Here is a 109,852-nt window from a genome sequence, read left to right as displayed (position 1 = left end):
AAATAAACTTGGCGGGAGCGGTTGCCTTTCAGCACTGATTCCGTTAAACACCGCGCCAACTCGCGACATTTGATGCGATCGGCGCGGATTTCCCAAGGAAGTCCGGGTTCGGTCGTTTTGACATGTACGAACCCCAAATATGAACGAGCGGCCCTACGGAGGGCGGCATAACGAAGCCCTCTTGCCGGATGGCAACAGGAATGCAAGGAGAACAGGCGTGGCACGTATCGCTGGCGTCAACATCCCGACTGCGAAGCGCGTGATTATCGCGTTGACCTACATTCACGGGATTGGTCCGAAGTTTGCTAAGGAAATCATGGAGAAGGTCGGTCTTCCGGCCGACAAGCGCGTCCATCAGCTGACGGACTCCGAAGTGCTCCAGATCCGCGAAACCATCGACCGCGATTATCAGGTAGAAGGTGATCTTCGTCGCGACACCGCGATGAACATCAAGCGCCTGATGGACCTCGGCTGCTACCGCGGCCTTCGTCATCGTCGCGGCCTTCCGGTCCGCGGTCAGCGCACGCACACCAATGCCCGCACCCGCAAGGGTCCGGCAAAGGCGATCGCTGGTAAGAAGAAGTAATTTCCGGGAAACCGGGAAGGGGAGGCTGGCGGTCCGCCGGCCTCTTTTGAGTTTGGAGCGGTGCCTGTCGGGTATCGCTCCGGTGGAGCCGCTGGCATTACGGCGGTGACGATATCCAAGAAAGGGATAAGAATTGGCCAAGGAAGCCGTACGCGTTCGCCGTCGCGAACGTAAAAACATCTCGTCGGGCGTGGCGCACGTCAACTCGACCTTCAACAACACGATGATCACCATCACCGACGCACAGGGCAACGCGATTGCCTGGTCGTCCGCTGGTGCCAAGGGCTTCAAGGGTTCGCGCAAGTCGACCCCGTTCGCTGCCCAGATCGCTGCTGAAGACTGCGCCAAGAAGGCTCAGGAACATGGCATGAAGTCGCTGGAAGTCGAAGTTTGCGGCCCGGGTTCCGGCCGTGAATCCGCTCTGCGCGCGCTCCAGGCTGCCGGTTTCATGATCACGTCCATCCGCGACGTGACCCCGATCCCGCACAATGGCTGCCGTCCGCGCAAGAAGCGCCGCGTCTGATCATCGCCACTCACAACGCCGGTGAGCGCAGTCGCGCTCCCGGCGCTTCTCAAGCTCGGTTGCCACGATTGGATGGTGGCAACGAACGGAAGGCAAAGATATGATTCAGAAGAACTGGCAGGAACTGATCAAGCCGAACAAGGTCGAGTTCTCTTCGAGCTCGCGCACCAAGGCGACGCTCGTAGCAGAGCCGCTGGAGCGCGGTTTCGGCCTCACCCTCGGCAACGCGCTTCGCCGCGTTCTGCTCTCCTCGCTGCGCGGTGCTGCAGTGACGGCAGTGCAGATCGATGGCGTGCTGCATGAATTCTCCTCGATCCCGGGCGTCCGCGAAGACGTTACGGACATCGTGCTCAACATCAAGGAAATCGCCATCAAGATGGATGGCGACGACGCAAAGCGTATGGTCGTGCGCAAGCAGGGCCCGGGCGTTGTAACGGCTGGCGACATCCAGACGGTCGGCGATATCGAAATCCTCAACCCCGAGCATGTGATCTGCACGCTCGACGAGGGCGCCGAAATCCGTATGGAATTCACCGTCAACAACGGCAAGGGCTACGTTCCGGCCGAACGCAATCGTGCGGAAGATGCTCCGATCGGTCTCATCCCGGTCGACAGCCTGTATTCGCCGGTCAAGAAGGTGTCCTACAAGGTTGAAAATACCCGCGAAGGACAGGTTCTCGACTACGACAAGCTGAACATGACCATCGAAACCGATGGCTCGATCTCCGGTGAAGACGCCGTCGCTTTCGCGGCTCGCATCCTCCAGGATCAGCTTGGCGTGTTCGTCAACTTCGACGAGCCGCAGAAGGAAACCGAGGAAGAAGCCGTCACCGAACTGGCTTTCAACCCGGCGCTCCTGAAGAAGGTAGACGAACTCGAACTGTCCGTTCGCTCGGCAAACTGCCTGAAGAACGACAACATCGTCTACATCGGCGACCTCATTCAGAAGACCGAAGCAGAAATGCTCCGCACCCCGAACTTTGGTCGCAAGTCGCTGAACGAAATCAAGGAAGTTCTCGCTTCCATGGGCCTGCACCTCGGCATGGAAGTGCCGGCATGGCCGCCCGAGAACATCGAAGATCTCGCAAAGCGTTACGAAGACCAGTATTAAGAACCAAAAAGGCAGGCTGCCTTTCCCAGTCAAACAGCAGGCAGATCGCCTGTATGTGCCAGGAAACGGCAGGCCCGCTAGAAGCGAAGAGCCCTGCATCAAAGGAGAATAGCAATGCGCCACGCAAAAGCCGGCCGCAAGCTGAATAGAACTGCCAGCCACCGCAAGGCAATGTTTGCCAACATGGCGGCTTCGCTCATCCTGCATGAGCAGATCGTGACCACCCTGCCGAAGGCAAAGGAAATCCGTCCGATCGTTGAAAAGCTCGTCACCCTCGGCAAGCGCGGCGACCTGCACGCTCGCCGTCAGGCGATCTCGCAGATCCGCGACACCGCTGTCGTTTCGAAGCTGTTCGACGCGATTGCTACGCGCTACGCCACCCGCAACGGCGGCTACCTGCGCATCATGAAGGCTGGCTTCCGCCAGGGCGACAACGCCGCTCTCGCCGTCGTCGAATTCGTCGATCGCGACACCTCTGCCAAGGGCGCAGCCGACAAGGCCCGCGTCGAGGCAGAAGCTGCTGCTGCAGAAGCCGCATAAGTCATCCGGTTCTCCGGAATCAGAACAGCCGGGCTGCAAAGCCCGGCTGTTTTCGTTTGTGGTGGCGGGCTGCATTCAGTTCTGCAGATATTGGTGCAGGAAGGTTTTCACATGCGCAAAGGACTGTTCGGCGGCGGGGGCGTCATATTCCTCCCTATGGCCGAGCATCATCTTCGGCGTTGCGACATCGGGTGTATCGAATGAGTGATAGGCACCAGGATAGACATCGAGTTCGATGGGAGGGCCTTTGCCGCTGAGATGTGAGATCCTCTGCCGGCAGCGTTCGACCGGGCTCCAATCGTCGACATCGCCGTTCAGGATCAAGGTCGGTACCGTCGCATCGCCGGCATGAGGCGCGCAGTCGGGGTAGTAGCCGACGGCAGCCTTGAATTTCCGGTCCATAAGCTGTTCGTTGCCCTCGGCTTTCGTGGCTTCCAGCGCCGCGATCCCACCAGCCGAAAAACCCAGCAGCGCGACATGCCCGGCATCGACGAACGGCAAAGTGGCCGGATAATCGAGCGCGCCATAGGCATCGAAGACACGATCCGGCAGATAGCGTTGACAGGTGTTGTCGATATTGCGGGTCGTGAAGCTGTCGACGACAAGCACCGCGTAGCCCCATGAGGTCAAGCGCTGCGGCCAATAGGTCCTGGTGTTCGGATGGATGCCGCCGCAGCCATGCATGACGACGACGGCCGGAAATGGACCGTCTCCCAGCGGCAGGCTTAGATAGCCCAGCAAGTGCGTCGCCTGGGATTGCGGGAGGCTGACGCCTTCGTCTTTAATCTTGCGGGCGAGGAACGGGCTTGGCTTAACAATGGCGCTGTCAAATCGCACCAACTCGTCTGCCTGAGTCGTCAGACCAGGCGGTACGGCGGCCAGTAGCAAAAATCCGAAAGCAAGCGCTGCAGTTTTCATGGGTCGGTCCCGCGCGCGATAGCGGCCATTCAAACACTATCCTTCACGGATATTGATTTAGGCGCTGAACTATCGGCGTCCATAGGCTTCGGACCTGCCGAATTGCCGCAGTTTTCCATGTAGAGCCGGGGCTCGCTTCGCCGCTAGCTCACCGTCGCCGCGGCCCGCCCTCTCGGGCGTCCTTGTGTCGCCCGTTTCCGGCTCTTGGCGATCGGCCGCCAGGACCGGTAGAGGATCAGCAGGATGATCAGGCCGACATAGATATATTGCTCGAGGTCGAGGATCTTGGTCGACAGCGCGAAGTGCAGGGCACCCGCGGCGGCGATGATGTAGATCAGCTTGTGCAGCCAGATCCATTTCATGCCCATCTTGCGGATCGAGAAATTATTCGACGTGACGGCGAGGGGAACGAGAAGGGCAAGCCCTGCCATGCCGAACATGATGAACGGCCGCTTCAAGACGTCATCCAGAACCGCAGACAGGTCCAGCGCCTGGTCGAGCACCATGTAGACGGTGAAATGCATCAGCGCATAGTAGAAGGTCAGCAGCCCCAGCGCCCGGCGGTAGCGCAGATAGTTCCAGCCGAGCAGGTCGCGGACCGGGGAGACGGCCAGCGTCAGGATCAGGAAGCGGATCGTCCAGAGGCCGAGGAAGAGCTCGAATGTCTTGACCGGGTCGGCGCCGAGCTGGTCGCTGGCGCCGAGATAGAAGGTCCATGCGGCAGGCAGCAGGCCGATGGCGTAGAGCGCCCAGACGGAGGCAGGCTGCCAGCGCTTCGGCAGACTGAACGACAGACCCGCCATCAGAAATTCGCCCTCAGATCCATGCCGGAATAGAGGCTGGCGACCTCGTCGGCATAGCCGTTGAAGGGCAGCGTCGGATGGCGGCTGGCGCCGAAGAAGCCGCTCTCGCCGATCCGCCGTTCGGTGGCTTGGCTCCATCGCGGGTGATCCACGGCCGGGTTCACATTGGCATAGAAGCCGTATTCCTGGGCGTTGGTGACCTGCCAGGTGTTCTTCGGCTGCTGGTCGGTGAGCGTGATGCGGACGATCGACTTGATTCCCTTGAAGCCATATTTCCAGGGAACGACGAGGCGGATCGGCGCGCCGTTTTGGTTCGGCAGCGTTTCGCCATAGAGGCCGACGGCGAGCAGCGTCAGCGGGTTCATCGCCTCATCAAGCCTGAGACCTTCGACATAGGGCCACTCCAGCGACTGGAAGATGCCTTTCTGGCCGGGCATCTCCTCCGGACGCACGACCGTCTCGAAAGCCACATATTTAGCGCTGCCCTGCGGCTCGACCTTGTTCAGGAGAGCGGCCAGCGGAAAACCGTCCCAGGGGATGACCATCGACCATGCCTCGACGCAGCGCATCCGGTAGGTACGGCTTTCGATCGGGAACTCCTTCATCAGCGCATCGAGATCGAAGGTGCCGGGCTTGTTGACCATGCCGTCCACCTTGATGGTCCAGGGCAGGGGCTTGAAGTCACCCGAGAGTGCTGCGGGATCGCCCTTGTCCAGGCCGAATTCATAGAAATTGTTGTAGGTCGTGACGTCCTTCAGCGGCGTCGTCTTTTCATCGACCGTATATTTGCTGTCGACGGCGTTGAGCGCTGCGGCACTCGCCTTTCCGGCGCCGTAGAGCGCCATGGCGCCGAGCGTCGCAGCGCCGAGAAACTCGCGGCGGCGCAGGTAGACCTGATGCGGGGTGATCTCCGACGAGCGGATTTTCGGGGGGCGGTAGGTCGGCATTTCAAACCTCCTGGGCTGGGGGCGGCCCAAATATCTCTTTAAACGCATGATGGGCGTTTTCAGATTAGTGTCTAGGCCTTGAACCAGCCTGACGGAAAGCCAATTTTTTGTGTTCGGATGTGAAGGAATAGCCTGTAACAAAAGGCTCCTTCGCTCCGTATATGCCCGATGGACGCCACGGTGCGCCGTACCGGATTTGCCCTTGCCGGTAGTGACAGGTCCTGCCGATTGGATTAGGACAATTCCAAAATACGGCGATCGCCGGCCAGCAAATAGCTTTGCCGCCCTATATCGCAGATAAATCCGGCACTTTGAGGAACACACCGATGCCAGCCTATCGTTCGAGAACCACGACCCACGGCCGCAACATGGCGGGCGCGCGCGGCCTTTGGCGCGCCACGGGGATGAAGGACAGCGATTTCGGCAAGCCGATCATTGCGGTAGTGAACTCCTTCACCCAGTTCGTTCCGGGCCACGTCCACCTGAAGGACCTCGGCCAGCTGGTTGCCCGCGAAATCGAGGCGGCCGGTGGTGTCGCCAAGGAATTCAACACCATCGCCGTCGATGACGGCATCGCCATGGGCCATGACGGCATGCTCTATTCGCTGCCGTCGCGCGAACTGATCGCCGACAGCGTCGAATACATGGTCAACGCGCATTGCGCCGACGCCATGGTCTGCATCTCCAACTGCGACAAGATCACCCCCGGCATGCTGATGGCGTCGCTGCGCCTCAACATCCCGACGATCTTCGTCTCCGGCGGCCCGATGGAAGCCGGCAAGGTCGTACTCAACGGCAAGACCCACGCACTCGACCTCGTCGATGCCATGGTCGCAGCTGCCGACGACAAGGTTTCCGACGAAGACGTCAAGGTCATCGAACGCTCGGCCTGTCCGACCTGCGGTTCGTGCTCCGGCATGTTTACCGCCAATTCGATGAACTGCCTGACGGAAGCGCTCGGCCTGTCGCTGCCCGGCAACGGCTCGACACTTGCCACCCATTCGGACCGCAAGGAACTCTTCCTCGAAGCCGGCCGCCGCGTCGTGGCTCTCGCCAAGCGTTACTACGAGCAGGACGATGCCACGGCACTGCCGCGCACCATCGCCAGCAAGGGCGCTTTCGAAAACGCCATGGCGCTGGATATCGCCATGGGCGGATCGACCAATACCGTTCTGCACATTCTGGCGGCTGCCCATGAGGGCGAAATCGACTTCACCATGGAAGACATCGACCGCCTGTCGCGCCGTGTGCCCTGCCTGTCGAAGGTCGCGCCGGCGAAATCCGACGTCCACATGGAAGATGTCCACCGTGCCGGCGGCATCATGGCGATCCTCGGCGAACTGAACCGCGCCGGCCTGATCAATGCCGGCCTGCCGACTGTACATGCGCCGACGCTGGGTGATGCGCTGGCTGAGTGGGATATCTCGGTCACCGACAATCCGGCCGCCCTGAAGCTCTTCAGCGCAGCCCCCGGGGGCGTACCGACTCAGGTTGCCTTCAGCCAGAGTGCCCGCTGGGACGAGCTCGATCTCGACCGTGAGAAGGGCGTCATCCGCGACGCCCAGCACCCGTTCTCCAAGGATGGCGGCCTTGCCGTTCTGAAGGGCAATCTGGCGCTCGACGGCTGCATCGTGAAGACCGCAGGCGTCGATGAATCGATCCTGAAATTCTCCGGTCCGGCCAAGGTCTATGAAAGCCAGGATGCCGCGGTAAAGGCCATTCTCGGCAACGAAGTGGTTGCCGGCGATGTCGTCGTCATCCGCTACGAAGGACCGAAGGGCGGACCGGGCATGCAGGAAATGCTCTATCCGACCAGCTATCTGAAGTCGAAGGGCCTCGGCAAGGCCTGCGCGCTGATCACCGACGGCCGCTTCTCGGGCGGCACCTCGGGTCTGTCGATCGGCCACGCCTCGCCGGAAGCCGCAAACGGCGGTACCATCGGCCTCGTGCAGCCGGGCGACATGATCGACATCGACATCCCGAACCGCACGATCAGCCTGCGCGTCAGCGACGCGGAGCTGGCAACGCGCCGCGCCGAGCAGGAACAGAAGGGCTGGCGCCCGGCTGAAGTCCGCAAGCGCAACGTGACCACGGCGCTGAAGGCCTATGCGGCCTTCGCAACCAGTGCCGATCGCGGTGCTGTTCGCATCCTGCCGGAGTAACGCGATCCGGTTTGAGTTGAACTTGAGAGCAGCTGATTAAGAGTCAGCTGCTCTTTTCTTTTTCAGAGATGCCGTATTTCGGCAGGGGTGTTCCACCAGCTGTTATTGCGGCCGTCGAAATGCTGCAGCGGAGCCTCGGCAAGTTCCGACGGATCGAGGTCATCGAGGCAGGCGAGGTTGATCGAGACGTAGTCGCCGCCCACCTCCGCAACATAGCCGTGGCCATAGGGTGCCACGCCGCAGGTGGTGCAGAAGCGGTGATGACCGGACATGCTGCCAAACTGGTAGTCGCCGATACCTGCCTCCTCGCAGGTCAGCCGGAAATCCTCCGGCTTGATGTTGATGCCCCAGTAGCGGCGCTTCCAGCAGATCGTGCAGTTGCATTTGCCGGTACCGGCCTGCAGGTCAATATCGGCTTCATAGCTGATCCGGCCGCAATGGCAGCTTCCATGATAGGTCTTCTTCATCGCCTCTCTCCCTTGCTATCGCAAATCTAATATGACAGCATATTGTCAATATTTAAAATGGACAGCATGTTGTCAATATGAAATCGAAACGAACACCCGAAGGCGATGCATTCGCAGCATTCTCAATCGCGGTATTGCGGCTTGCGGGACATCTGCAGGCGGAAGGCGACACGCTCGCCAGGCCCGCGGGCCAGACCAGCGCCCGCTGGCAAGTCTTGGCCGCAGCCGACCATGCGCCGATGTCGGTCGCCGATGCAGCACGTGCCTTGGGTCTGGCGAGGCAGGGCGTGCAGCGGGTTGCCGATCTGCTCGAAGGCGAGGGCCTGATCGCCTATCGCGACAACCCCGCGCACCAGCGAGCGAAACTCATGGAGTTGACGGAGGCGGGCAGAGTAGCCCTCAGCGACATACAAGGACGCCAGGCGAAGTGGGCGGATCGGCATGGCGGGGAGTTCGGCGAGCAGCGGTTGCGTGAGGCGACTGCGGTAATTGCTGAGGTGCTAGCATCTCTGGGCGGCAAGCAGCAAGCATAGGCTGCTTCGGAAGGCTGCGCATTGCTATCGGTAAGGAACTTCCTTACATTCATCGTGAGGTGAGCAATGATCACAAGCAAGATAACGAGCAAAGCACAGACAACCATTCCGCAGGCTGTGCGTTCTGCACTGCGCCTTCGGGAAGGCGATTCCATTGTCTATACGCTCGAGGATGAAAACCGTGTCGTGATATCGCGCGCAGCTGAGCCGCTTGCCGACGATCCGTTCGCGACCTTCTCCGAGTGGGACAGCGAAGCTGACCGGAAGGCCTATGCCGATCTTTGAGCAGGGCGACATCGTAAGGGTGCCTTTCCCTTACACCGACCGCGACACGCGCCAGCGCCGCCCGGCGCTGGTCGTTTCGGCTGGCGCCCTCGGAGAGAACGAGGCGTTGGTGTGGGCCGTAATGATCACCTCAGCAGAAAACCGCCCGTGGGTTGGAGACGTCGCGATCGACGATCATCATGCCGCCGGCCTGCCAGCGCCGTCTGTCGTCCGTCCGGCCAAGATTGCGACTGTCGAGACGGGACAGATCGACAGGATCGGCCGGTTGCCCGATGCGACGCTCTCGGCTGTCATGTCTACAATCCGAGCCATATTGGCAGCTGATGACTAAAGCGGCCTGTTGATATTCTTATACGTCTCTCCAAGCTGCTTCAGCCGCTCGTCATAGGCCGTCTTGATGCAGGCCGCGTCCGCCTGGCATTCCTGGCGTTTCTTCAGCCAGGCCGTCTGCTCGTCCTGCAGCGTGCCACGCGAGCCCATGGCGAGCAGGCCGGAGAGCAGGTCGAAGGTGGTAACCATCTTCACATCTGCATCGTTAAGCGCCCGGTTGTCGCAGATCGCCTTCTCGTCGGGCTTCAGTTCCTTGGCATCGCAATCGAAGCTCGCTGCATTCGCAACCGGTACGAAGATTGGGAGGAGAGTGAAGGCGAGGGCGATAGTGGCGGCTTTCATGCAGTTGATTCCTGTTTGCGGGTACGGCGCTCAGAGGAACGCCCGGATCAGGAAGATGATGCAGCAAGCCCAGACGGCAAGGATGAAGATCAATCCGGTGCGGCTGACCGGGCGTTCCGCACGCTCTGCCGCCTGCGCCCGGAGTTCTGCCATCAGCGGTGGCGGGATGAGCCGGACCGCAAGCAGAATGCCGAGCGGCACGATGATGATGTCGTCGAGATAGCCAAGAACAGGAATGAAATCCGGGATGAGGTCGACCGGTGACAGCGCATAGGCGGCGACAGCGCCGGCAACGGCTTTGGCATGCCAGGGGACGCGCGGATCGCGTGCTGCGAGCCACAGGGCGACAATGTCACGCTTGAGTGACTTGGCCCATATTTTCGCTTGGCTTATCAGGCTCATATGAGCATTTCCTGAATCAATGTGGCAGGCTCCTCAATTGCTTTTTCGCATGCTCGCTTCTTCCATGCTTCCGCCCTCTTTCCTTTCTAGCGTCCGGCGCTACAACACTGATCCTTGTAGCATTTCAGAAGGAAATACGATGCTTCTGTCGAAACGTTCGTTTGTCCCGCTCTTTGCGCTCGCCGTGCTCCTGCCGCTCGGCGCGCAGGCCGAGGATGCGAAAACCGTGCCGCAGAGCCAGATGCAAATGCAGCTCTCCTTCGCGCCGCTCGTGAAGCAGACATCCGGTGCGGTCGTGAATGTCTATGCCGAGAAGACCGTTCAGCGGCAGTCGCCTTTTGCCGGCGATCCCTTCTTCGAGCAGTTTTTCGGCCAGCAGATGCCGAACCGTTCCGAGAAGCAGTCCTCGCTCGGCTCCGGTGTCATCGTCGAGGCAAACGGCACCGTCGTCACCAACAACCATGTCATCGAAGGTGCTGACGACATCAAGGTAGCGCTGTCGGACGGGCGCGAGTTTCCCTGCAAGGTGGTACTGCGCGATGACCGCCTCGATCTCGCCGTCCTGAAGATCGAGACCAAGGCCAATTTCCCGACGCTGCCAATCGGCAACTCCGATGCGGTCGAAGTCGGCGATCTCGTTCTGGCGATCGGCAATCCGTTCGGCGTCGGCCAGACGGTGACCTCAGGCATCGTCTCGGCGCTCGCCCGCAACCAGGTGGTCAAGAACGAGTTCGGCTTCTTCATCCAGACCGATGCCTCGATCAACCCCGGCAATTCCGGCGGCGCGCTGATGAACATGAAGGGTGAGCTGATCGGCATCAACACTGCGATCTTCTCGCGCGGCGGCGGTTCCAACGGCATCGGCTTTGCCATCCCAGCCAATCTCGTCAAGGTCTTCCTGACCTCGGCCGATGCCGGCGTGAAGTCTTTCGAGCGGCCCTATGTCGGCGCCACCTTCGATGCCGTGACGTCAGAGGTCGCCGAGGCGCTCGGCCTGGACAAGGCCCGTGGCGCGCTGATCGTCAAGGTCACCGATGGCAGCCCGGCGCAGAAGGCCGGCCTCAAGGCAGGCGAGATCGTCACCGCCGTCAACGGCATTCCCGTCGAGCATCCCGATGCCCTTCTCTACCGCCTGACAACGGCCGGCCTCGGCAACACCGTCAAGCTTGGTGTCGTCGAAAACGGCGGCGAGCAGGAAGTGGCGCTGAAGCTCGATCGTGCCCCGGAAACCTCGCCGCGCGACCAGCGCACCATCGGCGGCCGCACGCCCTTTACCGGCACCGTCGTCGAAAACCTGTCGCCGCGCGTTGCCGACGAGCTGCGCATGCCGACGGAATCATCAGGCGTCGTCGTTTCCGAGGTCAAGGAAGACTCTCCGGCCGCCCGTCTCGGTTTCGAGCCGAAGGATATCATCGTTGCCATCAACGGCACGCCGGTGCAGACGACCGAGCAGCTGTCGCAGATCGCTGCGGACGATGCAGGCCTCTGGCGTGTCGAGATCGAGCGCGACGGTCAGCGGATCAGGCAGTTCTTCCGATGAGCAATGATCTGTTCGCCCCACGCGTTCCAGACGAGGTCGCCAACCGGCGGCCTCTTGCCGATCGCCTGCGGCCGCAGACGCTGTCGGAAGTCGCCGGTCAGGAGCATCTGACCGGTGAGGACGGCGTTCTCAGGCGGATGATCGAAAGCGGATCGCTGGGATCGATGATCTTCTGGGGGCCGCCCGGTACTGGCAAGACGACGGTGGCCCGACTTCTCTCGGGCGAGGCGGGGCTGGCCTTCGAGCAGATTTCGGCGATCTTCTCCGGTGTCGCCGATCTGAAGAAGGTGTTCGAAACCGCGCGGCTGCGGCGGATGGATGGACGCCAGACGCTACTCTTCGTCGACGAGATCCATCGCTTCAACCGGGCGCAGCAGGACAGCTTCCTGCCGGTCATGGAAGACGGCACCGTCATTCTCGTTGGTGCGACGACTGAAAACCCGTCTTTCGAACTCAACGCCGCTCTCCTGTCGCGTGCCCGCGTCCTGACCTTCAAGTCGCATGGCGAGGAGAGCCTCAGCGAATTGCTGACACGCGCCGAAGCCGTCGAGCAGAAACCGCTGCCGCTGACCGATGACGCGCGGGCAAGCCTGCTGCGCATGGCAGACGGCGATGGCCGGGCGATCCTGACGCTGGCCGAGGAGGTCTGGCGCGCGGCAAGGCCGGGCGAGGTCTTCGATACCGAGGGCTTGACGCGCATCGTCCAGCGCCGGGCGCCGGTCTACGACAAGGCACAGGACGGCCACTACAATCTGATTTCGGCGCTTCACAAATCGGTTCGCGGCTCCGATCCCGATGCCGCTCTTTACTATCTGGCGCGCATGTTCGATGCCGGCGAGGATCCTCTCTATCTCGGCCGCCGGCTGGTGAGGATGGCCGTGGAGGATATCGGCCTTGCCGATCCGCAGGCGCTGGTCATCTGCAATGCCGCCAAGGACGCCTACGATTACCTCGGTTCCCCGGAAGGCGAACTGGCGCTGGCGCAGGCCTGCGTCTATCTGGCCACGGCACCGAAATCCAACGCCGTCTATACCGCCTTCAAGGCCGCGACCATGGCCGCCAAGCAGAACGGCTCGCTGCTGCCGCCCAAGCACATCCTGAATGCGCCGACCAAGCTGATGAAGGACGAAGGCTATAACGACGGCTATCGCTACGACCACGATGAGCCGGACGCCTTTTCAGGTCAGGACTACTTTCCGGAAAAGATGGGCCGCAAGACCTTCTACGATCCGCCGGAGCGCGGCTTCGAACGGGAGATCCGCAAACGGCTGGAATGGTGGTCCAAGCTCCGCAAAGAGCGTAATCCGCGCTGAACCTACAGGGCGGCGGCTTTACGAAGCCTTCTTCTGAGCGCCAGGCGCTGCGATCACCTTGACGGCGGATTCCGCCAGCCCGTGATGGCCTTCCATATCGACGATCAGGTGCCAGTGGCCGCTGTCGGGGATCACCATCTTGACCGGTGATTTCTTGGCGACGCCGCCGATGTATTTGAAATCGAGAACTTCGGTGAAGCGCTGGAATTGCGGCGCCGTCATCAGGCGGACATTGTTGACCGCATTCAGCGCCACCTCGACGATCGTCCCGGCGCGCTGTTCGTGAAGGTCGTAGTGCTTGAAGCGGAAATTCGGCTTGGTCATCGGTCTCAAAAACTGGCTGCTGTCCGACGGCAATCTTAGTCTGTGCCAGTTAAAGAAAAGTTTGGCAGCCTGTGCGGGAAGGCTCCCGTCTTGGCACAACGGGAGCCTGCGCCCTCAATGCAGCCGGGGCTCGCTCGCTTCGAAGACGCTGAGTTCCGTCACGATCCCGTCTGCAGCTCGGCAGATCTCCGCCGGGTTGTGATTGCACTCAGCGGCAGCGAAATGAAGGGCGGCGGCCTCGTTGATGAAGAGGCCGCCGACCAGCCCGTCGCGGTCGGCAACGATCCACTGTCCGCGCCTGTTCCTGCCGATGGTGAAGCGGGCCGGCGCGGTGTTGCGTTGAAGCGGATCGGCGGACGCGCCGGAAGAAAGACGTGACATCGATATGTCCTTTCGAGATGTCTGGCTTACCGTTCAAATCTATGAAGAGACGGATTGCCTTTCCATTCGGCGCCGTGGCCGAATGTATAAGATTGTCATAGGGATAATGCGCGTTTCGGCGTGGCGGCGAAGGGCATCAGCGCCGCGGCGACCGCCTCTCTTGCTGCATCATCGGCGGCAACGAGCGGCAGGCGAACGTCTGCGCCAATGCCCGGATAGGCAATCAGCGCATATTTGATACAGGCAGGGTCGCCGCCGATCGCATCGATCAGCGCCGTCATACGATCGGCAAGCGTGAGCGCCGCAGGCAGGTTGCCGCAGGCCGCGGCATGCTGAAGCGAGGTCACGAGTTTCGGAAGCACATTGCCGACAGGCGCAATCACGCCGTCGCCGCCACAGGCAAGAAAGGCCGGAGCGCCGAGCGCATTGCCCGTGAAGAGATGAAGGCGATCCCGGTAGCAGGCGAGCGTTGCCATATCGCCCTCGATGTCGAGCAGGCCGAAGATCGTGCCATCGGCAGAAAGCACGTCGAGCGTCGATGGCAGAAGCGGCGAGGCCGTCCGCGCAGGATCGTTGACGATGATCAGCGGCAGGTTGGTGACCGCTGCCAGTTCGCCAAAGTGATGCAGAATGCCTTTCTGCCCCGGCTTCGAATAGTAGGGGACGGTGACCAGCGCCGCGCTGGCGCCGAGCGCTTCGGCCCGTCGCGTCGCCTCGATGGTCTGCGCCGTACAGTTGGTGCCGGTCGCGGCAAGAACGGGAATGCGGTCATCGGCAACGCGCAGCACTGCCGAGAGAACCTTGTCGCGCTCGGCCTGCGAAAGCGCCGGGCCTTCACCGGTGACGGTTCCAACCGCAAGCGCGCCGATGCCGCTGGCGATCTGCCATTCGGCCAGCATCTCGAGTGCCTTGATGTCGAGCGCGCCGTGGCGGAAAGGGGTGACGAGCGGGGTGATGGCGCCGGAAAGGCGCAGCGAGAGATTGGATCGCATCCAGGGGCTCAGATCCAGCTGACGATCACATAGAGTTCGACGCAGGCAAGAATGACTCCGAACAGCATCAGCACCTGGGCGGTTCGCCGTTCACGCATGGCGCTGGCCTTGACGGCTCGGCGGGGCCGGTCGCGAAGCGGATTGGCGGGCATGACGTTGCGCATGGGATTACCTCTGCATTCTTCACAGAGGTTAAGGCCGCCAGGCGTAGGAAATCCATTCCGGGCAGCCGCGCGTCATATATGAAAAGAATAAATGGCACAGGCCAGAAGCCATGCGGCTGAATCGGAGGTGCCGCTAGCTTGTTCGCCTGTTCTCGATATCGAGCTGCGAGGTCAGCGCAAGCACCACCTCGGACACCGGCGTCGGGACCGATGCCAAACGGCCGAGAGACACGACCATGCCGCTCAGCGGCACGATCTCCAGCGCCTTGCCGGCGAGAAGATCCTGCAGCATCGAGGTTCTGACGGCGCCGATATGGCGCGATTGCTCAAGGCGCTCCTCGATGGTGATCGAGAATGTGGCGCCGAGCGCGGTTCCGACGGCACGAACCTCGTTCATGATCTTGCCGACCATGTCGTAGAGCGCCGGGTCCGCCATGATATCGGTCATCAGGGCGCGCGTCAGCGCGCTCAGCGGATTGAAGGCGGCGTTGCCGGTCAGCTTGTTCCAGATGTCGTCGCGAATGCGTGGGGTTGTGGAGACATTCAGCCCGGCGCCCGTCAGCAGGCTCTTGATACCCTCAAGATCGGCGCTCATTTCGCCGGAGGGTTCGCCGAGGATATAGCGGCCATTGTTCGACAGCTGGATTTCGCCCGGCCTGACGACCTCGGCGCCCTGCATCGCCACGCAGCCGATGACGCGTTCTGGGCCGATAAGCCGCCACAGCCGCCCGGCCGGGTCGAGTTCCTCGAACTGCAGCTCGGAATGTTGGCTCTGGCTGTCGCGGTGGAAGTACCACCAGGGAATACCGTTGAGGATCATCATTACCCGCGTTCCCTGCTTGAGGAGCGTGGCGATCCCTTCGGCGGCATCGCCGAGCTGGTGCCCCTTGAGGCCGGTAATGATCAGGTCCTGCGGGGGCAGGGTGGACGGATTATCCGTAGCGGTGATCTCTACCGTGATCGGTTTCTCGCTGCCCGCCTCGAACAGCCGCAGGCCGTTTTCGCGGATGCTTTTGAGATGTGCGCCACGTGCCACCGCCGAAACGGTGACGCCGCTATCCGCAGACGCCAGCTTGGCCGCGATGGCGCCGCCAAGCGCACCGGCGCCGTAAACGCAGATCGATTTGAAGGACATTGGGGGAGGTCTCCGCGAAAATGTAATCGTCGCGTTAGACTTAGGTCATTCGCAAGCGATGGCGAATGACAATTTTTCACGAGCGCCCAAATTAGTGCGCAGTTGCGCCATCGACGAGCTCGTTGCGGCGCAGCTCATCGATTGCTGCGACAGCATCTTCGGCCGACCAGCCGGCGCGCAACGCAGCAGCCACCATCTTGATCTCGACTTCCTGCTCAAGCGCCAGGAACAGCGGCTCAAGTGCTTCCTGAACAGTCAGCGTATGCTCGTGGGGTGGGGCGACGGTCTGGTGTGCGGCAATGCTAGGCATCTCAGCGGTACTCCTCTCCGTTGGCAATGATGGTGATAAAGATGACATGAATCCGTCACAATGCGCGGCGGTGGAAAAGGTTCCACATTTTGTTTCAAACCATATGCATCTTGTTCTTTCGCCCCGCCTCTGCCTTCTTGCGCCTTTAGCCTTACACTCGATTCGCTGTTCCGCAACGAGGGCGGGGCATGAGTGAGGCATCAAAGGAGAGTACGATGAGCGACGCCAAGAGCGGCATTTCGGGACTGCGGCCGCGTATCACTGTCATCGGCGTCGGCGGCGGTGGCGGCAATGCGATCAACAACATGATCGCAGAAAATCTTGAGGGTGTCGATTTTATCGCCGCCAATACCGATGCCCAGGTGCTCGCCACCTCCAAGGCCTCGCGCCGCATCCAGCTCGGCGCCCATGTCACCGAAGGCCTTGGCGCGGGCTCGCTGCCTGAGGTCGGCCATGCGGCTGCCGAGGAATCGATCGACGAGATCATGGATCATCTGGCCGGTTCCCACATGTGCTTCGTCACCGCCGGCATGGGCGGCGGCACCGGTACGGGTGCCGCACCGGTCATCGCCCACGCGGCACGCCAGGCAGGCATCCTGACCGTCGGCGTCGTCACCAAGCCCTTCACCTTCGAAGGTAACCGCCGTATGCGCACGGCCGATGTCGGCATCGAGGCACTGCGCCAGGCAGCCGATACGGTCATCGTCATTCCGAACCAGAACCTGTTCCGCATTGCCGATGCCAAGACGACTTTTGCCGATGCCTTCATGACAGCCGACCGCGTTCTCTACGCCGGCGTCGGCTGCATCACCGATCTGATTGTCAAGGAAGGCCTGATCAATCTCGACTTCGCTGACGTCAAGTCGGTCATGCGCGGCATGGGCCGGGCAATGATGGGCACCGGCGAAGCGGCAGGCGAAGGCCGCGCCATGAAGGCCGCGGAAGCCGCCATCGCCAACCCGCTGCTTGACGACATCTCGATGAAGGGCGCTAAGGGCGTCCTGATCTCGATCTCCGGCGGCTCCGACATGACGCTGTTTGAAGTCGATGAAGCGGCAAGCCGCATCCGCGACGAAGTGCAGGACGATGCCGATATCGTCGTCGGCGCGATCTTCGACCGCAATCTCGACGGCAAGTTCCGTGTCGCAGTTGTCGCAACCGGCCTCGATGGCAATGGCGCGCCAGCAGCTCCGGGCCACGCCGCGCAGCAGGTTCCGATCCGTACGCTGCAGTAAGTCGCCGCTCGGTGATCAGCCGGTTGTCGCCAACCGGCTGATCACCACTTCCATGAAGGCCCTCAGCCTCGGCAGTCGCTTCAGATCGCGATGATAGCCGAGGAATGTATCACGCCCCGGTGGCGCCTCCGGAACGTCGACGCGTTCCAAGCCTTCAAAACAGTCGCCGAGCGGCCGCGGCAGAACGGCCATTCCAACGCCGAGGGCGCAGAGCGCTGCCTGCACATCGCGATTGTTGCTCCGCATGGTGATCGTCGCCTTCGGGAACATGCGGGTCACCCAATGCACATCGGGCATCTCGGCAAAGGCCTCGTCCATGGTGACGATGGCAAAGCCGCTGCCGTCGCCTGCCGTTGGGTGAGGGGTGCCTTTCGCAACGTAAAGTCCATAGCCGATATGCACCAGCTTGCGTGAGATCACCTCCGGCTCGGTGAATGGCTTGATGCGAAACACTAGATCGGCCTCGCGCCGGGACAGGTTGAGTAGCCGCGCATCCGTCAGCAATTCGACCGAGACCTTCGGATGCGCCAGCGAGAATTCCGCCAAGACAGGCGTCAGCATGTGAAGGCCGAACCAGTCCGAGCATGAAATCCGCAGCATTCCCTCAAGCGATCGCGTGCTGCCCTGCAGTTGCCGCTCCAGCGCAACGGCTTCCTCTTCCATCCGCAACGCATGCTGCAGAACGATGCTGCCCTCGTCTGTCAGCACGAATCCGTCGGCCGTTCGCTGGAACAGCATGTGACCGGTCGCAGCCTCCAGCGCCTTGAGCCGCCGCCCCATGGTCGGTTGTGTCTGGCCGAGCCTGCGGGCGGCCGCACCCAGCGTGCCTTCGCGGGCAATCGCGAGAAAGATCCTGACGTCGCTCCATTCCATGATCGCCTCATTCAATAATGAATGGAGATCATGCGATATCTTTGATTTTCATTCAATCGTGTTGGGAGGATCATCCGCTCATCGAAAACGGAGTGACCGATATGAACACGATGAAAGCCCTGATCCTCGAAAACCACAATGCACCGTTCCGCCTGGCCGAGATCGCCCGCCCGAAACCGGGTGCAGGCGAAGTGCTGGTGCGCATCAAGGCGAGCGGCGTCAATCCGCTCGACACCAAGATCCGCGCAGGTGCCGCAGAGCATGCCCGCCAGCCGCTGCCTGCCATTCTCGGCATCGACATGGCCGGTATCGTCGAAGAGGTTGGTCAGGGAGTTTCCGGCTTCCGCCCCGGCGACGAAGTCTATGGCATGACCGGCGGTGTCGGCGGCGTGCAGGGCTCGCTGGCGGAATTCGCGGCGGTCGATGCCCGCCTGCTGGCGATCAAACCCGCAAACCTGACGATGCGCGAAGCCGCCGCCTTACCGCTGGTCTTCATCACCGCCTGGGAAGGCCTGGTCGACCGCGCTGCGGTGAAGTCCGGCCAGACGGTACTGGTTCTCGGCGGTGCAGGCGGCGTCGGCCATGTCGCGGTGCAGATCGCCAAGGCATTCGGCGCCGAAGTCTACGCCGCCGATGGTGCGGCCAAGGCTGATTACATCCGAAGCCTCGGCGCCACGCCGATCGATCATGCCGCCGAAAGCGTCGAGGACTATGTCGCCAAGTACACTGGCGGCAAGGGCTTCGATATCGTCTATGACACCGTTGGCGGGGTAGGACTCGATGCCGCCTTCAAGGCCGTCAAGCGTTTCGGCCATGTGGTGACCAGCCTTGGCTGGGGCACGCATGCGCTGGCTCCGCTTTCCTTCAAGGCGGCCACCTATTCCGGCGTCTTCACGCTGCTGCCGCTCCTGACCGGCGAGGGCCGCGAGCACCACGGCGAGATCATGCAGGAGGCAACCAGGCTTGCCGAAGCCGGACAGCTGGCCCCGCGTCTCGACGCCCGCCGCTTTGCGCTCAATGAAACCGCCGATGCTCATCGGCTGATCGAGGAGCGCCAGGCCAAGGGCAAGCTGGTGATCGATATCGGATGAGACGAGAAACGCCGCCCGTCATAAACGGGCGGCGTTTTCGTGTAGGCGACCTGCCTCAGGCGGCGAAATCGGTCGAAACGGCCAGCGCCCGCCAAGTGGAAAGTTCCTGCTCGACGAAGGCATTCTTCTCGCTAAGCTTGGCCACCGTATCGCTGCCGAAGGGCATGCGCAGCGGCGGGTTTTCGGCTTTCACCAGCGTCACGATGCCGGCTGCGAATTTCGCGGGATCACCCGGCTGGGCGTGATTGGCACTGGCGGCAAAGTCCCGCATGTTGCCGGCCGGTGTTCCCACATAATCCGGGATCGAGGCCGGGCTGATCGACAGCGAATTGTCGGCCAGGAAATCGGTGCGGAAGAAGCCGGGCTCGACGATGGTGACCTTGATGCCGAACGGCTCGATCTCCGTCGCCAGCGATTCCGAAAGACCTTCGACCGCAAACTTCGTCGAGCCATAGACGCCCCAGCCCGGATAGCCCGCATAGCCGCCGATCGACGAGAAGTTCAGGACATGGCCAGAGCGCTGACGGCGCATATGCGGCAGCACTGCGCGGGTGACCTTCAACAGGCCGAAGACATTGGTCGCATAAATCTTCTCGATCTCATCGGCGGTGGCTTCCTCGACGGCGCCGAGCAATCCGTATCCTGCATTGTTGACCAGAACGTCGATGCGGCCAAAGCGCTGGACGGCCGCTGCCGCTGCTTCCTGCGCCTGTCGCTCATCGGTGACATCGAGCGCAATGGCCAGCAGGTTGGGGTGGTCGCCGATGGCATCGATGACGGTCTTCGGATTGCGGGCAGTGGCGACGACGGCGTCACCTGCGGCAAGCGCTTCCTTGGTCATCAGCGCGCCAAAGCCGCGGGATGCACCAGTGATGAACCAGACTTTCATGACACGTTCCTTTCAGATCTCTCTTCGGTGTGAGCGCCGGTTTCTCTGTGCCGGTAAGGAGAATTTGACCTGAAAGCCGCTCATGCATAAGATTCGTTATTTTCCGAATTATGCTGAGTGAAATTCATCAATGCGTGCGACCGATCTCTCCGAAATGGCGGCCTTCGCCGCCGTTGCCCGGCATCTCAGCTTCCGCAAGGCAGGCGAGGAAAGGGGCGTGACGGCTTCGGCGATCAGCCATGCGGTGCTCAATCTCGAAGAGCGAATCTGCATCCGGCTGCTCAACCGCACCACCCGCAGTGTCTCGCTGACGGAAGCCGGATTGCTCCTCAAATCGCATCTCGATCCCGCCTTCGGCGAGATCAGCTCGGCGCTCGATGCGCTGAACAAGTTCCGCGACACGCCCTTCGGCAAGGTGCGCCTCAACGTCGCCAATTCGATCGCGCCTTTCGTCATCGGCCATATCATTGGTCCGCTGCTGTCGAAGAACCCCAATCTGCAGCTGGAGATCAGCGCCACCGACCGGCTGGTCGATATCGTCGAGGAAGGCTTCGATGCCGGCATCCGCTTCGGCGAGCGCGTCACGGAGGGGATGATCGCGCTGCGCATCCGCTCGCGCCTGCGTCTCGTCGTCGTCGGTTCGCCCGCCTATTTCGAGCACCGCCCGAAGCCCCTGACGCCGCATGATCTGAAGCGCCATCTCTGCATCCAGAACATGTATCCCTCCGGCGTGCGCTATCCCTGGGATTTCGAGCGCGACGGGCAGGCGATCACCTTCAACCCGAACGGGCCGCTGTCGCTCGACGATCACGAGCTGATGACCCAAGCCGCCCTCGGCGGCGTTGCTCTCGCCTATGTCTGGGAAAACCGCGTCGCAGAGCATGTCGCCGCCGGGCGTCTGATCAAGGTACTCGACGACTGGTGCCAGCCGGAGGAGCCGCTCTACCTCTACTATCCCAGCCGCCGCCACATGTCGGCCGGCTTCCGGGCGCTGATCGAGGCGATCAGGGCGGAGCAATCTGGAAATTTCGCCGTTTTGCCCTACATCAATCCTGTTACCTCCAGCCTCCCAGAGGCACTTCCCAAAGATCAGGAATAGACCATGTCCCAAGACAACGCCCCCGTCTGGTTCATCACCGGCTGCTCGACAGGCTTTGGCCGCGAGCTGGCCAAACTCACCATCGCCCGCGGCTGGCCGACCATCGTCACCGCCCGCGAAAAGGCGCGCGTCGCCGACCTTGCCGAAGGCCATGACAATGCGCTCGCCATCGCTCTCGACGTCACCGACAAGGGACAAATTGCTTCTGCCGTGAAGGCTGCCGAAGAGCGCTTCGGCCGCGTCGACGTTCTCGTCAACAATGCCGGCTACGGCTACCAGTCCTCGATCGAGGAAGGCGACGACCAGGAAATCCGAGATCAGTTCGAAGCCAATGTCTTCGGCCTCTTCGCCATGACCCGCGCCGTGCTTCCCGGCATGCGCACCCGCCGCCGCGGCCACATCATCAACATCACCTCGGTTGCCGGCTTCATCGGCTTCCCGGCCTCTGGCTATTACTCGGCGAGCAAGCATGCCGTCGAAGGCTTCTCGGATTCGCTCGCTGCCGAAACGGCGGCACTCGGCATCCAGGTCACCTGTGTCGAGCCCGGACCGTTCCGCACCGATTGGGCCGGCCGTTCGCTGCGCCAGACCGAGAGCAAGATTGGCGACTATGCCGAGACCGCTGCCGGCCGGATGAAGCAGACGGCGGGCTATAGCGGCCAGCAGCCGGGCGATCCGGTGCGCGCTGCAGAAGCGATGATCAAGATCACGCAAGTCGAGAAGGCGCCGCGCCACCTCGTGCTCGGCGCCTTCGGCTACGAGGCGGTCACTAGGAAGCTTGCCGAGCGTCTGGCGCTCGTCGAAGCCTGGAAGGAAACCAGCATCGGCGCTGATTTTCCGAAAGACTGACCGGAAGACGCAGCAAGCCTTTGACTTCTGCGGCCGTCCTGTCCGATGATCGGGCAGGGCGGCCGTTTGGTTTCGGAGGGATGAATGCGTGACCGGTTATTGTCTGCAGCAGCTGGCGTGAGGGCGGCCGGGTTTGCATTGGCACTGCTGCCGGGCTTGTTGGTTGCGGCGGATGCCGGTGCCGCCGACATCCCGCCGCAGAGCGCGCAATCGAAACAGCAGGTCGAGGAATTGGCCGGGCACTGGAAAGAGCATTTCGCCGATGCTGCCACCCCGGAAAAATGCGCCGCGGCCTTCCGTAGTTTCATGGCTGGTAATCCGGAGCCCGCGCGCGTGCAGATCCGTCACATGGATGCCGATGGCGTCGAGGCTGACCTCATCTGGCCTGCCCGTCTTCACCACCCGCTCGGCCGCCGCGGCATCCTCTATGTGCATGGCGGCGGCTTCCACGGCGGCTCGCCGCGCACCCACCGGCTGCTGGCCGGTTCTCTCGCCAAGGCTGCCTCCTCCGATGTGCTGGTGATCGACTACCGGCTGGTCCCCGAGGGCCGCTATCCCGCGCAGATCGACGATATCAGGACCGCCTATCGCTGGATGCTGGAAAACGGCTATGAGAGCGGTAACATCATTCTCGCCGGCGATGGTACCGGCGCCAATCTGGCGATCGAGGCCGTTTTGCGCCAGAAGAGGGCCGGCCGCCAGCTGCCCGCCGCCGTCATTGCGCTCAGCCCGGTGACCGATCTTTCGGCCAGCGGTGCCTCGATGATGTCGAATGCCGCCACCGATCCCGTCATCACCAAGGCTGGGATCGAGGCGCTGGCCAAGCCCTATCTGGGCGCGACGGCGCCTGACAATCCAGACGTTTCGCCGCTATTTGCCGATCTCTCGGGCCTGCCGCCGCTCTTCCTGCAGGTCTCGGACAGCGAAGCGCTGCTCGACGACACCCTGCGGCTTGCCGACAAGGCGAAGGCGGCAGGTGTCGAGGTGACGCTGGAGGTCTGGCCGGGCCTCATCCACGGCTGGCAGCTCTTCCCGCATCTGCTTGCCGATGCCGACAGTTCGAACCAGCGCGTCGCCGAATTCGCCATGCGCCACTTTGCCGACACCCCGCAGCAATGATTTTCAAGGAGACCGATGATGGTTAAGGCAGCCTATGTGCTTGGTACGCTCCTGGTGCTGGTCGGCGTCGTTTGGATCGGGCAGGGCAGCGGCTATTTCCCCTATCCCGCCGAGAGCTTCATGATCGACCAGACGCCCTGGATCTATTGGGGCGCGCTGGCGGCCGTCCTAGGCGCCGCAGTGATTGTGCTGGCGAGGCGGCGCGGCCGATAAGGCCGGCTAGCCGATGTGACGTCGGGGTTTAGCGTTTCGAACTGCTATCCTGTCCTCGCGCCCAAAACGGCTAGCCATTCACCGCGTGTCCGCGCAGTGAATGGCTTTGGTCCGCCAAGTGTAAGTTCTGCTTCGGCCGCATTTTATCGGGGCGACAAGTGCAGAGTGAATAAGCGTGCCGCTTACACAGGATTGCAGGTCATCCCGCTGCGGCGTGCATTGTCGATGCAATCGCTGCGGTTCGAATAGCCCTGAGATGACGCGGCGACAATCCGGCCATTTGATGCTGTCCGCCGCCAACGCCACCCGTCAGCGCCGTTATAAATCTCCCAGGTATCGCCGTTTGGATCCTTGCAGCTCGCCATCTTTTCCTCCCGTCACCGTTGCGTGATCGGGCAAACCTAAGCGAGAAAAGCCGCTCGCTCTACGAACTGGCTGCAGCCGCTGGATGGTGAAGAAGACGGTGGCGATTGCAGCCTCAGACCAGCCCGTCGATCGGCCGTCCGATGGCAAGCGACTTGCGCAGATTGGGATCGAGCCGTTCGGCGTAAACGTGGTCTGGCGCGGCACCGAGCGCGTCGAGCATTTTGGAGAAGAAGCAGCGCACAGCCGCAGCGGCGGTGATGTCGAAGATCTCCGCGTCCGAAAGCCCGTGCTTCTTCAGGGCATCGACATCCTGCTGGGTGACGGTCGTGGCATCGCGCACCACCTTGGCGGCAAACGCCATGATCGCCCGCTCGGCCGCATCGACCGGCGCCTTCTCAGCCCCACCCGCCGTCGCCGCCAGCCCGTCATTGGTAAAGCCCTCGCGCAGCAGCACGGAACCATGGGCCAGCATGCAGTAAGACGATTTGAGCTCCCGCGCAGCAGCCAGCGTCACCAGCTCATAGCGCCTCAGCGTCATATGGCTGCGAATACTGGACAACAGCGCCCCCCAATGCTCCATCACCTCCGGCCGGTGCCCGAAGGCGCGGTACATGTTCGGCAGGTAGCCGTAACTGGCCTCTGCAGAAGCGTACATCGACGCGGTCTTGTCGTTCTCGGATGCATGGGGCGTATGAATGAAGGCCATGGCGCGATCCTCCTTCGCTGAGACAAAGAGGATAGTCCAAAATGCCGGTGCGGCAAGCGGGTCGGAGTTGGCAGTGGTGCGGCGCTGGCCAACCTCGTCCTTCGAGGCTGCGCTCTAGCGAGCTTCGCACCTCAGGATGAGGTTGGAGTGGGTGGTGCGGCAGGTCGTCAGGATCGTCGTGATACAGACGCCGCAGCTCCTCGCGAAAACAGGCTGGCACAAACGATCAGCCCTCATCCTGAGGCGCGCAGGCGAAGCCGGAGCCTCGAAGGACGAGGGAGGGTTGCAACCGAAACACCCGCTATGGTAGATTTAAGCCGCGGTTGGGGCGCGCGATGGAAGTGACTGTCTACATTCTGAGATGCCGCGACGGCGCCTATTATACCGGGCTGACCAAGCAGAATATCGAGGCCCGCTTATGGGAGCACAATGCTGGTGTCTACGACGGCTACACCGCCAAGCGCCTGCCCGTCGAGCTCGTCTTCACCGAAACCTATGACCGCATCATCGATGCCATCGCCCGCGAGCGCCAGATCAAGGGCTGGTCGCGGCGCAAGAAGGACGCGCTTATAGCACTGGACTATGAGGGGTTGCCGGGACTGTCAAAGCGTGGACCGGTTGCGGCTAAGTCGTGAGGTGGCCAGCCTCGTCCTTCGAGGCTGCGCCCTATCGGGCTTCGCACCTCAGGATGAGGCTGGAGTGGACGATTGCACGACGATCAGCCCTCATCCTGAGGCGCGCAGGCAAAGCCGGAGCCTCGAAGGACGGGGGCGGGTGAATGTCTTGGCCAGCCCCGTCCTTCGAGGTTGCGCCCTGCCGGGCTTCGCGCCTCAGGATGAGGCTGGAGGGGGGGGCGCGATGGAGTTTTCGCCGTTGAAGTTGCCCGACGGGTTCGCTGTTACCTCAACGCTCCCAAAACGATGGCACGACGACCAGCCCTCATCCTGAGGCGGCGCAGGCAAAGCCGAAGCCTCGAAGGACGGGGGCGTGTGATGTGGTGGCCAGCCCCGTCCTTCGAGGCTGCGCCCTGCCGGGCTTCGCACCTCAGGATGAGGCTGGAGGGGTGCCGCATCAGGCTGGTGGCAATATCGCCCCAAGCAAAAAAAATAAGGGCGCCGAAAGCGCCCTTATCACATCATCGTCAGTTCAAATCTCAGCTGCAACCACTCGTCGCGCCGCAGGTATCGCATTTCTCGCACGTCCCATTCCGCACCATCGTGAAGTTCTGGCACTCGGAGCACATGTTGCCCGTGTAGCCCTGCATGATGGAGCGGGCGCGGCGTTCGGCTTCGACCTTCTTGGCTTCCGTCTTGGCGGTCGCAGCGTCGGCGGCAGCCTTGTCGGAGAACAGGGCGGTTGCCTGCTGCTGGCTTTCGGTGGCGATCTCCTCGATCACTTCCTCGGCGATCTCTTCGGCCAGTTCCTTGGCGCGCTCCTCGTAATCGCGCTTGAAGGCGACGATTTCGGAGGTGGAGATGGCAACCGTTGGTTCCAGCTTGCGGGCGGCAGCGCCGGCAAAGGAGGTGACGGTCGCGGTCGACGAGGCGCGGGCCGGAGCGGCGGTCGCCGAACCCTTCGGTTCGCCGGCAGCCTGGCGTTCGCCGTTCGAGACCAGCGTCGGCTTATAGCCGCGGGTCCAGCCGGTCGAGACGAGGTTCGTCTTGCCTTCCTGGATGCCCTTGCCGAGAGCCGTGTTCGAGAAGTCGGACGTATCGACATGCGCGAGGTCATGGCGGCCGAGATAGGAGACAGCCAGTTCGCGGAACACGTAGTCGAGGATCGACGTGGCGTTCTTGATCGCATCGTTGCCGATGACCATGCCGGCCGGTTCGAACTTGGTGAAGGTGAAGGCCTCCACATATTCTTCGAGCGGCACGCCATACTGGAGACCCAGCGAGATGGCGATGGCGAAGTTGTTCATCATCGCACGGAAGGCAGCGCCCTCCTTGTGCATGTCGATGAAGATTTCGCCGATGCGCCCGTCGCCGAATTCGCCGGTGCGGAGATACACCTTGTGTCCGCCGACGGCAGCCTTCTGGGTGTAGCCCTGGCGGCGGTTCGGCAGCTTTTCACGTTCGCGGGTGACGCGTTCGACCACACGCTCGATGATCTTTTCAGTGATCGTTACGGCCTGGGCCGCGACCGGCTGCTGCAGCAGATCCTCGAGCGCATCCTCGTCGCTTTCGTCCTCGATCAGCGAGGCGTTCAGCGGCTGCGACAGCTTGGAGCCGTCGCGGTAGAGGGCGTTCGCCTTGAGGCCGAGCTTCCAGGAGAGCATGTAGGCGCTCTTGCAATCGTCGACTGTTGCATCGTTCGGCATGTTGATCGTCTTGGAGATCGCGCCGGAGATGAACGGCTGGGCAGCCGCCATCATGCGGATGTGGCTGTCGACCGAGAGGTAACGCTTGCCGATCTTTCCGCATGGGTTGGCGCAATCGAAGACGGCGAGGTGCTCGTTCTTCAGGAACGGTGCGCCCTCAAGCGTCATAGCACCGCAGACGTGAACGTTTGCCGCCTCGATGTCCTTCTTCGAGAAGCCGAGATGGTCGAGCAGGTTGAAGCTCATGTCGCCGAGCTGCTCGTCGGAAACCTTCAGGGTGCCCTTGAGGAAATCGGTGCCGAGCGTCCACTGATTGAAGACGAACTTGATGTCGAAGGCCTGCTTGAGCGCGCCGTTGACTGCTTCGATCTTCTCGTCGGTGAAGCCCTTGGCCTTCAGCGAGCCAGGGTTGATGGCCGGTGCCTGGTTCAGGTTGCCGTGGCCGACGGCGTAAGCTTCGATCTCGGCGATCTGGCTCTCGGAATAGCCGAGCGTGCGCAGCGCTTCCGGAACGGCGCGGTTGATGATCTTGAAGTAGCCGCCGCCGGCGAGCTTCTTGAACTTCACCAGTGCGAAATCAGGCTCGATACCAGTCGTGTCGCAATCCATGACTAGGCCGATCGTGCCTGTCGGCGCGATAACGGTTGCCTGAGCGTTGCGGTAGCCATGCTTTTCGCCGAGCTCAAGTGCCTTGTCCCAAGCGCTCTTGGCGTGTGCGGCCAGATCCTGATCCGGGTTTTCGGAGTGGATCAGCGCGACCGGGTTGATCGACAGGCCCTCGTAGCCAGACGTCTCGCCATGGGCGGCACGACGATGGTTGCGGATGACGCGCAGCATGGCTTCGCGGTTCGGCTTGAACATCGGGAACGGACCGAGTTCAGCGGAGATTTCGGCCGACGTGGCATAGGAAATGCCGGTCATGATCGCCGTCAGCGAGCCAGCGATGGCACGGGCTTCGTCGGAGTCGTAGGGAATGCCCGACGACATCAGCAGGCCGCCGATATTGGCGTAGCCGAGGCCGATCGTGCGGTATTCGTAGGAGCGCTCGGCAATCTGCTTCGACGGGAACTGCGCCATCATCACCGAGACTTCGAGAACGACGGTCCAAAGGCGGACGGCATGCTCGTAATCGGCAATATCGATGCGCTTGGTCGCCGCGTCCTTGAACTGCAGCAGATTGAGCGAAGCAAGGTTGCAGGCCGTGTCATCGAGGAACATGTATTCCGAGCACGGGTTGGAAGCACGGATCGGGCCGGCCGCCGGGCTGGTGTGCCAGTCGTTCATCGTCGTGTTGAAATGCAGGCCCGGATCGGCCGATGCCCATGCGGCGTAAGAGATCGACTCCCAGAGGTCGCGGGCCTTCAGCGTCTTCATGACCTTGCCGTCCTTGCGGGCGGTCAGGTTCCAGTCACCGTCGTTCTCGACAGCGCGCAGGAAGTCGTCCTTGATCGAGACCGAGTTGTTGGAGTTCTGGCCCGAAACCGTCAGATAGGCTTCCGAATCCCAGTCGGTATCATAGGTCTTGAACTCAAGGTCCTTGTAGCCCTGGCGGGCGAACTGGATGACGCGGCCGATATAGTTTTCCGGAACCTGGTCCTTCTTGGCAGCGCGGATTTCGCGCTTCAGGGCAGGGTTCTTGTTGGCGTCGAAGCAATCGCCGTCATCGCCGCCGTCGCAATTGACGCAGGCCTTCATGATCGCCTTCAGATGCTTGGCGACGACCTTGGAACCGGTGACGAGAGCCGCAACCTTCTGCTCTTCCTTGACCTTCCAGTTGATGTATTCCTCGATATCCGGATGGTCGATATCGACGACCACCATCTTGGCCGCACGGCGGGTCGTGCCGCCGGACTTGATGGCGCCGGCAGCGCGGTCGCCGATCTTCAGGAAGCTCATCAGGCCGGAGGAACGGCCGCCGCCGGAAAGGCGTTCGCCTTCGCCGCGCAGGTAAGAGAAGTTGGAGCCGGTGCCGGAGCCGTACTTGAAGAGGCGGGCTTCGCGGACCCAGAGGTCCATGATGCCGCCTTCGTTGACGAGATCGTCTTCAACCGACTGGATGAAGCAGGCATGCGGCTGCGGATGTTCGTAAGCCGACTTGGACTTGGTCAGCTTGCCGGTGAACGGGTCGACATAATAGTGGCCCTGGCCGGGGCCATCGATGCCATAGGCCCAATGCATGCCGGTGTTGAACCACTGCGGCGAGTTCGGGGCAACGCGCTGTGTGGCAAGCATGTAGGCAAGTTCGTCGCGGAAAGCAGAGGCATCTTCCTCGGACGAGAAATAGCCGCCTTTCCAGCCCCAGTAGGTCCAGGTGCCGGCGAGGCGGTCGAAGACCTGACGGGCGTCGGTCTCGGAGCCGTATTGCTGATCCTTCGGCAGATCCTTCAGCGCCGCTTCATCGGCAACCGAGCGCCACAGGAAGGAAGGAACGTCGTTTTCCTCGACCTTCTTCAGCTTGGCGGGCACGCCGGCCTTGCGGAAATACTTCTGCGCCAGAATGTCGGCGGCAACCTGCGAAAACTGCGCGGGAACATCGATGTTCTCGAGGCGGAAGACGATCGAACCGTCAGGGTTCTTGATCTCGCTGGTCGCCTTGCGGAATTCGATCTCCGTATAGGCGCCCTGATCTGCCTTCGTAAAACGCCGTTCGATGCGCATGTTGCCTAACCTCTAGATTGCGCGCCCCGTCCCCGATGACCAAGGCGCAAGTTTCCTCATCCGGCAGCGCCGTAAAGAGCGCAGCCAGTTCTCGTATCCGTATCGTGACAGGGGTGTCATCCGGAGATGTCCTTCCTGTATCTTGTGGTGATGATGGCTGCTAGCACTAAATATAGTATTAACAGCTTATTTTCGCCAGCCCCGGATGTTGTTTTTTGGAGCCAAAAAATCGCGCGCAAAAGCCGTCGAGGTGCACACCCGCGATGGATACAACACCCTGATTCTACGCTCGTTTTTTGAAGAGAACCGGCCTCGTTAGTTCCGGTCCAGCTGCCGCCGCAACATCGAAGCCTATTAAGTTTGAAACAGGCGATTCCGTCAAGGGGTGGTTTTTAACGAAGCGTTCACCACAAGATATTGTGGATGGGGCTGTGGACAGTGGGGAAAAGCCCGGAGGCCTTGTTTTTCAAGGGCTTGCAGCGGCTTGAGCCGCCAATGATACCGGTGTCATCAAAAAAACACGAATTTCCAAATCTTGCGATGGCTATTGCACCCCAAATCGGCATTGCGATTCGGAATGCGAAGAACGCTCAGATCGCGTCCAGCGCGATCGTTACGGTGGCGATGCCGATCGCTGCGCCATTCTCGTCGCGGATCGTGAAACTTGCCTGTGTTTCAAGGATTTGCGTGACATCGTCGCGTTCGGCGCGGTCGATGAAGATCTCATCCGAATCGCTGGCGAAGGTTCTCAGATATTTATTTTCGTCGCCCTGCCAGTAATCGACGGTTGGACGGCTCTCGCCGACATTCAGTCCGTTTTTATCGGTCACAAAGAATTCAATGATGATGCCCTGCGAATTGTCCTGTTCGGCCTTGAGATATCGCGAGACCGGTTTCGCCGAGAGATTGGTCAGCATCTGGTACTGACCGGTCTCGATCTCGGCACGGTAGGTGGAGTCGAGTACCTGGATGTCGGTTTTGCTGACATCGCCGAATTTGATGTTCTGGTCCTTGATAGCCTTCATGACAACAGGATCCTTGATCATCGGCCGCACGACCTTATCGACATATTCCCGGACGACCGAGATATAGGCAGGTTCTGCAAGGGCAGGGGAAAAGACAGCAGTTGGCAGGATCGAAAGCCCTGAAGCCACGACCGCAATAACCCAACCCCGGTACCGCATTACCCTTCCTTGCTGCGCGCCCAGAGGCACGCCGTTGCCGGTATATATCTGTGGCAGGTCAGATTTGCCGGCGCGCCCTTGTGCCGGTAATCTGTGGATGCCCTTGCCGAGCACCCACTATACGTTCGCAATATTACTAAGATAACAATCAATACCCGCACCAGCTGCGCCGGTCGGAAATATCATCTTTAGGTTTATTTGGGGCCTTTTGCAATCGGTTCCTGATAGGTGAAGCCCATATCCCACGGGAAATAGATCCACGTATCCTGGCTGACCTCGGTGACGAACGTATCGATCGTCGGCACGCCCTGCGGCTTGGCGTAGACGCAGGCAAAATGCGCCTTCGGCAGCATGCGGCGCACCTGGGCGGCGGTCTTGCCGGTGTCGGTCAGGTCGTCGACGACGAGAATGCCTTCGCCGCCATTCTGCTGCAGTTCCGGTGCGATACCCTTCAGCACGACCATTTCGCCCTGGTTGACGTAATCGTGGTAGGAGGCGACGCAGACCGTTTCGATCAGCCGGATGTTCAGTTCGCGGCAGATGATCGCTGCCGGAACCAGCCCGCCGCGGGTGATGCAGACGATGCCGGTGAATTCCTTCTTCAGCCCGGCGATGCGCCAGGCCAGAGCACGGGCGTCGCGGTGGAACTGATCCCAGGAAACGGGAAAGGCTTTATCGGGAAGGGACATGGGGCTGCTCCACGGCATGAAAGAAAGACCGCCGGCGACCTGGGGCTGACACAAACGCAAATCGCGCAGCCGGGGCTGCGCGAAAAGTGCCGGAACCCGTCACCGGTCGCCTGAAATAGCGGGATTTGCGGTCAAAACGCAAGTCCCGCCCTAATGTCATCAACGGGAGAGCAGCGTCAGCGCCGTCATCGACTGCAGCAGCGACTTCGTGGTGCCGCCAAAAATCAGCTGCCAGAGCCGCGAATGGGTATAGGCGCCCATGACCAGCAGATCGATGCTGTTGTCGGAAAGCCGGTTCTCGATGACCGAGGATGCGCTCTTGTTGGCGCTCTCGGCGGTGGCGAGGCTGACCTTGACGCCATGGCGGGCCAGATTTGCGGCAATGTCGGCTCCTGCCATACCGGCACTCTGCGTCGCCGTATCGACCGGATCGACCGAGAACACCTCGACTTCGTCTGCGGCTTTGAGGATCGGCAGGGCATCCAGCGTGGCGCGCGCCGCTTCCTTCGAGCCGTTCCAGGCAACCAGCACCCGCTTGATCGGCTTCGGCGTGCGCAGGATATAGGGGATCATCAGCACCGGACGTCCGCTCTCGAACAGGAAGCTGTCGACATCGACATGGCTGTCAGAAGGCTTGGCGGGGTCGGCCTGCGAGGCAATCAGCAGGTCGGCGCTGCGGGCGGTTTCGATCAGCGGCGCCGAGCCGTAGCCGGTCGCAGTCGCAAAGCTGCGCCATTCGAAGGGCACGCCGCCCGCCTCCGCCTTCTGCCGGAAGATGCGCTCGACCTCGAGCGTCTCGGAATGCGCCATGTCCTGCAGCGCCTGAACGGCAACCGGATCCGGGATCTCCATCGGCGCAACCAGCGGAACCGCAGACAGCGTCTCGGCATGCAGCCCGATCACATGGGCATTGTTTGCCGCTGCAATCGAAAACGCGAAATCTGCCACGGTCGCGCTGTTATCGGCAGTATCGAGAATGGCCAGTATGGTTTTGTAGGACATATCAATTCTCCTTGGGCGGCTGAGATGAACTTCCGCGTCTAAAGAATGCTTTCGATGGTGCTCCGGTTCCTTGACTGAGATCAAAGGCTTGGCGGCAAAAGGCCGCGTGTCTCAGGCTTCGGCGGAATGGTTCTCGCCAATCGCCTTGGCCTTGCGGATATCCTCGATCATCGCTTCGACCTCCTTGCCGGCCGCGTCGATGACATCCTGCGAGCGGCCGCGCACGACGATCTCGGTCGAGAATTTCTGGCCGACATAGCGCGGATAGGAGCCGATGCTGGTTTCGGGATGCGCCTTCTGGATCGCTGCCAGCGGCGTACCGATATCACCCTCGCCATAGGGGCAGGCGATCGCCAGCGACAACACCTTGGTGCCCGCTCTCAACGTCGGCAGAACATTGCCGATCATCGCCTGGAAGACCTGCGGCACGCCGGCCATCACATGGACATTGCCGATGATGAAACCCGGTGCTGTCGAGACCGGATTGTCGATATGGGCAGCACCCCGCGGCATCCGCGCCATCCGCTGGCGGGCTTCGGTGAACTCCATCTCGCGGCGTTTGTACATGTCTGCGAGCAGTGACATTGCCTTCGCATCGTGTTCGCAGGGCACGCCGAACGCTTTGGAAATGGCATCCGCCGTGATGTCGTCGTGGGTCGGGCCAATGCCGCCGGAGGTGAAGACGTAGTCGTAGCGGCCGCGCAGCGCATTCAGCGCCTCGACGATCGCGTCCTCCTCGTCGGCGACGATGCGGACCTCCTTGAGATCGATGCCCGATAGCGTCAGGAGATCGGCGAGATAGCCGATATTCTTGTCCTTGGTACGGCCCGAAAGCAGTTCGTCGCCGATGGCGAGCATGGCGGCAGTCACGATGGTCTGATTGGTCATGGAAACAGTCCGGAATGAAAATCGTCCGCTATAGGTAGCGCCGATTGCGCCGCTTGCAAATGCGGCGGAAAAACTGTTCGAAAATCACAAAAATAAGACAGCAAGCACTTTTGCGTCTTCATACAGTGAACACTGAGTTCTGTTTAGGCGGGCTGTGCCATGGACGCGCGGCTGATAGAACCGGCACCGGTTACAAACCCAATCAACCCAGACGGAGCTTGAAATGGCAAAAGTCCTCGTTCTCTACTACTCGGCTTACGGCCACATCGAAACCATGGCCTATGCCGTAGCTGAAGGCGCGAAGTCGGCTGGCGCCGACGTCACCGTCAAGCGCGTACCGGAGCTGGTGTCCGAAGACGTCGCCAAGGCTTCCTATTACAAGCTCGACCAGAAGGCCGAGATCGCAACCGTTGACGAACTCGTCGAATATGACGCGATCATCGTCGGCGCCGGTACCCGCTTCGGCACCGTTGCCTCGCAGATGCGCAATTTCTGGGATCAGACCGGCGGTCTGTGGTTCGGCGGCAAGCTCGTCGGCAAGGTCGGCTCGATGTTCACCTCGTCGGCTACCCAGCACGGTGGTCAGGAATCGACGATCCTCGGCTTCGTCCCGACCTTCCTGCACCACGGCATGGCTTATGCCGGCCTTCCCTATGCCTTCCAGGGCCAGATGGGCACTGAGGAAGTCAAGGGCGGCTCGCCCTACGGCGCTTCGACGATCACCAACGGCGACGGCTCGCGCCAGCCTTCCGAGATCGAACTCGAAGGTGCACGCTTCCAGGGCGCTCACGTTGCAAAGCTTGCAGCCAAGCTCGCCTAACACCTATTGACGCTGATCAATGGGAACGGCGCGGCCTCGGCTGCGCCGTTTTTTGCTGGGCGTATCAGCCCAGATTATGAAGCTGTGAAGTCAGGGCAAGAAAAGACACTGCCGCGATCGCCGTTGCGAAAATACAGGCCGCAGTCGCTTTGTAGAATCTCAGACGCTTCGTTCTGACGCCATCCCAATCGTATACCACCGTCTTACTCCCACAAGACAATCTCTACACATACGCCGCATCGTCATTCTTGCATCTTGCGCCAGCCGATCAATCGCCAGCGCCCCGTTCTGCACAATATACAAGCACATTCGAACGCGATGATAAAGCCTTCGGCATTCTGGCGGACTGCGCAAAAATGGTGCAATAGCCGATGACGCCCTGTCATCGCGTCCTATATGACGGATTTCAAAGGAGATTCGCCGATGCGCGCCGCTGTTTTTCTGATGCTTCTGCTGCCGCTGGCGGCCTGCAACACCACGATGCCGCCGCCCGAGCCAATGCGCGGCAGCCTGACCTATGGCAACAGGGTGGTCTATTATGGGGCAGCGCCCGGCCACGTGGTCGATCACGAATTCCCCGACAAGTTCGGCTATCGCGTCTTCGAGAAATATGTGGTGCAGCCTGACGGCACACTGAAACTGATCTCGCGCCGCACCGGTTCCGACTATTGGAAGATCCATCGCTGAGCGTCTCAGCCGTTTGACTTCGCTTTGATCCGCGCCAGCTTTTCGCGCTGAGCCTGTTACCGGGAGTTTCGCGCATGGTGACGAGAATTGCCAAATGCACCTGCGGCCAGCTGCAGATCGCGGTCGAAGGCGAACCGCTCGGCGTTGGTGTCTGCCACTGCTTCGCCTGCCAGAGCCGGACCGGCAGCGTATTCGCCGCACTCGCAGCCTTCGGCCCCGATTATAAGGTGAGCGGCCGGGCCACCGACTACATTCGCACCGGCGACCAGGGCGCCAGATTTCGCTTCCGCTTCTGCCCGGTCTGCGGCAGCAATCTCTATCACACGGAGGAGGGCGAGGAGCATCGCTCGGTGGCGGTCGCCGTCGGCGCCTTCGCCGATCCGGATTTCCCGCCGCCACAGGATTCGGTCTACGATTGCCGCAGGCACAGCTGGGTAAAGCTGCCCGATGGCGTCACCGTCTATGAAAAGGACCCGGAGTAGAGGCTTGGTGCGGGCGGCGGGGATCGAACCCGCATAGCCTAAGGCCGAGGGATTTTAAGTCCCTTGCGTCTACCAGTTTCGCCACGCCCGCAGCGCGCGCTTCTCAATCAACGACATCAGCGATTCAGTCAAGGGCGGCGCTGGAGGGAGCGGGGTCCGCTGGCTCTTTGGGAGCCGACTTGCGGGCACGAATTTTCAGAAGGCCGTGGGCGGCCATCGCGCCTATCGCGGCGCCGATGCCCTTGATGATGCCGTCGTGCAGGCGAGCGTGGCGGCTGGGCGAGAAATATTGCAGCGCCTCGATAGCGACGGCGCCGAAGGCGAGCAGCAGGACGATCAGCTTCCATTGCTTGGGATAGCCGAGCACGAAGATGAAGCCGGTAACGGCGTAGGCGAGCGCCCGGTCGGAATCGACCGTGGTCATCGTGTGCGGGCGCAGGTTGATCGGCGATATCGTGACGAAGACGATAGCGGCCAGCACCAGCCAGGCCAGCGGTCTCATGATTTTCGGTGTTATCATTCCGTCACATTAGCAGCGCGGCCTCCTGGGTGCACTGCAAAAAAACCGTGTCCGCGCCGTGTTGTGGAAAGCGGGCTTAAGAAATGCTTGCCGCAACCGAACCGCCGTGGCTGCTTTCAGGCTTTCTTTCGGCCCGCGCTCTATGTCATAGCGGACCCTCGAAATGAGGAATGGACCGATGATCGTCAATCGTCAGGATGTTGAAAAGGCCGAGGAGGCGCTGCGCAGCCTTTTCCCGGCAACGCCGCTGCAGCTCAACGACCATCTTTCGGCGCGCTATGGCGCCGATATCTGGCTGAAGCGCGAAGACCTTTCGCCGGTCCGTTCCTACAAGATCCGTGGCGCCTTCAATTTCTTCCGCAAGGCGATTGCCGAAGGCGGCGAGGGGCGCACTTTCGTCTGCGCTTCGGCCGGCAATCACGCCCAGGGCTTTGCCTTCGTTTGCCGCCATTTCGGCGTGCCGGGCGTCGTCTTCATGCCGGTGACCACGCCGCAGCAGAAGATTGACAAGACGCGCATGTTCGGCGCCGAGTTCATCACCATCAAGCTCTATGGCGACTTCTTCGACCAGTGCTACAAGGCAGCCCGCGATCACGTGGAGGCCATAGGCGGCGTCATGGTGCCGCCCTTCGATCATGAGGACATCATCGAGGGGCAGGCGACGGTGGCCGCCGAAATCATGCAGCAGCTGCCCGATGGCAAGGTCCCCGACATGATCGTCATGCCGGTGGGCGGCGGCGGTCTGGCAGCCGGGATTACCGGCTATCTGGATGGAGTCGTTCCAAAATCCGGTTTCGTCTTCACCGAGCCGTCGGGCGCTGCGAGCCTCAAGCGCAGTATCGAGGCGGGTGAGGCGGTGACGCTCGCCAAGGTCGACAACTTCGTCGATGGCGCCGCCGTGGCCCGCATCGGCGATCTCAATTTCGCAGCGTTGAAGGATTTTCCGGCCGATCAGGTGATGATGATGCCCGAGAATGCGATCTGCGTGACGATCTCGGAAATGCTGAATGTCGAAGGCGTGGTGCTTGAGCCGGCCGGCGCCCTGTCGCTGACGGCGATTGCTGCGATGGACCCGGAGGCTATCCGCGGCAAAACCATCGTTGCCGTCGTCTCCGGCGGCAATTTCGACTTCGAGCGCCTGCCCGATGTCAAGGAGCGCGCCATGCGCTACGCGGGCCTCAAGAAATACTACATCCTGCGGCTGGCGCAGCGCCCCGGCGCGCTTCGCGATTTCCTCAATATGCTTGGCCCGGACGACGATATCGCCCGCTTCGAATATCTGAAGAAGACGGCGCGCAATTTCGGCTCGATCCTGATCGGCATCGAAACCAAGGCGCCCGAGAACTTCGCGACACTGATCGAGAACTTCGATAAATCGGGCATGGGCTTTGAGGATATTACCGAAAACGAGATCCTGGCAAACCTGATCATTTGACTTTGCGGCCGGCTGGCCCTCGTGTTAAAGGCGAAACATGGCTTCGATATTCTCCAGCATTTTTTCGATGTTCTCGGGCGGCGGCGACAAGGCGGCTGCGAGCAGCGGCAGCAGCAAATCCGTTGAGCCGCAGCTCTACGGCGACTGCGCCATCTATGCCGAACCGCAGAAGGAAGGCGGCCAGTACCGCTTGGCAGGCCGGATCGAGAAGGGAGCAGGCGAGGATGTGCTCGTTCGCACCTTCATCCGCGCCGATATGTTCTCCTCGCTCGACGATGCCAACGAGTGCACCGTGCGCAAGGCACAGCAGATCATCGACCAGCACGGCGCGTCGCTTTTCGGCGACGGTGTCAAGCAGCGCCAGGTCTAGGTTCGCCTAGCGCCGGATACGGGCTTCTGTCACTTAATTTTAAGTGATTTCCGCCAAAGGTGCTGCGAAGGGAATCGCAGGATCATTTCGTGGTTGCTCCAACCCGCTCTCCATCCGGACTGGCTCATCGCCCGCATGCGCGCCCTGCGCAGGCGGTGAATGATGCGCGGAATTCGCCTGGGAGAGCGCCGCGATGATCGAAGCCACCAATCTCGGCCTCTTCGTTCTTGAAGCCATCGGCTATTTCGCGCTGATGGTGACGCTGCTGCATTTCAGAAACCGCCTGGGCCTCGGTGTCTTCGTCGCCGCGCTCGGCGTCATGCATTTCATGGAAACCTATCTGGCGGCGGTCTTCTATGTCTCGCTGCCCTTCGGCGTCGCATCGCCAGGCTCTTCGGTGTTCTTTGCCGGCAAGCTGATGATGATCCTCATGCTCTATCTGCAGGAGGACGCCGCAACCGTCCGCCAGCCGATCTACGGTCTGTTCATCGGCAATCTGCTGACGGTGGCGATCGCCTGGATTCTGCAGCTGCATCACACCATCCAGCTTTCACCCGGCAACGAGGCCGATTTCGGTTTCCTCAAGGAAATGGGCTGGCTGATGATCTGGGGCACGGCACTGCTCTACCTGGATTCGATCGGCATCATCCTGCTTTATGAGCGGCTCGGCCGTTACATCAGGCGCAAGGTCATCCTGCGCTTCATGATCTGCGGTTTCGTGCTCCTGACCTTCGACCAGATCGGCTTCTTCGGCGCGCTGCATTATTTCATGGACGTGCCGCTGGCGGCTTTCTGGGATGGCTGGAAGGCGAAAATGTTCGCCGTCCTGATCTACACGGTGCTATTTGCCGTCTACGAAATCTATGTCAGGCGCGATCGCCTGCCATCCTCCGCGCGTTCGATCAGCGACGTGTTCGGCGACCTGACCTTCCGCGAGCGCTACAACGATCTGCTCGACCGCAGCGGACGCGATATCCTGACCGGCGTCTATGACCGAGGCCGTATGGAGCTGGAAGCGCCGGTGATGATCCGCGAGGCGCTGCGCCAGGGACTGCCGGGAACGGTGATCATCATCGATGCCGACCACTTCAAGGACGTGAACGACAATTTCGGTCACCTGCAGGGAGATGAAGTGCTGAAGGGATTGCCGCGCGCCTCGGCACAATCCTGCGCTCGGCCGACCGCGTCTTCCGCTTCGGCGGCGAGGAATTCGTCGCCATCTGCCCGGGAACCGATCAGGAGGAAGGCCTGCTGGTCGCCGAACGTCTCCGCTGGACGATCGCCACCAGCGTCAAGACGCCCGATGGCAAGCCGGTGACCGTCAGTATCGGCGTTGCGACGGCCGACGAAGACGGCGTCAGCTTCACGACGGTTCTCTCCGCCGCCGACGACCGGCTCTACCAGGCAAAGAAGAGCGGCCGTAACTGCGTCGTCGGCCGCTCCGGTCTCGTCAAGGTCAGTTGAATTTCCGAAGGCCATAGCCGACAACGAAAAACGGCCGGTGATGAACCGGCCGTTTTCTTTGGGATGCGTCGAACCGTTAAGCGGCGAGAGCGATTTCTTCAGCGCGGGCCTTGGCGGCGCCGATTGCCTTTTCGGCCGCTTCCGGACCGAAGGCCAAGCCTTCGACATAGATGGTCTCGACGTCGGTGATCCCGAGGAAGCCGAGAACCGACTTCAGGTACGGAACGGCATGGTTCATGCTGACGGCTGGGCCCTGCGAATAGACGCCGCCCGAAGCGAGCACCACATAGACCTTCTTGCCGGTGGCAAGGCCAACAGGGCCGTTTTCGGTGTAGCTGAAAGTGCGGCCGGCACGCGCAACATTGTCGATCCAGGTCTTCAGCGACGAGTAGATGTTGAAGTTGATGAGGCCGGTGCCGATGACGATGGTGTCGGCGGCAAGCAGCTCGTCAACCAAGGTATCCGAAGTCTTGACGGCTTCGGCTTCCTGCGCGGTGCGCTGGTCGGCAGGCTTGCGGATGGCGGCAGTGAAGAGGTCATCGATATGCGGCAGCGGGTTGGCGGCAAGGTCGCGGCGAACAACGACGCTGCCGGCATTCTGAGCGGCGATCTTGTTGGCGAGATCGGCAGCGATCGTCGTCGACAGCGATTCAGCGCGCGGGCTGGAGGTCAGAAGAAGGATGGAAGACATGGCAGGCTCCTCATTTCGAATTGGGTTTGCCGCGGCAGTAAGGGAGGTTCGCCGTGGCTTCGAGATGAGAAATAGGTCTGGCCTGCTATCGAAAAAACTGGGATAATATAGATCGAAACTATCGATGGATTAGATATGCTCCCAAACCCCACTCTCGACCAGCTGCAGGTGTTTCTGACCGTTGCCGATACCGGCAGCTTCTCGGCCGCCTCGCGCGTGCTGAACCGTGCGCAATCGGTGATCAGCTACACGATCGCCAATCTTGAGGCGCAGCTGGAGGTCGAGCTTTTCGAGCGCTCCGGCGCCCGCCAGCCGAAGCTGACCAAGGCCGGCCACGCGATGCTGGCCGATGCCCGCCGCCTGGTCGCCGATCTCGAAGTGATGCGCGCCCGCGTGAAAAACCTGAAGGAAGGGCTGGAGGCCGAGTTGTCGATCGCGATCAGCGTCATGGTGCCGTCGCAGGCCGTGGTGATGGTGCTACGCGAATTCCGTGTCAAATTCCCGTCGGTGACCGTCAACCTGATGGTCGGCGAGCTCGGTGAAGTCATGAACATGGTGGCAACCGGCGATGCGACCGTTGGCATCGGCGGCGCACTGATGAAGCAGGACGATACGCTGGTTGCCGAGCGAATCGGTCATTCCTTCATGATCCCCGTCGCCGCACCCTTCCATCCGCTCGCCAAGCTTCACCGCCCGCTGACGCTTTCGGACGTGCGCGAAGAGGTTCAGATGGTGGTGCGCGATACGTCTGGCATCACCAACGGCCGCGATTTCAACGTGCTGTCCTACCGGACGTGGCGCGTCAGCGACATCGCCATCAAGCACCAGCTGATTGCAGGCGGTCTCGGCTGGGGTGGTCTGCCGGCTTCGGTGTCACGCGATGATCTGAACTCCGGCAAGCTCGTGCAGCTCGATCTTCCAGCCTATGAGCAGGGCGAGTACCCGATCTACAGTCTTCACAAGATTGCCAATCCCCCGGGCCCGGCCACGGCCTGGCTGATCGACCGCTTCCGCAATCTCCTATCGATGTGCCCGAGCCACAGCGAATTCCAGGAGCAGCTTGCGGCGCTGACCTCGGTGCAGGAAGCGGCAGAATAGGCCGGCGCTGCCGCCGGCCTCCTTCCTCAGATTGTCAGCGCCTTAGAGAACCAGCCGGAACTTGGCGAAGCCCTCGGTGGCATCGCCAGCTTCTTCAATCTTGGCGCCCTTGACGTCACCGAGGAACTGCTTGGCTTTCGGTCCGCTTTCGAACGTGGCGGTGGTGCCGGGCAGGGACTTGAAGGTCCAGTTGCCGTCAGCCGACGGATTGATCGTGCCCTGATCGTGAATGAAGCGGACGATGACGTCGCGGTTCGTATCCGGCGCCTGGAACACAACCTTGTCGGATGCGATCTCCGGGAACTTGCCGCCGCCGCCAGCGCGATAGTTGTTGGTCACCACGACGAACTTCTGCTTCGGATCGATCGGCTTGCCGTCGAATTGCAGGTCCTGAATGCGGTTCGAACCGGCATTCACCGCCTTGCCGTCATTGTCGTACTTGCGCGGCTGCGACAGGTCGATCTGATAGGTGACCCCGTCGATGACATCGAAATTGTAGGACGGGAAGTCATTGTTCAGCAGCGGCGCATCCTTGGACCCCACCTTCACCTCGTTGAACATCCCGGCCGACATTTCCAGCCAGTTCTTCACCTGCTCGCCGGTGATGACGACCGCCTGCACGGTGTTCGGATAGAGATAGAGATCGGCGACATTCTTGATCGCCACGTCGCCCGCCGGAACGTCGGTATAGTAATCGGCGCCGCCGCGGCCACCGGCCTTGAAGGGCGCTGCTGCCGAGAGAACAGGCAGATCCTTGAACTCGGTATCGGCAAGCATCTGCTTGATGTACCAGGTCTGCGCCTGGCTGACGATCTGCACCGAGGGATCGTCGGCGACCAGCGCGAAATAGGAGTAGAGAGGCGCTGAAGTCTTGCCGACAGGCGTCCGCACATAGGCGAGCGTTGCCTCATGCTCGGCCTTGGCGGCTTCCACGACTTCCTTTTTGTCGGCGACGTCGGCCACCACCTTCTTGCTCTCGTCGCGATGATAGATCGGCCGCGCCTCGGCGGTGAAATCGACGATCTTCCAGCTCTTGCCGTCCTTCTCCAGCAGCAGGTCGATCAGCCCGAGATGCGATCCCCAGAAACCGGCCATGACCGTGGGCTTGCCATGCAGCGTGCCCTTGACGGGGTCGGCATTGGCAATCCCGTCCCAGGTCTTGGGGCCGGGGAAGACGAGATGCTGGTGGCCGGTGAAGATCGCATCGATGCCATCGACAGCAGCGAGATAGAGCGAGGCGTTTTCCATCTTCTCTGAGGGTGCAGTGCCGTCGATACCGGAGTGGGACAGCGCGATGACGATATCCGCACCCTCTTCCTTCATGGCAGGCACCCAGGCCTTGGCGGCCTCGACGATATCGCGGGTCTGCGCCTTGCCTTCGAGGTTCTTGATATCCCAGAGCATGATCTGCGGCGGCACGAAGCCGATAAAGCCGATCTTCACAGGGCTTTCGTTACCGGCGCCGTCCTTGATCTGCTTTTCGACGATCAAGTAGGGCTTGAAAAACAGGTCGTCCTTCTTGGGATCGGAGGCGAGCTGCCCCTTCGTCAGGTTGGCGCAGACGAACGGGAAGTTGGCACCGCCGAGCACCTTGAACATGAAGTCCAGGCCATAGTTGAACTCGTGATTCCCGAGCGTGCCGACTGTATAGCCGAGCGTGTTCATCGCCTTGATCACAGGGTGGACATCGCCATCCTTCATGCCGTGCTGATAGGCCATGTAATCGCCCATCGGATTGCCCTGCAGCACGTCGCCATTGTCGATCAACAGAGAATTGGCGGCCTCGGCACGGATCGAATCGATGATTGTCGCGGTGCGTGAAAGCCCCATCGTGTCGTTCGGTTTGTCGGCGTAGTAATCGTAGGGGAAGACGTTGACGTGAATGTCCGTCGTTTCCATCAATCTCAGATGCGCCTGGTTGGCGGCGGCGCGGGCGGTGAAGGGATGGAGCAGGACGAGGGCCGAGGTCGCGGCGATTCCGCTCAGCAGAGACCTGCGGCTAATCGGGTGCAAATCGAGAATGGAAGACATCAAACACTCCTTCAAAAAATCACGCAACGCCCAGCCCGGGGTCGAACGTAGAATGATTTGCACGGGAGTGCATCCGTAAAATGACAGTGGATCGGCACGTCGTCGAAAGCGGGCCGATCCACGGTAATGGCTTCAGGATTGCGTCAGCGCGCCAATACCGGCTTCACGTCGCGGTGGAAGAAGCGGAAGTAGGAGGCGACCTTGGCGCGGGCATTCGAGTTCGGATCGAAGTGGATGCCAAGGCGGCCGTTGTGGCTCCAGCGGATAATTCCGTCCAGCGTTCCGAGGTCTTCGGCTTCGATATAGACGCGGCTGCCCGAAGAGGCCGCGACCGGCGTTCGAAGATCGACGGCGATGCCTGTCGTCGACAGATCGACGATGCGCGCGTCGATGATCTGGTTCAGATAGCGCAGCTTGCCGAAGATGCGGCAGCGCTTGCGCTCCGACTTGCGGGTGATGATGTTCAGATTGCGTGTCATACAGCTCCCCAAAACGATTTGAGGGAACTGTAGCAACGGAAAATTGAAATCTTTTTAGACAGTTCGATAAAATTGCACGAAATCTAATGTGCCTTTGCCGCCCGCCTGCCGACGATATGTTCGCGCCAGATGGTGAAGATGCCGGCGGCGACCACGATCACCGAGCCGATGACGGTGGTCAGGCTGATGCTTTCGCCGAAAATGGTGACGCCGAGGATCGAGGCATAGACGAGCTGCAGATAGGTCAGCGGCTGTACCGCTGCTGCATCGAGCATGTCATAGGCGCGGATCAGGAAATAATGGCTGGAAATGCTGGTCATGCAGACCAGCGCCATCCAGCCCCAGTCGCCCGGCAGCATCCAGGTCCAGTAGAAGGGGCCGATCAGCGTCATGGTGATGCCGCCGACGACACCGGTGTAGAAGAAGCTGGTCATCGAGCTGTCGTCGCGCGATACCAGCCGCGTGGCGATGACATAGAAGGCAAAGATGAAGCAGGAGACGATGGCAAGCATCAGCTTGACGTCGAAGAACTCTCCCTCCGGCTTCAGGATCAGCAGGACGCCGAAAAGCCCGGCGCCGATCGCTGTCCAGCGCCGCCAGCCGACGCGCTCACCGAGGATCGGCATAGAGAGCAGGGCGATGATGATCGGCGTCGCCGCAAAGATCGCCTGCGAATGCGCCAGCCCGATGACAGCAAAGCAGGTGATGGCAAGCACGACCTGAACGGCGAGCAGCACGCCGCGCGTCACCTGCAGCAGCGGCCGCTTGGTGCGCGCCGTCTGCCGGATGCCGCCGCGCATCTTGGAGGCCAGCAGGATGGTGAAAAGCGCAAAGGCCCAGTAGCGGATCATCGTCACAAAGATCGGCGGGTAGAGCCCGCCGAGATGCTTGGAGATCGCATCCTGCGCCGAAAATATCGTCAGCGCCAGAAGGACGAAGATATAGCCTTGCGTCTTGGATTTCATGTCTTGCAGTCAGGCATTGGGAGTGTCCGCTTGCCACAAGCTTGGTCAGGATTCCCGGCGCTTTGCAAGGTCTCAGAAGCCGACATTCGGCCGGTCGAAGATTTCGCGCAGGGCAAAGCTGGAGTTGATCTTCACGACATGGGGGAGCGCCGAGAGCCAATCGCGGTGGATTCGCTCGTAATCTTCGAGATCGCGGGCGGCGACCCGCAGGATATAGTCGTATTCGCCCGACATCAGGTAGCACACCAGCACGTTCGGACAGCGCCTCACCGCCAGTTCGAATTCCGACAGCGTCTTGGCGAACTGGCCCGACAGCGAGATGTGGACGATCGCGATCATCTTATATTCGAGCACCTTGTTGGAAAGGCGCGCGTGATAGCCGGCAATCGCTCCGTTCTTTTCCAGGATGTCGAGACGTCGAGAACAGGCCGAAGCCGAGAGGCCCACCTTGTTGGCAAGTTCGGCGTTGGTGATCCGGGCGTTTGCTTGAAGCGCTCTCAGAATCGCAAGATCGATACTGTCGAGTTCAGACATTCGAAGAACCTTCGGTTTGACTTCATGAAACCGCACAATCTTCGAAAAACAGTCGTCAATCAACTCCTCTTTGCAAGGACATTTCGCAGCAGCGGTGGTTGGATTTGTCTATTGAAAATGCCCGCACCAAGCGGGTACAAAATGAGAGGAACGCTCCATGCGTGTCGGTTGCCCGAAGGAAATCAAGAACCATGAATATCGTGTCGGTCTGACACCCGCTTCGGTTCGTGAATATGTCGCCCATGGCCATGAAGTCTGGGTCGAGACCAAGGCAGGCGCCGGCATTGGTGCCGATGATGCCGCCTACGCAGCCGCCGGCGCGAAGATCGCTGCCACGGCCAAGGAAATCTTCGAAAAGTGCGATATGATCGTCAAGGTCAAGGAGCCGCAGCCCTCCGAATGGGCGCAGCTTCGCGACGGTCAGCTTCTCTATACCTATCTCCATCTCGCGCCGGATCCGGAACAGACCAAGGGTCTGCTCGCCTCCGGCGTGACCGCGATCGCCTATGAGACCGTTACCGATGAGCGCGGCGGTCTGCCGCTGCTGGCGCCGATGTCGGAAGTTGCCGGCCGCCTGTCGATCCAGGCTGGCGCCACCGCGCTGCAGAAGGCCAATGGCGGCCTCGGCATTCTCCTTGGCGGCGTCCCCGGCGTTCTGCCTGCCAAGGTCACCGTCATCGGCGGCGGCGTCGTCGGCCTGCATGCCGCCAAGATGGCGGCCGGTCTGGGTGCCGATGTCAGCATTCTCGACCGTTCGCTGCCGCGTCTGCGCCAGCTCGACGATATCTTCAACGGCCGCGTCCACACGCGCTATTCCAGCATCCAGGCGCTCGAGGAAGAAGTGTTCTCGGCCGACCTCGTCATCGGTGCCGTGCTGATCCCGGGCGCTGCCGCGCCCAAGCTCGTCACCCGTGAAATGCTCTCGGGCATGAAGAAGGGCTCCGTCATCGTCGACGTCGCCATCGACCAGGGCGGCTGCTTCGAAACCTCGCATGCAACGACCCATTCCGAGCCGACCTATGAGGTCGATGGCGTGGTGCATTACTGCGTCGCCAACATGCCTGGCGCCGTGCCCGTCACCTCGGCGCATGCACTGAACAACGCAACGCTGGTCCACGGCCTGGCGCTCGCCGACCGCGGCCTGCGCGCCATTGCCGAAGACAAGCACCTGCGCAACGGCCTGAACGTCCACAAGGGCCGCGTCACCTACAAGCCGGTTGCCGAAGCGTTGGGCTATGAAGCATACGCCCCGGAAAGCGTCCTCAACGTAGCGTAATTCCCATCACGCTACGTTAGATGAAGGCGCCGGCTTCGCGAGAGACCGGCGCCTTTTCTATGCGGCACTGGAAGCAGTTGTTGCGTGCCGAGCGGACATGCACATAGGCGATACCAGGCCGCTTCAGCAGGCCACCGGCATAGGCCGGGATATCACGTGTCGGCGTTACCGCGCCGGTGCCGTAGACGATGCGGTTGTTTTCGGAGTAGCCGCGAACGATGTAGTCGGTACTGCTGAGAACGGGCGGGACGATCTCTTCGGCCTGGTAACGCTCGCAACGGCGCTTGTGCAGGAAGATCGGCCCGGTTTCCGCATAGGGTTGCATTTCGGGAAACGGCCGGTAGGCGAAAACCAGCAATTGTTCTCCGGCATCGATATTGCCAAGGCAGTGACGGCAGGGATGCCCGGGCCCATCGGACACCATCGTCTCCGGCAGGAAGCCATAGGAATCGGTGCCGCCATTCCAGAGCTGTTCGGCGTCGGCAGTCGGCATTGCGGAAAAACGGATATCGGTCATGGCGGTCTCCTCAGGTTTCCGCCATGAAATGCGCCTTTATCAGGAAGCGAACCACCCGATTCCTGCCGAACTTCAGGCAAGCCTATCGGCGTCGAGAGTCTTCTTCGAATTATCGAATGCCAATTTCAGTCCCGCGAAACCCAAGATTTGCGGTAGGGGGGCTAAGGTGAGCCCTCCGAACTGCAATGTTGGAAATACCTCACTGCCAGCCGGCGAATCCACCGCGACCGCATTTGGTCCCATGTCTGCCACCTGCAGACCGGGAATCATCCTGATATCCGCCACCTTGACGAAAAGATCGCCAAAGACGCTCTTCACGTCGGCGGCGACGGCGGCGCCGCTTATGTTCATCGTCACGTCCTTGACCGACGGCGCGTCGTTGTCGATGAATTTGATGATTTCGTAATGCATGGGGTCGTTGAAGGATTTTCCCCAGCGAAAGCCATGATGTTCGAAGACCGGCGCAATCGGAGCGGTTGTGCAGCCAAGACATTTGTCGTCGGCGTTGAGGTCGATCGCGATTCCGAACGAGTGGTTGGATGGCTCCTTGCTGAGCGCGCCCGACGTTGGCTTCTTCAGCCGCTGATAAAAGGCGCCGGCGCAGCTGTCGATATGTTTCAGTAGCCCGAGATTTTCGATGTCTTCGAACGCCGCCAGTAGCTGCTTTTGTCCACGCTTGTGAAACTTGATCACCCCGTTATTCGTGTTTGGGATATGCTTCAGCTGCGGAACGGTAACGTTGACTACGTCGGCGGAATTGAAGCCGTCAATGAAGGTGATTGGATCGCCACGCCGCCAATCATTGTGCTTTGTCTTGAATTTCACGACCCCGAAAAGCGGGTGATTATAAGTCCCTATTGGCATCGTCATCCCTCCCTCAGATGAGGTTGAGAATACTGCATCGGGCTGACGAAATCCATCTTGAGTTGCGTTCAATGCAGCAACTCAGGGTATATATTGGTTGCACTCAGCCCTTGCGGGCGATCTCCAGCAATTCCTTGTCGCTCAGCGGCCGGACGATGCCGGTGCCGGTCGAGACCGGGGAGAAGCCGAACATCTGGTAGAGCTGCAGCGCGCGGGGATGATCGAGATTGTTGGTCGTCGTCAGCACCCGCTTCGGGTTCAGCGTCCAGATCGCATAGAGTGCCTGCAGCAGGAACCATTTGCCGATGCCGAGGCCGAGCGCGTGCTCGATCAGGCCGAAATGCGACAGCTCGATCGTGTCCTCGTCCTGGCAGAAATACTCATAGAATCCGCCGGGTGCACCGTTGACATAGAGCACGCTGATATTGTTGCGCTTGTCGTGGAGCGTTGCGGTCAGCTGTTCATCGGTCAACCGGAGACGGTCGACCCACTGCCAGCGGGCCCCGACCTGTCGGTAGAGGTGGCGGTAGAAGGGCAGCGGGATCTCGGTCGTCCGCATGATGGCCGTCTGGATATTGACGGGCATCGGCAGGCTCGCCTTTGGCGGCGAGGTCATTTCAAGGCGGGTGATATGGGCGGAGAGCGACGAAGGAGATTTTGCCATGCGCTCAAGCCTTGATCGGATCGGGCGGGCCGGTGACGACAGGCGTGTCGTCGCGGCTGCCCCATTCGCTCCATGAGCCGTCATAGAGCTTGTTGTCGGTGTGGCCGAGTGATTCCAGCGCCAGCGTGATGATGGCCGCGGTGATGCCGGAACCGCAGGACGTGACGACGGGCTTCGACAGGTCGATACCGCCGTCCTCGATCGTCTGCTTCAGCTCGGGCAGCGACTTGAAGCGGCCCTGTGTGGCGAAGACGCCGGAGGGAAGGCTGCGGGCGCCGGGCATATGGCCGGAGCGCATGCCTGCGCGCGGCTCGGGCTCGGCGGCGGCAAAGCGTCCGGCGCTGCGGGCATCGGCAATCTGCAGCGCGCCGCTCGAAACGATGTCGCGCATGCGATCGAGCGTGACCACGCGGGCCTCGTCATAGTTGGGTTTGAAGGTCGCAGCCGCATAATCGGGCTTTGCCGTTTCCAGCGGACGTCCCTCGGCCTTCCAGCCATCGAGACCACCGTCGAGCACGAAGACGTTCTTTGCGCCCATCACCCGGAACAGCCACCAGACACGCGGCGAGGCGAACATGCCGATGCCGTCATAGACGACGATACGGTCGTTCTCGCTGATGCCGAGCTTGCCCGCCTCAGTGGCAAAATAGCCGGGCGAGGGGATCGTATGGGGAAGATTGGTCGAGTGATCGGCGATCTTGTCTTGGTCGAAGCGGATCGCACCCGGGATATGGCCTGCCGCATATTCGGCATCGGCGTCGCGCTTCTGCGCCGGCAGATAGAAGGAGGCGTCGAGGACGCGCAGATCCGGCTTTCCAAGCTCGCCCTGCAGCCAATCGGCCGAAACGACGAAACGGCTCTTGTCTTCACTCATTCTGCTCTCCCTGATCTCTTGATGCAGCCTTTAAACGGCTATCTTACGCCTCGTCGCCGGGAGCGCCGAAGCGAATGCGGAAGCGGCGGTTTTCCTTGCCTTTCTTTTCGATCTTGGCAATGTGAATCTGCCCGACTTCCTGCGTTTCCGACACATGTGTCCCGCCGCATGGCTGGCTGTCAATCGCGGAATTCTCGCCGATGCAGACAAGGCTGACGCGTCCGAGGCCCATGGGCGGGCGGACGTTCTTCGACTTGACGATACCAGGGTTGGCGGCGAGCTCGTCGTCGGTGATCCACTGCAGATAGACGGGATGGTTCTGGTTCACCAGTTCCATCATCTTTGCCGTCACCTCGTCCTTGTCGATCGTCTCGCTCATATCGAAATCGACACGGCTTTCGTCTTCACCAACGGCCGCACCGGTGATCGGGAAGGAACAGACGACGGAGAGCAGATGGCAGGCGGTGTGCATGCGCATCAGCTTGTAGCGGCGCGGCCAATCGACATGCAGCACCAGCTTTTCGCCGACCGCGGGAACCGGCTGCCCCTCGAGCGGCACATGGATGATGATATCCTTGGCGGCGCCATGCTTCGTCTGGCCGAGTTCTATCTTCGAGCCGTCGGCGCGTTCTAGAAAGCCGGTGTCACCGGGCTGTCCGCCCGATGTCGCGTAGAAGCAGGTCTGGTCCAGTTCGATGCCCCCATCGTCGTGAATGGCGGTGACGACCGCCTCCGATGTCGAAAGGTAGAAGTCGTCACGGTAGAGGGCATTGACTGGCATTGGGTCTCACGCTGCTGGTTCGTAGGGTATTTTGATATCTGCCGCGGACTTGATGAAGCCCGGAACCGGCAGGCCCTTGGACTTCAGGAAGTCGGCGTTGAAAAGCTTAGACTGGTAACGGTTGCCGTAGTCGCAGAGGATTGTCACCACCGTGTGACCCGGGCCCAGATCCCGTGCGAGATGGACGGCACCGGCGATGTTGATCGCGGTCGATCCGCCGAGGCAAAGCCCCTCATGCTCGACAAGATCGAAGACATAGGGAAGCGCTTCGGCATCGGTGATCTGATAGGCGAAATCAGGCGTGAAATCTTCGAGATTGGCGGTGATGCGCCCTTGGCCGATGCCCTCGGTGATCGAGGAGCCCGAGGATTTCAGTTCGCCGTTCTTGTAGAATTCGTAGAGTGCCGCGCCTTCAGGGTCGGCAAGGCCGATCTTGATGTCCTTGTTGAAACCCTTCAGACCGGCCGCGACGCCCGCCAGAGTGCCACCGGAGCCCACGGCGCAGATGAAGCCGTCCACCTTGCCATCGGTATCCTGCCAGATTTCCCTGGCGGTCGTCTCGATATGTGCCTGACGGTTGGCGACATTGTCGAACTGGTTGGCCCAGATGGCGCCGTTCGGCTCGCTCTTTGCCAGCTGTTCGGCAAGACGTCCCGAAACCTTCACGTAGTTGTTCGGGTTCTTGTAAGCGACGGCAGGCACTTCGACGAGTTCGGCGCCGAGCAGCCTGAGCGCATCCTTCTTTTCCTGGCTCTGCGTCTCGGGAATGACGATGACGGTGCGATAGCCGAGCGCCTTGGCGACGACGGTGAGGCCGATGCCGGTATTGCCGGCCGTGCCCTCGACGATCACGCCGCCGGGCTTCAGCAGGCCCTTCTTCTCGGCGTCGCGAATGATGTAGAGCGCGGCGCGATCCTTCACCGACTGGCCGGGATTGAGGAATTCAGCCTTGCCGAGAATAGTGCAGCCGGTCGCTTCTGACGCGCCCTTCAGCTTGATGAGCGGGGTGTTGCCGATCGCTTCGATCACGGAGGGGTAGACGGTCATGGAATCTGCCTCTTTGGAGCTCTTACTGTAAGAACGGTCTTTTCCCTTCACAAGGCAGGGTTGGCAAGAAATGCTATTCCTCGCCATTGCCCGCGCCGGTAAAATTAGTCTTCAGTTTCGGGAAGTCTCGAAGTCGGCCCCAAAAGTGGCGGGTGATCCGAAGATTGACTTTCCGCGTATGGACGACGACAAGCAATTGCGGAGCGCAGGAACAGGGCGTGGCCGAAACCGATATGGTTCATGAGCATATAGACAGTGTCGATGCATTGATGGCGCATTATGTCGCCGGTTCATTGCCTGAACCGGCGCGCGTGCTCGTGGCGTCCCACCTGGAACTGAAGCCGGATAACCGTGGCCTGGTGACGGATCTGGAGCTGCTCGCCGGCGAGGCCCTCGAGCTGACGGACGGCACGCCGATCGCCGATCGCGACCAGCGCCTTCAGGCGATCTTTGCTTCAAAAGACATGCCATCGGCTGCCCGCATGCCGAACTCTGCCAAGCCTGTCTTCCCACGCCCCATCCGCGAGCTTGTGGGCTTCGATGCCGATACCGTGCCGTGGAAGACCAAACTTCCCGGGTTCAAGGAATATTCGACGGATATAGATGGCTGCGAGGTCAGCCTGATGTGGATCCGTCCCGGCCGTGCGCTTCCCGCCCATACCCATAAGGGCATGGAGCTGATCCTCATCCTCGACGGCGCCTTCATCGATGAACGCGGCCGGTTCGGGCCGGGCGATATTTCCGTTGCCGACGAGACTCTCAACCACCGGCCGGTCGCCGAAAAGGAGCGTCCGTGCATTGCTTTTTCCGTGCTCGACGCACCGATCAAGCTCACAGGGTCGTTCCGCCAGCTGATCGGCGATCTGATCGGCTGAAAGCAGCCACAATAGCGTGATATGAGCTTGAATCCGGGAGCACTCGGGGAACTTCCGGACGTGGTTTGGTGTTGAATCCGGCAGTCCTGGAGGTATTTCATATGCGCGATTTCATTGCCCGCCCCGAACACGGCATCGTCTGGATTTCAGGCGCCAGCTCCGGCATTGGCCGGGCTCTGGCGCTGAAGCTCGCAGGCGAGGGCTACAAGGTTGCCGTCACTGCCCGGGATCACGAAAAGCTCGCCGAACTGCAGTCCGAAGCCAACGGCCTTCCGGGCGGCATTATCGTTCTCGATGGTGACGTGACCGATGCCGAGGACATGGAACATGTGCTCGCCTCAATCGAATATGAACACGGCGCGCTCGCCATGGCGATCTTCAATGCAGGTGTCTATCTGCCCGTTCATGCCGAAGAGCTGAATATTGCCGACTTCGAAAAGACCTTTGCGGTGAACCTCTCCGGCGTCGTCAACTGTCTGGTGCCTGCTGTCAGGCACATGAAGGGCAAGGGGCAGGGGCAGATCGCCATCGTGTCGTCGGTGACGGGTTATGGCGGGCTGCCAACGAGCGCTGCCTACGGCGCCAGCAAGGCCGCACTCATCAATATGGCCGAGAGCCTGAAATTCGATCTCGACAAGATGGGAATCCGCATCCAGATCATCTGCCCTGGCTTTGTCGATACGCCGGCAACGCAGAAAAACGAGTTCCCGATGCCGTCGCTGATATCCGTCGAGGAAGCGGCGTCGGAAATTGCCGCCGGCCTCAAATCGCAATCCTTCGAGATCAGCTTCCCGAAGCGCTTCACCTATCAATTGAAGTTGCTGCGCATGCTGCCCTATAGCCTGTATTTCTGGCTGCTCAACCGCTCCACCGGCTGGAACGAACGGCCGGCCGGAAAGCACAGCCATCACCCCGTCACTCCACATCCGGCCGAGTGATCAGCGGCTTTCGATCCGATGGCGCAACTCGCGATGCTTCGCCTCGTCGAGCGGAAAATTCCACATCAATGCGACGGCGCCGAGCTTCAGTGCGATCGGCACCCATGCGTAGATGACGCCGAGCGCCGTCAGCGCAGCAGGCGCGTTCTCTGCTCCCTTCGCGGCATCGAAGCCGAACAACGCCAGGGTTGGAAACACCAGTCCGGCAGCCAGGGCCAACGAGGCCTTTGTCGCCAGTCCCCAGGCGGCGAAATAGAGGCCGCTGCGCTGCTCGCCCGAATTCGCCGTATCCTCGTCGATCACGTCGGCCTGCATCGCAGGCGGCAGCGACAGATCGAAGCCCAGCATCAGCCCGGTCAGGACACAGATAAGGCCGAACGAATAGACGGCACCCGGCGGCAGCAGAGGTGCCGTTGCGAACACCAGACAAGCGGCGATCATCGCCAGACACCAGGCGCGGTGCTTGCCTGCCTGTCTGGCGGCAAACGCCGCCAGCGGCACTCCGGCTATTCCGGCAAGGAAATAGATGAAAAGCAGCGGACCGCGTGCCTCGGGCATGCCGAGCCTCGTAGAGACGAAATAAAGAAACAGCGTGGCGGGGATGCCGTTGGCAAGCCCGTTCATGAAATAGGCGGAGAGCAGCCGGACAAACGGACGATTGGCGGCGAGATAGCTAAGCCCCTTGCGCCAGCCGACGATCGCAGTCGTATGCTCCGAGGGTTCCGGGACTTTGCAGAGCGTAAAGGCGCCGACCAGCGGCAGCGATGTCGCCACCGCAATGCCGAGCACGGCCAATCCCGAAATGCCGCCAGCCGGATCAAGGCCGATTGCAAAGGGCAGGACGATGGCGATCAGGGTTCCCACCAGCGTCGTCGCTTCGCGCTGTGCGGCAAGCGACGTGCGCCCCGCATAATCGCTCACCAGTTCGGCGCCCCAGGCCGAATAGGGCACCAGCGCCAGCGTAAAGCCGAGGGAGAGCAGGCAGCCCCATAGCCCGAGCCAGACCACCGTCGCACCGGCAGGCGGCGCATAGAGCGCCAGTGCCGCAATCGCCGCGACCGGCAGCGACAGCGCGAAGAAGAACCGCCGCCGCCCGAATTTCGGCCGGTAGCGGTCGGCGAGAACGCCGATAATGGGGTCGCAGACCGCGTCGAAGGCACGGACCAGCAGCAGCGTCAGCCCGACGGCCGCAAGCGGCAGACCGAGCGTCTCGGTATAATAGGTCGGCACGACGGCATAGAGCGGCAGGCCGAGCGCTGCGAGTGGGGCGGCGGGCAGCGTATAGGCGAGGCGGGTCGCGGCTGTCACATCGGATCTCTGCCGCTCGCCGCTCATCCGGTGCCGTCAGCTGCGCGAAAAGACGACCTGGCGGACGTCGATATTCTTGGCGCGGAAGCCTGCCTCGCAATAGAAGAGGTAGAATTCCCAGAGGCGCTTGAAACGCTCGTCGAAACCCATCGGCCGGACCCGCTCCCAGACATTCCAGAAGCGTTCGCGCCATTCGGCCAATGTCCGGGCGTAATCGAGACCGAAGCCGAAATCCTTCACCAGCGACAGATCGACCCTGCGGCCGAGTTCCGCCAGATGGTCCTGCGTCGGCAGCATTCCGCCCGGGAAGACGTATTTCTGGATGAAGTCGGGATTGCTGCGATATTGATCGAAAGCCTCGGGTTTGATGGTGATGATCTGCAGCCCGGCCTTGCCGCCCGGCTTCAGGCATTCGCGCAGTTTGGAGAAATAGGCAGGCCAGTATTTTTCGCCGACGGCCTCGAACATCTCGATCGAGACGATCCGGTCGTAGAGCCCTTTCTCGTCGCGGTAATCCTGGAAGCGCAGCTCGACCCGGTCGGCAAGCCCCGCCTTGCGGATGCGCTCTTCGGCAAAAGCCAGCTGCTCGCGGCTGATCGTCAATCCTGTCACCTTGCAATTCATCTCGCTGGCGGCGAATTCAGCGAAGCCGCCCCAGCCGCAGCCGATCTCCAGCACATGATCGCCGGGCCTGATGCCGGTCGCTTCGGCGAGCGCCCGGTATTTGGCGTTCTGTGCCGACTGCAGATCGTTGGCGCCGGTGGAATAGAGCGCCGACGAATAGGTCATCGTCGGATCGAGCCACTGTTTGTAGAAGTCGTTGCCGAGATCGTAGTGGGCCGAAATGTTGCGCTTCGAGCCCGTCTTGGTGTTGGTGTTCATCCAGTGGCGGATGCGCTCGAACACCCGCATGATGCCTTTCCTGCCGTTCGAATATTTTTCGGCCGCCTCGCCGTTGACCAGGAACAGTTCGAGGAAGGCGGTAATGTCGGGGCTCTGCCAGTCGCCGTCCATATAGGTCTCGGCAACGCCGATCGTGCCGCTGGTCATCGCCCGGCTGGCAAGGTTCCAGTTGTTCAGCTTGACAGCGGCGCGAGGACCTTCGATCCGGCCTTCGATCAGCGCCTTACGTCCGTCCGGAAGTTCGAGCGCCAGCGCGCCGTGCTGCATCTGCAGGAGGCCGCGCAGCGCGAACTTCGCCTTCAATGGCAGGCCCTTCGAAAAGCGGCCAAGATTATCGGCCGTCAGCGCCAGTGCGCCGCGGGCAAAGGAATTCCAGTCTTCTGCAGTGGTCATGATCGGTTCCTCCAGCCGTTAGCCGGTTAAGGACGGAGATTGCATGAGCCAGCCCCCCGGCATTTCTGCGAACGCTAATGTCATTCAGCAGCTTCTGCAATATGGGATGGGTGGCGCACACTTACCGGTGGCGGCGGGGCAGGGCGCGAGATGTATTTCGCCCCCTTGATCCAGAGCTTGAGCGCCTCCCAATGGATGCCGGCGACGATCTTGAAGGTCAGGAAGGGAATGCGCGCCGTCAGCCCCGCAAGGGTGGCGCTGGCGAGTGGCTTCATCGCGCCGGAGAAGGTCGCCGCGAGCAGCGGTCCCTGCCGATCTGTCTCCAGGATCCGCCAGCGGATCTCGTCGCCCGGCGGAAGCATGCGGAAGTGATAGTCCATATCCATGCCGATGAAGGGAGAAACATGGAAAAGCTTGCTGCAGCTCTGCCGCAGCCCGCTGTCCGAAAGCTCGCCAAGACCGACGGGGCAAACATAGGTGTGCCGCTCGCCAAAAGTGTTCCTGACCTCGTAGATCATGGCGATGAGGTCGCCGGACGCACCATAGGCATAATAGACGGAAATCGGATTGAAGACGTAACCGAGGATACGCGGATAGCAGACGAGCAGAACGCGCGCCGCCCGCTCACCAAGCCCGGCGTCGTCGAGCAGCCTGTCGGCGTAGGTGCGCAACGGCATCCCGGCATCACCCGTATGATCTGCCTCGTGAAAAGCGACGAGGTTGCTGCTGTTGACGGAAAAGACCGGCGAAAGGCGATCGGCTTCCGCAAGCCGGTCGAGATCGATGAGCAGCGAGAAGACCTTGTACTGGAAGCGATGTCCGAAAGGCTTCATGCGCTGATGCATGACGCTGCCGCAGTAAAGCGCAGCGGCAGCATCCGGCGGCGGACCATTCCGCGCCATGCTCGCGCCATGCCTTTGCGGGCGGAGAGTCATGCCGCCGCGTCCAGAAGAGGTTCGCGGGAAGAAGCCTGGGTGGCCCGCCAGGGGATCACCCCGCCCAGGGCTTCCGCCGCCGCCAGGCCGGATACGAGTCCATCCTCATGGAACCCGTAGCCCGTCCAGGCGCCCGCGAAATAGCAATTGTTGTTTCCCTGGATCGACGCGATCTCCCGCTGGGCCGCCATGCCTTCCGCCGAGAATTGCGGATGCTCGTAGCTGAACTCGGCAAAGACCTTTGCCGGATCCGGCTCGCGCCCGGGATTGAGCGTCACGAACAGCGGCAGGGCGGGATCGATTCCCTGCAGCCGGTTCATCCAGTAGCTGACGGCAACCTCGGCGCGGCCATCGTCCTCGCTGGAGCGCAGGTAGTTCCACGATGCCCATACCTTCTGCCGCTTGGGCATCAGCGACAGGTCGCGGTGCAGCACGACGCGGTTCGGCTGATAGGGCACGGCCCCGAGCAACCGCTTCTCGCGATCGGTGGCATCGACGAGTATTCTCGCCGTCTGATCGCTGTGGGAAGCGAAGATCACCTTGTCGAAATGTTGCTCGTTGCCGCTGTCGTCGATGACAGTCACGCCATCAGCGTTACGCATCACGCCGCGCACGCCGCAGGAAAGCTTCAGCCGGCTGCCGAGCGGCGCCAGCAACTTTTCCAGATAGTTGCGGCTGCCGCCGGTCACCGTCCGCCACTGATGCTGTTTGGTATAGATCAGCCGGTGATTGTCGAAGAAGTTGACGAAGTGCTCGGCCGGAAACTGCATCATCCGCTGCGATGGCGTCGACCAGATGGCAGCCGCCATCGGCACCAGGTAATTGTTGGTGAACCCGGGGGAAAAGCCGCGCCAATCGAGATAATCGCCGATCGAGCGTGATGCCAGATGGCCCGCGGCGCGGTCTTCCAGGCAGGTCTTGTTGAAGCGCAGGATCTCGCGGATCATCAGCAAGAAGGACGGGCGCAGCAGGTTGCGCTTCTGCGCAAACAGCGAGGAGAGACCGCAGCCGCTCCACTCAAGACGGCCCTCGTCCAGCGACAGCGAGAAGCTCATGTCGCTGGCATGCGTTGCGACGTCGAGCTCGGCAAACAGCGCGGTGAGATTGGGGTAATTGCATTCGTTGTAGACGATGAAGCCGGTATCGACGGAAATGTGCTTCCCACCATAATCGACGTCGACGGTCGCCGTGTGCCCGCCGGGGCGGCTGTTCTTTTCGAACAACGTAACGTCATGCACCGGATTGAGCGCCCAGGCAGCCGAAGCACCCGAAATGCCGGAGCCGATCACGGCGATCCTCAAGCGTTCCTGCGGCGGCCGGGCGATGTGAAAATGCGCGTTCATGCAGCGTCCTTTATGGCGTTGTAAGCTTTCAGCGCGCGGTCGCGGGCGGCGGCGTGATCGACGATCGGTTTGGGATAGGTGTCACCAAGAATGATGCCAGCTTTCTCAAGCACCGCAGCCGGTGCATCGAAGGGGCGGTGGATGTATTTGGTGTCGAGCTTTGCGAGCTCGGGGATGAATTCGCGCACATAAGTGCCGTCGGGATCGAACTTTTCGCCCTGCAGCACTGGATTGAAGATGCGGAAGAATGGCGAGGCATCGGCGCCGGAGCCCGCGACCCACTGCCAGTTGGCCGCGTTGCTCGCCGGATCGGCATCGACAAGCGTGTCGCGGAACCACTTTTCGCCGCGCCGCCAGTCGATCATCAGATCCTTGATCAGGAACGAGCCGGTGATCATCCTGACGCGATTGTGCATGATCCCATGCCGCCAGAGCTGGCGCATGCCGGCGTCGACGATCGGATATCCCGTCAGGCCGCGCGTCCAGGCATCGAAATGCGCCTTGTTGTTATGCCATTCGAAACCGTCGAAGCGATCGTTCCAGTTGGCATAGGGCAGCTTCGGGAAGTGGAAGAGCAGATGATAGCAGAATTCCCGCCAGGCAAGCTCCTTGCGGAAATGCACGAGATCATCCGGCGAGACGCGCTTCGACAATCCACGCGTCGCATCCCAGATGCGGGCAGGCGATATCTCGCCGAGTGCCAGATGCGGGGACAGCATCGAGGTGGCTGTGACCGAAGGGAAGTCGCGATCCTTCTTGTAGCCGCTCAGGCGATCGTCGACGAAATCGGCAAGCTTCTCCAGCGCCGCATCCTCGCCAGGCGTCCAGACCTCGTCGAAGGCCGACGCCCAGTTCGGCTTCACCGGCAATAGCTTCCAGGAGGCGAGGCTGTCGAATTGCGGCCAATGGCTGGGGAAGGCGATCTTCTTCGGCGCTTCCAGCGGATGCGGCGGCTCTCCGGAGCCCTCCAGCGCCCGCCAGAACGGCGTGTAGACCCGGTAGGGCGTGCCGCCGCCGGTCTTCAGCTTAGAAGGCTCGTGCAGCAGCTGCCCGGCAAAGCTCTGCGCCTGTACGGCCTGCCGCTCCAGTTCGTGCTTGATGCGCGTGTCGATGGCGATCCCAGGCGGATCGTAGCGGCGGTTCCAGAGCACCGTTTCGGCACCCGTCGATTTGATCAGCGCGTGCAGCACATCGAGCGCGTTGCCGCTGAGAAGCACAAGTTTACTGTGATGCTTTTGAAGCGACCGGTCGAGTGCTTCGAGAGAGTGGTGAAGCCACCAGGCCTGGGCAGCGCCAAGCGGGCCATTGCCCGACGATTCGGGCTCGCGGATATAGACAGGAATGACCGGCTTTCCCAAGGCACAAGCCTCGTGCAGCGCGTGATGGTCGTCCAGACGCAAATCCTTGCGAAACCAGACAATAACCGGTTTTTCCACTGCCTTCGCCAACGCCGTCATTCCCTGTTCTGTTCTTTTGGTCTGCTACGCACTTACGGCGCCTCTGGATCAAAAGTTTCAGACGGAGAGACAGTTTTATTCACGCGTCAGGCGGACATGAGAAAGGCCGGTAGAAACCGGCCTTTTCCTGGGAACTATGTCGGTCAGTTGTCATACTCGCGGCAGCGATCGCTGATCGACGCTCCACCCTGACCGGCACGGCTATCGACAACGCCCTGCTGCGGCATATTCGGGCAATCAAGTACGCCGCGCGGCTCGCCGATGCTCTCGGTCGTCACCGGATCGACCGGCTCGACCCGCACAGGATGCGTGCCGTTGTTATCAACGCTCATATCGGACGAATAGCGCGGTGCATCCGGTGCCGTCGTATCGTAGGCCGGTGCCGATTGCGCGAAGGCGGGCGCGGCGAGGCCGATGGCGAGCAGCGATGCTGCGGCAAATGTCTTACGCATGGAGAAACTCCTCCTATTCTGCTTCTTCACTATGGGTGACCAAGGCGAAACCCGTGGGGCGAGCCATTGTTCCGAAATTTCCCGTTGAAGTTTCAGTCCGCAAAAGCCGATGTGGTTACGCGTAAACCTTAACAGGCGAAGGCGCTGGTCACGGCTTCTGCCGCGTGATTAGGAAGCGCCATGCCGCATGATGCGGCGCATGGGGTTCAGGTGGTCATTTCCTTTATCGAAGCAGCGGATATGTCGTTCAAGGCTGCCTTGTCGGTTACCCTGACGATCGGCGGCATGATGGCCGCCACCGCCATCCTGAAGAGCGAATCTGCCGAGAGCCAGCGTCTTGACCTGTCGCGGCCGGTCCTCTGGACGGCTGAACCGGTCCGCGTACCGCCGCCGCTGAATTTCGCGTCGGGTGATGGCGAAGACAGCGGGCGCTTCTGCGTCAGCGAGATCGGCCTGCGCATCGATTGCGATCTGATCAACACCGCATCGTCGTCGCTCTGATCAGAGCGTGCCGCCATCCTTGTAATAGCTTGGATATTGCACGAATTCCGGATCGCGTCCGCTATCGCCTTCAGGGCGTTCGGCTTTGCCTTCACGCGTTTCCGCATAGCCATGGCTGATCAGCCAATCCTGCACGATATGGCGCATCGCTTTGTCGCGCTCGGCTATGCCGAACTCCGCCATGAACCGCTGAAGGGCCTGCTCGCACCGTTCTGAAAAATCCTCTGCCATCAGATGGTAAGCGGCGAGGGCGGAGATTGTTCCACGCATTGTAGCGCAGAAAAAAGAAGAGCCGGTTCGCTGACGAACCGGCTCATTCAATCTATCAGCTAGGCTGATGAATCTGGCTCCCCGGGCCGGATTCGAACCGGCGACCTGTCGATTAACAGTCGAATGCTCTACCGCTGAGCTACCAGGGATCACCGCTTGCCGCGGTGTGAGTGGGCTAATACAAATGCTTGTTCGATTTGCCAAGCGGTTTTTTCAAAAAAATGACATCTGCTTGCAATTGCTGCACTTATCCCCATCTCCTGTGGATGACTGACGGGAAAAACAACACTGGAAATTCGCGCGCCAAGCGCTTTGGCATCGATCATGCGACCGGCGAGCTCGTTCTTGGCTCCTGGCGCATCCCGCTGCCACGCTCGCGCATGGCGCGGATTGGCATCGGACTGCTGCTGATTGTCTGTGGCTTCCTGGGGTTTCTGCCCATCCTCGGCTTCTGGATGCTGCCGCTGGGCTTCATCGTGCTGTCGCACGATCTGCCTTTGGCGCGCCGCTGGCGCCGCAGGCTGTCGGTCTGGTGGCACCGGCGGGGCAGGCCCGCCGGTAGCTAAAGTCTGGAATCAGGCGAAGAAGCCCGCGGCCCAGTAGAACAGCGCCGAGATCAATGCCGCCGCCGGCAGCGTTACCACCCAGGCGATGACGATATTGCCGGCAAGCCCCCACCGCACCGCTGAGACGCGCTTTGCCGCGCCGACGCCGATGATGGCGCCGGTGATCGTATGCGTCGTCGAAACCGGAATGCCGAGCCATGTCGCGCCGAACAGCGTCAGCGCTCCGCCGGTCTCGGCGCAGAAACCCTGCATCGGATTGAGCTTGGTGATCTTCGATCCCATCGTGTGGACGATTCGCCAACCGCCGAAGAGCGTACCGAGCGCCATCGCCGTCTGGCAGGAAAGCACCACCCAGAGCGGAACGTGGAAGCTGCCGCCGAGGTAACCCTGCGAATAGAGAAGCACGGCAATGATGCCCATGGTCTTCTGCGCATCATTGCCGCCATGGCCAAGCGAATAGAGCGAAGCGGAGACGAACTGCAGGATGCGGAAGGTGCTATCGACGGCAAACGGCGTCTGCCGCACGAAGATCCACGAGACGGCGAGCACCAGGAACAGCGCCAGCAGAAAGCCGATCATCGGCGACAGCACGATGGCTCCTGCCGTTTTCAGCAGGCCGCCCCAGACGATCGAGCTGAAGCCGACCTTGGCGAGACCAGCGCCGACGAGACCGCCGACCAGCGCATGCGATGAGCTCGACGGTATCCCGAAGACCCAGGTGATGATGTTCCAGATGATCGCCCCCATCAAGGCCGCAAAAATCACCAGCGGGCTGACGATCTCGGGGTTGATGATGCCGGTCCCCAGCGTTTCCGCCACATGCAGGCCAAAGAACAGGAAGGCGATGAAATTGAAGAACGCCGCCCACATCACGGCATATTGCGGCTTCAACACACGCGTCGAGACGATCGTCGCGATCGAATTCGCCGCGTCGTGCAGTCCGTTCAGGAAATCAAAGAACAGCGCGACCGCGATCAGCCCGATTAGCAGCGGAAAGGCGAGGGTGGCATCCATCAGACGTTCTCGATCACGATGCCGCTGATTTCGTTGGCGACGTCCTCGAACCGGTCGACGACCTTTTCAAGTTCGGCATAGATCTCACTGCCGATGATATAGGCCATCGGGTTGGAAGCGCCGTGACGGCGGAACAGGTCTTTCAGGCCGAGATCGTAAAGCTCATCCGACTTGCCTTCGACCCGGGTGACTTCCTCGGCGATCGATGTCAGCCGCTGCGCGTTGGCGCCCATCCTGTCGAGAAGCGGAATGGCCTCGGCAATCAGATGTGCCGCCTTGACGATTTCCTTGCCCATCTCCTGCATACCAGGATCGAAGCTCTTCTGTTCGAACAGGCGGATGGTCTTGACCGTCTTGTGCATCATGTCGATCGCGTCATCGAGCGACTGGATCAGATCCTTGATGTCGCCGCGGTCGAATGGCGTGATGAAGCTGCGGCGCACGGCCAGCAAAACTTCGCGGGTAATATCGTCGGCCTCGTTTTCCAGCGTGACGATGCGGTTGCAATGCCGCTCGGTATCGTTTCCGGCCAACAATTCGTTCAGCGATTCCGCTGCGCCGACGACGGTGCGCGAGTGCTGAGCAAAAAGATCGAAGAATCGATCTTCGCGCGGAAGAAGTTTGCGAAACCAGCTTAACATGGCGACCCCGTGAGTGCTTGAGTTGTCACGCAACTGTCACAAATGGGGTCCTGTTGCAATAAAAGCCGGGCCGAACATACCGCGCCAGCAGGCTTTTCCACGCGTTTGAGGCAGGTTTCACACAGGCCGCAAGGGATGTCACGGTCTCAATGAAGATCGAGCGTCAGCTGCTTGTTCTTGATCTGCGGCAGCGGCAGACCGATCTCGATCTTGCCGAAGACACGCCTGCGGCGTTCCTCATCCTTTTCCCGTTCCGCCCGGCTGGCGGCGACGGTCGCAAGGGCATTTGCGATAACCTTCTCGGCATGCGTCATAGGAACCTCCGTCGTATGTTCCTATTTTGTTCTCATCAATGTAGATGTCAAGAGGCTCACTCACCGAAGTAGAACAGCGGATCGCGCGTCAGTTCGCCATTGCCTAGATGGCCGTACAAATCCTTGCCGAGAATCCAATAAGTGATCTTCTGCGTTGCAAGAGAAAAGACATAGTCGCCATCCACCCAATGCTCGGCCTTGTTGCCGCCGATCGGGAAGAGAAACTTGCCAGCTTGGTAAAGAACGGCCTTCTCGGACTGATGATCGAAAATGTATCGTGTTTTCGCCATGTGTTATCCTGCCGCTATACGCAAGATACAACGTCACATGGGATTTTCGCTGTGTCTATATTATCAGAAGTAGAGAAACGAGCTATTCACAAATAAGATAAGCCTAAAACAGCATTATCCCAAAAATGGGCAATACATCCCGCGTGATGAAGTAGTAGCGTTTATATTCGGAATCATTCAATCTATGATTGTTTGAAGGTGGGGGCCTCGCCCGGAATTGAACCGGGTACAAGGATTTGCAGACTTTAAGCCGTAATTATTTTTGCTGCACTTTTCGCCAGCATGTTGCAGTCAGGTAAGCAGAGCGCTTGCCGCATCGGCCAATTCGCCGCCGTCATCGAGCCGCGGAAACAGATGTCTATAGATGTCCATCGTCATCACGATCGACGCGTGTCCGAGCCTTTCTTAAGCTATTTTAGGCGGCAGACCTAGCCTGCCATCTTCCTTCCGATTGATCAGCCAGCCCGCGTAAAAGTGCCTCAAGGCATGGAAGCCGGCGTATTTCGCCTTGCGAATCGCCTGATCGCGGGCGTCCTCCCTTCCCGGTATCGACCGTGACTCCGGCCTTGATCATCGCCGGCTGCAATCCCTTGAGAACCACGTTGGCATGTGCCCGGCACCGAAAGCCTGAACTATTCCGTCGAGGCGCTGATCGCGAAGTTCGGCAATCGGATCACCCACGAGCAGGCTATCCCCGCTATTCAAAGCGCACGCACAAAAAAGCCCGCCGGTGAGGGCGGGCCTTGAGATGTGCATGACAAAAGAAAACCCCGCCTGGCGGCGTTTTCAGTTAGGCAGCTCTAGGAAATGGTATGTTGAGACGCAAGGGCACACCTAGTGCTTTGAAGACGTCCTCTATCGCGTCTAGTTTGGTTTGGTGGTCCAAACGGAAAACACGGTCAATCTGCTCACGGTGTTGCCATCCCAGCTCACGTTGCAGTTCGGCGCGGTTCATTCCCTTTTCACGCATAATCATATAGATAGCGGCTTTGAGGACGACCATCATTGGCATCTCCACAAAATATCCTTTATCGCCATCTTCGACCATGGGCTGAGGAATGTCTTCGCCGTCTGCTATCCGGGCCGCGATTGCTTCCTCTATTGCATTTTGAGCGTTCTTGAGGGCTTCTTCTTTGGTTTGCCCAAACGTGGCTAGCTCTGGGAAGTCCTCGGAGGTAACAAACCATACATCTCCATCCGGCTGGATTGCCAGTTTATACCAAGCCATCGTATTCCTTCCTTTACTTGAGCCCGAGATCTTTCTTGATCTTTGCGACCAAGCGCGGTCCAAGCTCCTTTGACGCCCCATGCATGGGGAGTTGTGATTTTTTGTCGCCGAGATAGATAGTCAAGTGACCAAAGCGACAGCCTTGCTTAGCAAGGTATTTTTTCATTTCGCTTGCGTTCATACATATAGCGTAGTCAACACATCTGTGGAAGTCAACAGAAGTGTGGAGAATGAGTTAACTTATTGTAAGGAAATGATTTAATCGGCCTCAATAACTTGACGGAGGCGTCAGATTGGTAGCGCGTTGGCGGTAATTTTCACTCTCGAGCCTTGATTTCGCAGGCCAACTTAGTTCGGCTTCATAATCGATAGGAGCTTGGCGTCTTGCAAGGGCCCGCACGAATTCGGTCAATGCAGCATTTGCATTTACGAGGTTGGCGTACTCCGATTCGCGGCATCAGTGACGCTACACGTCTGAGGGGGTGCAAATCATGTTGCATTTCATGTCTCACGGAGTCGCGGTGACCGTAAAGAAATGCCCGATAACGCGGGGAATTTCATTAAACACGGATGCGACGTGTCAATCAGAATTCAACGATCTGATCGGTCATCAAGCTATTGAAATTGCTTGTGAAAGTCTTTGGAGGCCTCGCCCGGAATTGAACCGGGGTACAAGGATTTGCAGTCCTCTGCGTCACCACTCCGCCACGAGGCCATCCGTGAACGACTTGTTCAGTGGTGGCGCGGATTTAGAATGATCCAAAGGAAACCGCAAGAGGTGTTTTTCGAAAAATCTTGACCGGCAACAACTCGTCCACCGTCAATCGGCATCCGGCGCCCTTGATCATTCGGCGAATCCGCTCATTATCCATATATGAGAAATATCTCAAAACCCTTTGTCACCAAGGACGATCCCGACCGCCACATCCGGTGCCAGGACGCGCTGCAATTTGCGTTCCGCGATTTGATCGAGGCGGCGGTTGCCGCCGGATGGAGTGAGCAGGAAGCACTGGATGCCGTTGGCTATCTTGCGGAAGGGCATATGCAGGAGCGGCTGGCGAGGGCGGATGCCGCGGCATTGGCGGCGCTTTTGAAGACCATGCGCTGATCCGCGCGGCTATCCAACGCCTCAATTCGATCTTTGAAGCGCGGCAATCGGCGAGACGCCACCTGTGGTGACGCTGGGTGCGGCAGAGCCGATCAGTGGAATGCAGAGAATGATTGCTACGAAACCGCCGATAAAGCAGGCGCCGAGTATCAGGGATCTATTCATGCCTATTCCGCGTTCGCTTCGATTGCGGCCTTTATCGCAAGCGAAGCTGACAGGTTCCTGAAACGCTGTTCAGGGTTTTGGTGCGGATTTCAGATAAAGATAGGCGCCGATGGCAAAAAAGCTAAGCGTCAAGCCCGGCCAGGCGATGAATACGGTCGTGTAGCCGCATGCGCCAGTGAAGCAATCTCCGAGCGTTCCCGCTAGGGATAGCCGCATGGACAAGACGCCCGCAAGAATGACGCTTGCGGCGGCGATCAGCAGCAGAATGAAAATCGTAAAACCCGTGCTTCGCATTCGAACCTAAAGAGCGGGCCTACTGATTCCTGCCTGCTGCGCTGTGATTGTCCTCAACTCGTCCGGCTGTTGACCAGCCCGCAGCAAAGAATGCAGACGAGCGCCGCACCGATGAACAAGTCGAAGAGTGTGAAATGCACGAACATGGCAGACATGGCCTGCTCCTCCTCATTTCCTCCGGTTGCAAGAATACCACAGGGCCACGCTTTATGCCACTTCGGAGTTTGGAATGCGCTCCGGCGCACGCGACAGCGCCGCGTCCACTCAAGTATTCTTGCCGCAGCCGCGCGCGGAGCCTTGAAAGCATCCGAACCCGGGATTAAGAGACGCATGTAGCCGCTGAAAACGGGCAAGAGGATAAGATGGATTTCGAAGCAGCACGCGTGAAGATGGTCGACAACCAGATCCGTACGACGGACGTGACGTCCCATTCCGTGTTGAGCGCGTTCCTGACGGTCGAGCGCGAAACTTTCGTGCCTGAAAAGTCGAAGGCGCTGGCCTATATCGATAATGACGTCGAGATCTGTCCCGGCCGCTTCCTGATGGAAGCCTCGCCGCTGGCAAAGCTGCTGCAGCTTGCCGCGATCACCAAGGAAGACACGGTTCTCGAAGTCGGCTGCGGTACCGGCTATACCTCGGCGCTGCTGTCGCTGATCGCCGGTTCGGTTACCGCTCTCGAATCCGATGAAGCGCTTGCCGTAACGGCAAAGGCCAATCTCGCAGCCTATCCGAATGTCGCCGTTGTCACCGGCGGTCTCGAGAAGGGCCATACGGCCGGCGCGCCTTATGATCTGATCTTCGTCAACGGTTCCGTCGAGCAGGTTCCGGCAGCTCTTCTCGGCCAGCTCGCCGAGGGCGGCCGTCTGGTCACCGTCGAGGGTTACGGCAACGCCGCCCGCGCCAAGGTCTTCGTTTCCGAGCGCGGCGCCGTTTCCGAAAATGTCTTCTTCAACGCCTCGGTCAAGCCGCTGCCGGGCTTCGCAAAGCTGCGCGAATTCGTGTTCTGAGCAGCATTGCATTGCTCCGTGACGATGCGGGCGCCTCGGGCGCCCGTTTGCGTTTGCGGCGCTGAAACCGGGCCGGGCAGACGGTCCGCAGTTCATCCAACAAAACTGTGCATGGACGCATTCATTTGATTCGCGATGATTTTTTTCGCGTCTTGGGTATTCTAGTGTCTGGGTGATTCGGATGCCCACACCACGCAATCCGATCGTTGCTTTTAGCATAACGGGGATAGATATGGCTCAGCCAAGCGTAGCGCGTGAACCGTCCATGGAAGAGATCCTGGCGTCGATCCGCCAGATCATCGAGAGCAATGATCCGGGTGCCGGCAAGGCCATTTCCCAATCTTTGCCGCCGGTTTACGGCGATGACAGCGAAGACGAAGGCAGCGACTCCAACATCCGTCTGACCGTCGACGACACCTATGCCAATGTCGAGTTTCCCGAGCCGGTGATGCAGGCCGATCCGCGCTTCGTCGCCGCCAATTCGGCAGGCACGCGCGATATCGAGGAGCCCGCGCGCTCCATGTCGCTTGCCGATGTCGCCGCCCGGGTTCGTGCCGCCTCCGAGCGTCTGCCGGCCCAGCCGCCGCGCGAGCTTCCGCCGGTCTTCCGCCAGCCGGAACCCGCGGCCGAGCCCGTCGCTGAACAGGTCCGTGCACCGGTCGAGCATGTATCCGCTCCCGTCGTCGCCCCGCTGCCGGCACCGAAGCCGGCGCCGCTTGTTGCCGAAGCCGCACCGGTGGACGCTGCCCCTCAGCCGGTAGCGGCCGCTGCCACAGAAGTGTTCCCGGAGCCGCAGGCAACGATCGCTCCGCAGGCCGAAATCGCGCCGGAGGCACCCGTCGCCGAAGCCCCGGCTGCCATGCCCCAGTTTCTGCCGCAGATCATGGAAGAAGCCCAGGCGCTGATCTCGCAGGATGCCAGCCTTCAGGTCGCACGTTCCTTCGAAGAGCTGGCGCTTGCCATCGATGGCGCCGAGCGCCGGTCGCTGGATGAGATCGCCGAAGACATGCTGCGTCCGATGCTGCGCGAATGGCTGGACGACAATCTGCCGACGCTAGTCGAACGCCTGGTGCGTGAAGAGATCGAGCGCGTGGCGCGCGGTCCGCGCCGCTAACCGGAAACGCTTTTTACCGAACAAGCCGCTCCGGTCTCCGGGGCGGCTTTTTTATTGACTTGCCCGCAGCCATCCTATTTACAAACCCGCATCCTAAAACCCCGAAGTTTGGTCATAAAATGCTCGACAAGACCTATGATTCCGCCGCAGTCGAACCGAAAATCGCTGCGAAATGGGACGAAGCCGATGCTTTCCGTGCCGGCGCCAACAAGAAGCCGGGCGCCGAGACGTTCACGATCGTCATCCCGCCGCCAAACGTGACGGGCTCCCTGCACATGGGCCACGCGCTCAACAACACGCTGCAGGACATCATGATCCGCTTCGAGCGTATGCGCGGCAAGGATGTGCTGTGGCAGCCGGGCATGGACCATGCGGGCATCGCCACGCAGATGGTCGTCGAGCGCAAGCTGATGGAACAGCAGCTTCCGGGCCGCCGCGACATGGGCCGCGAAGCCTTCATCGACAAGGTCTGGGAATGGAAGGCTGAATCGGGCGGCCTGATCTTCAACCAGCTGAAGCGCCTTGGCGCCTCCTGTGACTGGTCACGCGAACGCTTCACCATGGACGAGGGTCTGTCGCAGGCCGTTCTCGAAGTGTTTGTAACGCTTTACAAGCAGGGGCTCATCTACAAGGACAAGCGTCTGGTCAACTGGGATCCGAAGCTGCTGACGGCAATTTCCGACATGGAGGTCGAGCAGCTCGAGGTCAAGGGCAACCTGTGGCATCTGCGCTATCCGCTGGAAGAGGGCGTCACCTACCAGCATCCGGTTGCCTTCGACGAAGATGGCAAGCCGACCGAATTCGAAACCCGCGACTATCTCGTCGTTGCCACGACCCGCCCGGAAACGATGCTTGGTGACACCGGCGTTGCCGTCAACCCGGACGACGATCGCTACAGGTCGATCGTCGGCAAGCATGTCATCCTGCCGATCGTCGGCCGCAAGATCCCTGTTGTCGCCGACAGCTATGCCGATCCGACGGCCGGTACCGGCGCCGTCAAGCTGACGCCGGCGCATGATTTCAACGACTTCGACGTTGCCCGGCGCACCGGCTTGCGCGCTATCAACGTTCTCGACGTCGATGGTTCGGTCACCATCAAGGAAAACGAGGACTTCCTGGAAGGTCTCGACAATCCGGCGGCCCTGCACGGCGCCTGGGATCGTCTTGAGGGCCAGGATCGCTTCGCGGCGCGCAAGATCATCGTCGAAATCTTCGAAGAGGCTGGCCTGCTCGACAAGATCGAACCGCACAAGCACATGGTTCCGCATGGCGACCGCGGCGGCGTGCCGATCGAGCCGCGCCTGACGGAACAGTGGTGGGTCGACAACAAGACGCTTGCCAAGCCGGCGATCGCCTCGGTTCGCGAAGGCCGCACCAAGTTCGTGCCGAAGAACTGGGAAAACACCTATTTCCAATGGATGGAAAACATCCAGCCCTGGTGCATCTCGCGTCAGCTCTGGTGGGGACACCAGATCCCGGCATGGTATGGCCCGGATGGTCAGGTCTTCGTCGAGAAGACCGAAGAGGAAGCGCTGCAGGCGGCAATCCAGCACTATCTGTCGCATGAAGGCCCGATGAAGGCCTATGTCGAGGACCTGCTCGAAAACTTCAAGCCGGGCGAAATCCTGACCCGCGACGAAGACGTTCTGGATACCTGGTTCTCATCGGCGCTCTGGCCGTTCTCGACGCTCGGCTGGCCGGAAAAGACGCCGGAGCTGGCGCGCTATTACCCGACCAACGTTCTGGTCACCGGCTTCGACATCATCCCGTTCTGGGTGGTCCGCATGATGCAGATGGGTCTGCACTTCATGAAGGATGAGGACGGCAATCCGGTCGAGCCGTTCCATACCGTCTACATCCACGCGCTGGTCCGCGACAAGAACGGCCAGAAGATGTCGAAGTCGAAGGGCAACGTCATCGATCCTCTGGAACTGATCGACGAATACGGCGCCGACGCGCTGCGCTTTACGCTGGCCATCATGGCGGCGCAGGGCCGCGACGTGAAGCTCGACCCGGCACGCATCGCCGGCTACCGCAACTTCGGCACCAAGCTGTGGAATGCCACGCGCTTTGCCGAGATGAACGGCGCCAAGAGCGACCCGAACTTCGCGCCTGATAGCGTCAAGCTGACCATCAATCGCTGGATCCTGACGGAGCTTGCCCGTGCGGAACGTGACGTAACGGAAGCCATCGAGGCCTATCGTTTCAACGATGCGGCCGGTGCGCTTTATCGTTTCGTCTGGAACCAGGTCTGCGATTGGTATCTCGAACTGCTGAAGCCTGTCTTCAGCGGCGAGGACGAGGCCGCCAAGGCGGAAGCGCAGGCCTGCAGCGCCTATATTCTCGAAGAGATCTACAAGCTGCTGCATCCCTTCATGCCGTTCATGACCGAAGAACTCTGGGCGCATACCGCAGGCGAAGGCATCGAGCGCGATACGCTCGTCTGCCACGCCGAATGGCCGTCGCCGTCCTTCTCCGATGATGCCGCCGCCGACGAGATCAACTGGCTGATCGATCTGGTGTCGGGCATCCGTTCGGTTCGCGCCGAGATGAACGTCCCGCCGGCGGCAACCGCACCGTTGGTTTTCGTCAATGCCAATGCGCAGACCAGGGAGCGCCTGTCGCGCCATGATGCGGCGATCAAGCGTCTGGCGCGTGTGGAGACTGTGTCACTGGCCGACGCCGCGCCGAAGGGCGCGGCACAGATCGTCGTCGGCGAAGCCACGGCCTGCCTGCCGCTCGGCAGCCTGATCGACCTTTCGGCCGAGAAGTCGCGTCTCGAAAAGGCGATCGGCAAGACCGAAGGCGAGATGGCCCGCATCAACGGCAAGCTGTCGAACGAGAAGTTCGTCGCCAACGCCAATCCCGAAGTGGTCGAAGCCGAGCGCGAGCGCCTGGCCGAACTGCAGGGGCAGATTGAAAGCCTGATGGTTGCGCTGGCGAGGGTGAACGAAGCTTAATCCACTCTTGGTAGTAAACTATTCCAAAGCGGCGTCCGGCTTTGCACGGGCGCCATTTTGCGTTCGCAGCAATCCGAATCGGAAGAACTTGCTCATATGCGCCGCCGATGGCGCTAAATCAGGCGGTTTTGCAAATTATTCAGTGGGTAGGGCCGAAAAAACTGACTGTTGTCAGATTGATACAGGGGCAGATCAGCTTGGAAGGATAATCCAAAACTAACCCGGAATGATTAGTTTATTGGGATAAAATTTTACCATACGCAAAAATTTGACGTGCTCGTCAATTTCTTACGTCAATTTAACTTCTTGCATGCATTGTGGCGTCATGAAGGCGCGCATTGTCATCCGCGCTATTCCTTTGCAAGGTGCATCATCTGCATTGCTTGAGTGGGGGAGACACAATGGCATCTCGTATGTTTTCCAAGGGCGTAGCATCGCTCATCATCCTTTCGTCCGTCGCGACGCCGTCCTTCGCGGGCGGTCTGGAACGCGGCGGCTACAATATCGATCAGCTGTTCGATACCGGTCCGTTTTCGTTCAATTCGGGCGTTACCTATGTGATGCCGCAGCGCAAGCTGAAGAATGTGAAGGATATCGATTCTTCTGACGGGTTTGGAAACAACGGGTTAGGCGGTGGTTCGACGTCCGCGGATGAGACTAAGGATTACGCGATCCCCTACGTCGGCATCAAGACTGGGCTTGGGCCGGTAGATTGCTTGGTTGACTACTCGGAGCCCTTCGGGGCTCATAGCGATCCTGGCATTGGCTGGGTCGGTGCCAATAGCAATATCGAAACGAAAGTGACCAGTCACAACTATGGAGCAACCTGCTCGTACAAATTTGATGCAGGTCCAGGCCAGTTCCGCGTGATCGGCGGCGCTTTCTATCAGGAGATCGAGGGCTTCAAGACCAGATATGTCGCTAATCCTGCGCTGTTCAGTCAGCCGGGTAACGGTATCGGTCGTCTCGACATGAGCGACGACTCGTGGGGTTGGCGTGCAGGTATTGCTTACGAAATCCCTGAATACGCTCTGCGCGCAAGTTTGGTTTATAATAGCCGTGTGAAGTACGATAACCTTGATGGGACCGTCGACCTCACTCAGGTTCCTATTGTGCCTGGATATGGCGGAAAAATCACGCCCGTCACAGGTTCGGCTGAAGCGCCAGACTCATTGGAACTCAAAGTTCAAAGCGGCATTGCTCCCGATTGGCTTGCGTTCGGCAATATCAAGTGGACGAATTGGAGCATCCTACAATCCGTCGCATTCTGCCCTACGACTGGGACGTGTCCTGCTGGCGGCCTTGCATCGCTTGATCTCGCCTACCGTGACGGTTGGACGATCGGTGGCGGTATCGGTCACAAGTTCAACGATCAATGGGCCGGCGCGGTCAGCCTGACTTGGGACCGCGGCACCAGCGACGGCTACGGTTCGCAGACTGACACATGGATGCTCGGTCTGGGGGCAGCCTATACGCCGACGGAGAACATCGAATGGCGTGTGGCAGGCGCGATCGGTCTTATGACAAGTGGCGAATCCGGGACATTCACCCGAGACGGCGTGACGTACGGCAACGACGTGACCTATTCCTTTGGCAACGACCTCGTCACTGCGCTATCGACCAGCATTAAGGTCAAGTTCTAATCAATACCTGCCAAACACAAAGCCCGGCCCAGCGCCGGGCTTTTCTTTGCTTGCTGCCATATTAATCATGCCTTTTGGCCATCCCATTTTGTGACGAATCCGCAACAGTTTTTTACGACAGTTGGCGTAAGCTCTCTCCAGGGACAATTTGTCCATTTCCCGCCACAAACAGAGCGCAGCGGTGTCTTCGGGCAAGGGAATGGCAGGCGTAGGGTGCGTTTGAAAGTAAGATGGGTCGAGTTTTTTCAGGGACAGGCAAGGGCCGATCGGGGGCTGGATTTCATTCCGCTCCATTGGCGATTCAGCTTTTCCCGCAAGGCGATTCCGCCGAAAAACTTCGCTCTCAGGTCGTGTCTTCCATCTGTCCATTCTCCGATGTTTCCGCGTCCATGATGGGCGCCGAAGAACGCCGCGATCACGCCGATACCGGTTTGGTCACATTTGGTGTTTACGACTATTGGCGAGGCGGAGAGAGAGGCATTTCCTCCGCAAAAATGACGCCGCAGGCATTGCAGGCGGGCCGGGCCGGAAACCGGGCGGTCTATCGCGATGCGCAGGAAATTCACGCCCTCGAAGAAGGGCGAAAGGCTGGATGCGACGCGGGCAAAGGAGCCAGAGAGCTCGCCGCGGGATCGCTCGCCTGCAGGGAATACGCCGGGACGCGTGGCAGCGGAGTTTTTGCTGCCGGGCTGGTCTGCGATGGAAGCGAAAGAAACCGAGTGAAATGCTGACATCCGAGTTCAGACTTTTCAGATCATCTATCATGGGGCTGTCCATCGCTCTTTCAGCGGCGATTGCATCCCCAGCTGGCGCGTTTGATATCAATGCTGGCGTGACCAAGGAATCCGGTCCTTTCGATCTCTTCAAGTTCGGTTTCAAGGCTTACAAGAGCGGCCAGAAGGAAGAGGCCGTCGAAGCCTATAAGTACGCCGCCGAAAAGGGGCACACCGGCTCGCGCTGGGCGCTGGCCAATATGTATGCCGACGGTGATGGCGTTACCCAAGACGATTTCGAAGCCTTCAAGATCTACAGCGAGATTGCCCAGCAGGGCGTCGAGCCCGGTTCCGAAGACACCGGCTTCTTCATCAATGCGCTTCTTTCGCTTGCCAGCTATTACAAGCACGGCATTCCGGGCAGCCCCGTCAAGACCGACCTCAATCAGGCCCGCCAGCTTTATTTCCAGGTTGCCTCCACCTTCGGCGTGCCGGAGGCGCAGTTCCAGCTGGCGCAGATGATGCTGTCCGGCGATGGCGGCAGCGCCAATCCGCTGCAGGCCAAGAAGTGGCTGAACCAGGCCCGCAAGAGCGGCCATCCCGGTGCCATGTCGGTCTTCGGCAATATCCTGTTCCAGGAGGGCCAGTCGGCCCGCGGTCTGGCAATGATGACGGCGGCGCTCGACCGCTGCAAGCCGAAGGACTGTGGGTGGATGGAATCGCTGCAGGAGCAGGCCTTCTCGGTCGCCACCGAAGGCGACCGCCGCGCGGCGGTATCGCTCTCCCACAATATCGCCACCAGCGGCGACTGATTTCCCGTCTTAGGCGGCGAAGTCGAAATAGGCGACGACGGGCACGTGATCCGACGGTTTTTCCCAGGCGCGCACATGCTTTTCGATCGCCGTCGACGTCATCCGGTCAGCAGCCTCGGGCGACAGCATCAGATGGTCGATACGAATGCCGTTATTCTTCGGCCAGGCACCGGCCTGATAATCCCAGAATGAATAGAGCTGTGTCGCATCGGTGGTCGCGCGCACCGCGTCGGTAAAGCCGAGGGCTTCGAGCCTGCGGAAAGCCTCGCGCGTCTGCGGCAGGAACAGCGCGTCACTCTCCCAGACCTTCGGATCGAAGCAGTCATGCGGCTCGGGAATGACGTTGTAGTCACCGGCCAGGATGAAGGCTTCCTCATATTCGAGACGCTGGATCGCAAATTGCCGCAGCCGCTCCATCCAGGCGAGCTTGTAGGTGTATTTCTCGGTATCAACAGGGTTGCCGTTCGGCAGGTACAGGCAGCCGATGCGAAGCGCCTTGTTGCCGGGTAACGAAAAGACGGCCTCCAGGAAGCGCGCCTGTTCATCCATCGGGTCGCCGGGAAGACCGCGGTTCACTTCGTCAGGCTTGCTCTTTGAAAGGATCGCGACGCCGTTGAAGCCCTTCTGGCCATGGGTTTCGACATGGTAGCCGAGCGCCTCGATATCGAGGCGAGGAAACCCTTCGTCAACGGTCTTGATTTCCTGCAGGCAGGCGATGTCAGGACTGGAATCCTTCAGCCATTGCGTCAGGTTATCGATACGCGCCTTGACGCCGTTGATGTTCCAGGTCGCGATCTTCATCCATCACCTCTTGCTTCGTGCCGATCTTGTATCGTGATGGGCAGCGTCCGGACAAGACGATAAACCGGCCGGAAGAGATTTCTTCGGCCGGTCTGATTTGGGTGCTCTGATGTTGTTCAGATCGAAAAGCTGGTGCCGCAGCCGCAGCTGGCGACCGCGTTCGGATTGTTGATCTGGAAGGACTGGCCGAGCAGGTTGTCGACGAAGTCGATCTCGGAGCCCGCCATATAGATCAGCGACATGCTGTCGATCAGTACCTTCGCATCGTTCTTCTCGACGATCACGTCGTCGTCCTGAACGCCGTCGGCGAGATCGAACTTGTAGGAAAAACCGGAACATCCGCCGCCTTCGACGGAAACGCGAAGGGCGCTCTTGCCGGCTTCGGCGCCTACGATGGCGGCGATTCGCTTTGCCGCGGCATCGGATAGGGTTACTGTGGTCTCTGTCATGCTTCCTCCTGCCGGGGTCAAGATCCGGAGAGAATTGATAGAAGCCGATGATCTTTCAAACGGCTGATATCAAAAGAATTTATCACATGCGTCGTTGAAACGCATTATTGCGGAAAGCGGTTAAGAAAGCGCCGCTTTGCCGTATATACTGACTATAGGTATGAAGAGCGTGAAGCGGCGTCAATGGGCGATCCGGCCGCGAGCTCGAATGACGGTGAAGAATGACGATCGACAGGCATGCATTGGGTTTTGGAAACAGCGAGCGGGCAGTCTATGCGGCAGACCCCTGGACGACCCGCGGGCGGCTCTATGACGAAAGCTCCAGCCCGACACGTTCCGACTTCCAGCGCGACCGCGACCGCATCGTCCACACCACGGCCTTCCGCCGCCTGAAACACAAGACGCAGGTCTTCATCGCCCAGGATGGCGACCACTACCGCACGCGCCTGACGCACACGATCGAGGTTGCACAGATCGCCCGCGCTTTGGCCCGTGCACTCAAGCTGGATGAAGATCTGGCCGAGGGCGTGGCGCTGGTCCACGATTTCGGCCACACGCCCTTCGGCCATACCGGCGAAGATGCGCTGCATGAGGTGCTGCTGCCCTATGGCGGCTTCGATCACAATGCCCAGTCACTGCGGATCGTGACCAAGCTGGAGCGCCGCTATGCCGAATTCGACGGCATCAACCTGACCTGGGAAAGCCTCGAAGGCCTCGTGAAGCACAACGGCCCGCTGCTGACGAAGGACGGGCAGGGCACGCGCGGGCCGGTCCCGCAGCCGATCCTCGATTATTGCGAGATCCACGACCTGCAGCTCGACACCTATGCAAGCCTTGAGGCGCAGGTAGCGGCGATTGCCGACGACATCGCCTATAATACCCACGATATCGACGACGGCCTGCGCTCCGGCTACCTGACCTTCGAGATGCTGGAGGAAATTCCCTTCCTCGCCGGGCTGATGGCGGAAGTGCGCGAGCGCTATCCGAACCTCGAGGCGAGCCGCTTCACCCATGAAATCATGCGCCGTCAGATCACCCGCATGGTCGAGGATGTCATTTCCGTCGCGCAGGAGCGCCTGTCGCAGATCAAGCCGGACAGCGCTGACGATATCCGTCACGCCGACCGCGTCATCGCCACCTTCTCGCCGGCGATGGCCGAAACCGACAGGCTGATCAAGCAGATGCTCTTCAAGCGCATCTATCGCCATCCCGAGATCATGCGCATCCGGGCAGGGGCCGCGCAGATCGTCACCGACCTCTTCGGCGCCTATATGGCGAACCCGAAGGAGATGCAGAGCCACTACTGGGTCGATCATATCGCAGGCCTTGCAGACGCGCCGAAAGCCCGCCATGTCGGCGACTATCTGGCCGGCATGACCGACACCTATGCTATCAGCGCTCATAGGCGATTGTTTGACCACACTCCCGATTTGCGATAGGCAGCACGCGCCCGGCAAAAGGCCGGTCGATGCCTTGTGGCACAGCCTATGCATGGAAGAGTGCGATGAACCTTTTTACCGATTTCGAAGCCAGGATTAAAACCGCCCTTGAACAGATCGATCTGGTCAAGGAAAAGCGATCCGAGCTCGATTTCGGCCGCATCGCCGTCGAGCCGCCGCGTGACGCCACTCATGGCGACGTTGCGACCAACGCAGCGATGGTGCTGGCTAAGCCGCTCGGCACCAACCCGCGGGCCTTCGCCGAAATCATCATCGGCAAGTTGAAGGAAGATCCGGATGTGGCTGACGTCTCCGTCGCCGGTCCTGGATTCATCAACATCAAGCTGTCCGTCGGCTACTGGCAGCGGCTGCTCGCGTCGATGATCGGCGCCGGCACTGATTACGGCCGCTCGACGCTTGGCATCGGCCGCAAGGTCAATGTCGAATACGTCTCGGCAAACCCGACCGGCCCGATGCATGTCGGCCATTGCCGCGGCGCCGTTGTCGGCGACGCACTGGCAAATCTTCTGTCTTTTGCCGGCTATGCCGTCGAGAAGGAATATTACATCAACGATGCCGGCTCGCAGATCGACGTGCTGGCACGCTCGGTCTTCCTGCGTTACCGCGAAGCCCTCGGCGAGAAGATCGGCGAGATCCCGGCAGGTCTCTATCCGGGCGATTACCTCGTGCCGGTCGGCCAGTCACTGGCCAGTGAATATGGCGTGCGGTTGCACAATATGCCGGAAGAGCAGTGGATGCCCATCGTCAAGGACAAGGCGATCGATGCAATGATGGTGATGATCCGCGAGGATCTGGCAGCATTGAACGTTCACCACGACGTGTTCTTCTCCGAGCGCACGCTGCATGATGGCGGTGCCGCCGCTATCCGGACCGCAATCAACGACCTGACCTTCAAGGGCTTCGTCTACAAGGGTTCTCTGCCGCCGCCGAAGGGCCAGCTGCCCGAGGATTGGGAAGACCGCGAGCAGACACTGTTCCGCTCGACCGAGGTCGGCGACGATGTCGATCGTCCGCTGATCAAGTCGGATGGTTCCTATACTTACTTTGCCGCTGACGTTGCTTACTTCAAGAACAAGTTCGACCGTGGCTTCAACGAGATGATCTATGTGCTCGGCGCCGACCATGGCGGCTACGTCAAGCGTCTGGAAGCTGTCGCGCGTGCCGTTTCGGAAGGCAATTCGAAGCTGACGGTGCTGCTCTGCCAACTCGTGAAGCTCTATCGCAATGGCGAGCCGGTGAAGATGTCGAAGCGCTCCGGCGACTTCGTGACGCTGCGCGACGTGGTCGAGGAAGTCGGCCGCGATTCGGTGCGTTTCATGATGCTGTACCGGAAGAGTTCCGAGCCGCTTGACTTCGATTTCGCCAAAGTAACGGAACAGTCGAAGGATAATCCGGTCTTTTACGTGCAGTATGCGCATGCCCGTTGCATGTCGGTTTTCCGGCAGGCGAGGGAGGCGTTTCCGGACCTCGACGTGACCCCAGCAGAGCTTGCAAAAGCCGTCTCCGGAATCTCGGATCCCGCGGAATTGCAGCTGATTGCGAAGGCTGCTGAGTTCCCGCGCGTCGTCGAGTCCGCAGCCCAGGCACAGGAGCCTCACAGGGTCGCTTTCTACCTCTACGACCTCGCCAGTTCGTTCCATGCACACTGGAACAAAGGTAAAGATCAGACCGAATTACGATTTGTTAACGATAAGAGCCGAGAATCGAGTATTGCCAGACTAGGGCTGGTGTACGCTGTCGCTTCGGTTTTGAAGTCGGGTCTTGCCATTACTGGTACCGCCGCACCGGATGAAATGCGATAAACGTCACCAAATCCCCACATTGCGCTGGCATTGACCGCGTTGGCTTTTGAGTGGGATGGGTATGGCAGACAAACAACTTGCGTATGACGCGCGACAGAAGACGGAGCTGTTCGATGAAAACGATCCGCTTGCGGAACTGGCGCGCATCGTTGGCTTCGAGCCGCGGGTAGCCGCCAATACTGTTTCAGAACCGGTCCGGCAGGAGCCCGCCTTCGATCTCGAAGACGAGCTGTTGCGGGAATTCGAGAGCTATGACGAACCGCGCGCACCGGATGTCGTCGACCATCCGGCCGAGCTGGTCGCGGCCTACGAACCCGTTGCTTACGAGCAGACTGCGCAGGTCGAGCCGGAGCCGGCCTATTACGAGACACAGGCCGTAGAGCCTGAGCCCGTCGTCCATGCCGAGCCGGCAGCCGCTTCCGCCTGGAATGCTGCGGGAGCCTTTGCTTCGGCGGATCGGACTGCGCAGCAGTCCGAGCCGGTGTCGAACGGCGCCCGTGATCTGATCGAAGAGCTTGAAATGTCGATCGGTGCGGCTGCGGCTGTTCAGCCGGTGGCGCCGGCTCCGAAGGCGCCGCAGTGGTCGGCTGCCAGCATCAAGCTGCCGCTTGCCAATTTCCACACGGCTCGCCGCGAAGAACCGGCGGCTCCTGTCGCCGTGGTTCCCGAGCCGGTCGTCGCTGCGCCCGTTGCCGCCGCGCCGCAGGTGGTCGAGACCATTCCATCCGAAGCTGCAATTCACGAACTTGCCGCTCTCGATGTCGCTGACGAGTTTCCGCCGGTTTCCGGTGGTTTCCCAGCCGAGATCGATCGCCACGAAGTCGCCGAATTGCCGCAGCACGAGCCGGTCGCCGAAGCGGCAGCCGTCGAAGCCTACGCCGAACCCGTTTCGCACGATGCCGGTTTCGATCTTGCCGCCGCCGCCAAGGATGGCGTCGTGGCATCGGATGCCGCGCTAACCGAAGCTTTGCCGCAGGATGCGGCCACGGCGTTCGATATCGATAATCTGCTGGCTGACGTCTCGCGCTATCCGGTCCCGCAGCGCGCTGCCGAGCCGGTTCATCATGAGGCGCCCGTCGAAGCTGCTCCCGTTCGCCATGCCGAGCCGGTTCAGGCCTTTGCTCCCGTTGCTGCCAAGCTGGCTGCTCCGGAAGAGGAAGACCCGTTTGCCGGTCATGACTTCGAGCTCGATCTCGAGGGCATCGAACTGGAACTCGCTGATCTTGATTTCGCCGAACCCGTGAAGCCGCTGCCCGAGCCGGTCGCTGCTGCTCCGGCACCGGTGGCCGCGCCTGCTGCCGCATTCGTTCCGGCACCTGTTGCCGCCGCGCGTCCGATTGCACCCGCGCCTGTGCTTGATGAGGCGCCGCGTCCGGCGGTGCAGCCTGCCTATACGCCTGCGCCGGTTTCCTATGTGCCGGCTGCCTCGGTCTTCACCCCCGCGCCGCAGCGGACCGCTCCCGTGCAGGCAGCGGCACCTGAGCCCGTTGAAGAACTGCCTTTCGATCCGTCGATGATTGCCGATGCCGATGGGCATCCGGAGGCTGTCGAAGAGATGCATGTTCCGGCGCTGCCGCCTGTCGAACAGCACAAGCCTGTTGCGCAGACTTCTGATTTCGATTTCGACGTCGACGCCGAGATTGCCAGCCTCTTTGAGCCGATGAAGTCCGCAGAGCGTGCACCCGCCGCTGCTCCTGCCTGGGCGCCGCCGACCGCTACTCCTGCCGCTGCGAAGCCTGTCGCAGCACCTGCCGTTGCCGGTCTTGACGATCTGGAGCGCGCGCTTGAGGAAGACCTTCGCCGCAGCATGCGCGAACCGGTGCAGCGCACCGAGCAGCTCGCGGAGGTCCACATCCAGTCCGCAGGCGCTGCCGAAGACATGCACCGCGCCCGCTCGATGAAGCGTATGCTTGCCGCCGCTGCCATGGTGGTGGTTTTCGCAGGCGGTGCTTACGGTCTCTACACGGTCGTCGCCGACTCAGGCATTACCGGTGGCTCGGGCGAGCCGCGCATCATTTCCGCCGACAAGGAACCTGTTAAGGTCGTTCCTGACAACCCGGGCGGCAAGACCGTTCCGAACCAGGACAAGGCCGTCTACGACCGTGTCGCTGGCGCCACCGAGACGCCGAAGCAGACGGCCTTGGTGTCTTCGGATGAGGAACCTGTCGACGTCGTTCAGCGCACGCTGACGCCTGAGATTGCCCCTGAAGACAATGACGGCGATGTCACCGATCAGGCGATGAGCACGCCGGTCAGCGATACACAGGATCCGCGCCTTCTTCCCGACCAAAACCAGCCGGAGCAGGCCGCAAATGACGGTGACGCAGACCGCGTCCCGGCCGTTTCGCCACGCAAGGTCCGCACGATGATCGTCAAGCCTGACGGGACTCTGGTAGCCCGTGAGGACGAAGCACCCGTCGATGCGCCTGTTGTCAAACAGGTCAAGACGACCACCATCACGCCGAACGGCTCGGCTGCCAGCTTCCCGGCCAGCACCGAAGTCGCTTCTGCCGACATCCGCTCCACCCCGGTCGAGAACACGGCAACGCCGCCTGCCCAGGCTGGCGCTTCCGAATCGGTCCTTGCCAAGGTTGCCGCGAGCAACCCTGCTAATGTCGAGCCGCCGGTCCGTCAGGTTCAGTCGACGCAGGTCGAGCCCCAGGCTGCGGCAAAGCCTGCAGATGCTGCTCCGGTCCCGGCAGTCCGCCCGGCTGCCAAGCCTGCAGCCGCTGCTGCCCCTCAGCCGCCGAAGCCGGCCGAGGTTGCCTCTGTGGCGCCCGCAGCCCCCCAGCCGCAGGCTGCAGCGCCTTCCGGCGGCTACGGCGTGCAGATCGCGTCTCTGCCCTCGGAGGCGGAAGCCAACAAGTCCTATGCAAGCCTCTCGAAGAAGTTTGGCAGTGTTCTGGCTGGCCGCAGCTTCGAAATCCGCAAGGCCGATATCGCCGGCAAGGGCACCTTCTACCGCGTCCGCATCCCGGCCGGCTCGAAGGACGAAGCCGCAGCGCTTTGCGAAAAGTATCGTGCCGCTGGCGGCACCTGCCTGATCTCGAAGTGAGCACGATCACACGCATTCAAGGCGGCGGGCATGGTCCCGCCGCTTTCGTTTTGCCCAGCCTTTCCTGTGAATGCCTGTTGACCTCTATCGCAATTCGCCTCGGCACCTCTATGATTCGGGTATGACCGAATCAAAAGCGATGATCCTGGGCTGTAGCGGCCTGTCACTGACCCCGGAAGAAAAGGCCTTCTACAGGGCCGAGCGCCCATGGGGCTTCATTCTTTTTGGACGCAACATCTCCGAGCCGCAGCAGATCGCCGATCTCGTCGCCGAGATGCGCGAAAGCGTCGGCTGGCACGCGCCTGTGCTGATCGACCAGGAGGGCGGCCGCGTCCAGCGCATCCGTCCGCCGATCCTGCAGCACTATCCATCCGGTCAGGCGCTCGGCGACATCTATCGCCAGGATCGGGAGCAGGGGCTTCGTGCCGCTTGGCTGATGTCGCGCCTGCACGCCTTCGATCTGCTGACGTTCGGCATCAATGTCGATTGCCTGCCGGTGCTCGACGTGCCGGTCGAAGGCAGCAGCAACGTCATCGGCAACCGTGCCTATGGCGGCGATCCCCAGACGGTGACCGCGATGGGCCGTGCTGCCAGCGATGGTTTGAAGGCCGGCGGCGTATTGCCGGTGATGAAGCATATGCCGGGCCACGGCCGCGGCTTTGCCGATTCCCATCATGAGCTGCCCGTCGTCACCGTTTCGCGCGAGGAGCTCGAAGCCCACGACTTCCCGCCCTTCATCGCCATGAAGGACGAACTCGCAGCGATGACCTGCCACGTGGTCTTCACCGCGATCGACGACAGCAATCCGGCAACCACCTCCCGCAAGGTGATCGACGGCGTCATCCGCAACCATATCGGCTTCAACGGCCTGTTGCTTTCCGATGATACGTCGATGAACGCGCTGGCCGGCACGATCGGCGAACGCGCGGCGAATATCATTGCGGGCGGATGCGATATCGTGCTGCATTGCAACGGCCACATGGACGAGATGCTTCAGGTGGTCGCCAACGTACCGGTCCTGTCGGACGCTTCGCTGAAGCGCGCCGACGCTGTCCTGGCCGGCATGCCGAAGCCCGACCAATCCGAGGAAGCGGCAATCCGCAGTGAATTCGATGCGATGTTCGCCACCGTCTGAAAACTGGAAGCGAGGCTGAGTTGAACGTAGTCAAGGGTCCCGAGCGGTCGCCGTCGTCAGCAACGCCGATGGATAAGCTATGGCAGGATAACGGGGCCGAACGCGCCACCCACGAGCCGGCGCTGGTGATCGACGTCGCGGGCTTCGAGGGCCCGTTGGACCTGCTGCTTTATCTCGCGCGTAATCAGAAGGTCGATCTGTCGCGGATCTCGGTTCTGGCGCTTGCCGAGCAGTATCTGCTGTTTGTCGACAGCGCCCGCCGCATCCGCATCGAACTGGCCGCCGATTACCTCGTCATGGCGGCCTGGCTTGCCTATCTGAAATCGCGCCTCCTGATTCCGCAGCAGATCAAGGACGACGGCCCGTCGGGCGAGGAGATGGCGGCAACGCTCGCCTTCCGCCTCAAACGCCTGGAAGCGATGCGTGAGGCCGCCAGCGGTCTCGTCAACCGCAACCGTCTCGGCCGCGATATCTTCGCTCGCGGTGCGCCGGAGCATATCCCGGATCGCCACCGGTCCGCCTACGATGCCAGCCTCTACGATCTCCTGACTGCCTATGCGTCGCTGCGACAGCGCCAGGCGGTCACACAGGTCACGATCGCCCGGCGCACTGTCTGGTCGCTGACCGAAGCGCGCGAGCTCTTGACCCGGATGATCGGTGACGTTTCCGACTGGACGGCGCTGGAGCACTATCTGCTGCGCTACATGACCTCGCCGGAAGAACGCGTCACGGCGATCGCCAGCGCCTTTGCGGCGTCGCTGGAGCTGGTGCGCGAGGGCAAGCTCGAAATCCGCCAAGAGGGCGCCTTTGAGCCGCTCTACATGCGCCGCGGACCGAAGCACGCCACATTGCAAGTTATCGAGCAGGAGACGCCGCTGTGATCCATCCTGATGGCGATATCGGCGGAGAGGAAGGCGAGGGCATCGAAAGCCGGGATTTCCAGGCGGAGCTCGAGGCCGAGCGTATAGCCGAGGCGCTGGTCTTCGCTTCGTCGCAGCCCGTTTCCGAAGCCTTCATTGCCGATCGCATTGCCAAGCACTTCAATGTCCGCGCCATCATGCTCCGGCTGAAGGAACAGTATGCGCCGCGCGGGGTCAATCTGGTCCAGGTCGACGACGCCTGGGCCTTCCGCACGGCAGCCGATCTCTCATTTGTGATCCGCCGTGATGAGAACGAGGCGAAGAAGCTTTCGCGGGCCGCGCTCGAGGTCCTGGCGATCATCGCCTATCATCAGCCGGTGACGCGTGCCGAGATCGAGGACATCAGAGGTGTCCAGACGTCGCGCGGCACGCTCGATGTGCTGATGGAGGCCGGATGGGTACGTTTCCGGGGTCGCCGCCGCACCCCCGGCCGTCCCGTCACGCTCGGCACCACGCGGGACTTTCTCGACCATTTCGGCCTCGAGGAGCTGCGCGATCTGCCGGGTATCGAAGAGCTCAAGGGGGCAGGGCTGCTCTCTGGCCGTATCCCGGCGAATTTCAATATTCCGTCGCCGCTGATGAGCGATGAACTGACGGAGGATGAGGACCCGATCACCCAGATGGATCTGGAGGAATTGGGGCTTCTTGCGCCCGGCGGCGCCTCCGAAGATTAGCGGTTGCTGGTCTTTGTTTTGACACCGAGGGCGAAAACAATAGTGATCACCATAATTCGATGGCGCAATGACTTGTCACAATGGCCGAAGCCGTGACATTAAGCGTCAATCCAAGGGGAATTTTGGTGTTGGAAACGATGGCGGAAACTCTTACATCGAAGAGACATCGCAACAGGGAGTATGCGTAATGGGTTCTTTTAGCATGTGGCACTGGTTGATCGTTCTGGTCATCGTGCTGTTGTTGTTCGGTCGCGGCAAGATCCCGGAATTGATGGGCGACGTCGCCAAGGGCATCAAGAGCTTCAAGAAGGGCATGAACGACGAGGACGCGCCGGCTGACGGCAAGACCGTCGATCACAAGGCCGACGAAACGAAGTAACCAGTCCGGAAACGGGTGGCTTGCCCCGCTTCCCATCCAGGAGCCTTGAATGTTCGATATTGGCTGGACCGAGCTGCTCGTCATCGCGGTCGTGTTGATTGTTGTGGTCGGTCCGAAGGACCTGCCGCCGATGCTGCGTGCGTTTGGAAAGATGACCCAGCGCGCCAAGAAGGTTGCCGGTGAATTCCGCGCACAGTTCGACGAGGCGTTGCGTGAGGCAGATCTCGACGAGGTGCGTCAGACACTCGCCGACGCCCAGCGTCTGAACCCGGCCAATACGCTGCGCGAGGCGATGAACCCGCTGCGCCAGATGGGCAACGACATCAAGGCAGACCTGCAGAGCGCCACCAAGGTCGAGAACAAGACCGACGTGCCGCCTGTCAGCGTCCCGGAACCGTCAATGAGCCTGCCGGAAACGCCGCCGATCGTGGCGCCGCTGCCCGAGCCGGCTGTTGCCGTGGCCGTTGAAAAGCCGAAGGCTGTGCGCAAACCGCGTGCCGTGGCTGCTGCAAAGGTTGAGCCCGTGGCTGCCGCTCCCGCGGCCAAGGCAAAGCCTGCACCGGCTGCCAAGACCTCTGCCGCTCCGGCAAAGACTGCGGCCGCCAAGGCCGCCCCGGCAAAGGCGCCTGCCAAGACCGTGGCCGCAAAGGCCACACCAGCACAGAAGACCGCAGCTGCTCCGAAGAAGGCAGCGGCAACGAAAAAGGATGAGGCATGAGCGGCGATATCGAAGACAAGCCGCAGCCCTTGATCGAGCACCTCATGGAGCTGCGTAGGCGGCTGATGTGGTCGATCGGCGCGTTTTTCATCGCCTTCATCGTCTGCTTCTTCTTTGCCAAGCATCTCTTCAACTACCTCGTCTATCCCTACAAGCTCGCGGTCATCTGGGCGGGCATGGATGTCGACAAGGCACAGCTGATCTACACGGCGCCGCAGGAATTCTTCTTCACGCAGGTGAAGGTCGCCATGTTCGGCGGCGTGGTGATCGCATTCCCGATCATTGCCGCGCAGATCTACAAGTTCGTGGCGCCCGGCCTCTACAAGAACGAGCGCGCGGCCTTCCTGCCGTTCCTCATCGCCTCGCCGATCCTGTTCCTGCTCGGCGCCGCACTCGTCTATTTCTTCTTCACGCCGATGGTCATGTGGTTCTTCCTGGCCATGCAGCAGACACCGGGCCATGGCGACGTCGCCATCTCGCTGCTGCCGAAGGTCTCGGAATATCTGAGCCTGATCATGACGCTGGTGCTGTCCTTCGGCCTGGTCTTCCAGCTCCCCGTCATCACCACGCTGCTTGCCCGCGTCGGGCTGCTCACCTCGCAGTGGCTTGCCGAAAAGCGCAAGTTCGCGATCGTCATGGCCTTCATCGTCGCTGCCGTTCTGACGCCGCCCGATCCGATGTCCCAGATCGGTCTTGCACTGCCGACGATCCTTCTCTACGAGATTGCAATCCACGCGGCTCGACTCGTCGAGCGCCAGCGTGCGCGGCAGTCGGTCGAAGAGGCGGAACGATCCGCGGATGTTGCCAACACGGACAGCGTCTGAGCGGCTTCGCAATCTCTTCCCGTACGCTTCCGTATCTTCCGGCCGCAGCCAGGTCAGGCTCCGGCCGGTTCCTGTTTTGTAACGACCCGGAACGACAATGCTCGATATCAAATGGATCCGTGAGAACCCCGAGGCTCTAGACGCCGCGCTTGCAAAGCGTGGTGCGGACGCCTTGGCCCAGTCCCTCGTAGCCCTCGATGAGAAGCGCCGCTCCGCCGTGCAGAAGGCGCAGGACCTGCTGTCACGCCGCAACACCGCCTCGAAGGAGATCGGCGCGGCGATGGCGCAGAAGAACACCGAGCTTGCCGAGAAACTGAAGGCCGAAGTCGCCGACATCAAGGTGACGCTGCCGGCTGCCGAAGACGACGAGCGCCAGTTCACCGCCGAGCTCAACGACGCGCTGTCGCGCATCCCGAATATCCCGTTCGACGACGTCCCCGTCGGCGCCGACGAGAGCGGCAATGTCGTCACCCGCACGGTTGGCGAAAAGCCGCGCTGGAACCATGCGCCCAAGGAGCATTTCGAAATCGGCGAAGCCCTCGGCTACATGGATTTCGACCGTGCCACCAAGCTGTCCGGCTCGCGTTTCACGGTCCTGACCGGTCCGCTGGCGCGCCTCGAACGCGCCCTCGGCCAGTTCATGATCGACCTGCATACCGGCGAGCATGGCTACACCGAAGTCTCGTCGCCGCTGATGGTGCGCGACGAGGCGATGTTCGGCACCGGCCAGCTGCCGAAATTCGCCGACGATCTCTTCAAGACGACGGATGGGCGCTGGCTGATCCCGACCGCCGAGGTGACGCTCACCAACCTCGTCTCGGCCGAAATCCTCGAACAGGAAAAGCTGCCGCTGCGCTTCACGGCGCTGACCCCTTCCTTCCGCTCGGAAGCCGGTTCTGCCGGCCGCGATACCCGCGGCATGCTGCGCCAGCACCAGTTCTGGAAGTGCGAGCTGGTCTCGATCACCGATGCGGAAAGCGCGGTCGCCGAGCACGAGCGAATGACGGCCTGTGCCGAAGAGGTGCTGAAGCGCCTCGGCCTGCATTTCCGCACCATGACGCTCTGCACCGGCGATATGGGTTTCGGCGCCCGCAAGACTTACGATCTGGAAGTCTGGCTGCCGGGACAGAACACCTTCCGCGAAATCTCGTCCTGCTCGGTCTGCGGCGATTTCCAGGGACGGCGTATGGATGCGCGCTACCGCGTCAAGGGCGAGAAGGGCACCAGGTTCGTTCACACGCTGAACGGCTCGGGTACCGCCGTCGGCCGCTGCCTGATCGCCGTTTTGGAAAACTACCTAAACGAAGACGGCTCGGTGACGATCCCCGATGTGCTGCTGCCCTATATGGGCGGCTTGAAGAAGATCGAACGGGCGGCTTGAAGAGATGCGCATTCTGCTCACCAATGACGACGGCATTCATGCTGAAGGCCTCGCAGCCCTTGACCGGATTGCGCGCACTCTCTCCGATGACGTCTGGATCGTCGCGCCCGAGACCGATCAGAGCGGTCTTGCCCATTCGCTGAGCCTGTCGGAGCCGTTGCGCTTGCGCAAGGTTTCCGACAAGCACTTCGCGCTGCGCGGCACGCCGACCGATTGCGTCATCATGGGCGTCAGGCAGGTCATGGACATCAAGCCGGACCTGATATTGTCGGGCGTCAACTCCGGCTCCAACGTTGCTGATGACGTGACCTATTCCGGCACCATCGCCGGCGCCATCGAGGGCACGATGCAGGGCGTACGCTCCTTCGCGCTCAGCCAGGCCTATGTCTATGCGGATGGCGCTCGCGTCGTGCCGTGGGAGGTCTGCGAGGCGCATGCACCGGCTCTGCTGCAGAAGCTGATGAATGTCGATCTGCCCGAGGGCACCTTCCTCAACCTGAACTTCCCGAACTGCCGTCCTGAGGACGTCGATGGGGTCGAGGTTACCGCACAGGGCAAGCTCGCTTTCAATCTGCAGGTCGACGCACGCTCGGATGGCCGGGGCTTTCCCTACTACTGGCTGAAGTTCGGCGAGCGTGCCGGCGCCTTCGCCGAAGGCACCGATATCCACGCTTTGAAGCATAATAAGATTTCGGTAACACCTTTGAAACTGGATCTGACTGATTATTCCGTGAAGGACCGCGTCGAGCGGGCGCTTTCGGTTACGGAGTAAGCAGGCATTGACGTCACAGTTGGTCGAGAAGGAAGGTTTTGCGGCTCTCGTCCTGAGACTGCGGGCCGAAGGTATTTCCGATATCGATCTTCTGACGGCGGTCGAGCAGACGCCGCGCTCGCGTTTCGTCCCGGCGCAGTTTGCCGATGAGGCCTATTCAACACGGACGATCCCGATCGAGTGCGGCTCGTTTCTTGAAGGCGTCGATCTTGCCGTCCGCATTCTCCATCATCTGAAGGTCAAGCCCGGCCAGCGCGTTCTCGAGGTCGGCACCGGCAGCGGCTTCATGGCCGCCGTCATGGGCCGGATTGCCGAACGGGTTCTGACCATCGACCGTTACAAGACGCTGGTGGTCAATGCGCAGAAGCGCATGGATCAGCTCAGCCTGCGCAACATCATCGTCCGCCAGGCCGATGGCAGCAACGGCCTGCAGGGTGAGGGCACCTTCGACCGCATTCTCGTGACCGCCGCGTTCGCCTCGATGCCGCGCGTCTATACCGATCAGCTGGTCTCCGGCGGATCGATGATCGCGCCGCTGATGATATCGGACGACGAATGCCGGATGGTGCGGCTGACGAAAACCGGCAGCCGCTTCGAGCGCGAGGAACTCTTCACCGTTCCCTATCTGCCGATCGTTCCGCGGGTCGCTTCGCAGCTCTGATCTGCGCGCATTTCGTGCCGCTTTCGCGGGGTGCGATTTTTCACCCGCAAGACTATGGTTATCAATTCCTCTAAAAAACTGCTCCAATTCCAGCGCTTTAACCGCGTGGTAATACTAACGCGCTTTAATACTCCCATAAATGGTTGCGTTGTGAGTGGGTCGTATCATGAGTTTTTGTGTATCGCCAAAGTTCGGAAAATCGGCCTTCAATCTTCTGGCCGTCGCCTTGTTGGCGAGTGCGGCGACAGGCTGCAGTTCAGATGTTTCGCGCTTCAGCGGTGGTCTTTTTGGCTCCGGTCAGGATCAGATGGCAACGGGTTCGGTCCCGCGCCGCAGCATGAGCGGACTGCAGGGCGATCCCGTACCGCAGGGCGACATGCAGGGCGGTGGCGCCATGCAGCCGGCCTACGGCAACAACAATCAGTCCTACGGCAATCAGTCGTACAATCAGCCTTACCCGGCTTCCACTGGCGCGATCCGCTCCAATGCCCGCATCGCATCGGCGCCGGTCACGGTTCAGCGTTCCGAGCTCTCGGCACCGGGCGCAGCTGCTCCCGTCGCATCCCGCGAACGCCAGGAAGCACTGGCTCAGCCGTTCCCGGCATCGCAGGCTTCCGCGCCGCGCAAGCTGCAGGCCGCTCCGAAGCTTGCTGCGCCCGACACGCTGACGACGGGTTCGACGCCAAAGGCAACCGGCTGGTCTGCAGCTAACGCTCCGTCCGTCACGGTTCGTCCGGGCGAAAGCCTCGCTGTGCTGGCACGCCGCTACGGTGTTCCTGAAAACGAGATCCTCCGTGCAAACGGCATGAAGTCCGCTTCGGCCGTCAAGCCCGGCCAGTCGATCCTGATCCCGACCTTCAACGGTGGCAGCAATGCAGCCAAGGCCGCCTCGCAGACGGCCGATCTCTCCAAGCCGGGCAAGGCTCCGGAGCCCTACAAAACGCCGGAACAGAACGTCGCCGTTCTGCCGGGCGCCAATACGGCTCGCGACAAGTCGCAGGCAACGGCTGAAGGCGCCATGGGCAAGGTCGCGGCTGCCGGCGGCAAGGCTCCCGGCGGCGCCGGAAGCTATACCGTCAAGCAGGGTGACTCGCTCGCCAAGATCGCCAAGGCCACCGGCGCCAGCGTCGACTCTATCAAGCAGGCCAACAATCTGCAGGCAAGCTCGATCCGCATCGGCCAGACGCTGACCATTCCGGGCGGCTCTGCCGGAACCGACCAGATGAAGACGGCTTCGATCCCGGCCAAGGCCGCAGAGCCGAAGGCTGCTGCGCCAGCCGCAACCGAGACCGCGTCGAACCAGCCTGCCGGCTACAAGGCGCCTGCGGCCACGCAGACCGTCGATGAAGTCGAGAAGAAGTCCGATGTTGCTTCCGCGGCGCCTGAGGCAACCGGCATCGGCAAATATCGCTGGCCGGTTCGCGGTGCGGTCATTGCCGCCTACGGCGCCAACGTCAACGGCAGCCGCAACGACGGTATCGACATCTCGGTTCCGCAGGGCACGCCGATCAAGGCCGCTGAAAACGGCGTCGTCATCTATGCAGGCAACGGCCTGAAGGAACTCGGAAACACCGTTCTCGTCCGCCACGACGACGGCACGGTCACCGTTTACGGCAATGCCGATACGCTGAGCGTCACCCGCGGCCAGAAGATCCAGCGCGGCCAGACCGTCGCTGTCTCCGGCATGAGCGGCAACGTCAAGCAGCCGCAGGTCCACTTCGAAGTCCGCAAGGATGCTTCGCCGGTCAACCCGATCACCTTCCTCGAATAGTTAGCGCGTACGGGGAAATGCGAAAGCCCGGCCTTGCGCCGGGCTTTTTGCGTTTTGGGCGAGGGCCAGCGGCATCAGTCGCGGGAAAGATTGATGCGCATGCGGCCGGCAAGATCCTGGATATACTGCCAGGCGACACGGCCGGAGCGCGCGCCGCGCGTCGTTGCCCATTCCAGGGCCTCGGCCCGCATCTTGTCACGATCGAGCGTCAGCTTGAAATGATCGGCATAGCCGTCGATCATCGTCAGATAGTCTTCCTGGCTGCACTTGTGGAAGCCGAGCCACAAGCCGAAGCGATCCGACAGCGATACCTTCTCTTCCACCGCTTCCGACGGATTGATCGCCGTCGACTGCTCGTTTTCCATCATGTGGCGCGGCAGCAGGTGGCGGCGGTTGGACGTGGCATAGAACAGCACATTGTCAGGCCGCCCTTCGACGCCGCCATCCAATGCCGCCTTCAGCGACTTGTAGGCCGTGTCGTCATGATCGAAGGAGAGGTCGTCGCAGAAAACGATGATCCGGTGCGGCACATCCTTCATCAGGTCGAGAAGGGCAGGCAGGCTGGCGATGTCTTCGCGATGAACCTCGACCAGCTTCAGCGAAACGCCGCTTTCGCGCCTGACATCCTCATGCACCGCTTTGACCAGCGACGACTTGCCCATGCCGCGTGCGCCCCAGAGGAGCACGTTGTTGGCCGGAAAGCCGTCGGCGAAACGCACGGTGTTTTCATGCAGGATATCGCGCACGTGATCGACGCCGCGGATGAGCGTCAGCGCCACGCGGTTTGGCCGCGCGACGGGTTGCAGATGCTGCCGTGCGGGCGACCAGACGAAACAGTCCGCGGCATTCCAGTCGTTCACGGCAGGGGCGGGCCCGGCAAGCCGCTCGACGGCTGCCGTCAGCCGCTTCAGTTCCTGCAGGATGACGCTGTTGATCTCTTCAGCCATGCTATGTCCTCCTGAAAATAGACTGCGGCGAACCGCCTCTTGTCTTTCATGGCGGCGTAACATGGCCTTTCCACAGCCGAAAGGTTATCAGGCGGCGGATTCGGTACGCCTCACGGCTGTTTTTGTTGCATTCGTTCTTACCGCAACTATAGTCCGGCCACTGAAAAGAGAGGCGGAATTTCGCCGCCCGCAGCTGAGGAGTTTATCAATGTTCATCACCCCGGCATTTGCCCAGGCCGCAACGGATACTGCCGCGTCGCCATTCGGCTCCGGCTTCGAAATGATCATCCTGTTCGTGCCGCTGATGGTCGTCTGGTATTTCCTGCTGATCCGTCCGCAGCGCGCCCAGGCCAAGAAGCGCGCTGAGACGCTTTCCGCCATTCGCCGCGGCGACCAGGTCGTTACTGCCGGCGGTCTCGTCGGCAAGGTCACGAAGGTCGTTGACGACAAGGAAGTGGAAGTGGAAATTGCTGATGGCGTTCGCGTTCGCGTCGTCCGCAGCGGCATTGCAGACGTCCGCGTCAAGGGCGAGCCCGTCAAGGCAGACGCCGCATAAAGACCGGCTTCAGACGAGCCGGATCGGAAAGGCAGCATGCACCACTTTTCCCGTTGGAAAACATTTCTGATCTGGCTTGTCGTCGCCGCGGCGGCATTGGCCGCCGCGCCAAATCTCTTCTCCGCCAATACGCTTTCTTCTCTGCCGCAATGGCTGCCGCATAAGGCGCTGACGCCGGGCCTCGATATCGAGGGCGGCGCGCATCTGGTGGTGAAGGTTGAGCGGGCCGATATCGTCAAGAACCGGCTCGAAAACACCGTCGCCAGTGTCCGTTCGCGGCTTCGCGACGCGAATATCCGCTATACCGGTCTGGCAGGCAACGATCAGACCATCCAGGTCCGCATCACCGATCCCGCGCAGACCGACCAGGCCGCATCATTGCTTTCGCCGCTGGCAGTCGCCTCGGGCGGATCGGCAGATGCCGATTTCACGATCACGAAGAGCGCCGACGGGCAGCTGAACCTTGCAATCTCTGGCAAGTCGATCGATCGCGACCTGGCATCGGCTCTGCAACGCTCGATCGCCATCGTCGCGCATCGCGCCGTCGAAGCCGGTGGAGCCGATCCTGTGATCACCACCGAGGGCCGCGACCGGCTGACGGTGCAGATCCCCGGTCTCGGCGATCCGCAGCGCTTCAAGGATCTGCTCAGCCAGCCGGGCAAGATCACCTTCCGTCTGGTCGATGCGAGCGTGACGCCGCAGGATGCCATGGCAGGCACTGTTCCCGCCGGTTCCGAGATCGTCTACTCGCAGGACGATCCGCCGATCGCCTATCTCGTCGAACGCGCCGAGGTCATGCACCAGTCGGATCTCGGCGACTTTGCCGTCGAGCCGGGCAATTCGCCCGACGACTCGTTCCTGAGTTTCAACTTCAATCTCGACGGGTCCAGGCGCTTTGCCGATCTCGTCCAGAAGAATGCCGGACGCACGCTTGCCGTCCTTCTCGACGACCAGGTGTTGACGGCGCCCGAAATCAGCAAGCTGCAGGTGGGCGACAGCAGCCGCATTCCGCTGGCTTACGCACCCGATGAGACCGAGGATCTGGCCGCAATGCTACGCTCCGGTCCTCTTCCGGCTGGCCTGACCATCGTCGAGGAACGGACGATCGATCCGGGGCTCAGCGGCGGCGCGATCCGCGCCGGTCTGCTGGCCGGCATTATCGGCGCCGTCCTCGTTGCTGGGCTGATGATCGGCCTCTACGGCATGCTCGGTGTCATCGCCAGCCTTGCGCTGCTCGTCAACGTCCTGATGATCATCGCCGTTCTCAGCGTACTCGGCGCACCGCTGACGCTGCCGGGCGTTGCAGGCATCGTGCTGATGATCGGCATTGCCGTCGATGCCAGCGTGCTGATCTACGAGCGCATCCGCGAAGAGTTGAAAGCCGGACTGCATCTCGATCAGGCGATCTCGGCGGGGTATTCGCGCGCCTTCATGACCGTCGTAGATGCCAATATCACGACGCTGATCGCGTCGGCGATCCTCTTCTATCTCGGCAGCGATGCGATCCGCGGCTTTGCCGTAACGCTGGCGGCCGGCATCGTCACGACGGCATTCACCGCATTCCTGTTCACTCGTCCGCTGGTCGAGGCCTGGGTGCGCCGCCGCCGCTTGAAGCATCTGCCGAAAAGCGTGCACACCGACGTGTTCGACGGCACCTCTATCCGCTTCATGGGCATCCGCCGCTACAGCTTCACGGCGCTTGCCGCGCTGTCGCTGGTCTGCATGCTGGGCGTCGCCGCATCCGGCTTGCATCTCGGTGTCGATTTCACCGGTGGCTCGCTGATCGAGGCACGCTCGAAACAGGGACCTGCCGATCTCGAAGATATCCGCTCGCGGCTCAGTGAGCTCAATCTCGGCGACGTCGAGGTCAAGCGCCTGCGTGATCCGAACAGTGCTGCGATCCGCCTCCAGTCCCAGGGCGGCGGTGACAACGCCGAGCAATCGGCGATCTCGCTGGTTCGCAGCGAATTGCAGGACGAATATGATTTCCGCCGCGTCGATGTCGTCGGCCCGGCCGTCTCCGGAGAACTGGCGCGAACGGCAACGCTCGGCGTTCTGGCATCGCTGGCAGCGATCCTGATCTATATTTGGATCCGCTTCGAGTGGCAGTTTGCGATCGGCGCCATCATCGCCACGCTGCACGACGTCATCCTGACGCTCGGCTTCTTCGTCGTCACGGGCATCGAGTTCAATCTGACGAGCATTGCCGCGCTGCTTGTCATCGTCGGCTACTCGCTGAACGATACCGTGGTGGTCTACGACCGCATGCGCGAGAACCTGAAGCGCTACACGCGCATGCCGCTGCCGATCCTCATCGATGCATCGATCAACCAGACGCTGTCGCGCACCATCCTGACGGCGGCCACGACGCTGCTAGCGCTTCTGGCGCTGACATTGTTCGGCGGCGAAGTGATCCGTCCCTTCGCGCTGATCATGCTCTTCGGTGTTGCCGTTGGCACGTTTTCCTCCATCTATATTGCTGCGCCGGTCCTGATCCTTTTCAGGCTTCGCCCGAAATCCTATGACGACGAGGACGAAAACGAGACCGCGGGCGGCGCACCCGGAAAGGCTACAGTCTAAGTCATGGCAAGAGGCATCGAAATCCGCGCGGCACATTTTCCCGGCCGGGCGCCCATCGACAGCTATGGAAACGGCGGCTTCCGCTTCGCCGACATGTCGCATCGCGGCTCTATCCTCTGCCTGCCTTCGGGCATCTATGGATGGGAGATGGACGTGACGAAGCCGCTCTCGCCCGAAAATTTCATCCGCGTGCTCGAAGAGGCCGGCGATATCGAAGTGCTGCTGGTCGGCACCGGCCCGGAACTGAAACGCCTGCCGCCCGAGCTGAAGCAGGCGCTGAAGGCCCGCGGCATCTCGTCCGATCCGATGAGCACCGGCGCTGCCGTGCGCACCTACAATATCATGCTGGCCGAATCGCGGGCCGTCGCCGCAGCGTTGATCGCGGTCTGACCATGGCCGAGCAGACAATGACCAACCAGGAGATCTGCCTGGCGATGCTGCGCGACAGCGACCGGGACCGTTATCTCGCAAGCCTGCTGTCGCCGACGGACAAGCGTGCCGCACTTGTCGCTCTCTATGCCTTCAATGCCGAGCTCGCCAAGATCCGCGATCTCGTGCATGAGCCCCTGCCGGGGGAAGTGCGCATGCAATATTGGCGCGATCTGCTTGAGGGCAGCGCCCATGGCTCGACGGAAGCAAATCCCGCCGCCGCCGAGCTTCTGAGCGCGATCGAAACCCACCGCCTACCGCGGCAGACGCTGGTCGACATGATCGAAGCCCGCATCTTCGATCTCTATGACGATCCGATGGAGAGCCGCTCTTCGCTGGAAGGCTATGCGGGCGAAACCGCCTCGGCGCTGATCCAGCTGGCAAGCCTGGTATTGTCGCCGGAGGACGCGACGAAATCCGCCGATGCCGCCGGACATGCGGGCGTTGCGCAGGCGATTTCCGGTATGTTGCTGTTGATGCCGCTGCACCGCCACCGCGGCCAGGTCTATATTCCGCTGGAGATCCTGAGCGCGACCGGCCTCGACCGCGACAGTTTCATCGCAGGCACCGATAAGCCACGAATTTCCGCAGCGATCGAAGCCTTTGCCGGGCTCGGCCGCGATCATCTCGCCAAGGCACAAAAGGCGGCAATCCCGCCCTCCGTCTTTCCGGCTTTCCTGCCGGCAACGCTTGCCGGGCCGGTGCTGGCAAGGGCGCAACGGGCAGGGGCGGCGTTGTTCGACAGGCCGTTGCAGCAGCCGCAATGGCGCCGTCAGCTGCGAATGACCTTTGCCTTGATGCGCAAGAAAATCTGAGGCGAGTTCAAACTCGCGCAAGCCTCGGGCATTATAAGGCGGCAACCGCAATTCCGGATTGGAGACCGCGTTGAGCATTATCATCTGGTCGATCATTTTCGCTGGCCTGTTTCTCCTGGCTTTCGTCGCGACACGCATGGCGTCGCAGAACAAGGAAGAAGAGGGGCTGCGCGACATGGGGCTCGCGATCCTCGAGTTCAACCGCGCCTTTCCGCACGAGGCGATCCGCCAGCTTCAGGCGACGGCCGATGGCCAGGTGGTGTTCGTCAGATTGCACGACAACAAGGCCGGCTTCATGCGCAGCATGCACCGGCACTTCTCCTGCCATGTGCTGCAGCCGGGCAGGGTGCGGGTTGCAAGCTCGGAGACAGGCAAAGGATTGGTGATCGAGTTCCTCGATCACCCGCATCAGAACAGCACCTTCGAATTCGTTTCCGCCAAGGAGGCGTCCGAGGTCTCGCTGTGGCTGCTCGGCAATTATGTCGCCGATGCCGATCTGGTGCTGCCGCCGGCAGATGCGCCGGCAGCCAGCAATCAGTAAGCCGTCAGGCGCTTTCGGCCAGCGGCACGCTCTGGCCGAGCCATTCTGCGCAATCCGCAAGCGCCCGCTTGGCGATCAGCTGCCGCTTCATGATCGTCTTGTCCTTGCCGCGGAAGCGCTTGACGCCCTCAGGCTTGACGATCGAGCCCGGCTGCAATTCGGGAAACAGCCCGAAATTGATGTTCATCGGCTGGAACGACCGCTTGCCGGGCTCTTCGTCGGTGACGAGATGGCCGCCGGTAATGTGGCCGAGCAGCGAGCCAAGGGCCGTCGTGGACGGCGGCAGCGAGACCTCTTCGCCCTTCCGCTCGGAAGCGGCGAAACGTCCGGCCAGAAGACCGACGCTGGCGCTTTCGACATAGCCTTCGCAGCCGGTGATTTGCCCGGCGAAGCGCAGGCCCGGCCGCGACTTCAGCGTCAGGGAGCTGTCCAGAAGCGTCGGTGAATTGATATAGGTGTTGCGGTGCAAGCCGCCGAGGCGGGCAAATTCGGCATTTTCCAAGCCCGGGATCATTCGGAAGATATCCGCCTGGGCGCCGTATTTCAGCTTCGTCTGAAAACCGACCATATTGTAGAGCGTGCCGAGCGCATTGTCCTGGCGCAGCTGAACCACGGCATAAGCCTTGACCGTCGGATTGTGGGCGTTGGTGAGCCCCATCGGCTTCATCGGCCCGTGGCGCAGCGTTTCGCGGCCACGCTCGGCCATCACCTCGATCGGCAGGCAGCCATCGAAATAGGGCGTGCCTTCCCATTCCTTGAAGCCGACAGTGTCGCCCGCGATCAGCGCGTCGATGAAGGCGTTGTACTGCGCCTCGTCCATCGGGCAGTTGATATAGTCCTTGCCGGTGCCGCCGGGGCCAACCTTGTCGTAGCGCGACTGATACCAGCAGATATCCATGTCGATGCTTTCGCGGTAGACGATCGGCGCGATGGCATCGAAGAAGGCCAATGCATCGGCACCGGTTTCAGCCTGGATGGCCTCGGCAAGCGATGGCGCCGTCAGCGGGCCGGTGGCGACGATCGCCAGATCCCATTCCTTCGGCGGCAGGCCGGTGACTTCCTCGCGCACCACGGTGACAAGCGGATGCTCGTGGATCGCCTTGGTCACAGCATCCGAAAAGCCGTCGCGGTCGACGGCCAGCGCGCCGCCTGCCGGTACCTGATGCTTGTCGGCGCAGGCCATGATCAGCGAACCGGCCAGGCGCATTTCCGCATGGATGACGCCGACGGCATTGCTGGTGGCATCGTCGGAGCGGAAGGAATTGGAACAGACGAGCTCGGCAAGGCCGTCCGTCTTGTGTGCGTCGGTGCCGCGGACGCCGCGCATCTCGTGGAGGATGACGGGTACGCCAGCCTGGGCGATCTGCCAGGCTGCTTCGGAGCCTGCAAGGCCGCCGCCGACGACGTGGATGGGGGAATGGGAAGAGGTCTTGTTCATGCGCGGCTGATTATCACGGCTTGCCGACGCAGGAAACTCCCGCGTTCAAAAAGCGATCGCTTGCGGGAAGTCAGCTGAAGGCCGGTTCCCTTTCCAACTGGAGATGGACGGGACGCTGCATCGGCCGCTTCGCGACTTTCTTCGGCTTGGCTGCCCTGACCTTCTGAGCGGGCCTCTGTTCGCTGACGATGCGCCGAAGGGCATCGCGTGACTTTTCGACATAGGTCTGTTGCATCGCGTCCTCGAAATCGTAACGCTCGATCATCGAGAACACGCGCGCCGCTTCCTCCTTGCGTCCGGCGCCGGCGAGTGCCACACCCTGCTTGTAATGCGCCTGCGCGTCGAAGGGTGCGTTCTGGATGATCTTGCCGAAGGTGAGCGCCGCCGCGTCATAGCTGCCGAGCGCCAGTTGTGTTTCTCCGAGCTTCAGATAGACGGGCGCCACGTCCTTGACCCGTCCGATAAGCGCCGTGAAACCTGCCTCGGCCCCGTGCAGCTCACCCTTGTCGAACGCCAGGCTGGCGAGACCGAATTCGGCGCCGATATGGCCGGGGACCGTAAACGCAAGCTGCTTGAATGCCACTTCGGCATAGGCCTTCTCGCCGCGCCGGTACATTTCCAGCGCCCGCTCATAGACGAAGTCGATGCTCCGCCGGTTGATGATACCACCGAGATTCTGGCCAGTTCGCGTGCGGAAGACGGTGCAGGAAAGCTGCCGCTCCTCTGGACCGAACATGTATTTGTATGGCTCTGTGCCACGCAGGAAATCGTAGGTCGCAAAACCGTCGGCGATGGCGCGGCGAATGCAGTAGCCGTGCAGTATGAGACCGGGCGAGGGCGTCTTCCATTCCTCGTCGCGGCCGGTGATGTAGAACAGGATGGCTTTCTTCTGCCGATCGACGATATTGGCAAGCACGCCGAGTGGCCGGTCGCCATGCCAGAGAACGGGCACGTCGAGATTGCCGGTCGCAAAGCTGTCCATCAGCAGCGTGCGTGTCGCGCTGATCAGCTTGTCGATCCGTTCCACTCCCTTCTTCGCCAGCCATTTCGTCCGCCAGAACTGGAAGAGGATGTCGAGATCGCGATCGATCGTCTCCGGGGTCGCCATGGTGATGCGGAACTCTTCGCCACCATCCAGTTTGCGTAGGAAGCGCCGCAGCTTCTGCCGCGACTGGCTGCTCATGCTGCTGTCGAGATAGCCATCGAAGCTGTCGGGCAACAGGACGACGGGGCAGACGCAGTTGTCGATATTGTCGGCGTTGCGGATCGCGCTGTCGCGAAACATCACGTCCGGACCTTCGAGTTCGCGCAGGAAGGCTTTGCGCCGCTCCGGCGATCCATAGAAATACTCGACCTTCAGATGCGTCCAATTCTGCTGCTTGAGATAACGCGCGAAGCCTTCGATGGCGAACCGCTCATAGGCGGGATCAGCGAGAAACCCGGCATAATCAGCCGAATAATTGCCCGCCATTACGATCTCGTCGAAGAACAGGCCGGTCTTTTCGTCATGCTGGGTAAGAACCCGTAACGGAAAGAAGGCGACGTAAGGTGAACCTTCCGGCTTTTCCCGCAAGGCCAGAACAAACCAGCGGTTCCGCCGTGCAAGATAGGATCTGAGCCAGATCCAGGAGAGAAAATGCTGTGCGTGGGGGTCCTGCAGATAGACCCGGTCCCACTGCTCGCGGAGCTGGTCGAATCCAGCGTCCGTGTCGATCACGTCAATGCGCATTGCCCCCTCCCAACACCCCTTACACAGTTCGGGAGCCTGCATTCTATGGGGAAACGGCGGCCATCAAATATGCCGTTCGGATAAAACACCGGCATCAAATCGGGCTAGCATTTGCGGGTTATGGGGCCCTGAGCGGGTAATCCCGGCGCTTGCCGATGTGTTTGGCAAGCCTGCTGTTTTATAGGATCAGATGTTGGCCGACGCATGCTCGCTGGCGTGGATGAATTCCCAGAGCGATTTGCTGATAGCGACGATCTCGGCGATCGAGTGTTCCAGCGCCTGGATCTCTTTCTCATCGAGCTGCTCGACCTTGCCGTAGCGGATTTCCTTGTCGTCCTCGACAAGGCGCATCAGCTGCGTGGACGAGATCTGGCCGTTGTCGTCGAACGAATAGATGCAGTGATTGTATTTGTTGCGCATCCGCGATTCCCGCTTCAGCCGGCCCATCGTCTGAAGCACCGCCTTGCGGTCCGCCGGCGGCGTTGAGGGAAGTTTGGCGAGGCGCTCGACAAGGTCGATCCGGGCGCGGGTGGTATTCAGCGTCAGGAACACCACGATCGCCGCATCCTTCTCCACTTTCAGAAGGTGGGCGATGACATAGATCAGCAGGCTTTCGGTATTGGTCCAGACATAGTTCAGGCGCCCAACCCGCAACAGCACGTCAGACATGGCCGCCATAGAAGCCTCCAACAACCGATCCCGTGAAGGACAATACTGCAGATCGGAACGGGAGGCTTCTAATCTCTTCGTATTAGGGCGGTCAGCGCTCCTTGAAGGCCCGCGACATACTGTCGGTGATCGGCTTGGTGATGTATTCGAAGAATGTCCGCTCCGATGTCTGTATCAGCACATCGGCCGGCATCCCGGGTACCGGATGGAACCCATGCACCTTGGCAATCTCCGAATCCGGTATTTCGACGCGGACGATATAGACATCCTTGGTCTGCAGACCGGCATTCTCCTCGATCGAGTCCGCCGAGACGTAGAACACCTTGCCGTTGAGAACAGGCGTCGTGCGCCGGTTCAGCGCTGAAAGGCGGATCGCGGCCGTCTGGCCTTCATGCAGCTGGTCGATCGACGTGCGCAGAACCTGCGCCTCGATGATCAGCGGCACATGCGCCGGCAGGATTTCCATGATCGGCTTACCTGTGGTGATGACACCGCCCGCCGTATGGTAATAGGCGCGGATGACGGTACCGTTCACGGGCGAACGGATCACTGTCCGCTCGAGCACGCCCTGTGCCTCGCGGGCCTGTTCGCGCACGCTGTCGAGATCGGAATCAGCGCTTTCAAGCGCATCGAGCGCGGCCTGCTTGTTGGAGTTGACGGCGATAACGGCTTCCTGGCGGAACTTGGCGATTTCGGCTTCGCTCTCGTTTAGCTCGCCTTGCAGGCGCGAGATATCGCCCATGGCATCGGCCATGGCGCGCTCGATCGCCAGAAGGTCCGTCTTGCGCATGTACCCGACCTTGACGAGGCGAGCCTTGGAATCGCGCTCTTCGGTAAGCAGTGAAAGCTGCCGTTCGAAAGAATCCTTCTGGCCGCTATAACCCTTGAAGCGAAAGTCGAGCGAGGCGATGTTCTTGTCGATCAGGTTCAGCTGTTCTTCAAGTTTGACCTGCTTGCTGCGGAACACGATATTCTGGCTCTGGATGATCGAACCGACATCCGGATCGCTGGCCTCGGCCATGACGACCGCGGGGATCTTCAGATCCTTGTCGCCGGCAGCTTCGGCCCGCAACCGGGCGACTACCGCCTCCAGACGCAGCCGCCGGAGCTTGAGCATGCGGTCATTCGACAGCGCCGCTGTCGGGTCGAGGGTCAGGAGGACGTCACCTTCCTTGACGACGTCGCCTTCACTCACCCGCATGTCCTTGATGATGCCGCCCTCGAGATGCTGGACGACCTTGTTGTTGCCCGTGGCAACGAAGCTGCCCTGCGCGATGATCGCCGAGGCCAGCGGCGCCGTGCCGGCCCAGACGCCGAAACTGCCGAAGGAAGCAGCAAGGACGCTGAGGCCGATGATGCTGTGATAGCGGATCGAGCGCGGAACCTCGCTATACCATTCGACGGGATTGTTGCTCGTCTGCAGAGTGGTACTCGCCATTTCGATTTAACCTTCGATACGCGGCTGGGGACGATTGTTATTGTTGTTGCCCTGGATGGCTTGCAGCACTTCCATACGCTCGCCGAACATCCCGACCGAGCCATCCTTGAGCAGAAGGATCTTGTCTACGCACTGCAGCAGGGCAGGGCGTTGCGTGATGGTGACGGTGGTAATGCCCTGCTTCTTGGCATGGATCAGCGCGCGGGCAAGAGCTGCCTCACCCTGAGTGTCGAGGTTCGAGTTGGGCTCGTCGAGCACCACGAATTTCGGGCTGCCGAAGAAGGCGCGGGCCAGTGCGATACGCTGCTTCTGGCCGCCGGAGAGCGGCGCACCGTCGGCGGCAACGACCGTTTCATAGCCCTGCGGGAAGCTGGCGATCAGCTCATGGACGTCGGCAAGCACGGCCGCTTCGTAGATCTGGTGATCTTCGACATCGTCGCGCATGCGGCAGATGTTGGCCTTGATCGTTCCCGGGAACAGCTGCACGTCCTGCGGCAGATAGCCGATGCTTTCGCCGAACTGCCGCTGATCCCAGTTGCGCAGGTCCATGAGGTCGAGGCGCACGTTGCCGGAGGTCGGCAGGATCGAACCAACCAGCATCTTGCCGAGCGTCGTCTTGCCGGAACCCGAATTGCCGATGACCGCAAGGGATTCGCCCTTCTTCAGCGAGAAGGAGATGCCGTTGAGGATGACCTTCTTCTGTGGTGGCGGAACGAAGAGGATGCGCTCGACGTCGAGGCGTCCTTCCGGATTGGGCAGACGCAGGCGCGGGAAGTTCAGCGGCGAATTGATCAGCAGCTGTTTGATGCGGCCATAGGCGGCGGCAGAGCGGTTGAACTGATGCCAGCCTTCGATCGCGCCTTCGATCGGCGCCAGCGCGCGTCCGGAGACGATCGAAGCGGCGATGACCATGCCGCCCGTCAGCTCGCCTGACAGCGACAGATGCGCGCCCCAGCCAAGCAGTGCCACCTGCGTGATCATCCGGCAGGCCTTGGAGATGCCCGAGAAGATGATGTTGCGGTCTTGGGCGGCGACATGGCTTTTCAGCGATCCCGCCGTTTCCCGGCCCCACATCTTCACGGCTTCCGGGATCATCGCCAGTGCGTTGATGATCTGCGAATTGCGGGCCATCGAATCGAGATGGAAATTCGCGCGGCTGAGATAACCGTTGGCTTCGGCGAACGGGCGGGCCGTGAAGCGCTGGTTCAGATAGGCGATGAAGAAGAGCACCGCGCAGCAGACCATGATGATAATGCCGAGATGCGGGTGGACGAGATAGACCACGACGATGAACAGCGGCATCAGCGGTGCATCGAGGAAGGCGATCAGCGTGCCCGACGTGATGAAGCCGCGCAGCTGCTGCAGATCCTGCAGGATCTGATAGTCCTTGCCGGTTCCGTGCAGTGAGGCGCGGGCCGCGGCGCTGAGGATCGGCGCGCCGAGCTGCACTTCGAGCTCGACGGCCGTGCGCATCAGGATGAAGCGGCGGATGGAATCGAGAAATGCCTGGATCAGCACGGCGCCGAGCACGGCGATCGTCAGCATGACGAGCGTGTCGATCGACCGGCTGGTCAGCACGCGGTCGGAGATCTGGAAGAGATAGAGCGGGATCGCCAGCAGCAGCACGTTGATCGCAATGGTGAAGGCCATGACGATCACCATGTTGCGCCGGATCGCGGCAATGCCCTTGGCGAGGCTGGCTGCGAAATTCACCGGTTCGCTGCGCTTGTGGAAGTTGGCGCCGTTTCCGCCGCCTCCACCGCCGCCGCCACCTGAATCGGTATCCTTGCCGTTTCCGCCGCCACCGGTCTTCAGCCGGCGTTCGTTGTCCTGCAGCGGACCGGTATTGCCTTCGATGGTTTTGCCGAAGGGAATGGCGGCAGGGCTCTGTTTCAGTTCCGGCGCGGCCTCGGGTATGGCAATGGGAATTTCCGGGCTTTCAGGCGTCCGGCGCGCGACAGTCTCTTCCTCAACCGGTGCCACTTTCTCCATCACGGGCGCAACGGGTTCTTCAGCAGCGGCGATCGGTTCTGCGGGCGCGATGATTTCAGGCTCCGGAGCGAGCTCTTCGGCGACAAGCTCGATCGCAGGCTCTGCGGTCTTGGTCTCAACCTCGGCCGTTGCTTCGACGACGGTGTCCGCTTCTGCATCGATGACCACGGAGGGTTCGGCCTCAGCGGCCACTGCCGGAACTTCGGCGATATCTTCAACCGCAGCGGCACGGAACGCCGCATCGGCGCGCGCGGCGGATTCTGCCTGTGCCGCAGCCCTTGCGGCAGCACGCTTTGCCGTTAGCTGGCGAAGGTTCGCCACCGCATCGTCGATCGCCGACATGCACTCGTCGGTCATGTCCTCGTCGAAGGCACTGCCGCGGCGGCCAAGTCCCAAAGTCCGGCTTCCGGTGAAGGTGTTCTTTGGAATGTGATTCATGGGAGCGTTTCCCTCTACTCAAAACTATGCAGTGACGCCTTGCATCACGTCCGGGTGGGTCAGCGTCCATGAAAGATCGTGGCCGCCGTTGATTGTGGCGTCCTCGGAGCCTGCGTGATGCGTTGCGTCATCGCCGAGAAATGCGATGACCTCATTTGCAAGTGGCGCGGATTGCGGCTGGGAGGTGTCGTGTTCGACGAGGCCGCTCTGGATCAGGATGGCATCCGAATAGAGCTGTCCGCCGAGATAGGTCGTATGGCCGAACGTGTCGTAATCCAGGATCTGCGCGATATTGACGACAGCGTTGCTGCCGGTATCGACATGGATCGTGGCATTCTGGTTGTTCTGGGCGATCGCCGAGATCGCGTGGGTCACGTCGTCGGAATCGCCGAGCAGGCTGACCTGCTTGATGACGTTGACGTCGTAGAGATTGCCGGTGATGTAGAGGACGTTGAGCCCGGCCTGGCCTGCGAAATTGGCGTCATGCGCCAGCCCCGACGGCATCGATGCGTCACGCTCTTCGATCGCTTTCTGCGTCTGCACCATATAGTCTGGCATCGCCTGGAAACGGTCGTTGGCGCCGACATTGTGGATTTCGGCCAGGTTCCAGATCAGGTTGTTGCCTGACTGGATGGTCGCACCCGGAGCGCCGGGTTCGCCGCGTGCCCAATCGTTGTCATAGAGGACGGCGATCTGCGAAATGACATTCATGTCGAGGACGTTGCCGCCAACGATCACCAGATCATATTGCATGCCGATGCCGAACATCGACGCGAAATTCACGGATGCGTTGCCGCCCGTCAGCACGGTTGTTTCCGTGCCGGTGGCGGTAATCGTCATCGTGTCGTTGTCGTTGATGAAGTGATACTGCTCGATCCAGTTGACGAAGGACACGTCGCCATCGACGACGCTGACGCGCCAGGCGGTCGGGAAAATCGGGTCGTGACCTGTATCGGCTGAAGTCGCGTGTTGAGAGCCGCCATCGTCATAGACGCTGCGCTGGAAGCTCGCGATGTTCTTGGCGACAGTCGCGGCGCTTCCCGAGGTGTCGAACATGCTGTCGATATGGTCATGGTCGCTGTAGACGTAACTCTGCGAGATCGCGTCGATCTGATGGTAGTTGCCCATCACTGCGGTCACCGAGGATATGACGGCGGTATCGGTGATGGCGACGATATTGGCGAGCACATTGGCGCCGGCGGCCACGTCGAGGCTGTTGAGCGGTCCGCTATGCTGCTCGATCGGCAGGTCGGTCTTGCCGGTCTCGGGATCTTCCGGCGGCTTCGCGATGCCTCTGTCAGGCATGTAGTCGTCGAGAACGGGCGCTGCATCGGCGAGCTTGCCGTTGATGTAGATTTCACCTGTCAGCTCGGTGCCGCCGATGTCGCGGCCTGCATCGACATAGCTATAGGTCTGCCCGCTCGTATCGGTGTCGTCGCTGCCATAAGTCTGCAGCTCGCCGTCAGGGCCGGGTGTTCCCGACTCGAGGACCGAGTTGACATAGGTATGAATGTTGTCGGCAATCGTCTTCAGCGCATCGGCGCTGTCAGTGCGGTCGAGACTGATGAACGGTGACGCAGCTTCGGCCTTTTCCTGGAGATAGAGCAGTTGCGCAGTGACGAAGCTCGTATCCCGGAATTCGGCATCGCGGTCCGTCATGTTCAGATAGTCGTCGTCGTAGAGGATGTTCACCTGCGCGACATGCGCGACCATCGAGCCCGGTCCTTGAAAGACCTGCAGCTCCGGATCTTCACCGGGCATGCTGAAGCTCGGGATATAATGGAGGCCGCTGAAGTCGCGATGCGCGAGATCGGAAAGCTTCGCCAGGCTCTCTTCGAAGGCGTGCCCATAAAAGCGCGGGTGGGCGAAATTGATGTCGTAGGCCAACGAGCGGTACGGCGCGCTCGGGTCGAAGTCCTTGAGTTGCAGATCCGATGAAAACGCCGCCGCCCGGATTTCGTCCTCGGGCTGGATGGCGACGTCCTCATTCGGGCGTGCCCCTTCCGCATATGCATTGCGTGCTCTCGCCTCTTCGACCGCCGTATCGAATAGACCGATGAAGTGCGCAATGATTTCGGAAATCTTCTCGCTATGCATGATGGCCCCTCCCGTTTGACACGGTGTCCGGCCTGATCTGCAGCATATCCGCCCATGGATACTCTCGTGTGCTGCGTTTCAAGCCGCCAAACTGCACCGGCGCGAACGCCGGTGCAGCAGGTCTTGGACGTTGCTTGAGGTTACGCGGCACCGCCGTCGTGCGAGTCCTGGCCCGTGGTATGCGAGTCATGTCCGATCGCATCGAACGTGTTGCTGAGCATGTTCGCGCCCTGCACGAGTTCCATGTGGATACCCGAATTCGCAAGGATCGCAGATGCGTCCGCAACGCTCGAACCGTTGACGTCGTCGCCTGCGCCGCCGGTCCAGCCGCCATGATGGCTGAGGTCCATACCGTCAGCACCATGTGCGTTACCGCCATCCACCGACAGTTTGTTGTCGGCGTTGGAAGCATCCATCTTCATGCCCCAGGACGTGTCCTGGTCCGCCAGGTGGTTTGCCTGGATCGCACTGAAGGCGTTGCCGTTGTTGAAGGCACCGTTCAGGATGTTGTCGATGTCAAGCGTGAAGGAGAAGTTGTCGCCGAGGTTGAAGTTGACGTCGTTGCCGGCCACCCCAAGATTGTCGAAGTCCTTGACGTCGTGAATGGTCGCGAAGTCGGTATCGGTCTTGTTGAAGCTGTCGGCAGTGTTCGTCGTGTCGTTGTCGGTCTTGTTGAAGCTGTCAGCCGTATTGAAGCTGTCCGATGTCGTGGTCGTCTTGACGTCGGTATCGGTGACCGTCTTGATGTCGGTGTCGGTCTTCGTGTTGATATCGTTGTCGCTGTACGACTTGCTGTCGTAGCTCCAGTCATAGTCCGACTTCACATTGGTATCAGCGTCGTTGATGTTGGTGTTGGTCGTCGTATTCGTGGTCTTGCTGTCGTAATCCCAATCGTAGCTGTTGTCGCGATTGTTGCCGTTCAGCAGGTCGAGCGTCGCATCGACGGTGATATCCGAGCTGTTGTCGCTATGATCACTGTTGTCGCTGTTGTCGCTATTATCGCTGTTGTCGGTATTGGTCGTGTTGTCACGATTGTCGCCATTGGCGAGGCCGCCAATATAAGCGGTGGAATTATCCGAAGTGTCCGGATCATTGATTGCGGTATTGCCCAGGAAGCCGTCTGCAAGCGCACCGATGTTATTGGTCTCGGTGTCGCCGCCCGGCTGATAATTCTGGCTCATTTCGCTTCCTCCAAAGGAATTCGGAGCAGTGTGCGAAATCCCTCTCATCTCAAATGGGATTTTACTCGCGCTTACTCCGATACTGATTACTCATATGCAGATGTATGCATTACCTGGTCATCTGCGGTTCAATTCCGGTTTGTTGGCCAAACCTGATGTATTGGATTGCGCGTAACTCAGTACAAGGACGCGCAGATCTAGCTCCGCAATCATGTGATTGAAGACTTCATGCTTTCAGTTGTTTGAGTTGCCCCAATGGAAAAGCAGAGATATCGCAGTCGCGAGGGGATATTCCGCGTTTCCGGTGCCGCAATTGAGCGACAATACGACTTTGACCGAGAAGAACCGAGCTTCCTAGATACCAATTCGGGCTAGCGCGTTGGAACTCACTGTCGCTCGCCCGGACTGATCAAGGCGTTTCAAGATGACCTCTGTTCGCTGGCAATGAAACCGCATGCAGCCACCCCCATTTGCGGGCAATTGGGCCGCTTCGTTTCGCTCCACCTCTAAGTCAAAAGTCTTGCATAAGTAACATTCCGGTTAATTGGCGCTGTCCAAAAGAGTGAAAAAGACGACGCGCCTACTATTGGTTCGAAAATACCATAAAGGACCAAAAATAACCGACTATATACCCCATAAGTTATCTAGGATGGGGTGGATACAACCAGAACAATAGGAAATGTCATTGTATATTTACAAAAACTAACCCGTTTGGGCCATTTCCTTCAATGGAACTTCGTATTACCATAATTAAGAAATGGCTAACTAATGAAGACGGGAATTACGAGGGGTGCCCGTCCGGGCCGCCCGGAAGTATCACTCAAAGCATTTGTAACGTGTAACGCTATGGGGAGGCGTAAATGTTCATGACTGCGTCGAAGACTGGTGATGCCGATCAGAGCCGAAAGTTCGGTCCGGCCGGGGACACAATACTTGTCATTGCGAATGCCGACTTGTTCTCCGAATGCCTCGTCGAGGCGCTGGCGAAGAAGTTTCCGAGTTGCGAAGTCATCAGCAGGGGCTATTCCAAGGCCATGCTGCAGAATGATGCCAACGACGCCACGCTGGTTCTCTTCTACCACATTACCGGAACGGAGCTCAGCGATGCTCTGGCGACTGTCAGGGAAAATCATCCAGCGACATCGATCGGTCTCGTCGTCGAAGCGATCGACATGATGGAGCCCTATATCAACCGGCTCGTCGAGGCCCGCGTCATCGATGGCGTCCTGCCGCTCAACCTGAGGCTCGACGTGTTCATGGCAGCCGTCGATCTTCTGATGAAGGGTGGCGAGCATTTCCCGTCGGCACTGCTGAACCGCCTGACCAACCAGGCACCCGAGCGCTCGCTTTACGAAGCACGCTCCGTTGCTGTGGCCGGGGCAGGGGCGATGCGGCTGAGACAGGGCGATATGTCGTCCCTGACGACGCGCGAGGTGCAGATCCTTGATCTGATCTGTAAGGGCACGCAGAACAAGATCATTGCCGATGAACTCCATCTGTCGGAGAACACGGTCAAGGTTCACGTCCGCAACATCTACAAGAAGATGAATGTGCGCAATCGCACCGAAGCAGCCTCGCGGTTCTTCAGCAGCGAAGCGAACAATCCGACGGGAAGATGGCGGAACTGATTACCGGTCAATATGATCAATGAGCAGGCCGCGCGAAACAGCGCGGCTTCTCCAGCCGGTAGCGTTGCAGACGTCGATGCGCTGATGCGCGTGTCCGCAGTCAGGCGAAGCGCAAACCGCGCATAATTCTCAATCACAAAGAATCTGATGAATCCGCGTTCGTTTGAACGGGCGGCTGTTCAACGGTGAGCACCGGCGACTTGCCGGCTTGCGAACGGGCCTGAAAACGAAAACGGCGCCTAACGGCGCCGTTTTGGGTGTATCGCATTCGCCGCGGATTAGCGGAACGAACGGGATGCAATGTTACGGATCTCGTAGCGGCTGATGCCGATATCGGAGAGGGTCTGGTTGGACAGGTTGCCGAGTTCGTTAAGCGTACGGCGGTAGCTAATCCAGCTCTTTGCAATGCGGATCGGGTTCATTGTCTTCATCCTTAGAAG

111 protein-coding genes, 3 tRNA genes and 2 pseudogenes are annotated in these 109,852 nt (G+C 60.8%); 55 read left to right on the top strand and 61 right to left on the bottom strand.

What is annotated here, in order from left to right; translation table 11 throughout:
• The first annotated feature begins 217 nt into the window (after positions 1-217).
• From rpsM to rplQ, 4 genes are all read left to right on the top strand, one after another.
• Positions 218-586, top strand: a complete 369-nt coding sequence (gene rpsM, locus AC1DNK_RS19285) for a 30S ribosomal protein S13 (protein WP_112387892.1) — start codon at positions 218-220, stop codon at positions 584-586.
• 133 nt (positions 587-719) lie between these two features.
• A complete protein-coding gene (gene rpsK / locus AC1DNK_RS19280) occupies positions 720-1,109 on the top strand; it encodes a 30S ribosomal protein S11 (RefSeq protein ID WP_003547577.1) in 390 nt (129 codons plus the stop codon).
• Positions 1,110-1,209: 100 nt separating this feature from the next.
• Positions 1,210-2,220, top strand: a complete 1,011-nt coding sequence (locus AC1DNK_RS19275) for a DNA-directed RNA polymerase subunit alpha (protein WP_112387893.1) — start codon at positions 1,210-1,212, stop codon at positions 2,218-2,220.
• 114 nt (positions 2,221-2,334) lie between these two features.
• A complete protein-coding gene (gene rplQ, locus AC1DNK_RS19270; protein WP_112387894.1) occupies positions 2,335-2,760 on the top strand; it encodes a 50S ribosomal protein L17 in 426 nt (141 codons plus the stop codon).
• Between the two features lie 75 nt (positions 2,761-2,835).
• Here rplQ and AC1DNK_RS19265 read toward each other — a convergent pair whose 3' ends face one another.
• The 3 genes from AC1DNK_RS19265 to msrP all read right to left on the bottom strand — a co-directional run bounded on the left by AC1DNK_RS19265 (position 2,836) and on the right by msrP (position 5,428).
• Entirely contained in the window at positions 2,836-3,678 is an 843-nt protein-coding gene (locus tag AC1DNK_RS19265) for a dienelactone hydrolase family protein (RefSeq protein ID WP_477942861.1), read from the bottom strand.
• Positions 3,679-3,821: 143 nt separating this feature from the next.
• Entirely contained in the window at positions 3,822-4,481 is a 660-nt protein-coding gene (gene msrQ, locus AC1DNK_RS19260; RefSeq protein ID WP_477942859.1) for a protein-methionine-sulfoxide reductase heme-binding subunit MsrQ, read from the bottom strand.
• Positions 4,481-5,428: a protein-methionine-sulfoxide reductase catalytic subunit MsrP gene (gene msrP / locus AC1DNK_RS19255; protein ID WP_477942857.1), complete on the bottom strand. Its 948-nt coding sequence runs from the start codon at positions 5,426-5,428 to the stop codon at positions 4,481-4,483. Before msrP ends, msrQ begins: the two co-directional genes overlap by 1 nt.
• Before the next feature lie 326 nt (positions 5,429-5,754).
• Here msrP and ilvD point away from each other — a divergent pair, with 326 nt between their 5' ends.
• Positions 5,755-7,590, top strand: coding sequence for a dihydroxy-acid dehydratase (gene ilvD, locus AC1DNK_RS19250; protein WP_477942855.1), 1,836 nt, complete (start codon positions 5,755-5,757; stop codon positions 7,588-7,590).
• A gap of 62 nt (positions 7,591-7,652) precedes the next feature.
• On the opposite strand, the gene AC1DNK_RS19245 is transcribed toward ilvD, so the two are convergent.
• Complete coding sequence (locus tag AC1DNK_RS19245) at positions 7,653-8,057, bottom strand: GFA family protein (RefSeq protein WP_477942853.1); 405 nt, start codon at positions 8,055-8,057, stop codon at positions 7,653-7,655.
• A 77-nt stretch (positions 8,058-8,134) separates the two neighbouring features.
• Here AC1DNK_RS19245 and AC1DNK_RS19240 point away from each other — a divergent pair, with 77 nt between their 5' ends.
• The 3 genes from AC1DNK_RS19240 (at position 8,135) to AC1DNK_RS19230 (ending at position 9,206) form a co-directional block, all read left to right on the top strand.
• A complete protein-coding gene (locus tag AC1DNK_RS19240; protein WP_477942851.1) occupies positions 8,135-8,590 on the top strand; it encodes a MarR family winged helix-turn-helix transcriptional regulator in 456 nt (151 codons plus the stop codon).
• A 66-nt stretch (positions 8,591-8,656) separates the two neighbouring features.
• Complete coding sequence (locus tag AC1DNK_RS19235) at positions 8,657-8,875, top strand: type II toxin-antitoxin system PrlF family antitoxin (RefSeq protein ID WP_112387900.1); 219 nt, start codon at positions 8,657-8,659, stop codon at positions 8,873-8,875.
• Positions 8,862-9,206: a type II toxin-antitoxin system PemK/MazF family toxin gene (locus tag AC1DNK_RS19230; protein ID WP_477942849.1), complete on the top strand. Its 345-nt coding sequence runs from the start codon at positions 8,862-8,864 to the stop codon at positions 9,204-9,206. The genes AC1DNK_RS19235 and AC1DNK_RS19230 overlap by 14 nt, the downstream gene beginning before the upstream one ends.
• Here the strand turns inward: AC1DNK_RS19230 and AC1DNK_RS19225 are convergent.
• Positions 9,203-9,547 (bottom strand): lysozyme inhibitor LprI family protein, encoded by a 345-nt coding sequence (locus AC1DNK_RS19225; protein ID WP_477942847.1) that lies wholly within the window; start codon positions 9,545-9,547, stop codon positions 9,203-9,205. The two genes, AC1DNK_RS19230 and AC1DNK_RS19225, sit on opposite strands and share 4 nt — an antisense overlap.
• Before the next feature lie 30 nt (positions 9,548-9,577).
• On the bottom strand, positions 9,578-9,949 hold the full coding sequence (locus AC1DNK_RS19220; protein WP_112513870.1) for a YkvA family protein: 372 nt from the start codon (positions 9,947-9,949) through the stop codon (positions 9,578-9,580).
• Positions 9,950-10,088: 139 nt separating this feature from the next.
• Between AC1DNK_RS19220 and AC1DNK_RS19215 the strand changes: the two genes are divergently transcribed.
• Together AC1DNK_RS19215 and AC1DNK_RS19210 are read left to right on the top strand one after the other, a co-directional pair.
• Positions 10,089-11,489, top strand: coding sequence for a DegQ family serine endoprotease (locus tag AC1DNK_RS19215; RefSeq protein ID WP_477942844.1), 1,401 nt, complete (start codon positions 10,089-10,091; stop codon positions 11,487-11,489).
• Positions 11,486-12,802 carry a replication-associated recombination protein A gene (locus AC1DNK_RS19210; protein WP_112539766.1) on the top strand — a complete coding sequence of 439 codons (1,317 nt, stop codon included), beginning with the start codon at positions 11,486-11,488 and terminating at the stop codon, positions 12,800-12,802. The genes AC1DNK_RS19215 and AC1DNK_RS19210 overlap by 4 nt, the downstream gene beginning before the upstream one ends.
• A gap of 18 nt (positions 12,803-12,820) precedes the next feature.
• Here AC1DNK_RS19210 and AC1DNK_RS19205 read toward each other — a convergent pair whose 3' ends face one another.
• From AC1DNK_RS19205 to AC1DNK_RS19180, 6 genes are all read right to left on the bottom strand, one after another.
• Positions 12,821-13,126 carry a DUF1883 domain-containing protein gene (locus AC1DNK_RS19205; RefSeq protein ID WP_112387906.1) on the bottom strand — a complete coding sequence of 102 codons (306 nt, stop codon included), beginning with the start codon at positions 13,124-13,126 and terminating at the stop codon, positions 12,821-12,823.
• A 114-nt stretch (positions 13,127-13,240) separates the two neighbouring features.
• On the bottom strand, positions 13,241-13,507 hold the full coding sequence (locus tag AC1DNK_RS19200) for a hypothetical protein (RefSeq protein WP_477942842.1): 267 nt from the start codon (positions 13,505-13,507) through the stop codon (positions 13,241-13,243).
• Positions 13,508-13,602: 95 nt separating this feature from the next.
• Positions 13,603-14,499 (bottom strand): dihydrodipicolinate synthase family protein, encoded by an 897-nt coding sequence (locus tag AC1DNK_RS19195; RefSeq protein WP_477942840.1) that lies wholly within the window; start codon positions 14,497-14,499, stop codon positions 13,603-13,605.
• An 8-nt stretch (positions 14,500-14,507) separates the two neighbouring features.
• Positions 14,508-14,663: a hypothetical protein gene (locus tag AC1DNK_RS19190; protein WP_477942838.1), complete on the bottom strand. Its 156-nt coding sequence runs from the start codon at positions 14,661-14,663 to the stop codon at positions 14,508-14,510.
• A gap of 133 nt (positions 14,664-14,796) precedes the next feature.
• Positions 14,797-15,798: a ketopantoate reductase family protein gene (locus tag AC1DNK_RS19185; protein WP_477942836.1), complete on the bottom strand. Its 1,002-nt coding sequence runs from the start codon at positions 15,796-15,798 to the stop codon at positions 14,797-14,799.
• 91 nt (positions 15,799-15,889) lie between these two features.
• Positions 15,890-16,108 (bottom strand): hypothetical protein, encoded by a 219-nt coding sequence (locus AC1DNK_RS19180; RefSeq protein ID WP_477942834.1) that lies wholly within the window; start codon positions 16,106-16,108, stop codon positions 15,890-15,892.
• Between the two features lie 215 nt (positions 16,109-16,323).
• Here AC1DNK_RS19180 and ftsZ point away from each other — a divergent pair, with 215 nt between their 5' ends.
• Positions 16,324-17,343: a cell division protein FtsZ gene (ftsZ, locus tag AC1DNK_RS19175; protein WP_477942832.1), complete on the top strand. Its 1,020-nt coding sequence runs from the start codon at positions 16,324-16,326 to the stop codon at positions 17,341-17,343.
• 15 nt (positions 17,344-17,358) lie between these two features.
• Here ftsZ and AC1DNK_RS19170 read toward each other — a convergent pair whose 3' ends face one another.
• The gene (locus AC1DNK_RS19170; protein WP_477942831.1) at positions 17,359-18,216 is read right to left on the bottom strand and encodes a LysR family transcriptional regulator; all 858 of its coding nucleotides are present in this window, start codon (positions 18,214-18,216) and stop codon (positions 17,359-17,361) included.
• 101 nt (positions 18,217-18,317) lie between these two features.
• Between AC1DNK_RS19170 and AC1DNK_RS19165 the strand changes: the two genes are divergently transcribed.
• A complete protein-coding gene (locus tag AC1DNK_RS19165) occupies positions 18,318-19,307 on the top strand; it encodes a zinc-dependent alcohol dehydrogenase family protein (protein ID WP_477942829.1) in 990 nt (329 codons plus the stop codon).
• Between the two features lie 55 nt (positions 19,308-19,362).
• Here AC1DNK_RS19165 and AC1DNK_RS19160 read toward each other — a convergent pair whose 3' ends face one another.
• Positions 19,363-20,196: an oxidoreductase gene (locus AC1DNK_RS19160; RefSeq protein ID WP_477942827.1), complete on the bottom strand. Its 834-nt coding sequence runs from the start codon at positions 20,194-20,196 to the stop codon at positions 19,363-19,365.
• A gap of 130 nt (positions 20,197-20,326) precedes the next feature.
• Here AC1DNK_RS19160 and AC1DNK_RS19155 point away from each other — a divergent pair, with 130 nt between their 5' ends.
• The 4 genes from AC1DNK_RS19155 (at position 20,327) to AC1DNK_RS19140 (ending at position 23,476) form a co-directional block, all read left to right on the top strand.
• Positions 20,327-21,295, top strand: a complete 969-nt coding sequence (locus AC1DNK_RS19155; protein ID WP_477942825.1) for a LysR family transcriptional regulator — start codon at positions 20,327-20,329, stop codon at positions 21,293-21,295.
• Between the two features lie 3 nt (positions 21,296-21,298).
• Positions 21,299-22,144, top strand: coding sequence for an oxidoreductase (locus AC1DNK_RS19150; RefSeq protein WP_477942824.1), 846 nt, complete (start codon positions 21,299-21,301; stop codon positions 22,142-22,144).
• An 84-nt stretch (positions 22,145-22,228) separates the two neighbouring features.
• Entirely contained in the window at positions 22,229-23,263 is a 1,035-nt protein-coding gene (locus AC1DNK_RS19145) for an alpha/beta hydrolase (protein ID WP_477942822.1), read from the top strand.
• An 18-nt stretch (positions 23,264-23,281) separates the two neighbouring features.
• Positions 23,282-23,476, top strand: coding sequence for a hypothetical protein (locus AC1DNK_RS19140; protein ID WP_477942883.1), 195 nt, complete (start codon positions 23,282-23,284; stop codon positions 23,474-23,476).
• 182 nt (positions 23,477-23,658) lie between these two features.
• Here the strand turns inward: AC1DNK_RS19140 and AC1DNK_RS19135 are convergent, their stop codons facing one another.
• The gene (locus tag AC1DNK_RS19135) at positions 23,659-23,841 is read right to left on the bottom strand and encodes a DUF1508 domain-containing protein (protein ID WP_112387917.1); all 183 of its coding nucleotides are present in this window, start codon (positions 23,839-23,841) and stop codon (positions 23,659-23,661) included.
• A 113-nt stretch (positions 23,842-23,954) separates the two neighbouring features.
• Positions 23,955-24,548 (bottom strand): carboxymuconolactone decarboxylase family protein, encoded by a 594-nt coding sequence (locus tag AC1DNK_RS19130; RefSeq protein ID WP_477942820.1) that lies wholly within the window; start codon positions 24,546-24,548, stop codon positions 23,955-23,957.
• Between the two features lie 335 nt (positions 24,549-24,883).
• On the opposite strand from AC1DNK_RS19130, the gene AC1DNK_RS19125 reads away from it, so the two are divergent.
• Positions 24,884-25,183 (top strand): GIY-YIG nuclease family protein, encoded by a 300-nt coding sequence (locus tag AC1DNK_RS19125; protein WP_477942818.1) that lies wholly within the window; start codon positions 24,884-24,886, stop codon positions 25,181-25,183.
• A gap of 518 nt (positions 25,184-25,701) precedes the next feature.
• Here AC1DNK_RS19125 and AC1DNK_RS19120 read toward each other — a convergent pair.
• The 5 genes from AC1DNK_RS19120 to AC1DNK_RS19100 form a co-directional block, all read right to left on the bottom strand.
• Positions 25,702-29,526 carry a vitamin B12-dependent ribonucleotide reductase gene (locus tag AC1DNK_RS19120; protein ID WP_112387920.1) on the bottom strand — a complete coding sequence of 1,275 codons (3,825 nt, stop codon included), beginning with the start codon at positions 29,524-29,526 and terminating at the stop codon, positions 25,702-25,704.
• A 590-nt stretch (positions 29,527-30,116) separates the two neighbouring features.
• On the bottom strand, positions 30,117-30,710 hold the full coding sequence (locus tag AC1DNK_RS19115; RefSeq protein WP_477942816.1) for a PDC sensor domain-containing protein: 594 nt from the start codon (positions 30,708-30,710) through the stop codon (positions 30,117-30,119).
• 194 nt (positions 30,711-30,904) lie between these two features.
• A complete protein-coding gene (gene gpt / locus AC1DNK_RS19110; protein WP_112387922.1) occupies positions 30,905-31,399 on the bottom strand; it encodes a xanthine phosphoribosyltransferase in 495 nt (164 codons plus the stop codon).
• A 159-nt stretch (positions 31,400-31,558) separates the two neighbouring features.
• The gene (locus AC1DNK_RS19105; RefSeq protein ID WP_477942814.1) at positions 31,559-32,401 is read right to left on the bottom strand and encodes a universal stress protein; all 843 of its coding nucleotides are present in this window, start codon (positions 32,399-32,401) and stop codon (positions 31,559-31,561) included.
• Between the two features lie 111 nt (positions 32,402-32,512).
• On the bottom strand, positions 32,513-33,289 hold the full coding sequence (locus AC1DNK_RS19100) for a competence/damage-inducible protein A (RefSeq protein WP_477942812.1): 777 nt from the start codon (positions 33,287-33,289) through the stop codon (positions 32,513-32,515).
• 223 nt (positions 33,290-33,512) lie between these two features.
• Here AC1DNK_RS19100 and wrbA point away from each other — a divergent pair, with 223 nt between their 5' ends.
• From wrbA to AC1DNK_RS19085, 3 genes are all read left to right on the top strand, one after another.
• A complete protein-coding gene (gene wrbA / locus AC1DNK_RS19095; protein WP_477942810.1) occupies positions 33,513-34,109 on the top strand; it encodes an NAD(P)H:quinone oxidoreductase type IV in 597 nt (198 codons plus the stop codon).
• Between the two features lie 423 nt (positions 34,110-34,532).
• Positions 34,533-34,796, top strand: a complete 264-nt coding sequence (locus tag AC1DNK_RS19090) for a hypothetical protein (RefSeq protein ID WP_112387926.1) — start codon at positions 34,533-34,535, stop codon at positions 34,794-34,796.
• 74 nt (positions 34,797-34,870) lie between these two features.
• Positions 34,871-35,278, top strand: coding sequence for a GFA family protein (locus AC1DNK_RS19085; RefSeq protein ID WP_477942808.1), 408 nt, complete (start codon positions 34,871-34,873; stop codon positions 35,276-35,278).
• 5 nt (positions 35,279-35,283) lie between these two features.
• Here the strand turns inward: AC1DNK_RS19085 and AC1DNK_RS19080 are convergent.
• Positions 35,284-35,369, bottom strand: a tRNA-Leu gene (locus tag AC1DNK_RS19080).
• Positions 35,370-35,402: 33 nt separating this feature from the next.
• Positions 35,403-35,780: a VanZ family protein gene (locus tag AC1DNK_RS19075; protein WP_477942806.1), complete on the bottom strand. Its 378-nt coding sequence runs from the start codon at positions 35,778-35,780 to the stop codon at positions 35,403-35,405.
• A gap of 196 nt (positions 35,781-35,976) precedes the next feature.
• Here AC1DNK_RS19075 and ilvA point away from each other — a divergent pair, with 196 nt between their 5' ends.
• The 3 genes and pseudogenes from ilvA to AC1DNK_RS19060 all read left to right on the top strand — a co-directional run bounded on the left by ilvA (position 35,977) and on the right by AC1DNK_RS19060 (position 39,067).
• Positions 35,977-37,233 (top strand): threonine ammonia-lyase, encoded by a 1,257-nt coding sequence (gene ilvA, locus AC1DNK_RS19070; RefSeq protein ID WP_477942804.1) that lies wholly within the window; start codon positions 35,977-35,979, stop codon positions 37,231-37,233.
• A gap of 37 nt (positions 37,234-37,270) precedes the next feature.
• Positions 37,271-37,603 carry an HlyU family transcriptional regulator gene (locus AC1DNK_RS19065; RefSeq protein ID WP_112387929.1) on the top strand — a complete coding sequence of 111 codons (333 nt, stop codon included), beginning with the start codon at positions 37,271-37,273 and terminating at the stop codon, positions 37,601-37,603.
• Positions 37,604-37,796: 193 nt separating this feature from the next.
• A pseudogene (locus AC1DNK_RS19060) lies at positions 37,797-39,067 on the top strand (GGDEF domain-containing protein).
• 76 nt (positions 39,068-39,143) lie between these two features.
• On the opposite strand, the gene AC1DNK_RS19055 reads toward AC1DNK_RS19060, so the two are convergent.
• Positions 39,144-39,758, bottom strand: coding sequence for an FMN-dependent NADH-azoreductase (locus AC1DNK_RS19055; RefSeq protein ID WP_477942802.1), 615 nt, complete (start codon positions 39,756-39,758; stop codon positions 39,144-39,146).
• Between the two features lie 135 nt (positions 39,759-39,893).
• Between AC1DNK_RS19055 and AC1DNK_RS19050 the strand changes: the two genes are divergently transcribed.
• Positions 39,894-40,856 (top strand): LysR family transcriptional regulator, encoded by a 963-nt coding sequence (locus AC1DNK_RS19050; protein WP_477942800.1) that lies wholly within the window; start codon positions 39,894-39,896, stop codon positions 40,854-40,856.
• A gap of 42 nt (positions 40,857-40,898) precedes the next feature.
• On the opposite strand, the gene AC1DNK_RS19045 is transcribed toward AC1DNK_RS19050, so the two are convergent.
• The 4 genes from AC1DNK_RS19045 to AC1DNK_RS19030 all read right to left on the bottom strand — a co-directional run bounded on the left by AC1DNK_RS19045 (position 40,899) and on the right by AC1DNK_RS19030 (position 44,865).
• Positions 40,899-42,887 (bottom strand): bifunctional 2',3'-cyclic-nucleotide 2'-phosphodiesterase/3'-nucleotidase, encoded by a 1,989-nt coding sequence (locus AC1DNK_RS19045; RefSeq protein WP_477942798.1) that lies wholly within the window; start codon positions 42,885-42,887, stop codon positions 40,899-40,901.
• Between the two features lie 143 nt (positions 42,888-43,030).
• On the bottom strand, positions 43,031-43,366 hold the full coding sequence (locus AC1DNK_RS19040; protein ID WP_112513846.1) for a PilZ domain-containing protein: 336 nt from the start codon (positions 43,364-43,366) through the stop codon (positions 43,031-43,033).
• An 83-nt stretch (positions 43,367-43,449) separates the two neighbouring features.
• Positions 43,450-44,331, bottom strand: coding sequence for a DMT family transporter (locus tag AC1DNK_RS19035; RefSeq protein ID WP_477942796.1), 882 nt, complete (start codon positions 44,329-44,331; stop codon positions 43,450-43,452).
• A 72-nt stretch (positions 44,332-44,403) separates the two neighbouring features.
• On the bottom strand, positions 44,404-44,865 hold the full coding sequence (locus tag AC1DNK_RS19030; RefSeq protein ID WP_477942794.1) for an Lrp/AsnC family transcriptional regulator: 462 nt from the start codon (positions 44,863-44,865) through the stop codon (positions 44,404-44,406).
• Between the two features lie 157 nt (positions 44,866-45,022).
• On the opposite strand from AC1DNK_RS19030, the gene ald reads away from it, so the two are divergent.
• The gene (gene ald / locus AC1DNK_RS19025; RefSeq protein ID WP_112387937.1) at positions 45,023-46,141 is read left to right on the top strand and encodes an alanine dehydrogenase; all 1,119 of its coding nucleotides are present in this window, start codon (positions 45,023-45,025) and stop codon (positions 46,139-46,141) included.
• Positions 46,142-46,157: 16 nt separating this feature from the next.
• Here ald and AC1DNK_RS19020 read toward each other — a convergent pair whose 3' ends face one another.
• From AC1DNK_RS19020 to AC1DNK_RS18995, 6 genes are all read right to left on the bottom strand, one after another.
• The gene (locus AC1DNK_RS19020) at positions 46,158-46,658 is read right to left on the bottom strand and encodes a DUF1203 domain-containing protein (RefSeq protein ID WP_477942792.1); all 501 of its coding nucleotides are present in this window, start codon (positions 46,656-46,658) and stop codon (positions 46,158-46,160) included.
• A 72-nt stretch (positions 46,659-46,730) separates the two neighbouring features.
• Positions 46,731-47,528 carry a M15 family metallopeptidase gene (locus tag AC1DNK_RS19015; RefSeq protein WP_477942790.1) on the bottom strand — a complete coding sequence of 266 codons (798 nt, stop codon included), beginning with the start codon at positions 47,526-47,528 and terminating at the stop codon, positions 46,731-46,733.
• 97 nt (positions 47,529-47,625) lie between these two features.
• Positions 47,626-48,186 (bottom strand): GNAT family N-acetyltransferase, encoded by a 561-nt coding sequence (locus tag AC1DNK_RS19010; RefSeq protein WP_112513840.1) that lies wholly within the window; start codon positions 48,184-48,186, stop codon positions 47,626-47,628.
• Positions 48,187-48,190: 4 nt separating this feature from the next.
• The gene (sseA, locus tag AC1DNK_RS19005) at positions 48,191-49,060 is read right to left on the bottom strand and encodes a 3-mercaptopyruvate sulfurtransferase (protein ID WP_477942788.1); all 870 of its coding nucleotides are present in this window, start codon (positions 49,058-49,060) and stop codon (positions 48,191-48,193) included.
• A gap of 43 nt (positions 49,061-49,103) precedes the next feature.
• On the bottom strand, positions 49,104-49,841 hold the full coding sequence (locus AC1DNK_RS19000) for an alanyl-tRNA editing protein (protein ID WP_477942786.1): 738 nt from the start codon (positions 49,839-49,841) through the stop codon (positions 49,104-49,106).
• A 6-nt stretch (positions 49,842-49,847) separates the two neighbouring features.
• Entirely contained in the window at positions 49,848-50,888 is a 1,041-nt protein-coding gene (locus AC1DNK_RS18995; RefSeq protein ID WP_477942784.1) for a cysteine synthase A, read from the bottom strand.
• 218 nt (positions 50,889-51,106) lie between these two features.
• Here AC1DNK_RS18995 and AC1DNK_RS18990 point away from each other — a divergent pair, with 218 nt between their 5' ends.
• Entirely contained in the window at positions 51,107-51,763 is a 657-nt protein-coding gene (locus tag AC1DNK_RS18990; RefSeq protein WP_477942782.1) for a ChrR family anti-sigma-E factor, read from the top strand.
• A 101-nt stretch (positions 51,764-51,864) separates the two neighbouring features.
• The gene (locus AC1DNK_RS18985; RefSeq protein WP_477942780.1) at positions 51,865-52,701 is read left to right on the top strand and encodes an SDR family NAD(P)-dependent oxidoreductase; all 837 of its coding nucleotides are present in this window, start codon (positions 51,865-51,867) and stop codon (positions 52,699-52,701) included.
• On the opposite strand, the gene AC1DNK_RS18980 is transcribed toward AC1DNK_RS18985, so the two are convergent.
• The 6 genes from AC1DNK_RS18980 to AC1DNK_RS18955 form a co-directional block, all read right to left on the bottom strand.
• On the bottom strand, positions 52,702-54,009 hold the full coding sequence (locus AC1DNK_RS18980) for an MFS transporter (protein ID WP_477942778.1): 1,308 nt from the start codon (positions 54,007-54,009) through the stop codon (positions 52,702-52,704). It abuts the gene before it with no gap.
• Positions 54,010-54,045: 36 nt separating this feature from the next.
• Positions 54,046-55,305: a class I SAM-dependent methyltransferase gene (locus AC1DNK_RS18975; protein WP_477942776.1), complete on the bottom strand. Its 1,260-nt coding sequence runs from the start codon at positions 55,303-55,305 to the stop codon at positions 54,046-54,048.
• An 80-nt stretch (positions 55,306-55,385) separates the two neighbouring features.
• Positions 55,386-56,240, bottom strand: coding sequence for a DUF1365 domain-containing protein (locus AC1DNK_RS18970; RefSeq protein ID WP_477942774.1), 855 nt, complete (start codon positions 56,238-56,240; stop codon positions 55,386-55,388).
• The gene (locus AC1DNK_RS18965) at positions 56,237-57,583 is read right to left on the bottom strand and encodes an NAD(P)/FAD-dependent oxidoreductase (protein ID WP_477942772.1); all 1,347 of its coding nucleotides are present in this window, start codon (positions 57,581-57,583) and stop codon (positions 56,237-56,239) included. The genes AC1DNK_RS18970 and AC1DNK_RS18965 overlap by 4 nt, the downstream gene beginning before the upstream one ends.
• On the bottom strand, positions 57,580-59,031 hold the full coding sequence (locus tag AC1DNK_RS18960) for a cryptochrome/photolyase family protein (protein WP_477942770.1): 1,452 nt from the start codon (positions 59,029-59,031) through the stop codon (positions 57,580-57,582). Before AC1DNK_RS18960 ends, AC1DNK_RS18965 begins: the two co-directional genes overlap by 4 nt.
• A 152-nt stretch (positions 59,032-59,183) precedes the next feature.
• On the bottom strand, positions 59,184-59,492 hold the full coding sequence (locus AC1DNK_RS18955) for a hypothetical protein (protein WP_112387949.1): 309 nt from the start codon (positions 59,490-59,492) through the stop codon (positions 59,184-59,186).
• Positions 59,493-59,672: 180 nt separating this feature from the next.
• Here AC1DNK_RS18955 and AC1DNK_RS18950 point away from each other — a divergent pair, with 180 nt between their 5' ends.
• Positions 59,673-59,993, top strand: coding sequence for a hypothetical protein (locus AC1DNK_RS18950; RefSeq protein WP_477942768.1), 321 nt, complete (start codon positions 59,673-59,675; stop codon positions 59,991-59,993).
• Here AC1DNK_RS18950 and AC1DNK_RS18945 read toward each other — a convergent pair whose 3' ends face one another.
• A complete protein-coding gene (locus AC1DNK_RS18945; RefSeq protein WP_477942766.1) occupies positions 59,994-60,263 on the bottom strand; it encodes a hypothetical protein in 270 nt (89 codons plus the stop codon).
• 74 nt (positions 60,264-60,337) lie between these two features.
• Positions 60,338-60,412 (bottom strand) — tRNA-Asn (locus AC1DNK_RS18940).
• A gap of 117 nt (positions 60,413-60,529) precedes the next feature.
• Here AC1DNK_RS18940 and AC1DNK_RS18935 point away from each other — a divergent pair.
• On the top strand, positions 60,530-60,829 hold the full coding sequence (locus AC1DNK_RS18935; RefSeq protein ID WP_112513818.1) for a hypothetical protein: 300 nt from the start codon (positions 60,530-60,532) through the stop codon (positions 60,827-60,829).
• Between the two features lie 9 nt (positions 60,830-60,838).
• Here AC1DNK_RS18935 and AC1DNK_RS18930 read toward each other — a convergent pair whose 3' ends face one another.
• The 7 genes and pseudogenes from AC1DNK_RS18930 to AC1DNK_RS18900 form a co-directional block, all read right to left on the bottom strand.
• Positions 60,839-61,843: an inorganic phosphate transporter gene (locus tag AC1DNK_RS18930; RefSeq protein ID WP_477942764.1), complete on the bottom strand. Its 1,005-nt coding sequence runs from the start codon at positions 61,841-61,843 to the stop codon at positions 60,839-60,841.
• A complete protein-coding gene (locus AC1DNK_RS18925; RefSeq protein ID WP_112387954.1) occupies positions 61,843-62,484 on the bottom strand; it encodes a DUF47 domain-containing protein in 642 nt (213 codons plus the stop codon). Before AC1DNK_RS18925 ends, AC1DNK_RS18930 begins: the two co-directional genes overlap by 1 nt.
• A gap of 146 nt (positions 62,485-62,630) precedes the next feature.
• On the bottom strand, positions 62,631-62,798 hold the full coding sequence (locus tag AC1DNK_RS18920; RefSeq protein ID WP_477942762.1) for a hypothetical protein: 168 nt from the start codon (positions 62,796-62,798) through the stop codon (positions 62,631-62,633).
• Positions 62,799-62,854: 56 nt separating this feature from the next.
• On the bottom strand, positions 62,855-63,088 hold the full coding sequence (locus tag AC1DNK_RS18915) for a hypothetical protein (protein ID WP_477942760.1): 234 nt from the start codon (positions 63,086-63,088) through the stop codon (positions 62,855-62,857).
• A gap of 291 nt (positions 63,089-63,379) precedes the next feature.
• Positions 63,380-63,704: pseudogene (locus AC1DNK_RS18910) on the bottom strand (site-specific integrase); the annotation flags it as partial.
• Positions 63,705-63,878: 174 nt separating this feature from the next.
• Positions 63,879-64,316 carry a type II toxin-antitoxin system HicB family antitoxin gene (locus tag AC1DNK_RS18905; RefSeq protein ID WP_477942759.1) on the bottom strand — a complete coding sequence of 146 codons (438 nt, stop codon included), beginning with the start codon at positions 64,314-64,316 and terminating at the stop codon, positions 63,879-63,881.
• A gap of 641 nt (positions 64,317-64,957) precedes the next feature.
• Positions 64,958-65,031 (bottom strand) — tRNA-Cys (locus AC1DNK_RS18900).
• Between the two features lie 159 nt (positions 65,032-65,190).
• On the opposite strand from AC1DNK_RS18900, the gene AC1DNK_RS18895 reads away from it, so the two are divergent.
• Positions 65,191-65,424: a hypothetical protein gene (locus AC1DNK_RS18895; protein ID WP_477942757.1), complete on the top strand. Its 234-nt coding sequence runs from the start codon at positions 65,191-65,193 to the stop codon at positions 65,422-65,424.
• 21 nt (positions 65,425-65,445) lie between these two features.
• On the opposite strand, the gene AC1DNK_RS18890 is transcribed toward AC1DNK_RS18895, so the two are convergent.
• Complete coding sequence (locus tag AC1DNK_RS18890) at positions 65,446-65,589, bottom strand: hypothetical protein (RefSeq protein WP_162705969.1); 144 nt, start codon at positions 65,587-65,589, stop codon at positions 65,446-65,448.
• A gap of 656 nt (positions 65,590-66,245) precedes the next feature.
• Between AC1DNK_RS18890 and AC1DNK_RS18885 the strand changes: the two genes are divergently transcribed.
• From AC1DNK_RS18885 to exoR, 6 genes are all read left to right on the top strand, one after another.
• Complete coding sequence (locus AC1DNK_RS18885; RefSeq protein WP_477942755.1) at positions 66,246-66,890, top strand: protein-L-isoaspartate O-methyltransferase family protein; 645 nt, start codon at positions 66,246-66,248, stop codon at positions 66,888-66,890.
• Between the two features lie 232 nt (positions 66,891-67,122).
• The gene (locus AC1DNK_RS18880; RefSeq protein ID WP_477942753.1) at positions 67,123-68,004 is read left to right on the top strand and encodes a PopZ family protein; all 882 of its coding nucleotides are present in this window, start codon (positions 67,123-67,125) and stop codon (positions 68,002-68,004) included.
• A gap of 119 nt (positions 68,005-68,123) precedes the next feature.
• On the top strand, positions 68,124-70,964 hold the full coding sequence (locus tag AC1DNK_RS18875) for a valine--tRNA ligase (RefSeq protein WP_477942751.1): 2,841 nt from the start codon (positions 68,124-68,126) through the stop codon (positions 70,962-70,964).
• 401 nt (positions 70,965-71,365) lie between these two features.
• On the top strand, positions 71,366-72,607 hold the full coding sequence (locus tag AC1DNK_RS18870) for an OmpP1/FadL family transporter (RefSeq protein ID WP_477942750.1): 1,242 nt from the start codon (positions 71,366-71,368) through the stop codon (positions 72,605-72,607).
• 293 nt (positions 72,608-72,900) lie between these two features.
• Positions 72,901-73,338 (top strand): hypothetical protein, encoded by a 438-nt coding sequence (locus AC1DNK_RS18865; protein WP_477942748.1) that lies wholly within the window; start codon positions 72,901-72,903, stop codon positions 73,336-73,338.
• Positions 73,332-74,132, top strand: coding sequence for an exopolysaccharide production regulator ExoR (gene exoR, locus AC1DNK_RS18860; RefSeq protein WP_112387962.1), 801 nt, complete (start codon positions 73,332-73,334; stop codon positions 74,130-74,132). The genes AC1DNK_RS18865 and exoR overlap by 7 nt, the downstream gene beginning before the upstream one ends.
• A 9-nt stretch (positions 74,133-74,141) precedes the next feature.
• Here exoR and xth read toward each other — a convergent pair whose 3' ends face one another.
• Positions 74,142-74,933, bottom strand: coding sequence for an exodeoxyribonuclease III (gene xth / locus AC1DNK_RS18855; protein ID WP_477942746.1), 792 nt, complete (start codon positions 74,931-74,933; stop codon positions 74,142-74,144).
• Positions 74,934-75,049: 116 nt separating this feature from the next.
• Positions 75,050-75,382 carry an iron-sulfur cluster insertion protein ErpA gene (erpA, locus tag AC1DNK_RS18850; protein ID WP_112387964.1) on the bottom strand — a complete coding sequence of 111 codons (333 nt, stop codon included), beginning with the start codon at positions 75,380-75,382 and terminating at the stop codon, positions 75,050-75,052.
• A 221-nt stretch (positions 75,383-75,603) separates the two neighbouring features.
• Here erpA and AC1DNK_RS18845 point away from each other — a divergent pair, with 221 nt between their 5' ends.
• The 13 genes from AC1DNK_RS18845 to AC1DNK_RS18785 all read left to right on the top strand — a co-directional run bounded on the left by AC1DNK_RS18845 (position 75,604) and on the right by AC1DNK_RS18785 (position 90,934).
• Entirely contained in the window at positions 75,604-76,821 is a 1,218-nt protein-coding gene (locus AC1DNK_RS18845) for a deoxyguanosinetriphosphate triphosphohydrolase (protein WP_477942744.1), read from the top strand.
• A 65-nt stretch (positions 76,822-76,886) separates the two neighbouring features.
• Positions 76,887-78,644, top strand: a complete 1,758-nt coding sequence (gene argS / locus AC1DNK_RS18840; protein WP_112387966.1) for an arginine--tRNA ligase — start codon at positions 76,887-76,889, stop codon at positions 78,642-78,644.
• A 61-nt stretch (positions 78,645-78,705) separates the two neighbouring features.
• Positions 78,706-81,699 carry an SPOR domain-containing protein gene (locus AC1DNK_RS18835; RefSeq protein WP_477942742.1) on the top strand — a complete coding sequence of 998 codons (2,994 nt, stop codon included), beginning with the start codon at positions 78,706-78,708 and terminating at the stop codon, positions 81,697-81,699.
• 121 nt (positions 81,700-81,820) lie between these two features.
• Positions 81,821-82,834 (top strand): beta-N-acetylhexosaminidase, encoded by a 1,014-nt coding sequence (nagZ, locus tag AC1DNK_RS18830; RefSeq protein WP_477942740.1) that lies wholly within the window; start codon positions 81,821-81,823, stop codon positions 82,832-82,834.
• Between the two features lie 20 nt (positions 82,835-82,854).
• Positions 82,855-83,715, top strand: a complete 861-nt coding sequence (locus AC1DNK_RS18825; protein WP_112387968.1) for a segregation and condensation protein A — start codon at positions 82,855-82,857, stop codon at positions 83,713-83,715.
• Complete coding sequence (gene scpB / locus AC1DNK_RS18820; RefSeq protein ID WP_477942738.1) at positions 83,712-84,428, top strand: SMC-Scp complex subunit ScpB; 717 nt, start codon at positions 83,712-83,714, stop codon at positions 84,426-84,428. Before AC1DNK_RS18825 ends, scpB begins: the two co-directional genes overlap by 4 nt.
• 187 nt (positions 84,429-84,615) lie before the next feature.
• Positions 84,616-84,807: a twin-arginine translocase TatA/TatE family subunit gene (locus tag AC1DNK_RS18815; protein WP_477942736.1), complete on the top strand. Its 192-nt coding sequence runs from the start codon at positions 84,616-84,618 to the stop codon at positions 84,805-84,807.
• Between the two features lie 49 nt (positions 84,808-84,856).
• Positions 84,857-85,525 (top strand): Sec-independent protein translocase protein TatB, encoded by a 669-nt coding sequence (tatB, locus tag AC1DNK_RS18810; RefSeq protein ID WP_477942734.1) that lies wholly within the window; start codon positions 84,857-84,859, stop codon positions 85,523-85,525.
• Entirely contained in the window at positions 85,522-86,349 is an 828-nt protein-coding gene (gene tatC, locus AC1DNK_RS18805; RefSeq protein ID WP_112387972.1) for a twin-arginine translocase subunit TatC, read from the top strand. Before tatB ends, tatC begins: the two co-directional genes overlap by 4 nt.
• Positions 86,350-86,446: 97 nt before the next feature.
• Positions 86,447-87,730, top strand: coding sequence for a serine--tRNA ligase (gene serS / locus AC1DNK_RS18800; RefSeq protein WP_477942732.1), 1,284 nt, complete (start codon positions 86,447-86,449; stop codon positions 87,728-87,730).
• 4 nt (positions 87,731-87,734) lie between these two features.
• Complete coding sequence (gene surE, locus AC1DNK_RS18795) at positions 87,735-88,502, top strand: 5'/3'-nucleotidase SurE (protein WP_477942730.1); 768 nt, start codon at positions 87,735-87,737, stop codon at positions 88,500-88,502.
• A gap of 7 nt (positions 88,503-88,509) precedes the next feature.
• Entirely contained in the window at positions 88,510-89,163 is a 654-nt protein-coding gene (locus AC1DNK_RS18790) for a protein-L-isoaspartate(D-aspartate) O-methyltransferase (protein ID WP_477942728.1), read from the top strand.
• 166 nt (positions 89,164-89,329) lie between these two features.
• Positions 89,330-90,934 carry a peptidoglycan DD-metalloendopeptidase family protein gene (locus AC1DNK_RS18785; protein WP_477942726.1) on the top strand — a complete coding sequence of 535 codons (1,605 nt, stop codon included), beginning with the start codon at positions 89,330-89,332 and terminating at the stop codon, positions 90,932-90,934.
• A gap of 74 nt (positions 90,935-91,008) precedes the next feature.
• Here the strand turns inward: AC1DNK_RS18785 and AC1DNK_RS18780 are convergent, their stop codons facing one another.
• Complete coding sequence (locus AC1DNK_RS18780) at positions 91,009-91,881, bottom strand: ATP-binding protein (protein ID WP_112387977.1); 873 nt, start codon at positions 91,879-91,881, stop codon at positions 91,009-91,011.
• A gap of 208 nt (positions 91,882-92,089) precedes the next feature.
• Here AC1DNK_RS18780 and yajC point away from each other — a divergent pair, with 208 nt between their 5' ends.
• From yajC to AC1DNK_RS18755, 5 genes are all read left to right on the top strand, one after another.
• Positions 92,090-92,437, top strand: a complete 348-nt coding sequence (gene yajC, locus AC1DNK_RS18775) for a preprotein translocase subunit YajC (protein WP_112387978.1) — start codon at positions 92,090-92,092, stop codon at positions 92,435-92,437.
• Between the two features lie 36 nt (positions 92,438-92,473).
• On the top strand, positions 92,474-95,017 hold the full coding sequence (gene secDF, locus AC1DNK_RS18770; RefSeq protein WP_477942724.1) for a protein translocase subunit SecDF: 2,544 nt from the start codon (positions 92,474-92,476) through the stop codon (positions 95,015-95,017).
• A 3-nt stretch (positions 95,018-95,020) separates the two neighbouring features.
• Positions 95,021-95,407, top strand: coding sequence for an Mth938-like domain-containing protein (locus tag AC1DNK_RS18765; RefSeq protein ID WP_112518656.1), 387 nt, complete (start codon positions 95,021-95,023; stop codon positions 95,405-95,407).
• A 2-nt stretch (positions 95,408-95,409) separates the two neighbouring features.
• Positions 95,410-96,261: a phytoene/squalene synthase family protein gene (locus AC1DNK_RS18760; RefSeq protein WP_477942722.1), complete on the top strand. Its 852-nt coding sequence runs from the start codon at positions 95,410-95,412 to the stop codon at positions 96,259-96,261.
• A 70-nt stretch (positions 96,262-96,331) separates the two neighbouring features.
• Positions 96,332-96,802 carry a hypothetical protein gene (locus AC1DNK_RS18755; protein WP_112518654.1) on the top strand — a complete coding sequence of 157 codons (471 nt, stop codon included), beginning with the start codon at positions 96,332-96,334 and terminating at the stop codon, positions 96,800-96,802.
• A gap of 4 nt (positions 96,803-96,806) precedes the next feature.
• On the opposite strand, the gene trmFO is transcribed toward AC1DNK_RS18755, so the two are convergent.
• The 7 genes from trmFO to AC1DNK_RS18720 all read right to left on the bottom strand — a co-directional run bounded on the left by trmFO (position 96,807) and on the right by AC1DNK_RS18720 (position 107,784).
• On the bottom strand, positions 96,807-98,240 hold the full coding sequence (gene trmFO, locus AC1DNK_RS18750) for a methylenetetrahydrofolate--tRNA-(uracil(54)-C(5))-methyltransferase (FADH(2)-oxidizing) TrmFO (RefSeq protein WP_477942720.1): 1,434 nt from the start codon (positions 98,238-98,240) through the stop codon (positions 96,807-96,809).
• Positions 98,241-98,310: 70 nt separating this feature from the next.
• The gene (locus tag AC1DNK_RS18745; protein ID WP_477942718.1) at positions 98,311-99,969 is read right to left on the bottom strand and encodes a GNAT family N-acetyltransferase; all 1,659 of its coding nucleotides are present in this window, start codon (positions 99,967-99,969) and stop codon (positions 98,311-98,313) included.
• Positions 99,970-100,155: 186 nt separating this feature from the next.
• Positions 100,156-100,647, bottom strand: coding sequence for a hypothetical protein (locus AC1DNK_RS18740; RefSeq protein WP_477942716.1), 492 nt, complete (start codon positions 100,645-100,647; stop codon positions 100,156-100,158).
• Positions 100,648-100,729: 82 nt separating this feature from the next.
• Positions 100,730-102,076: an HlyD family type I secretion periplasmic adaptor subunit gene (locus AC1DNK_RS18735; protein WP_477942714.1), complete on the bottom strand. Its 1,347-nt coding sequence runs from the start codon at positions 102,074-102,076 to the stop codon at positions 100,730-100,732.
• A gap of 6 nt (positions 102,077-102,082) precedes the next feature.
• The gene (locus tag AC1DNK_RS18730; protein ID WP_477942712.1) at positions 102,083-104,506 is read right to left on the bottom strand and encodes a type I secretion system permease/ATPase; all 2,424 of its coding nucleotides are present in this window, start codon (positions 104,504-104,506) and stop codon (positions 102,083-102,085) included.
• A 24-nt stretch (positions 104,507-104,530) separates the two neighbouring features.
• The gene (locus tag AC1DNK_RS18725; protein WP_477942711.1) at positions 104,531-106,603 is read right to left on the bottom strand and encodes a hypothetical protein; all 2,073 of its coding nucleotides are present in this window, start codon (positions 106,601-106,603) and stop codon (positions 104,531-104,533) included.
• Between the two features lie 140 nt (positions 106,604-106,743).
• The gene (locus AC1DNK_RS18720) at positions 106,744-107,784 is read right to left on the bottom strand and encodes a fibrinogen-binding protein (protein WP_112387989.1); all 1,041 of its coding nucleotides are present in this window, start codon (positions 107,782-107,784) and stop codon (positions 106,744-106,746) included.
• A gap of 860 nt (positions 107,785-108,644) precedes the next feature.
• Between AC1DNK_RS18720 and AC1DNK_RS18715 the strand changes: the two genes are divergently transcribed.
• Complete coding sequence (locus AC1DNK_RS18715; protein ID WP_112387990.1) at positions 108,645-109,412, top strand: helix-turn-helix transcriptional regulator; 768 nt, start codon at positions 108,645-108,647, stop codon at positions 109,410-109,412.
• A 278-nt stretch (positions 109,413-109,690) separates the two neighbouring features.
• Here the strand turns inward: AC1DNK_RS18715 and AC1DNK_RS18710 are convergent, their stop codons facing one another.
• Positions 109,691-109,834: a DUF1127 domain-containing protein gene (locus tag AC1DNK_RS18710; RefSeq protein ID WP_074061123.1), complete on the bottom strand. Its 144-nt coding sequence runs from the start codon at positions 109,832-109,834 to the stop codon at positions 109,691-109,693.
• Between the last annotated feature and the right edge of the window lie 18 nt (positions 109,835-109,852).

Source organism: Rhizobium sp. 01N424 (assembly GCF_056399485.1).
Note: the sequence above shows the minus strand (reverse complement) of the source record. Positions and strands in the feature narration are given on the sequence as shown.

Excerpts from the sequence above, each read along its gene's own strand:
- AC1DNK_RS19275 (WP_112387893.1), top strand. The coding sequence starts at position 1,210 with ATGATTCAGAAGAACTGGCAGGAACTGATCAAGCCGAACAAGGTCGAG.
- rplQ (WP_112387894.1), top strand. The coding sequence starts at position 2,335 with ATGCGCCACGCAAAAGCCGGCCGCAAGCTGAATAGAACTGCCAGCCAC.
- AC1DNK_RS19265 (WP_477942861.1), bottom strand. The coding sequence starts at position 3,678 with ATGAAAACTGCAGCGCTTGCTTTCGGATTTTTGCTACTGGCCGCCGTA.
- msrQ (WP_477942859.1), bottom strand. The coding sequence starts at position 4,481 with ATGGCGGGTCTGTCGTTCAGTCTGCCGAAGCGCTGGCAGCCTGCCTCC.
- msrP (WP_477942857.1), bottom strand. The coding sequence starts at position 5,428 with ATGCCGACCTACCGCCCCCCGAAAATCCGCTCGTCGGAGATCACCCCG.
- ilvD (WP_477942855.1), top strand. The coding sequence starts at position 5,755 with ATGCCAGCCTATCGTTCGAGAACCACGACCCACGGCCGCAACATGGCG.
- AC1DNK_RS19245 (WP_477942853.1), bottom strand. The coding sequence starts at position 8,057 with ATGAAGAAGACCTATCATGGAAGCTGCCATTGCGGCCGGATCAGCTAT.
- AC1DNK_RS19240 (WP_477942851.1), top strand. The coding sequence starts at position 8,135 with ATGAAATCGAAACGAACACCCGAAGGCGATGCATTCGCAGCATTCTCA.
- AC1DNK_RS19235 (WP_112387900.1), top strand. The coding sequence starts at position 8,657 with ATGATCACAAGCAAGATAACGAGCAAAGCACAGACAACCATTCCGCAG.
- AC1DNK_RS19230 (WP_477942849.1), top strand. The coding sequence starts at position 8,862 with ATGCCGATCTTTGAGCAGGGCGACATCGTAAGGGTGCCTTTCCCTTAC.
- AC1DNK_RS19225 (WP_477942847.1), bottom strand. The coding sequence starts at position 9,547 with ATGAAAGCCGCCACTATCGCCCTCGCCTTCACTCTCCTCCCAATCTTC.
- AC1DNK_RS19220 (WP_112513870.1), bottom strand. The coding sequence starts at position 9,949 with ATGAGCCTGATAAGCCAAGCGAAAATATGGGCCAAGTCACTCAAGCGT.
- AC1DNK_RS19215 (WP_477942844.1), top strand. The coding sequence starts at position 10,089 with ATGCTTCTGTCGAAACGTTCGTTTGTCCCGCTCTTTGCGCTCGCCGTG.
- AC1DNK_RS19210 (WP_112539766.1), top strand. The coding sequence starts at position 11,486 with ATGAGCAATGATCTGTTCGCCCCACGCGTTCCAGACGAGGTCGCCAAC.
- AC1DNK_RS19205 (WP_112387906.1), bottom strand. The coding sequence starts at position 13,126 with ATGACCAAGCCGAATTTCCGCTTCAAGCACTACGACCTTCACGAACAG.
- AC1DNK_RS19200 (WP_477942842.1), bottom strand. The coding sequence starts at position 13,507 with ATGTCACGTCTTTCTTCCGGCGCGTCCGCCGATCCGCTTCAACGCAAC.
- AC1DNK_RS19195 (WP_477942840.1), bottom strand. The coding sequence starts at position 14,499 with ATGCGATCCAATCTCTCGCTGCGCCTTTCCGGCGCCATCACCCCGCTC.
- AC1DNK_RS19190 (WP_477942838.1), bottom strand. The coding sequence starts at position 14,663 with ATGCGCAACGTCATGCCCGCCAATCCGCTTCGCGACCGGCCCCGCCGA.
- AC1DNK_RS19185 (WP_477942836.1), bottom strand. The coding sequence starts at position 15,798 with ATGTCCTTCAAATCGATCTGCGTTTACGGCGCCGGTGCGCTTGGCGGC.
- AC1DNK_RS19180 (WP_477942834.1), bottom strand. The coding sequence starts at position 16,108 with ATGCCTAGCATTGCCGCACACCAGACCGTCGCCCCACCCCACGAGCAT.
- ftsZ (WP_477942832.1), top strand. The coding sequence starts at position 16,324 with ATGAGCGACGCCAAGAGCGGCATTTCGGGACTGCGGCCGCGTATCACT.
- AC1DNK_RS19170 (WP_477942831.1), bottom strand. The coding sequence starts at position 18,216 with ATGGAATGGAGCGACGTCAGGATCTTTCTCGCGATTGCCCGCGAAGGC.
- AC1DNK_RS19165 (WP_477942829.1), top strand. The coding sequence starts at position 18,318 with ATGAACACGATGAAAGCCCTGATCCTCGAAAACCACAATGCACCGTTC.
- AC1DNK_RS19160 (WP_477942827.1), bottom strand. The coding sequence starts at position 20,196 with ATGAAAGTCTGGTTCATCACTGGTGCATCCCGCGGCTTTGGCGCGCTG.
- AC1DNK_RS19155 (WP_477942825.1), top strand. The coding sequence starts at position 20,327 with ATGCGTGCGACCGATCTCTCCGAAATGGCGGCCTTCGCCGCCGTTGCC.
- AC1DNK_RS19150 (WP_477942824.1), top strand. The coding sequence starts at position 21,299 with ATGTCCCAAGACAACGCCCCCGTCTGGTTCATCACCGGCTGCTCGACA.
- AC1DNK_RS19145 (WP_477942822.1), top strand. The coding sequence starts at position 22,229 with ATGCGTGACCGGTTATTGTCTGCAGCAGCTGGCGTGAGGGCGGCCGGG.
- AC1DNK_RS19140 (WP_477942883.1), top strand. The coding sequence starts at position 23,282 with ATGGTTAAGGCAGCCTATGTGCTTGGTACGCTCCTGGTGCTGGTCGGC.
- AC1DNK_RS19135 (WP_112387917.1), bottom strand. The coding sequence starts at position 23,841 with ATGGCGAGCTGCAAGGATCCAAACGGCGATACCTGGGAGATTTATAAC.
- AC1DNK_RS19130 (WP_477942820.1), bottom strand. The coding sequence starts at position 24,548 with ATGGCCTTCATTCATACGCCCCATGCATCCGAGAACGACAAGACCGCG.
- AC1DNK_RS19125 (WP_477942818.1), top strand. The coding sequence starts at position 24,884 with ATGGAAGTGACTGTCTACATTCTGAGATGCCGCGACGGCGCCTATTAT.
- AC1DNK_RS19120 (WP_112387920.1), bottom strand. The coding sequence starts at position 29,526 with ATGCGCATCGAACGGCGTTTTACGAAGGCAGATCAGGGCGCCTATACG.
- AC1DNK_RS19115 (WP_477942816.1), bottom strand. The coding sequence starts at position 30,710 with ATGCGGTACCGGGGTTGGGTTATTGCGGTCGTGGCTTCAGGGCTTTCG.
- gpt (WP_112387922.1), bottom strand. The coding sequence starts at position 31,399 with ATGTCCCTTCCCGATAAAGCCTTTCCCGTTTCCTGGGATCAGTTCCAC.
- AC1DNK_RS19105 (WP_477942814.1), bottom strand. The coding sequence starts at position 32,401 with ATGTCCTACAAAACCATACTGGCCATTCTCGATACTGCCGATAACAGC.
- AC1DNK_RS19100 (WP_477942812.1), bottom strand. The coding sequence starts at position 33,289 with ATGACCAATCAGACCATCGTGACTGCCGCCATGCTCGCCATCGGCGAC.
- wrbA (WP_477942810.1), top strand. The coding sequence starts at position 33,513 with ATGGCAAAAGTCCTCGTTCTCTACTACTCGGCTTACGGCCACATCGAA.
- AC1DNK_RS19090 (WP_112387926.1), top strand. The coding sequence starts at position 34,533 with ATGCGCGCCGCTGTTTTTCTGATGCTTCTGCTGCCGCTGGCGGCCTGC.
- AC1DNK_RS19085 (WP_477942808.1), top strand. The coding sequence starts at position 34,871 with ATGGTGACGAGAATTGCCAAATGCACCTGCGGCCAGCTGCAGATCGCG.
- AC1DNK_RS19075 (WP_477942806.1), bottom strand. The coding sequence starts at position 35,780 with ATGAGACCGCTGGCCTGGCTGGTGCTGGCCGCTATCGTCTTCGTCACG.
- ilvA (WP_477942804.1), top strand. The coding sequence starts at position 35,977 with ATGATCGTCAATCGTCAGGATGTTGAAAAGGCCGAGGAGGCGCTGCGC.
- AC1DNK_RS19065 (WP_112387929.1), top strand. The coding sequence starts at position 37,271 with ATGGCTTCGATATTCTCCAGCATTTTTTCGATGTTCTCGGGCGGCGGC.
- AC1DNK_RS19055 (WP_477942802.1), bottom strand. The coding sequence starts at position 39,758 with ATGTCTTCCATCCTTCTTCTGACCTCCAGCCCGCGCGCTGAATCGCTG.
- AC1DNK_RS19050 (WP_477942800.1), top strand. The coding sequence starts at position 39,894 with ATGCTCCCAAACCCCACTCTCGACCAGCTGCAGGTGTTTCTGACCGTT.
- AC1DNK_RS19045 (WP_477942798.1), bottom strand. The coding sequence starts at position 42,887 with ATGTCTTCCATTCTCGATTTGCACCCGATTAGCCGCAGGTCTCTGCTG.
- AC1DNK_RS19040 (WP_112513846.1), bottom strand. The coding sequence starts at position 43,366 with ATGACACGCAATCTGAACATCATCACCCGCAAGTCGGAGCGCAAGCGC.
- AC1DNK_RS19035 (WP_477942796.1), bottom strand. The coding sequence starts at position 44,331 with ATGAAATCCAAGACGCAAGGCTATATCTTCGTCCTTCTGGCGCTGACG.
- AC1DNK_RS19030 (WP_477942794.1), bottom strand. The coding sequence starts at position 44,865 with ATGTCTGAACTCGACAGTATCGATCTTGCGATTCTGAGAGCGCTTCAA.
- ald (WP_112387937.1), top strand. The coding sequence starts at position 45,023 with ATGCGTGTCGGTTGCCCGAAGGAAATCAAGAACCATGAATATCGTGTC.
- AC1DNK_RS19020 (WP_477942792.1), bottom strand. The coding sequence starts at position 46,658 with ATGACCGATATCCGTTTTTCCGCAATGCCGACTGCCGACGCCGAACAG.
- AC1DNK_RS19015 (WP_477942790.1), bottom strand. The coding sequence starts at position 47,528 with ATGACGATGCCAATAGGGACTTATAATCACCCGCTTTTCGGGGTCGTG.
- AC1DNK_RS19010 (WP_112513840.1), bottom strand. The coding sequence starts at position 48,186 with ATGGCAAAATCTCCTTCGTCGCTCTCCGCCCATATCACCCGCCTTGAA.
- sseA (WP_477942788.1), bottom strand. The coding sequence starts at position 49,060 with ATGAGTGAAGACAAGAGCCGTTTCGTCGTTTCGGCCGATTGGCTGCAG.
- AC1DNK_RS19000 (WP_477942786.1), bottom strand. The coding sequence starts at position 49,841 with ATGCCAGTCAATGCCCTCTACCGTGACGACTTCTACCTTTCGACATCG.
- AC1DNK_RS18995 (WP_477942784.1), bottom strand. The coding sequence starts at position 50,888 with ATGACCGTCTACCCCTCCGTGATCGAAGCGATCGGCAACACCCCGCTC.
- AC1DNK_RS18985 (WP_477942780.1), top strand. The coding sequence starts at position 51,865 with ATGCGCGATTTCATTGCCCGCCCCGAACACGGCATCGTCTGGATTTCA.
- AC1DNK_RS18975 (WP_477942776.1), bottom strand. The coding sequence starts at position 55,305 with ATGACCACTGCAGAAGACTGGAATTCCTTTGCCCGCGGCGCACTGGCG.
- AC1DNK_RS18970 (WP_477942774.1), bottom strand. The coding sequence starts at position 56,240 with ATGACTCTCCGCCCGCAAAGGCATGGCGCGAGCATGGCGCGGAATGGT.
- AC1DNK_RS18965 (WP_477942772.1), bottom strand. The coding sequence starts at position 57,583 with ATGAACGCGCATTTTCACATCGCCCGGCCGCCGCAGGAACGCTTGAGG.
- AC1DNK_RS18955 (WP_112387949.1), bottom strand. The coding sequence starts at position 59,492 with ATGCGTAAGACATTTGCCGCAGCATCGCTGCTCGCCATCGGCCTCGCC.
- AC1DNK_RS18950 (WP_477942768.1), top strand. The coding sequence starts at position 59,673 with ATGCCGCATGATGCGGCGCATGGGGTTCAGGTGGTCATTTCCTTTATC.
- AC1DNK_RS18945 (WP_477942766.1), bottom strand. The coding sequence starts at position 60,263 with ATGCGTGGAACAATCTCCGCCCTCGCCGCTTACCATCTGATGGCAGAG.
- AC1DNK_RS18935 (WP_112513818.1), top strand. The coding sequence starts at position 60,530 with ATGACTGACGGGAAAAACAACACTGGAAATTCGCGCGCCAAGCGCTTT.
- AC1DNK_RS18930 (WP_477942764.1), bottom strand. The coding sequence starts at position 61,843 with ATGGATGCCACCCTCGCCTTTCCGCTGCTAATCGGGCTGATCGCGGTC.
- AC1DNK_RS18925 (WP_112387954.1), bottom strand. The coding sequence starts at position 62,484 with ATGTTAAGCTGGTTTCGCAAACTTCTTCCGCGCGAAGATCGATTCTTC.
- AC1DNK_RS18920 (WP_477942762.1), bottom strand. The coding sequence starts at position 62,798 with ATGACGCATGCCGAGAAGGTTATCGCAAATGCCCTTGCGACCGTCGCC.
- AC1DNK_RS18915 (WP_477942760.1), bottom strand. The coding sequence starts at position 63,088 with ATGGCGAAAACACGATACATTTTCGATCATCAGTCCGAGAAGGCCGTT.
- AC1DNK_RS18905 (WP_477942759.1), bottom strand. The coding sequence starts at position 64,316 with ATGGCTTGGTATAAACTGGCAATCCAGCCGGATGGAGATGTATGGTTT.
- AC1DNK_RS18895 (WP_477942757.1), top strand. The coding sequence starts at position 65,191 with ATGAGAAATATCTCAAAACCCTTTGTCACCAAGGACGATCCCGACCGC.
- AC1DNK_RS18890 (WP_162705969.1), bottom strand. The coding sequence starts at position 65,589 with ATGAATAGATCCCTGATACTCGGCGCCTGCTTTATCGGCGGTTTCGTA.
- AC1DNK_RS18885 (WP_477942755.1), top strand. The coding sequence starts at position 66,246 with ATGGATTTCGAAGCAGCACGCGTGAAGATGGTCGACAACCAGATCCGT.
- AC1DNK_RS18880 (WP_477942753.1), top strand. The coding sequence starts at position 67,123 with ATGGCTCAGCCAAGCGTAGCGCGTGAACCGTCCATGGAAGAGATCCTG.
- AC1DNK_RS18875 (WP_477942751.1), top strand. The coding sequence starts at position 68,124 with ATGCTCGACAAGACCTATGATTCCGCCGCAGTCGAACCGAAAATCGCT.
- AC1DNK_RS18870 (WP_477942750.1), top strand. The coding sequence starts at position 71,366 with ATGGCATCTCGTATGTTTTCCAAGGGCGTAGCATCGCTCATCATCCTT.
- exoR (WP_112387962.1), top strand. The coding sequence starts at position 73,332 with ATGCTGACATCCGAGTTCAGACTTTTCAGATCATCTATCATGGGGCTG.
- xth (WP_477942746.1), bottom strand. The coding sequence starts at position 74,933 with ATGAAGATCGCGACCTGGAACATCAACGGCGTCAAGGCGCGTATCGAT.
- erpA (WP_112387964.1), bottom strand. The coding sequence starts at position 75,382 with ATGACAGAGACCACAGTAACCCTATCCGATGCCGCGGCAAAGCGAATC.
- AC1DNK_RS18845 (WP_477942744.1), top strand. The coding sequence starts at position 75,604 with ATGACGATCGACAGGCATGCATTGGGTTTTGGAAACAGCGAGCGGGCA.
- argS (WP_112387966.1), top strand. The coding sequence starts at position 76,887 with ATGAACCTTTTTACCGATTTCGAAGCCAGGATTAAAACCGCCCTTGAA.
- AC1DNK_RS18835 (WP_477942742.1), top strand. The coding sequence starts at position 78,706 with ATGGCAGACAAACAACTTGCGTATGACGCGCGACAGAAGACGGAGCTG.
- nagZ (WP_477942740.1), top strand. The coding sequence starts at position 81,821 with ATGACCGAATCAAAAGCGATGATCCTGGGCTGTAGCGGCCTGTCACTG.
- AC1DNK_RS18815 (WP_477942736.1), top strand. The coding sequence starts at position 84,616 with ATGGGTTCTTTTAGCATGTGGCACTGGTTGATCGTTCTGGTCATCGTG.
- tatB (WP_477942734.1), top strand. The coding sequence starts at position 84,857 with ATGTTCGATATTGGCTGGACCGAGCTGCTCGTCATCGCGGTCGTGTTG.
- tatC (WP_112387972.1), top strand. The coding sequence starts at position 85,522 with ATGAGCGGCGATATCGAAGACAAGCCGCAGCCCTTGATCGAGCACCTC.
- serS (WP_477942732.1), top strand. The coding sequence starts at position 86,447 with ATGCTCGATATCAAATGGATCCGTGAGAACCCCGAGGCTCTAGACGCC.
- surE (WP_477942730.1), top strand. The coding sequence starts at position 87,735 with ATGCGCATTCTGCTCACCAATGACGACGGCATTCATGCTGAAGGCCTC.
- AC1DNK_RS18785 (WP_477942726.1), top strand. The coding sequence starts at position 89,330 with ATGAGTTTTTGTGTATCGCCAAAGTTCGGAAAATCGGCCTTCAATCTT.
- AC1DNK_RS18780 (WP_112387977.1), bottom strand. The coding sequence starts at position 91,881 with ATGGCTGAAGAGATCAACAGCGTCATCCTGCAGGAACTGAAGCGGCTG.
- yajC (WP_112387978.1), top strand. The coding sequence starts at position 92,090 with ATGTTCATCACCCCGGCATTTGCCCAGGCCGCAACGGATACTGCCGCG.
- secDF (WP_477942724.1), top strand. The coding sequence starts at position 92,474 with ATGCACCACTTTTCCCGTTGGAAAACATTTCTGATCTGGCTTGTCGTC.
- AC1DNK_RS18765 (WP_112518656.1), top strand. The coding sequence starts at position 95,021 with ATGGCAAGAGGCATCGAAATCCGCGCGGCACATTTTCCCGGCCGGGCG.
- AC1DNK_RS18760 (WP_477942722.1), top strand. The coding sequence starts at position 95,410 with ATGGCCGAGCAGACAATGACCAACCAGGAGATCTGCCTGGCGATGCTG.
- trmFO (WP_477942720.1), bottom strand. The coding sequence starts at position 98,240 with ATGAACAAGACCTCTTCCCATTCCCCCATCCACGTCGTCGGCGGCGGC.
- AC1DNK_RS18745 (WP_477942718.1), bottom strand. The coding sequence starts at position 99,969 with ATGCGCATTGACGTGATCGACACGGACGCTGGATTCGACCAGCTCCGC.
- AC1DNK_RS18740 (WP_477942716.1), bottom strand. The coding sequence starts at position 100,647 with ATGGCGGCCATGTCTGACGTGCTGTTGCGGGTTGGGCGCCTGAACTAT.
- AC1DNK_RS18735 (WP_477942714.1), bottom strand. The coding sequence starts at position 102,076 with ATGGCGAGTACCACTCTGCAGACGAGCAACAATCCCGTCGAATGGTAT.
- AC1DNK_RS18730 (WP_477942712.1), bottom strand. The coding sequence starts at position 104,506 with ATGAATCACATTCCAAAGAACACCTTCACCGGAAGCCGGACTTTGGGA.
- AC1DNK_RS18725 (WP_477942711.1), bottom strand. The coding sequence starts at position 106,603 with ATGCATAGCGAGAAGATTTCCGAAATCATTGCGCACTTCATCGGTCTA.
- AC1DNK_RS18720 (WP_112387989.1), bottom strand. The coding sequence starts at position 107,784 with ATGAGCCAGAATTATCAGCCGGGCGGCGACACCGAGACCAATAACATC.
- AC1DNK_RS18715 (WP_112387990.1), top strand. The coding sequence starts at position 108,645 with ATGTTCATGACTGCGTCGAAGACTGGTGATGCCGATCAGAGCCGAAAG.
- AC1DNK_RS18710 (WP_074061123.1), bottom strand. The coding sequence starts at position 109,834 with ATGAACCCGATCCGCATTGCAAAGAGCTGGATTAGCTACCGCCGTACG.